The organism is Actinomadura sp. NPDC048021, from assembly GCF_040653135.1.
Taxonomy (GTDB): Bacteria; Actinomycetota; Actinomycetes; order Streptosporangiales; family Streptosporangiaceae; genus Spirillospora; species Spirillospora verrucosospora.
In genome coordinates, this window is the sequence record NZ_JBEZJQ010000003.1 from 1 (window position 1) to 115,343 (window position 115,343).

At 68.9% G+C, this 115,343-nt stretch carries 87 protein-coding genes, 1 tRNA gene and 1 pseudogene (1 of these 89 running past the window's edge); 56 read left to right on the forward strand and 33 right to left on the reverse strand.

Annotated features, from left to right (window positions below; all coding sequences use genetic code 11):
- The 3 genes and pseudogenes from AB0C87_RS05960 to AB0C87_RS05970 form a co-directional block, all read left to right on the forward strand.
- Positions 1-558: pseudogene (locus AB0C87_RS05960) on the forward strand (histidine kinase); the annotation flags it as partial.
- Positions 559-1,145: 587 nt separating this feature from the next.
- Positions 1,146-1,742, forward strand: a complete 597-nt coding sequence (locus AB0C87_RS05965; protein ID WP_360576678.1) for a DUF6879 family protein — start codon at positions 1,146-1,148, stop codon at positions 1,740-1,742.
- A gap of 191 nt (positions 1,743-1,933) precedes the next feature.
- On the forward strand, positions 1,934-2,692 hold the full coding sequence (locus AB0C87_RS05970; RefSeq protein ID WP_360576679.1) for an FkbM family methyltransferase: 759 nt from the start codon (positions 1,934-1,936) through the stop codon (positions 2,690-2,692).
- Here the strand turns inward: AB0C87_RS05970 and AB0C87_RS05975 are convergent.
- On the reverse strand, positions 2,689-6,186 hold the full coding sequence (locus tag AB0C87_RS05975) for an aminoglycoside phosphotransferase family protein (protein WP_360576680.1): 3,498 nt from the start codon (positions 6,184-6,186) through the stop codon (positions 2,689-2,691). The two genes, AB0C87_RS05970 and AB0C87_RS05975, sit on opposite strands and share 4 nt — an antisense overlap.
- Positions 6,187-6,475: 289 nt before the next feature.
- Between AB0C87_RS05975 and AB0C87_RS05980 the strand changes: the two genes are divergently transcribed.
- The 4 genes from AB0C87_RS05980 to AB0C87_RS05995 all read left to right on the forward strand — a co-directional run bounded on the left by AB0C87_RS05980 (position 6,476) and on the right by AB0C87_RS05995 (position 16,209).
- Positions 6,476-10,270, forward strand: a complete 3,795-nt coding sequence (locus tag AB0C87_RS05980) for an AAA family ATPase (protein ID WP_360576893.1) — start codon at positions 6,476-6,478, stop codon at positions 10,268-10,270.
- A 174-nt stretch (positions 10,271-10,444) separates the two neighbouring features.
- Positions 10,445-15,025 (forward strand): BREX system serine/threonine kinase PglW, encoded by a 4,581-nt coding sequence (gene pglW, locus AB0C87_RS05985; RefSeq protein ID WP_360576681.1) that lies wholly within the window; start codon positions 10,445-10,447, stop codon positions 15,023-15,025.
- A 98-nt stretch (positions 15,026-15,123) separates the two neighbouring features.
- Positions 15,124-15,720 carry a DUF6879 family protein gene (locus AB0C87_RS05990; RefSeq protein WP_360576682.1) on the forward strand — a complete coding sequence of 199 codons (597 nt, stop codon included), beginning with the start codon at positions 15,124-15,126 and terminating at the stop codon, positions 15,718-15,720.
- A 12-nt stretch (positions 15,721-15,732) separates the two neighbouring features.
- On the forward strand, positions 15,733-16,209 hold the full coding sequence (locus AB0C87_RS05995; protein ID WP_360576683.1) for a DUF6082 family protein: 477 nt from the start codon (positions 15,733-15,735) through the stop codon (positions 16,207-16,209).
- Positions 16,210-16,482: 273 nt separating this feature from the next.
- Here AB0C87_RS05995 and AB0C87_RS06000 read toward each other — a convergent pair whose 3' ends face one another.
- The 3 genes from AB0C87_RS06000 to AB0C87_RS06010 all read right to left on the reverse strand — a co-directional run bounded on the left by AB0C87_RS06000 (position 16,483) and on the right by AB0C87_RS06010 (position 18,528).
- Entirely contained in the window at positions 16,483-17,055 is a 573-nt protein-coding gene (locus AB0C87_RS06000) for a hypothetical protein (protein ID WP_360576684.1), read from the reverse strand.
- 469 nt (positions 17,056-17,524) lie between these two features.
- On the reverse strand, positions 17,525-17,722 hold the full coding sequence (locus AB0C87_RS06005) for a DUF397 domain-containing protein (RefSeq protein ID WP_360576685.1): 198 nt from the start codon (positions 17,720-17,722) through the stop codon (positions 17,525-17,527).
- A complete protein-coding gene (locus AB0C87_RS06010) occupies positions 17,722-18,528 on the reverse strand; it encodes a helix-turn-helix transcriptional regulator (RefSeq protein WP_360576686.1) in 807 nt (268 codons plus the stop codon). Before AB0C87_RS06010 ends, AB0C87_RS06005 begins: the two co-directional genes overlap by 1 nt.
- Before the next feature lie 98 nt (positions 18,529-18,626).
- Between AB0C87_RS06010 and AB0C87_RS06015 the strand changes: the two genes are divergently transcribed.
- From AB0C87_RS06015 to AB0C87_RS06075, 13 genes are all read left to right on the forward strand, one after another.
- Complete coding sequence (locus AB0C87_RS06015) at positions 18,627-18,863, forward strand: hypothetical protein (protein ID WP_360576687.1); 237 nt, start codon at positions 18,627-18,629, stop codon at positions 18,861-18,863.
- A 346-nt stretch (positions 18,864-19,209) separates the two neighbouring features.
- On the forward strand, positions 19,210-19,419 hold the full coding sequence (locus AB0C87_RS06020; RefSeq protein WP_360576688.1) for a hypothetical protein: 210 nt from the start codon (positions 19,210-19,212) through the stop codon (positions 19,417-19,419).
- Between the two features lie 92 nt (positions 19,420-19,511).
- The gene (gene pglX / locus AB0C87_RS06025; RefSeq protein ID WP_360576689.1) at positions 19,512-23,105 is read left to right on the forward strand and encodes a BREX-2 system adenine-specific DNA-methyltransferase PglX; all 3,594 of its coding nucleotides are present in this window, start codon (positions 19,512-19,514) and stop codon (positions 23,103-23,105) included.
- 29 nt (positions 23,106-23,134) lie between these two features.
- Positions 23,135-27,040 (forward strand): DUF6079 family protein, encoded by a 3,906-nt coding sequence (locus AB0C87_RS06030; RefSeq protein WP_360576690.1) that lies wholly within the window; start codon positions 23,135-23,137, stop codon positions 27,038-27,040.
- Entirely contained in the window at positions 27,040-30,015 is a 2,976-nt protein-coding gene (gene pglZ, locus AB0C87_RS06035) for a BREX-2 system phosphatase PglZ (RefSeq protein WP_360576691.1), read from the forward strand. The genes AB0C87_RS06030 and pglZ overlap by 1 nt, the downstream gene beginning before the upstream one ends.
- 24 nt (positions 30,016-30,039) lie before the next feature.
- On the forward strand, positions 30,040-31,353 hold the full coding sequence (brxD, locus tag AB0C87_RS06040; RefSeq protein WP_360576692.1) for a BREX system ATP-binding protein BrxD: 1,314 nt from the start codon (positions 30,040-30,042) through the stop codon (positions 31,351-31,353).
- Positions 31,353-33,449, forward strand: coding sequence for a DEAD/DEAH box helicase (locus AB0C87_RS06045; RefSeq protein ID WP_360576693.1), 2,097 nt, complete (start codon positions 31,353-31,355; stop codon positions 33,447-33,449). Before brxD ends, AB0C87_RS06045 begins: the two co-directional genes overlap by 1 nt.
- A gap of 603 nt (positions 33,450-34,052) precedes the next feature.
- Positions 34,053-34,484, forward strand: coding sequence for a MobC family plasmid mobilization relaxosome protein (locus AB0C87_RS06050; protein ID WP_360576694.1), 432 nt, complete (start codon positions 34,053-34,055; stop codon positions 34,482-34,484).
- Positions 34,481-36,022 (forward strand): hypothetical protein, encoded by a 1,542-nt coding sequence (locus AB0C87_RS06055; RefSeq protein ID WP_360576695.1) that lies wholly within the window; start codon positions 34,481-34,483, stop codon positions 36,020-36,022. Before AB0C87_RS06050 ends, AB0C87_RS06055 begins: the two co-directional genes overlap by 4 nt.
- Before the next feature lie 221 nt (positions 36,023-36,243).
- Positions 36,244-36,810: a hypothetical protein gene (locus AB0C87_RS06060; RefSeq protein ID WP_360576696.1), complete on the forward strand. Its 567-nt coding sequence runs from the start codon at positions 36,244-36,246 to the stop codon at positions 36,808-36,810.
- 2 nt (positions 36,811-36,812) lie between these two features.
- Positions 36,813-37,022: a helix-turn-helix domain-containing protein gene (locus AB0C87_RS06065; protein ID WP_360576894.1), complete on the forward strand. Its 210-nt coding sequence runs from the start codon at positions 36,813-36,815 to the stop codon at positions 37,020-37,022.
- A 296-nt stretch (positions 37,023-37,318) separates the two neighbouring features.
- Entirely contained in the window at positions 37,319-37,942 is a 624-nt protein-coding gene (locus AB0C87_RS06070) for a hypothetical protein (RefSeq protein ID WP_360576697.1), read from the forward strand.
- Positions 37,943-38,265: 323 nt separating this feature from the next.
- The gene (locus AB0C87_RS06075) at positions 38,266-38,640 is read left to right on the forward strand and encodes a hypothetical protein (protein ID WP_360576698.1); all 375 of its coding nucleotides are present in this window, start codon (positions 38,266-38,268) and stop codon (positions 38,638-38,640) included.
- A gap of 170 nt (positions 38,641-38,810) precedes the next feature.
- Here the strand turns inward: AB0C87_RS06075 and AB0C87_RS06080 are convergent, their stop codons facing one another.
- The gene (locus AB0C87_RS06080) at positions 38,811-40,541 is read right to left on the reverse strand and encodes an Hsp70 family protein (RefSeq protein ID WP_360576699.1); all 1,731 of its coding nucleotides are present in this window, start codon (positions 40,539-40,541) and stop codon (positions 38,811-38,813) included.
- Between the two features lie 737 nt (positions 40,542-41,278).
- On the opposite strand from AB0C87_RS06080, the gene AB0C87_RS06085 reads away from it, so the two are divergent.
- A complete protein-coding gene (locus AB0C87_RS06085; RefSeq protein ID WP_360576700.1) occupies positions 41,279-41,560 on the forward strand; it encodes a hypothetical protein in 282 nt (93 codons plus the stop codon).
- 281 nt (positions 41,561-41,841) lie between these two features.
- Here the strand turns inward: AB0C87_RS06085 and AB0C87_RS06090 are convergent, their stop codons facing one another.
- The 4 genes from AB0C87_RS06090 to AB0C87_RS06105 all read right to left on the reverse strand — a co-directional run bounded on the left by AB0C87_RS06090 (position 41,842) and on the right by AB0C87_RS06105 (position 52,044).
- Positions 41,842-43,260: a hypothetical protein gene (locus AB0C87_RS06090; protein WP_360576701.1), complete on the reverse strand. Its 1,419-nt coding sequence runs from the start codon at positions 43,258-43,260 to the stop codon at positions 41,842-41,844.
- 356 nt (positions 43,261-43,616) lie between these two features.
- Entirely contained in the window at positions 43,617-48,977 is a 5,361-nt protein-coding gene (locus AB0C87_RS06095) for a DEAD/DEAH box helicase (RefSeq protein WP_360576702.1), read from the reverse strand.
- A 68-nt stretch (positions 48,978-49,045) separates the two neighbouring features.
- Positions 49,046-50,014, reverse strand: a complete 969-nt coding sequence (locus AB0C87_RS06100; RefSeq protein ID WP_360576703.1) for a hypothetical protein — start codon at positions 50,012-50,014, stop codon at positions 49,046-49,048.
- Positions 50,011-52,044: a hypothetical protein gene (locus tag AB0C87_RS06105; protein ID WP_360576704.1), complete on the reverse strand. Its 2,034-nt coding sequence runs from the start codon at positions 52,042-52,044 to the stop codon at positions 50,011-50,013. Before AB0C87_RS06105 ends, AB0C87_RS06100 begins: the two co-directional genes overlap by 4 nt.
- Positions 52,045-52,563: 519 nt before the next feature.
- Between AB0C87_RS06105 and AB0C87_RS06110 the strand changes: the two genes are divergently transcribed.
- The 5 genes from AB0C87_RS06110 to AB0C87_RS06130 all read left to right on the forward strand — a co-directional run bounded on the left by AB0C87_RS06110 (position 52,564) and on the right by AB0C87_RS06130 (position 59,190).
- On the forward strand, positions 52,564-52,803 hold the full coding sequence (locus AB0C87_RS06110) for a hypothetical protein (protein WP_360576705.1): 240 nt from the start codon (positions 52,564-52,566) through the stop codon (positions 52,801-52,803).
- Between the two features lie 3 nt (positions 52,804-52,806).
- Entirely contained in the window at positions 52,807-54,696 is a 1,890-nt protein-coding gene (locus AB0C87_RS06115; RefSeq protein ID WP_360576706.1) for an N-6 DNA methylase, read from the forward strand.
- A gap of 139 nt (positions 54,697-54,835) precedes the next feature.
- Entirely contained in the window at positions 54,836-57,109 is a 2,274-nt protein-coding gene (locus AB0C87_RS06120) for a DUF262 domain-containing protein (protein ID WP_360576707.1), read from the forward strand.
- A 321-nt stretch (positions 57,110-57,430) separates the two neighbouring features.
- Positions 57,431-58,504 carry an EcsC family protein gene (locus tag AB0C87_RS06125; RefSeq protein WP_360576708.1) on the forward strand — a complete coding sequence of 358 codons (1,074 nt, stop codon included), beginning with the start codon at positions 57,431-57,433 and terminating at the stop codon, positions 58,502-58,504.
- Positions 58,501-59,190 (forward strand): hypothetical protein, encoded by a 690-nt coding sequence (locus tag AB0C87_RS06130; protein ID WP_360576709.1) that lies wholly within the window; start codon positions 58,501-58,503, stop codon positions 59,188-59,190. The genes AB0C87_RS06125 and AB0C87_RS06130 overlap by 4 nt, the downstream gene beginning before the upstream one ends.
- A gap of 281 nt (positions 59,191-59,471) precedes the next feature.
- Here AB0C87_RS06130 and AB0C87_RS06135 read toward each other — a convergent pair.
- From AB0C87_RS06135 to AB0C87_RS06145, 3 genes are all read right to left on the reverse strand, one after another.
- Positions 59,472-59,545 (reverse strand) — tRNA-Pro (locus tag AB0C87_RS06135).
- Between the two features lie 37 nt (positions 59,546-59,582).
- Complete coding sequence (locus tag AB0C87_RS06140) at positions 59,583-60,209, reverse strand: class I SAM-dependent methyltransferase (RefSeq protein WP_360576710.1); 627 nt, start codon at positions 60,207-60,209, stop codon at positions 59,583-59,585.
- Positions 60,206-61,105, reverse strand: coding sequence for a metallophosphoesterase (locus AB0C87_RS06145; protein ID WP_353831883.1), 900 nt, complete (start codon positions 61,103-61,105; stop codon positions 60,206-60,208). Before AB0C87_RS06145 ends, AB0C87_RS06140 begins: the two co-directional genes overlap by 4 nt.
- Positions 61,106-61,199: 94 nt before the next feature.
- Here AB0C87_RS06145 and AB0C87_RS06150 point away from each other — a divergent pair, with 94 nt between their 5' ends.
- Complete coding sequence (locus AB0C87_RS06150) at positions 61,200-61,652, forward strand: GatB/YqeY domain-containing protein (protein ID WP_360576711.1); 453 nt, start codon at positions 61,200-61,202, stop codon at positions 61,650-61,652.
- 34 nt (positions 61,653-61,686) lie between these two features.
- Here the strand turns inward: AB0C87_RS06150 and AB0C87_RS06155 are convergent, their stop codons facing one another.
- Positions 61,687-63,984 carry a transglycosylase domain-containing protein gene (locus AB0C87_RS06155; RefSeq protein ID WP_360576712.1) on the reverse strand — a complete coding sequence of 766 codons (2,298 nt, stop codon included), beginning with the start codon at positions 63,982-63,984 and terminating at the stop codon, positions 61,687-61,689.
- 326 nt (positions 63,985-64,310) lie between these two features.
- Between AB0C87_RS06155 and AB0C87_RS06160 the strand changes: the two genes are divergently transcribed.
- The gene (locus AB0C87_RS06160) at positions 64,311-64,622 is read left to right on the forward strand and encodes a WhiB family transcriptional regulator (protein WP_185029424.1); all 312 of its coding nucleotides are present in this window, start codon (positions 64,311-64,313) and stop codon (positions 64,620-64,622) included.
- Between the two features lie 350 nt (positions 64,623-64,972).
- Here the strand turns inward: AB0C87_RS06160 and AB0C87_RS06165 are convergent, their stop codons facing one another.
- Positions 64,973-66,130, reverse strand: a complete 1,158-nt coding sequence (locus AB0C87_RS06165; RefSeq protein ID WP_345178934.1) for an ArsA family ATPase — start codon at positions 66,128-66,130, stop codon at positions 64,973-64,975.
- Between the two features lie 76 nt (positions 66,131-66,206).
- Entirely contained in the window at positions 66,207-67,202 is a 996-nt protein-coding gene (locus AB0C87_RS06170) for an ArsA-related P-loop ATPase (protein WP_345178936.1), read from the reverse strand.
- Positions 67,203-67,440: 238 nt separating this feature from the next.
- Between AB0C87_RS06170 and AB0C87_RS06175 the strand changes: the two genes are divergently transcribed.
- Entirely contained in the window at positions 67,441-68,487 is a 1,047-nt protein-coding gene (locus AB0C87_RS06175) for a slipin family protein (protein ID WP_360576895.1), read from the forward strand.
- Between the two features lie 10 nt (positions 68,488-68,497).
- Here AB0C87_RS06175 and AB0C87_RS06180 read toward each other — a convergent pair whose 3' ends face one another.
- Positions 68,498-69,736 carry an MFS transporter gene (locus tag AB0C87_RS06180; RefSeq protein ID WP_360576713.1) on the reverse strand — a complete coding sequence of 413 codons (1,239 nt, stop codon included), beginning with the start codon at positions 69,734-69,736 and terminating at the stop codon, positions 68,498-68,500.
- 82 nt (positions 69,737-69,818) lie between these two features.
- Between AB0C87_RS06180 and AB0C87_RS06185 the strand changes: the two genes are divergently transcribed.
- The gene (locus AB0C87_RS06185; RefSeq protein WP_360576714.1) at positions 69,819-70,337 is read left to right on the forward strand and encodes a MarR family transcriptional regulator; all 519 of its coding nucleotides are present in this window, start codon (positions 69,819-69,821) and stop codon (positions 70,335-70,337) included.
- Positions 70,338-70,352: 15 nt separating this feature from the next.
- Here the strand turns inward: AB0C87_RS06185 and AB0C87_RS06190 are convergent, their stop codons facing one another.
- The gene (locus AB0C87_RS06190; protein ID WP_360576715.1) at positions 70,353-71,300 is read right to left on the reverse strand and encodes an NADP-dependent oxidoreductase; all 948 of its coding nucleotides are present in this window, start codon (positions 71,298-71,300) and stop codon (positions 70,353-70,355) included.
- A 128-nt stretch (positions 71,301-71,428) separates the two neighbouring features.
- On the opposite strand from AB0C87_RS06190, the gene AB0C87_RS06195 reads away from it, so the two are divergent.
- Positions 71,429-71,857 carry a helix-turn-helix domain-containing protein gene (locus AB0C87_RS06195; protein ID WP_345178946.1) on the forward strand — a complete coding sequence of 143 codons (429 nt, stop codon included), beginning with the start codon at positions 71,429-71,431 and terminating at the stop codon, positions 71,855-71,857.
- Here the strand turns inward: AB0C87_RS06195 and AB0C87_RS06200 are convergent.
- Positions 71,845-73,044: an FAD-dependent monooxygenase gene (locus AB0C87_RS06200; protein WP_360576716.1), complete on the reverse strand. Its 1,200-nt coding sequence runs from the start codon at positions 73,042-73,044 to the stop codon at positions 71,845-71,847. The genes AB0C87_RS06195 and AB0C87_RS06200 overlap by 13 nt on opposite strands.
- 161 nt (positions 73,045-73,205) lie before the next feature.
- Between AB0C87_RS06200 and AB0C87_RS06205 the strand changes: the two genes are divergently transcribed.
- Genes AB0C87_RS06205 through AB0C87_RS06220 form a run of 4 tightly spaced genes read left to right on the forward strand, consistent with a single transcriptional unit; the run spans position 73,206 to position 75,708 of the window.
- Positions 73,206-73,361, forward strand: a complete 156-nt coding sequence (locus AB0C87_RS06205; RefSeq protein ID WP_345178951.1) for a DUF4177 domain-containing protein — start codon at positions 73,206-73,208, stop codon at positions 73,359-73,361.
- Positions 73,362-73,415: 54 nt separating this feature from the next.
- Positions 73,416-73,877, forward strand: a complete 462-nt coding sequence (locus AB0C87_RS06210) for a RidA family protein (RefSeq protein ID WP_345178953.1) — start codon at positions 73,416-73,418, stop codon at positions 73,875-73,877.
- A 48-nt stretch (positions 73,878-73,925) separates the two neighbouring features.
- Positions 73,926-74,780, forward strand: a complete 855-nt coding sequence (locus tag AB0C87_RS06215) for an NUDIX hydrolase (RefSeq protein WP_353831909.1) — start codon at positions 73,926-73,928, stop codon at positions 74,778-74,780.
- Positions 74,781-74,784: 4 nt separating this feature from the next.
- Complete coding sequence (locus AB0C87_RS06220) at positions 74,785-75,708, forward strand: MBL fold metallo-hydrolase (RefSeq protein WP_353831875.1); 924 nt, start codon at positions 74,785-74,787, stop codon at positions 75,706-75,708.
- 26 nt (positions 75,709-75,734) lie between these two features.
- Here the strand turns inward: AB0C87_RS06220 and AB0C87_RS06225 are convergent, their stop codons facing one another.
- Complete coding sequence (locus AB0C87_RS06225; protein ID WP_067483689.1) at positions 75,735-76,421, reverse strand: Crp/Fnr family transcriptional regulator; 687 nt, start codon at positions 76,419-76,421, stop codon at positions 75,735-75,737.
- Between the two features lie 231 nt (positions 76,422-76,652).
- Between AB0C87_RS06225 and AB0C87_RS06230 the strand changes: the two genes are divergently transcribed.
- Positions 76,653-77,345, forward strand: a complete 693-nt coding sequence (locus AB0C87_RS06230) for a TetR/AcrR family transcriptional regulator (RefSeq protein WP_360576717.1) — start codon at positions 76,653-76,655, stop codon at positions 77,343-77,345.
- Here the strand turns inward: AB0C87_RS06230 and AB0C87_RS06235 are convergent.
- Genes AB0C87_RS06235 through AB0C87_RS06245 form a run of 3 tightly spaced genes read right to left on the reverse strand, consistent with a single transcriptional unit; the run spans position 77,332 to position 80,156 of the window.
- Entirely contained in the window at positions 77,332-78,696 is a 1,365-nt protein-coding gene (locus AB0C87_RS06235) for an alpha/beta hydrolase family protein (protein WP_360576718.1), read from the reverse strand. The two genes, AB0C87_RS06230 and AB0C87_RS06235, sit on opposite strands and share 14 nt — an antisense overlap.
- A 24-nt stretch (positions 78,697-78,720) precedes the next feature.
- A complete protein-coding gene (locus AB0C87_RS06240) occupies positions 78,721-79,278 on the reverse strand; it encodes a carboxymuconolactone decarboxylase family protein (RefSeq protein WP_345178961.1) in 558 nt (185 codons plus the stop codon).
- Positions 79,275-80,156: an SDR family NAD(P)-dependent oxidoreductase gene (locus tag AB0C87_RS06245; RefSeq protein WP_360576719.1), complete on the reverse strand. Its 882-nt coding sequence runs from the start codon at positions 80,154-80,156 to the stop codon at positions 79,275-79,277. The genes AB0C87_RS06240 and AB0C87_RS06245 overlap by 4 nt, the downstream gene beginning before the upstream one ends.
- Positions 80,157-80,319: 163 nt before the next feature.
- Between AB0C87_RS06245 and AB0C87_RS06250 the strand changes: the two genes are divergently transcribed.
- Complete coding sequence (locus AB0C87_RS06250; RefSeq protein WP_360576720.1) at positions 80,320-81,747, forward strand: sigma-70 family RNA polymerase sigma factor; 1,428 nt, start codon at positions 80,320-80,322, stop codon at positions 81,745-81,747.
- A 12-nt stretch (positions 81,748-81,759) separates the two neighbouring features.
- Here the strand turns inward: AB0C87_RS06250 and AB0C87_RS06255 are convergent, their stop codons facing one another.
- On the reverse strand, positions 81,760-83,025 hold the full coding sequence (locus AB0C87_RS06255; RefSeq protein WP_360576721.1) for a helix-turn-helix domain-containing protein: 1,266 nt from the start codon (positions 83,023-83,025) through the stop codon (positions 81,760-81,762).
- 120 nt (positions 83,026-83,145) lie between these two features.
- Between AB0C87_RS06255 and nth the strand changes: the two genes are divergently transcribed.
- The 3 genes from nth to AB0C87_RS06270 all read left to right on the forward strand — a co-directional run bounded on the left by nth (position 83,146) and on the right by AB0C87_RS06270 (position 86,056).
- A complete protein-coding gene (gene nth / locus AB0C87_RS06260) occupies positions 83,146-83,886 on the forward strand; it encodes an endonuclease III (protein ID WP_345178966.1) in 741 nt (246 codons plus the stop codon).
- 56 nt (positions 83,887-83,942) lie between these two features.
- Positions 83,943-84,644: a CoA pyrophosphatase gene (locus tag AB0C87_RS06265; RefSeq protein WP_360576722.1), complete on the forward strand. Its 702-nt coding sequence runs from the start codon at positions 83,943-83,945 to the stop codon at positions 84,642-84,644.
- Between the two features lie 215 nt (positions 84,645-84,859).
- On the forward strand, positions 84,860-86,056 hold the full coding sequence (locus tag AB0C87_RS06270) for a MarP family serine protease (RefSeq protein ID WP_345178968.1): 1,197 nt from the start codon (positions 84,860-84,862) through the stop codon (positions 86,054-86,056).
- On the opposite strand, the gene AB0C87_RS06275 is transcribed toward AB0C87_RS06270, so the two are convergent.
- From AB0C87_RS06275 to acs, 5 genes are all read right to left on the reverse strand, one after another.
- Positions 86,053-86,409, reverse strand: a complete 357-nt coding sequence (locus AB0C87_RS06275) for a DUF309 domain-containing protein (RefSeq protein ID WP_360576723.1) — start codon at positions 86,407-86,409, stop codon at positions 86,053-86,055. The two genes, AB0C87_RS06270 and AB0C87_RS06275, sit on opposite strands and share 4 nt — an antisense overlap.
- A gap of 115 nt (positions 86,410-86,524) precedes the next feature.
- On the reverse strand, positions 86,525-87,448 hold the full coding sequence (locus AB0C87_RS06280; protein WP_345178971.1) for an alpha/beta hydrolase: 924 nt from the start codon (positions 87,446-87,448) through the stop codon (positions 86,525-86,527).
- Between the two features lie 8 nt (positions 87,449-87,456).
- On the reverse strand, positions 87,457-87,888 hold the full coding sequence (locus AB0C87_RS06285; RefSeq protein ID WP_345178972.1) for a phage holin family protein: 432 nt from the start codon (positions 87,886-87,888) through the stop codon (positions 87,457-87,459).
- A 13-nt stretch (positions 87,889-87,901) separates the two neighbouring features.
- Positions 87,902-89,125, reverse strand: a complete 1,224-nt coding sequence (gene nhaA, locus AB0C87_RS06290; RefSeq protein ID WP_353831870.1) for a Na+/H+ antiporter NhaA — start codon at positions 89,123-89,125, stop codon at positions 87,902-87,904.
- Between the two features lie 238 nt (positions 89,126-89,363).
- Positions 89,364-91,331 carry an acetate--CoA ligase gene (acs, locus tag AB0C87_RS06295; protein WP_345178975.1) on the reverse strand — a complete coding sequence of 656 codons (1,968 nt, stop codon included), beginning with the start codon at positions 91,329-91,331 and terminating at the stop codon, positions 89,364-89,366.
- A 250-nt stretch (positions 91,332-91,581) separates the two neighbouring features.
- Here acs and AB0C87_RS06300 point away from each other — a divergent pair, with 250 nt between their 5' ends.
- The 11 genes from AB0C87_RS06300 (at position 91,582) to AB0C87_RS06350 (ending at position 101,749) form a co-directional block, all read left to right on the forward strand.
- Positions 91,582-92,373, forward strand: coding sequence for an oxidoreductase (locus AB0C87_RS06300; protein ID WP_360576724.1), 792 nt, complete (start codon positions 91,582-91,584; stop codon positions 92,371-92,373).
- Between the two features lie 31 nt (positions 92,374-92,404).
- A complete protein-coding gene (locus AB0C87_RS06305; RefSeq protein WP_345178977.1) occupies positions 92,405-93,022 on the forward strand; it encodes a pentapeptide repeat-containing protein in 618 nt (205 codons plus the stop codon).
- Positions 93,023-93,933: 911 nt separating this feature from the next.
- On the forward strand, positions 93,934-95,007 hold the full coding sequence (ssd, locus tag AB0C87_RS06310) for a septum site-determining protein Ssd (RefSeq protein ID WP_345178979.1): 1,074 nt from the start codon (positions 93,934-93,936) through the stop codon (positions 95,005-95,007).
- Positions 95,004-96,173, forward strand: a complete 1,170-nt coding sequence (locus AB0C87_RS06315; RefSeq protein ID WP_360576725.1) for a TadA family conjugal transfer-associated ATPase — start codon at positions 95,004-95,006, stop codon at positions 96,171-96,173. The genes ssd and AB0C87_RS06315 overlap by 4 nt, the downstream gene beginning before the upstream one ends.
- 339 nt (positions 96,174-96,512) lie before the next feature.
- Positions 96,513-97,208 carry a type II secretion system F family protein gene (locus AB0C87_RS06320; protein WP_360576726.1) on the forward strand — a complete coding sequence of 232 codons (696 nt, stop codon included), beginning with the start codon at positions 96,513-96,515 and terminating at the stop codon, positions 97,206-97,208.
- Between the two features lie 317 nt (positions 97,209-97,525).
- On the forward strand, positions 97,526-98,110 hold the full coding sequence (locus AB0C87_RS06325; protein ID WP_360576727.1) for a type II secretion system F family protein: 585 nt from the start codon (positions 97,526-97,528) through the stop codon (positions 98,108-98,110).
- Between the two features lie 86 nt (positions 98,111-98,196).
- Positions 98,197-98,391, forward strand: coding sequence for a DUF4244 domain-containing protein (locus tag AB0C87_RS06330; RefSeq protein WP_173394687.1), 195 nt, complete (start codon positions 98,197-98,199; stop codon positions 98,389-98,391).
- 11 nt (positions 98,392-98,402) lie between these two features.
- Entirely contained in the window at positions 98,403-98,747 is a 345-nt protein-coding gene (locus AB0C87_RS06335; protein ID WP_345178985.1) for a TadE family type IV pilus minor pilin, read from the forward strand.
- 189 nt (positions 98,748-98,936) lie between these two features.
- Entirely contained in the window at positions 98,937-99,335 is a 399-nt protein-coding gene (locus AB0C87_RS06340) for an Rv3654c family TadE-like protein (protein ID WP_360576896.1), read from the forward strand.
- A 161-nt stretch (positions 99,336-99,496) separates the two neighbouring features.
- Entirely contained in the window at positions 99,497-100,762 is a 1,266-nt protein-coding gene (locus AB0C87_RS06345) for a hypothetical protein (protein ID WP_360576728.1), read from the forward strand.
- A 615-nt stretch (positions 100,763-101,377) separates the two neighbouring features.
- Positions 101,378-101,749 carry a hypothetical protein gene (locus AB0C87_RS06350; protein WP_353831863.1) on the forward strand — a complete coding sequence of 124 codons (372 nt, stop codon included), beginning with the start codon at positions 101,378-101,380 and terminating at the stop codon, positions 101,747-101,749.
- Positions 101,750-101,754: 5 nt separating this feature from the next.
- Here AB0C87_RS06350 and AB0C87_RS06355 read toward each other — a convergent pair whose 3' ends face one another.
- Positions 101,755-104,064: a DEAD/DEAH box helicase gene (locus tag AB0C87_RS06355; protein ID WP_345187317.1), complete on the reverse strand. Its 2,310-nt coding sequence runs from the start codon at positions 104,062-104,064 to the stop codon at positions 101,755-101,757.
- 247 nt (positions 104,065-104,311) lie between these two features.
- Here AB0C87_RS06355 and AB0C87_RS06360 point away from each other — a divergent pair, with 247 nt between their 5' ends.
- The 5 genes from AB0C87_RS06360 (at position 104,312) to AB0C87_RS06380 (ending at position 109,396) form a co-directional block, all read left to right on the forward strand.
- Positions 104,312-104,665, forward strand: a complete 354-nt coding sequence (locus AB0C87_RS06360; protein ID WP_021597910.1) for an STAS domain-containing protein — start codon at positions 104,312-104,314, stop codon at positions 104,663-104,665.
- 16 nt (positions 104,666-104,681) lie between these two features.
- Positions 104,682-105,131, forward strand: a complete 450-nt coding sequence (locus AB0C87_RS06365; protein WP_345187320.1) for an ATP-binding protein — start codon at positions 104,682-104,684, stop codon at positions 105,129-105,131.
- 988 nt (positions 105,132-106,119) lie between these two features.
- Positions 106,120-108,645 carry a sodium-translocating pyrophosphatase gene (locus AB0C87_RS06370; RefSeq protein ID WP_360576729.1) on the forward strand — a complete coding sequence of 842 codons (2,526 nt, stop codon included), beginning with the start codon at positions 106,120-106,122 and terminating at the stop codon, positions 108,643-108,645.
- 129 nt (positions 108,646-108,774) lie between these two features.
- Entirely contained in the window at positions 108,775-108,915 is a 141-nt protein-coding gene (locus AB0C87_RS06375) for a hypothetical protein (RefSeq protein WP_345187328.1), read from the forward strand.
- Positions 108,916-108,925: 10 nt separating this feature from the next.
- A complete protein-coding gene (locus AB0C87_RS06380; protein ID WP_360576730.1) occupies positions 108,926-109,396 on the forward strand; it encodes a histidine phosphatase family protein in 471 nt (156 codons plus the stop codon).
- Positions 109,397-109,400: 4 nt separating this feature from the next.
- Here the strand turns inward: AB0C87_RS06380 and AB0C87_RS06385 are convergent, their stop codons facing one another.
- The 4 genes from AB0C87_RS06385 to AB0C87_RS06400 form a co-directional block, all read right to left on the reverse strand.
- Complete coding sequence (locus tag AB0C87_RS06385) at positions 109,401-111,650, reverse strand: FUSC family protein (RefSeq protein WP_360576731.1); 2,250 nt, start codon at positions 111,648-111,650, stop codon at positions 109,401-109,403.
- A gap of 62 nt (positions 111,651-111,712) precedes the next feature.
- Positions 111,713-112,915, reverse strand: a complete 1,203-nt coding sequence (gene serB, locus AB0C87_RS06390; protein ID WP_345187334.1) for a phosphoserine phosphatase SerB — start codon at positions 112,913-112,915, stop codon at positions 111,713-111,715.
- Positions 112,916-112,978: 63 nt separating this feature from the next.
- Positions 112,979-114,022 (reverse strand): S-adenosylmethionine:tRNA ribosyltransferase-isomerase, encoded by a 1,044-nt coding sequence (locus tag AB0C87_RS06395; RefSeq protein ID WP_360576732.1) that lies wholly within the window; start codon positions 114,020-114,022, stop codon positions 112,979-112,981.
- On the reverse strand, positions 114,019-115,343 hold the 3' portion of the coding sequence (locus AB0C87_RS06400; protein WP_345187339.1) for an MFS transporter. It continues 7 nt past the right edge of the window; 1,325 of the gene's 1,332 nt are visible here — the last part of the coding sequence; its start codon lies beyond the right edge, outside the window; its stop codon occupies positions 114,019-114,021. The genes AB0C87_RS06395 and AB0C87_RS06400 overlap by 4 nt, the downstream gene beginning before the upstream one ends.

Here is a 115,343-nt window from a genome sequence, read left to right on the forward strand (position 1 = left end):
CGGATCGCCGACCCGCCCGACTTCAACCTGCAGAGCTCGGTCCAGCTCGGCCTGTTCGTGGTCAGCAAGCTCGCCGAGCGCTACAACCTGCAGGTGTCGCTGAAGCGGTCCGCCTACGGCGGCACGACCGCCGTCGTCGTCATCCCCCGGGAACTGATCGTCGAGCAGGGCCCGGCGCCCGTCGAGGCGGGAACCACCACCACGAACGGCCTGGAGGTGCGCCATCCCACTACGGTCAGCGTTACCGCATCGGCTAGGCGTTCCACTACGACGATGTTCCCCCCGGCCGAACCCGCGCTCGTCGCGCCCGAGGCCCCTACGGCGGAACCGTCCGCACCACACGACGACGTCCCCGCGGGATCCGAGACCATCGAGCCGGAGGACCAGTCACCCGTGCTCGACATCTCCACCACACCGTCCGGTCTCCCCGTCCGGGTACCGCAGGCCAACCTGGCCGACCCCCTGCGCACCGACGAGCCCGCCGTCGCCGACGAGCAGGACAAACCCGACGACCCGGGCAGTTCTCCCGAGGAGATTCAGCAGATCATGAACCCATAGCAGCGTGCACCAGGCGATGCAGTTCCTGTCGCATCCACGGACCGCGTCAGGAGTGACGGGGGACACACCAAGGCTACTTCATCCACAAGCCATCCAGCGACTGCACGTCGATGCGCTGGACCGGACCACTCACTCTTGATCCTGGCTTCGTCACTCACTTCGACTACATCTCCGGTTCCGGCCGCATAGCCCGCCAATACTCGTCCCACCACGGGCCAGCCCATCGTCCTGAGCTCCGAGTACGCGGCCTACCGATGGCTTCACCTCGGGGACCTGACCGACTCCGATGTCACTGACGCGACGGCTCGAGCAGTCCGGAACTGGACCACCTCCTGGCCCCGGGCGCCAATGCAGCGCGAACATTTGGCAGGTGCACTCGGACCAATCCAGCCGAGCGCAATGACGCGACCCAGACGACCGACTCCTTTGCTATTCTCACTCTCAGTGATGGTGTATTCGCCGCCAGCGATGCAATCCTCAATGAGGAGTGGGCTAAATCCACTAAAGTATCCGGTGCACCGAATGAACGGCGTCGTTCGAATCGGCCGCATCAGTCATATAGCTTCGAAGGAGGACATCCCGGTCGAATGATGCATCAACCGCCTGCGTGGGCGCTGGACGGCAGCGAATGGCTCACCCTGGAGGGCTTCCTGGAGGCGTTTGGGGAAGCTTGGGTACGTACCGAGTGCCGGTTCCTCAAGCTGGAATGCTGGCAGTCATACCGTGAGGCCGACGGGGTCCGATCGCAGGAGGCCTTCCAAACGGGCGACATCGCGCTGACCCGTCGCCTACTGGAGGAAGAGGCGATTGAGGACCAGCCTCTTCGTGACGAGGTGAGGTCACGGAACCTGGGGTTCACTCGGGTGCGGCTGCTCACCTATCCCCTCAGCGACTACTTGCGCTACGAAATGATCAATTTTGAGGTGCGGAGCCGGCTGGGAGAGCGCATCGAGTTCTTCCTGCCCCCATCTCCCGTGCAGAACTACTTCGACTTCCTGCTGTTCGACTCCCACACCGCCCTCATCCACGACTACGGGTCCGGGCCCATCGGCTACCAGAGCGGTGGCTGGCTCACCCACGCCCGAAAGACGCTGAATTCCCTGGCCGACATCCCCGCCGACTTGCGCGCTCACGGTGAACGGGCGTGGCCGCTGGAAGACAGCCCGGACCGCCCTCGTGCCTAATCTGGCGGTGCCATGCCAGGCAGAACGAGGTGCTCCGGTCCACCAGCCTTGCGATCATCGCGGGGCTCCTTCTGTCATGCTCCCCGAGTCTCGGCTGGCGCTGTAACGGCACGACCTCATAAAGGATAGCCCGCCAATCAGTTACCCAGTGGTGTGAGGCAGGGGCGGGCGATGTGGTTACGGTTGGCGGTATGGGGTCGAACCTGCCCGCTGGGTGCGATCTGGTCGCGTATGGCGGGAACGCCGAGGACGTTGTGCTGATGCGGGCCTTCGGCGACCAGCCTGGTGGGTTCTTCGTGGATGTTGGGGCAGGGAACCCGGTCCACGGGTCGCTGACCAAGAACTTGGTGGATCGGCTTGGATGGCGAGGGGTCAACATTGAGCCGCTGCCCGAGCGCTTCGAGAGGTTGCGGGCTGCCCGGCCGGGTGATGTGACGCTGGACGTGGCGATCGGGGAGCAGCCTGGTCTGGCGAGCTTCTTCCGGATCGTTCCAGGGCCCGGGAAGACTGGTGGCGGTGGCCTCAGCACGCTGGACCCGGATGTGCTGGCGCTGCACTTGGCCGATGGATGGCGGTGCGAGGAGATGCGCGTCGAGGTGACGCGGCTGGAGACGGTGCTGTCGGGTTACGCGGAGCCAGGGTTCGATCTGTTGAAGGTGGATGTCGAGGGGGCTGAGGCGTCCGTGTTGGCCTCGACGGATCTGGCGGCGTGGCGGCCGCGGGCGATCGTGATCGAGGCGACGGTGCCCTTGACCTCGCGTCCCAGCCATCACGAGTGGGAGCCAGGCGTGCTGGCGGCGGGGTATGAGTTGGCGCTGTTCGACGGGCTGAACCGCTTCTATGCACGTGACGACGAGCCTGGGCTCCGTGAGCGGTTGTCGGTGCCGGCCAACGTGCTGGACAACTACATCCCGTATCGATGGGCGGTGCGGCTGGGCCTGGCGGATTAGAGGCTTAGCTCGTCTTCCACTAGTGCCAGTAGGTCCGGATGGTTGTCGCGCAGGTGACGGGCTATCCACTGGCCGTCTGTGTCGGATAGTCCCAGGGCGACGGTGTCGATGAGCCGGCGCAACAGCATGAGCGGAAGCAGAGCGTCCAAGGCCGCGCGATCGAACTCGCCGTAGCCCTCCAGGAGTGGCTCGGTTGACCCGCCGCGTGGAAGGTCCACGGCAAGCGCCCAGGCCAGGTCGAGCATCGGCGGCCCCTGTTCGACGGCGCCAGGGTCCAGGACTCCGGTGAGGGTGTCGCCGTCGAACAGCGCGTTATGGCCAACGGCAATATCCCCGTGGATCGGCGTCACTGGCATCGCTTCGCAGGCGTCGCAGAAGCGTTGGGCGAGAGCAGGGTAGGCGCGAGGGGCAGCGCGGCGTGCCCAGCCGAGCAGGACGCCGAGCGCGCCAGGGTCGTCCAGCCGCAGGCCAGCGGCCGGGCTATGCGAGTGCCACGAGCGCAGCATGCGTCCCAGTGCGCGCTGCTGCTCGAGAGTTGGCTGGTCGCTGTGTGTTCCAGGGAGCCGTTCGAGGACAGCCCACCAGGTGCCGCCAGGGACGGCGCCGTAGTCGAGGAGCCGCGGAGCCGGGATGCCGGTCGCGGTGCGGAGGCGCTCCAAGTGCAGGGCGGTCTCCAGGCGTTCGTGGGCGCGGCGCTGGAGCTTGATGACAGTGCGTTCCCCGTTGATGATCCCGTCGTCGGCATGCTGGATGGGTGGCCCATCGAATGCCGGAGAGGCGGACGCCGACCGCACGCTGCGATCGAGGACATCGTCGGGTAGCCGGTTGGTGGGGATGAACGCCCGTCGGTCAGCCACGTCGAGCGGTGCGCACACACTACGGTGCTGGCGTCGAAGCCGGTCTAGGGGCTCCTTCCAACGCTGTAGGGCGGTTTCGGTGCTGTCCAGCCATCCCAAGGCCGCATCCCCTGGGGCAGAAATGCTGGTCCACAAGCTGGTCACTTGGACCCAGACGGGTAGGCACTCGGGTTGCGCGCCTTGAGAGGACGCGGCGAGTCGCGTGGCAATGGCCGTGGCTTGGTCGATGCGTCCTCCGGCGGCGTACTGCAGTACCCGGATGGCTTCCGCGGGGGTGAGTTCCCCGGTGGCGCCGAGCTCTTCGTACTGGCGGGCTGCGCTTTCCAAGAGGTCTTCGGCCTGCGCATGCTCGCCGCGTAGGGCGTGAGCCATGGAGGCGGCCAGGTCGCACTGGGCCACACCGATCAGCTCCCCGACGGAGGAGTTGAGGTCCCGGGCGCGGGGGACGAGGGCGAGGGTGCGGTCAGGGTCGAACCACATGAGTGCGAGGGCCAGGTGGCGCAGGGCGCGGGCTTCCCACAGCGGCGTTCCCGCCGCCTGGGCGGCTTCCAGCGTGGTCTCGAAGAGAGGGGCGGCGTCGGCGAAGCGGGCGTTGTGGATGTAGGTGTGGCCGAGCATGTCAGCGACACGGATGCGGTCGAGGCCTTCGTCGGTGGCCTTGTCCATCAGCTCGGCGACCTGCCGGTAGTCACCGCGGCGAAGGGCGTTGTCGGCCAAGCCGAACAGAGCGCTCGCGCCGATCAGCGAGCCGTCGGGTGTGATCGCCGACAGGTGACCGATCGCTTCGTTCAGGTGTCCCGCGACGTGGGCGCGGGTGCCCAGTTCCCAGCGGTAGTAGTCGGCGAATGGGTCGGTGGATTCGGGGGTTGCGTGCTCACCGACGAGCCTCTGCATCGCCTGGTAGCGGTCCTCGGCGTTGAGGTCGCCGCGGGTGGTCAGCCGGGCGACGGCGGACAGCCGCGTTAGCTCGGGTGCTGCGTCCGGTGCGGGGAGGGACGCCAGGACCTGCCAGTGGCCGGCGACGCTCAGGCTGTAGGCGAGGTCCCCCAGCACCGGCGGCACTGCGCTGTGCTCGATCGCGGCTCGCAACAGCAGTAAGAACGCGGCGACGGTCCGGCGGCTCCGCTCAGCCAGCGAAGCCGACTCTTCCTCGTCCCAGATCGACAACGCGACCTTCGCGAGGTGGTTGATGGCGCGCTGCAGGTGTTCGCGACGTTCGCTGAGGGTCCATCCATCGGGTGTGTGGGCGTCACAGTCCAGGACACTGCGTCGCAGGTTGTCGTGCAGCCGGTATGCGGGCCACACCGACTCCTCACGCCGGACGAACGGGCGGGAGGTGAAGGCCTCGATCCGCCGGCGGCGGATGCCCGGGAGCATCGCTTGCAGCAGATCGGCATCGAACGCTTCGAGTAGCGCGGCGGCACGCAGGAGGTCACGGTCGGTCTCCGACAGGTCCCTCATCGTCCGCAACACCAGTTCGGGGAACCCGAGTCCGAACACCTCCGGGGGCGGCGCCTGCCCGCGCGCGAGGTACTGCCCGTACAGGCTCGCCGACAGGTCCAGATACAACGGTGAGCCGCCGGATCCGGCGATCATCCGGTTCCGCACCGCCTCGTCGATGGCGGGGCGGTCGTCCACGGTCAGCCGCGTCGTCAGATACTCGTTCGCGGACACCGGGTCGAAGCCGTCCAGCCTGAGCTGGACCGGTCCGGCGAGATCAGGCCAGCGGTGCGCGCCGCCGTAGGTCAGCCCAAGGGCACGGACCGGGTCGTGCCAGCCCAGCGGCAAGCGGCTGGCCGCCAGGAACGCCACGTTCGGCATCAGGTAGACCAACCGCGACACCAGGTCCTCCAGGCCGCCGCGCTCGGACGGCAGCCCTTGGGCGATCTCCAATGTGTCGAGAACACACACCGCGAGTACGGGCCTCTTGGCTCGGGCGCGTTCCAGGTCGGCCGACAGCAGGACGGGCATGTAGCCGAGCATCCGGTCGGGGTCGGGCTCATCCAGGATGGGGTCGAGCGCGGGCAACTCGTTGCGCAGTGACTTCAGCTTGGCCTTATGCGCCACGGTGCGTCCGAGCTTGTCCAAGACCTGGTAGGTGACGCTGATCGCGCCGAACCCACCGAGGAACTGGTCGACGGTCCCGCTCACCTGATCCGCTGCTCGCCGTCCGTCCACCGACCCCTTGCCGAGAAAGGCGGCCAGCGACTCACCCGGATGCTTGCGCTCCCAATAGAGGGCCAGCGCGACGTCGAAAGCCGGCCAGGAACGCGCCAGACCTCCCAGCCCAGCCCGGACGCGCAGTAGCAACGACTCGAAGCTGGAGCTGTCGGGGTCTGCGAAGTCCAGCACGGCGCACGCCCGATTCTTGGGAAGCCCGTCCAACTCTCCCCGAACTGCGAGGTCAGCGACGTGCCGCGTCAGGGTGGATTTGCCGATGCCGCCCTCTCCAGCCACCGCGAGGATGTTGACCGCGGGCCGCTGGAAGTCCATGAGTGCCGGGACGGGCCATTCACGTGCGGAGTGTTCGATCAACCAGCGATGACACCGATCGATCTGCTCCTCCCTGTTGGTGAACACCTCGTTGGTGGCGAACGGAGCCTCAGGCCCGTAGCCGAAGAACTGGTCGATGCTCACCGGAACAGCCGACCACATGGGACCGCTCGATGACAACGCCGTCCGCAGCGTGCCCTGTGTCAGGGGCGTCGTGAGCCAAGCGCTTGCGGGCTGTGGGCTGGCCTCGTGTGCTGGAGTACCCCCGGCCGAGAGCCGCTCGATCATCTTAGAGGTGTGAGAGGCGACAACTTCCAGGTCGTGTCATCGGAGGGTGGGGAGCGACCCAGTGTAATCACGGGGATGATGAAGAACCAGGGGCTGATCGGAAGACTGTACCGACTCTGGGTGATAGACCTGTTGTGTGGCCGGAATGCAGCACCTGTCGATGAGGGTTCCATGGCGAGACCGCCCCTGGGATCAGTTCATCTGTGATGACCCCTTGAGTAACTCGTCCTGTACGTTGCTAGCTGCGATCGGCAGGCGGCGGGACGACGCGTTCGAGGTCACTCACTCGAGCGCTGAGATCGACAACCTCGATCAGGACCGGCTTCCCTGCCTTAGCGAGCGCGCGACATTTATGTCACCCCTGGGATACTCCGTCGTCAAACAGCATCCCTACCGGCATAACAGTGCTCTCCAGGGCAAGCTCTACGACACTCGTGTCACTCTTCCTGGATACGCGTTCGAGGCGGTTCCGTTCCGCTGGATGAACCGCGAGTCCTTCGCGCAGGAGATCGGCCACGATCGGGTCCCCTCCTTCAACCTGGAAGCGGAGGAGGTTGCCAATTTTAAACTGCGCTATACCCCGCCATGGGTGATGGACGGAGAAAACCAACGTGCCATCTTGGAGACATTCTTTGAACCCGTTGCCACGGGCGACTCATTGGTTTTCGCGTATCTGAAGCACTCGCCGCTCCAAGAGCAACGCACCGACCGCCTGCTGGTCGGCGCCGCACGGGTCACGCGCCTCACCCCGCCCACAATGTGGAACCAGTCGGAAGACGCGCCGTTCAGGTCCTCCATGTGGGAGACGACTGTCGAGCACTCACTACGTGCCGACATGACCGACGGGATCTTGCTGCCATACCAGCAACTCATCCCCTTAATGGATGAGGGCACTGAGGTTGACGCGGCACTCGCATGGGCCCCTGAAGGCCGTACTGTCGAGTTCTCATACGTAACCGAGCACCTCTCCGACGATGCCGCGCTTGAGGCGCTGACTTCCCTCCAATCGGCAGCTGACGGCATGCGCGAACTAGGCATCAACGTGCCTGACGCTGGTCGCGACTGGCTGCAGAGTCAGATCGAGCGACTCTGGCAGCTGCGTGGCCCTGTTCCAGGTCTACCGGGCGTGCTCAAGGTAATCGGCGTCCAGCAGCCGTACGTGGCAGCGCGGGCAGTGATCGGAGAGGCTGGAGATGAAACTGACCCATGGGATCTCCTGCAAACGGTCTTCACCGACCCGTCTGGCGCGCCGAACACCATAAAACCGCACATCGGTGCCCTCCAGGCCAGGATTTGGAAGAAGGTGCCGTTCGAGCGCCAGGCCGTCCTGCGGTTGCTCTCCGGCTTCGACATTTCCCCGGCCCAGGTACAAATGCTGCTCGACGGTGAGACCGAGGTCGAAATGGTGGCCGAGGACCTGCTGGAAAACCCGTACCTTGCATCAACATGCACCTACGGCATGCTAGAGCATGTCCCGTTCACGACCGTCGACCGGGCGTTGTTCCCGTCGACACACGTCACCTGGAAACCGCCGGTTCCCGATAAGCTCGAACTGGATAATCATCTCGACCCGCGCCGGATCGAGGCATTGCTGACCGATGTACTCGAACGGCAAGGACGGCAGGGTGACACGGTCGTACCAGAATACGAGGCCATCACGCTGGCAAACGATGTTGCACTTGCCCAGCCGCCTGCCCTGACCAAGACGATCTTGGAAGGCCTCGGTCTGGACCATGATGGAATCAACGAGTGGAGTGAGTGGTCGCCACTGACGACACTTTTGCTCGCTGAAGGCCAACCTGCGTACAAACTCACACGCTTTGAAGAAACCTCTTCCGTCATTCGGGACTGGGTCGAGGCTCAGGAGAGCCGGGTCCCCTTCGGGCCGGTCACGGATGCCAGGACGGCGTTGGACAATGCGTTGGACCAGAACCAGGACGTCACTGGAGAGATCGACGAATTGGAGGACCGGGCCCGCACCGAGAAGGCCGCCGGTCTGTCTGCGCTCCATGAGGCGCCCCTCTCGGTGCTCATTGGGCCGGCAGGAACGGGTAAGACCACGCTGCTACGTGCCTTGGTCGAATATCCCGAAGTTGCCACCGGAAACGTCCTCCTCCTTGCGCCGACAGGTAAGGCGAAGGTTCAACTGGAAACTAAGGTCAAGTTGCCCGCTAGGACGCTTGCGTCCTACCTGAGTAGCACCAAGAGGTACGAAGGGGAGACGGGCCGTTATCTCGTGTGGGGAGACCAGCAGCCACGGCACAACTATGCGCTGGTCGTCATCGACGAAGCATCTATGCTTACCGAAGAGATGCTCGCCGCCACCCTTGATTCCCTTGCTGGGGTCAAGCGACTCATCCTCGTCGGCGACCCGCGCCAGCTGCCGCCGATCGGCGCTGGCCGTCCCTTCGTCGACCTCGTCAACAAGCTCCGGCCTGACAAGTTCAGCAGCTGGGTTCGAGTTGCACCCGGCTACGTCGAACTACAGGTGCCACGGCGCCAACTCGCCGATGGCAGCCACGGTGTACGGCATGACCTCGAACTAGCAGCCTGGTTCGGCGACAACACCCGAGGGGCGGGCGACGAAGCCATTTGGGGAGAGCTGGCCGCCAACCCCGATCTGCCCACCGTGCGATACGTGACCTGGAGCGACCGGACTGCTGTTGAGGTGCTGACTGACGAGCTTGAACACAACCTCTCTCTCGACGGCGACCCCGACCCGATACGAGCCTTCGCGCTTACCTATGGCGGCGTCATCAACGGTCCGTACCTGAACTGGCAGGTCGGCGCGGGTAGGGAAGCCGAAAGATGGCAGATCCTCTCCCCAACCCGATCACGAGCGTTCGGCACGGTAGAGCTGAACCGCCACATCAAACGCACGTATCGGGACAGCGACACCTCGTGGGCACAGAAGAACACCCCGAAGGGCAACATCCCGAGGCCTATCGGACCCGAGCTGATCGTTCGCGGTGACAAGGTCATGCAGACCACCAATAAGAAGCTGTCCGCCTGGCCCAAACCGGGTGCAATGAACTACGTTGCGAATGGCGAGATCGGCGTCGCTATCGCATATGTGACGCCGGCGAAGAAAGTGCCGAAGAATAAGCTTCGCCTCAATGTTGAGTTTTCCTCACAGCCCGGATTCCAGTACTCGTACTGGCCGACGGATTCTGATGACGCGCTACTCGAACTTGCATGGGCGGTCACGGTCCATAAGTCGCAAGGATCAGAGTTCGACACGACGTTCCTCATCCTCCCTGCTCGGACCAACGTCTCTCGCGAGCTCATGTACACCGCTCTCACCAGGCAAAAGGACAAGGTCGTCATCCTGCATGAGGGCACACTCTCCGACCTACGGGAGCTCGCGCAGCCGTGGCGTTCGGAGACCGCTCGGCGGCTTACCGACCTGTTCGACGTTCCACACCCGGTAGAGCTCGAGGTTCGGGGCGAGGGTCGCCGCTTCGACCGGAAGCTGATGCATGTTTCAGCAAGCGGTATCCCGATGGCGTCGAAGAACGAGGTCATCATCGCCGGTCTTCTCGACCGACTTGTTCCTGGTCATTGGCAATACGAAGAGCCCCTGACCGGTTCCGACGGACGCGTCGTCCTCCCTGACTTCACGATCGCGGCCGCCGATGGGCGAACGGTGTACTGGGAGCATGCGGGCATGCTCGACCTACCCGACTATGCCCGGAAGTGGGAGCTCAAAAAAGCCTGGTATGCCGACAACGGCATCCTTCCGCATGACCAAGGCGGCGGACCGAATGGCTCGCTCATGTGGACGGATGATCTAGGCGGCGCTGATGCAAAGGCTTGGTTGACGCTCGCGTCCGAGGTCATTGGAGTGACACCGGCCATGATTCGAGACCCATCGGGAGACCAACAAAGCCAAGCCGGGCGAGCCACCAGGAGGCATGTACGTCGGCGTCCGAGGCAGTAGGAGCCGGAATCGTCGCACGTAACCCCGAGGCCGACTACCGGCCGACACCACGGTCCGCGACTTCCTTCCACCTCTGTACACCGCCTCCTCGGTGTCCGGGCCCGGCTATAGCATCTGAGCACAGGCGGCCGGGTGGGCGGCCGGTGAAGTGGGCGTCGATGAGCGAGGTTGGGGATGCTCGAAGGTCGGTGGACGACGGTCACGGAGTCCCAGTTCGAGCATGAGCGGCGCGGCCTGGAGGCGATTCGGGAGCAGCTGCCGGACGCCGATCCTTGGCGCGCATGGTCGAACTTCACGTTCACCGCCAATACCGGCCACATCCGGGAGGTGGACCTGCTGGTCGTCACCCCCGGTGGCGTCCACATGATCGAGCTGAAGGACTGGCATGGCCGGCTGGCCACCGAGAACGGTACCTGGGTGCAGACAACGCCTACGGGGCGCCGCGTCCCGCACGGCAACCCGCTGCACCTGGTCAACCAGAAGGCCAAGGAGCTCGCCGGGCTGCTGGCCCAGAAGGGCGAACGCGTGTGGGTCGGTGCCGGTGTGTGCTTCACCGACTCCTCGCTGCGGGTCCGGCTGCCGGTGGGTGAGCAGCACAGTGCGCACACCATCGATGAACTCCTGCAGATGCTCCGCCGTCCCCCGAATGACGAGCGACGGCGGATCACCGGCCCCCGTTCCCGGGCGATCAAGGCCGCGCTGGACCGGGTCGGCATTCGCCGCAGCGAGGCGGAGTTCAAGGTGGGCCCGTACCTGCTGGAGCGCAAGGCGTTCGATACGGGCCCGACCTGGGCCGACCACCTGGCCCGGCACAGTGAGCTGCATGAGCCGGCGCGGGTCCGGATCTATCTGAGTGAGCGCGGCGCCGACGCCTCCATACGCCGGTCGGTGGAGAGCGCCGCTCGGCGTGAGGCCGCCGTTCTGCAGCGGTTCCGTCATCCGGGCGTGGTCCAGCTGAAGCAGTACGACCCGTCCGGCCACTCCGCCGGCCCCGCCCTGGTGTTCGACTACGACCCCGACACCCTGCGGCTCGACGATTACCTCCTTCGTTACGGCGACAAGCTTGGCATTCTCGACCGTATGGCCCTGGTCCGGCAGCTCGCCGAGACCGTCCGCTCCGCGCACTCCAGCCGTATTCATCACCGTGCTCTGGCCGCGCGCTCAATCCATGTGGTTCCTCGCCCGCGCCGCCGCAGCGCTGACCCGTCCGCCGACGGGGACGCCCGCTGGCTGTCGCCGTCGCTGCAGATCTCCGACTGGCAGATCGCGACCCAGCGGGCCGGTTCGGCGGGCGCGACCCGCTTTGCGCCGACCCGTCTATCGGCGATCCATCTTTCGGACGGTTCCGACGCCTATCTTGCGCCGGAACTCACGGCGGTCGATCCCGACCCGGTCGCCCTCGACGTCTACGGGCTCGGCGTCCTGACGTACCTGCTGGCGACCGGCAAGCCTCCCGGCACGTCGCAGACCGAGGTGCTGGTGCGGCTGGAGGAGGGCGGGGGGCTGCGCCCGAGTGCGGTCGTCGACGGCCTGTCGGCGGACGTCGACGAGCTGGTTCAGGCGGCCACCGCCTTCCAGCCGGAGCGGCGGCTCGCGACGGTCGATGAGTTCCTCGAGATGCTGGAGTGCGTCGAGGACGCGCTGACCGCCCCGGCTGCAACCGATCCCGGCCCGGCGCCCGCTCCGGAGCAGGAGGAGAAGGACCCGCTGGAGGCCGCCCCCGGCGATGTGCTGGCGGGCCGCTGGGAGGTGCGGCGGCGGCTGGGAACCGGCTCGACGAGCCGCGCCTTCCTGGTACGCGACCTGCGAGCCGATCGGGCGGGCAACGGCCGGAGGCCGGCCGTGCTCAAGGTCGCCCTGTCGGATGCGCGCGCCGCGGTCCTGGTCCGCGAGGCGGAGGTCATGCGGCGGCTGCGCGCCGACTCCCGGGTGATCCGCCTGGTCGAGCCCGAGCCGCTGGTCATCGGCGGGCGCACCGTGCTGGCCTTGGAGTACGTCGGCGACGAACGCTTCACCGACGACCAGCCCGGCACGAGCACGACCCGGCACCGTCATGAGACCGTTGCCCGCGAGCTGCGCGAACGCGGACGCCTCCAGATCGACCAGCTGGAGGCCTACGGCGACTACCTGTTCGGCGCGGTCGACTTCCTGGAGGGCGAGGGCGTCTGGCACCGCGACATCAAGCCCGACAACATCGCGATCCGGATCCGCCCCAACCGCACCCGCGAACTCGTCCTGATCGACTTCTCGCTGGCTGGCTACCCCGTGCAGGAGACCGACGCGGGCACCGACGGCTTCCTGGACCCGTTCATCGGCGGCCTGACCCGTTCGGTGTACGACGCGCACGCCGAGCGGTACGCGGTCGCCGTCACCTTGCATCAGATGGCGTCGGGTGAGCTGCCCAAGTGGGGCGATGGCAAGGTGTCGCCGCGGCAGCTCGACCCGCAGGAGTGGCCCTACCCGACCATCGCGGCCGACGCGTTCGACCCGGCGATCCGCGATGCCCTGGTCGTGTTCTTTCGCAGGGCCCTGAACCGGGACGCCGACCAGCGGTTCCCCGAGCTCAAGCCGATGCGGGACGCCTGGAAGAAAATCTTCCTCGATCTGGCCGAAGCGGCCCCGTCTACCGGCCCGGGGAGCCGTCACCCTGCCTCCGTCGCCGGCGGCGGGGCTGGGGAGGGCGGCATCGCGAACGCTGAGCCGGAGACGGCGCAGCAGCAGCGCGACCGGGCCGCTGCGCAGGCCACCCGCGAGACGCACCTGTCGGCAGCCGGTCTCACGCCTGCCGCCCTGTCCTTCCTGTACGGCCTCGATGTCACGACCGTGGGCGAGCTGCTGGAGTACAGCCGCCGCAACCTCGTCAACGGCCCCGGCCTGGGGCCTAAGACCCGCACGGAGATCCAGGGGCGGCAGCGGGAGTGGGCCGAACGCCTCGGCCGGGCGCTGCGCTCCCCGCTGACGCCCGAGGGGCGCAAAGTCGCGGCGGGGGAGCTGAAGGATCTCAGCGAGGCCGAGGCTTCGCTGGTCGATTCCGCGGCGACGAGTGAGGAGGCCGGGACGCTCGCGGGGCGCGTGCTGCGCGCCGCCAGCCTCGACGCGCTGGCGACCCTTCTGGTGCCGAAGCTCAAGCCGGACGGTTCCAACCGCAACGAGGTCGAGATCGTGCGGCTGCTGCTGCGGCTGCCAGACGAGACCGGCGCGCTGCCCGACGTTCCGGTGTGGCCGACGCAGGCGAAGGTGGCCGACCCGCTGGGCATCTCCCGGGGTCGCGTCCCGCAGGTGCTGAAGGAGCAGCGCAAGCGCTGGCGGCGGCTGGCGGCGGTGAAGGAGCTGCGCGAGGAGATCTTGGAGCTGCTGGCCGAGTTCGGCCGGGTCGCGTCCGCGGCGGAGATCGCCGAGGTGCTCACCGTCCGCCGCGGCACCGCGTTCCGGCATCCTGAGCTGCGGCGCGCGATGGGGCTCGCCGCGGTCCGCGCCGTGGTGGAGGCCGAGCAGTACGTCCCGGAGGAGAGCGCCTTCCGCCACACCCCGAACCGCGACGACGGCGGCGACGCAGCGGGCGGCGGTCTGCTGGCATTGGAGGTCGGCGAGGACGACGGACCCGACACCCCCTCCGCGCCCGGTCTGCACGACTACGCCGTACGTCTCGGGAGGGTTGCCGACCGGCTCGCGCAGTTGGACACGCTGCCGACGGCCGCGACAGTCCTCGACGAGCTCGGCGCGATCGGCCCGCCACCCGGCACGATCGACTGGGACGAGCGCCGCACGGTCGAGCTCGCGGTCGCCGCAGCGAAGAACGCCGCCGTCACCCCCCGACTGGAGATCTACCCGCGCGACCTGCCCCTGGTTCGGGCGCTACGGCTCACCCAGGCGGGCCTGGTCCGGCTGATCCCCGGCGTCCCGGAGGAAAACCAACCCGGCCTGACCGCCGAGGAGGTCCACGAGCGGGTGCTGACCCGGTTCCCACGCTTTGACGACACTGGCGACCGGCTGCCCACCGGCGGCGCGCTGACCGGCGCCCTGCGCGAGGCCGGTTTCGACCTCACCCTGTCCGAACGCAAGGACACCCGCACCCTGCGGTACCTGCCCGCCAAGCTGGACATCGTCTCCAGCTACATCACCACGCGGGCCGGCCGCCGCAGCACCCGCAAGGGCGGCGCGACGCGGTACGCCGGCGATCCGCTGATGGCCGCCGCCGCCGAGGCGGAGGAGCGGCTGGAGTCGTCGGTGCACCGCGACGGTTTCCGGTTGCTGACCGTCCGATCGGGCCTGACCGAGCAGGCGGTGGCGGAGCTGTCGGGCGCCCGGTTCGGCGCCGAGCCGCTGTCGGTGACGACCCTGTTCCTGCGCGTCCTGCACGAACTAGTCCCGCCCGACACCAAGCCGACGTGGGAGACGATCCTGCGCGCCGACGTCGCCAAACCTGGCAGCAAGGCGGCGCGGAAGTTCGAGGAGTACACGCGCACCGCGTGGGGCCGCGTGGAGCCGGTGATCCGCGAGCTAATGGCGCCGGGCGCCGGCCCGCTGCTGCTGACCGACACCACGGTGTTCGCCCGCTACCAGGCCATGGGTGTCCTCACCTCACTGTCGGCGACGGCCCGCAGGGGCGGACGCGGCCTGTGGCTGCTGTGCCCGCAGGCCGACCCGTTCCGCGAACCCCGCCTTGCCACTACCGCCGTCCCCTATCAAGATGCACTCGGCGAATGGATTAAACTTCCCGACTCCTGGGTCACCAACCTGCACCGCGCGGCCTGACCCACGCGGCCCGCCCGCCGAGCGACGAGCCCCCGACCCGCAACAGATCAAGGGCCCTGGACGGACGTCCGCAACTCGCACACTGAGACGTCCTTCGAATGATGCATCAACCGCCCGCGTGGGCGTTGGACGGCAGCGAGCGTCTCACCCTTGAGGGCTTCCTGGAGTCCTTCGGTGCGGCCTGGGCACGCACCGAGCGGCGCTTCCTCAAGCTGGAGTGCCGACAGTCCTACCGCGAGGCCGACGGCGTCCGGTCGCAGGAGGCGTTCCAGCCGGGCGACACCGAGCTGGCCCGCCGCCTGCTGGAGGAGGAGGCGATGGGAGACCAGCCTCTTCGTGACGACGTGAGGGCGCGGAACCTGGAGTTCACCCGGGTACGGCTGCTCTCCTATCCACTGACCGACTACCTGCACTACGAGTTGATCAACTATGAGGTGCGCGGCCCGCTGGGCGAGCACATCGAGTTCCTCGTGCCGCCGTCTCCCGTGGAGGGCTACTTCGACTTCCTGCTGTTCGACTCCCACACCGCCCTCATCCACGACTACGTGCCCGGCCCCGTCGGTCACCAGTCGGGCGGCTGGCTCACCCGTCATCCGAAGACGCTGCACGCCCTGGCGAACATCGCCACCGACCTGCGCGCCCGCGGCGAGCGGGTACAGCCCCTGAAAGGCATTTCTGACACATCCCGCACCTGATTCGGCGGTGCCATGACAGGCCGCATAAGGCGGGCCCCGCCCATAAGTCTCGCGATCATCGCGGGGCACGTCGTCGTGGTCCTCTGCGTCCTCGTCCCGGTTCTCCTGCTACTCCGGCAGGACGAGCTGGCGCACTGGTCGGACAGCGGGCAGGCGATCAGCCCGGTCGCGGTCTTCTTCTCCGGCGCCGCGTTCCTTGGCATCACCGCCGCGCTCTTGATGGAGGGTCGCGAACTGCGGAACCAGCGTGAAGAGCTGAGGATCGCTCACGAGGAGCAGGCACGCGGCAGCGAACTCGCGCTGCGCGAGCTGCACAGCGATCTAATCAAGATGGCCATCGAGGACAGTGAGCTGGCCGCCCCTGCGCCCGGGGAGCAGACGACCCGCAAGGACCACTACTGCAACCTGATCCTCAACCTCCGAAGGTCGCCTACGAGACCCGCACGATCGAACTCCCCGAACTCCGCAACGCCCTGCGCTTCCTCATGACGAGCCCGGACATGCGCGCCTTCTGGTCCCGAAGCTGCCCGTTCCGCATCTCAATCACGACGGCGACGGTGCCGAGGACACCTTCACGGCCGAGGTCGACGCGGCGTACACCGACACCCTCACGCCGTAGGGCGGACGGACAGGCAAGGTGGGAGACGCTCCCGTGCGCCGGGACCTCCGAACCGACAGCAGGGCGGCGCGGAATTTTGCGAGTACGCGCGCACCGCCCGGGGCCGCCTGGAGCCGGGGATACGCGAGAGGATGCCGCCGGGATCAGCGTAGGCGTTGCATCTGAGCGAGCAACCGTGCCTGTTCGCGCTTCAGCGACTCGAAAGAGTCCCGGAGGTAGGCGTCCAACTCTGTACGTGGAAAGTTTCCAGCGATCGAGACATGATCAGCGAACTGGACAGAGTCGAACCCGTCGTCCTGCCATCGGGCGATGATCGGCTCATAGCAGGCCACATGCGCGCACAACTCCTTGAGGGGCTCGGGAATGGTCTCCTCACGCAATAGGTCGGCACGGGAAACGATCGTTTCTACCATGCGCCGGTTGAGTGGCATGAAGACCGTTGACATCCACAAACGCCAGGTGGCGGCTTGCTCCGCGGTAACCAGAGCCGATGCAGCCCACACGTTCCCACCCCCGGCGACGAACTTGCGCCAGGCCCGGTCCACCGCCTCGGCTTGCGCATACAGCGGACCGTAGAGCTCACTGAGCTGGCGGTTGACCCGGTCCAGACGATCCTTGCGGCGCGCCAGACGGAGATTCGTCAGGTAGGTCGCCGCGTAACCGGTGGCCGCCACGAACACCGTGACCAGCAAAGGCACCACAACGCTCAGTTGCATGAGCCCCGACGCTACACATGGCTGAACAACCGTGCACGCTGAATCCACGCCATGATCCGGCCATCGCCGCGGCTCCTCATCACGCTCGCACAAAGAGAGGGCACGCCATGTGTCCAGTCCCGCCCCGCGCGATTTCCAAGGACGACTTGGTCTGCCGCCGGTCAGGTGCCGGCGCAGGGCCAGGGGCGTGCGGCAATCCGCGCGGCCGAGGGTGAACGCGTCAAGGCCCCAGACGGCCGATGATCTCCCCCTACGACCGATCGCGAGGGAGCCTCGGTAGGCCGCAGGGCGCCCGTTCCGCGACCCCCTCGCCGCCACGGCCATCCCCTGCCAAGAAGCACTTGGTGAATGGACCAAGCCGCTTGACTCCTGAGTGAACCTGCGCCGCGCGGCCTGACCCCGGCCGCCTACCGAGCGACGAGCCCCCGACCCGCACCAGGTCGAGGGCTCGCAACACCGGAGGTACGAGTCAGGGCAGGTCGTGCTTGCCGCGCTTCACACGCCGGGCGAACGCATGCCAGTCGGCGGCGCCCAACACCAGGTGAGGGGCCTCGGGGGCCTTGGAGTCGCGCACGCCGATCTCTCCGGGGAGCTGCGCGATCTCCACGCAGTCACTCGTTCCGGCGTCGCTTCCGCTGTGGCTGGACTTACGCCAGACGGGAGTCATCAGAACCCTTCCATCACTTGCTGGATCAACTCGGCGGATGCGTCCACCGGAAGTGCCCGATCACTGATGCGGTCAAAGTTCGCTCGGTACGAGCGTACATCCGTAACATCCACGACAAGCCGCCCGCCGAAGCTCGCTTCGACGTACACCGAGTCACTGCCGTCCACAGTCATGATCTTGAAGGAGCCGTCCCGCCCCACGTGGGCGCCCACCCGCCGAGGGACGATCCGCACGGAGATATTCGGTTGCGCTCCCAGCTCCAGGAGCCGGGCGAGTTGGCCGCGCATGACCTCTGGCCCACCGACAGGTTGCCTGATGACTCCCTCATCAAGCATGACCCAGAGATTCGGTAGGGGATCCTGGAGCAGGCTCTCCTGACGATTCATCCTGACCGCCACACGTGCGTCAACGTCCCGGAACCCACCTCCGATCACGGCTTCCCGCGCGTACGCCTCGGTTTGGAAGAGCCCAGGAATCCAAGCGAGTTCCCAGATGCGCAGCTCAGAGGAACGAACCTCCATCTCGAAGTGCGCCTTGAACCACTCCGGGTCGTGACCCGCCTTGGCGAAGAGCACCAGGACCCGGAAGAGACCTGCCGTGTCCCACTCTCGGTCCAGAACCCGTGCGTGCTTCTCCAGAAGTCTTACCTGGCCAGACTCAAGCCGCGAAACACTCGATCGATCAAGATCAAGTAGTAACCCCAGGGCACTACCGGACATCTTCCGCTCTTCTCGGTGTCTACGCAGCTGAACAGCTATGAGATCCCAGAGTGACCCTTCGGGGTTGAGTGACTCTCTGACTCTCATCAGTGACTCCTCGTTGTTGTATCTGCTGTACGAACCTTCCCAAAGTAACTCGGAGCGTGGATGCTCGTCTCACGAACGAGCAACCCGAAGGGTCGAAAATGGACACTCAGACCTCCTCTGAAGACCGTGACCTCGCCCAGTTGCGCCGTGACTTCACGGGACACCGGATCTGGCGGGCGGTTCGCTGGGACGGGCGGCTGGGCGACTGGGTGGCCAGCCTTCACGACCCCGCCGCCGGGATCGACCCCACGGTGATCTGCTCGACCCCCGAAGAGCTCCGCGCCGCCTTGCGCAGCGAAGCCGAACGGGCCGCCGCGCGCAGGGGGCTCCGGTGATGGAACGGCCGCAACACAACGCGGGCCGGCCACCGGAGGGGACCGCGTCCCCCAACGCGGTCCCATGGGGGGAGGTGAGAGCGCCGCGGCCGGTGAGTCACCCCTCGGGCACACCGTCCGCGCCGCTCCACCGCCCGCCCCAGTCCCCGTCCGAGCAGACGCGCCAGACCACCACCGCCCACATCGAAGAGTGCTTCCCTGGTGTCCGCTGCTGGTGGGGGCTCCACACCCACCGCTGGTGGGCCTACGGCCCGGCCCCGCAAGGCGACCGCTTGCTGGAGGCCGCCACGCCGAACGCCTTATTCGCGCAGGTCACGAGGACCGCGCAGAGACCGGGAGAGGGATCGTGGGCGACAAGCCGGTGACCCGCTGGTCCCGCTCGGTCCCGCTCGATCTCTGCGGCGGCCTCGTGGAAGAGGCGATCCGCGGGACCCTCAACAGCCGCTTCTTCAAGGGCACCGTCGAGGAGATCCAGCACACCTCCCGCCGCAAGGTCGAGGAACTGTGGACCAAGCTGGAGCAGGTTGACGACACCACCTGGCCTCTTCAGGACTAACGTCCTCACTGCTATCACCCGGTTCTGGTGCTGGCCGCCACTACCCTGTGCTCTGGTAACCCCCGGAGTTCACAGCTGATCGGACGGCCAACGTGATCGACCGCAAGGCCCTGCTGATCGACCTGAAGAAGCAAGTTCAGGCGCTTGAGAAGGACTTGTCGCACCAGGTCGAGGAGCTTCCCGAGACCAAGGTCCGTCTTCGAGCTGAGTACGACCAAGCCTTCAAGCTCGGCCGGACAGCGGCCACGTGGAACTCCTGGCGAGACGAGCGCATCACCCAGGTTGCAGTGGCCTGGGTGCTCGGTACGGTCTTCGTCCGCTTCTGCGAGGACAACCGCCTAATCCCCGAGCCCTACCTGGCCGCTCCGGAGGCCGACCGTCACGATCTTGCCCGCGTCCGCTACGAGGCGTACGTCGAGGCGGACGACGACCCGACTTACCGTGGCTGGTTGGAGCGTGCCTTCGCGGAACTCGGCAAGGGCCAGGCCGGCAAGCTGCTATTCGACCCGGCGCACAACCCGCTGTACCAGATCCCGATCAGCCACGACGCCGCAGGCGCCCTCATCAACTTCTGGAAGGCCCGTGACGAGGAGGGCACCCTCGTCCACGACTTCACCGACCCCCTGAGCCACGATGGCACCAAGGGTTGGGACACCCGCTTCCTCGGCGACCTGTACCAGGACCTCTCTGAGGCAGCACGAGAACGGTACGCACTCCTCCAGACGCCCGAGTTCGTCGAGGAGTTCATCCTCGATCGCACTATGGACCGTGCGATCCGTGAATTCGGCTACGAAGAATTCAAGATGATCGACCCCACCTGCGGCTCGGGACACTTCGTCTTGGGCGCCTTCCGCCGCCTAGTCCGCCTGTGGAACGACCGTCAGCCGGGACGCGACCTCTCAGAGCGCGTCCACGCAGCTCTCAACTCCGTGCACGGCGTGGATATCAATCCGTTCGCCATCGCTATCGCTCGCTTTCGCCTATTGGTAGCCGCGATGGCCGCCGCCAACATCCGTTCTTTGGCCGAAGCTGCCAAGCATGAATGGCCCATGCATTTGGCCATCGGCGACTCTCTAATCAAAACTCGCCAGCTCGAATTCTCTCTTTTTGATAAGCAGACCGGCGACCCGCTTGCCGAGTTCTCTTATGCAACCGAAGATATTCACGAGTTTTCATCAATACTCGAACCTGGTCGCTATCATGCCGTCGTTGGCAACCCTCCATACATTACCGTCAAAGACAAGAATCTCAACAACGTATACCGGGAACTATATGACGCCTGTGCAGGAACATACGCTCTCTCCGTCCCCTTTGTTCAACGCTTTTTTGAGTTGGTCAAACGGGGCACGTCAGACGGAAAGCGATACGGCATCGTTGGTCAAATTACATCAAATTCTTTTCTAAAGCGAGAGTTTGGAATTAAGCTAATTGAGGACTTCTTCTCCCAGAGAGTTGAACTGTCTGAGGTTATCGACTCCTCTGGAGCCTATATTCCCGGCCACGGGACTCCAACAGTTATTATCGTGGGCACGCGACGCTCGATATCTAATCGATCAAGCACAGTACGGACAGTTCGTGGTATTCAAGGAGAGCCTGCCGAACCAGGTGATGGCGAGGTCGGCCTGGTCTGGGCTGCAATCACTAATCAGATCGATAACCCAGGTTCCACAAGCCCGTGGGTGTCTTGTGAAGATCTTGATCGGGAGCGCTACTTCGCCAAACAACCATGGATTCTGACTGATGGCGGTCTGGAAATGATCGAGCACATAGAGAATAAAAGCACGAAGACCATTGGGAGCATCTCCGCAAGCATCGGTCGGACGACAAATAGCGGAGCAGATGACGCTTTCCTTGTGCCAGATTTTGCAACCGCACGCCGCCTTGGATTCCCGTCAAGATTTCGCAGCCTAGTTGTTGGTGAAGTTGTTCGCGACTACACAATCGGCGACACCGCAAAGATTGCAAACCCTTACACGGACGATTCCAACCGAGACCCCTTGTCGGAAAATGATCCGCTTGTAAGTAAATTCTTGTGGGGGGCGCGTACACTACTTGCGCGCCGCACCCTCTTCGGCAAAAAAATTACTGAGCGCCATCCCTGGTATGTTCACCTGGAAAACTATTACCAGAAGCTCGAGGATAAGAATTCGATATCATTTGCAGAGGTCAGCACTGGAAATCATTTTACCTTTGATCAAAATGGGTACGCCTTTAAGCAGACGGCACCCGCAATCAAACTGCATGAAAAGGCGCGTGAGAGTGATTACCGGCAGCTCACGGGCCTGCTTAATAGTTCAACTGCATGTCTCTGGCTGAAATTGGTGTGTCACGATAAAGGGAATCGAGGAGGTGAACGTTCTACCGGGCGATACGCCTGGGAGCGCTTCTATCAGTTCAGTGGGACAAGAGTGGAACAATTCCCTCTCCCAAGTGAATATCCAACTTCTCTTTCCGCGGCGCTAGATGGCCTCGCGCAGACGCTCTCGTCGGTCACACCATCTGCCATCACGGTCTCCTCCTCTCCAACTACCTCAGCCTTGCAAGAGGCAAGGAAGAGTTGGGAGTCCATCCGTGCGCAGATGATCTCTCTCCAAGAGGAGCTGGACTGGCAGGTCTACTCGATCTACGACCTCCACCCGGAGGACCTTCGCGCTCCTGAGGAGGACGTCCCTGAACTCTCCCTCGGTGAGCGGGCCTTCGAGATCGTGCTCGCCCGTCGAGTTGCCAAGGGCGAGGCGTCCGACGAGTGGTTCAGGCGGCACAGGTCCACGCCGATCACCGAGATCCCGTCGCACTGGCCGGAGTCCTACAGGCGGGTCGTGCAGAAGCGGATCGACGCGATCGAAACGTCCCGTGCCATTGGGATGATCGAGCGCCCCGAGTACAAGCGGCGGTGGGCCACCGAGGGGTGGGACGCGCTTCAGGAGAAGGCGCTGCGGTCCTGGCTGCTCGACCGGATCGAGAAGCGGGAGCACTGGTTCGACGCGAACGACATGCCGGTCCTGGTCTCGCTCTCGCGGCTGATCAGCGTCCTCTCCCAGGACGAGGATTTCGTGTCCGTGGTGGGCATCTACCGTCCTCGGGAGGAACTTTCCAAGGTCGTCGCCGACCTCATGGCCGACGAGCACGTCCCCTTCCTCGCCCCGCTCCGCTACAAGCCGTCCGGGCTCAGGAAGCGGGCCGACTGGGAGCACGTCTGGGACCTTCAGCGGCAGGAGGACGCCGCGCCTGACGAGATCGCCAAGCGGAAGATCCGGGACACCATCCCCACCCCGCCCAAGTACACCTCGGCCGATTTCCTCAAGCCGTCGTATTGGCGGGCGCGCGGCAAGCTCGACGTGCCGAAGGAGCGGTTCATCTCCTATCCCACGGCGCTCGGCGCCCAGCCGCAGCTCTTCGGCTGGGGCGGGTGGGACCACCGGGAGCAGGCGCAGGCGCTCGCGACCTACTTCACCGGTCACTCCCTGACGCGGGAGGAGATCGTGCCGTTCCTCGCGGGCCTGCTGGAGCTCCAGCCATGGCTGAACCAGTGGCACGATGAGCTCCATCCGCTGTACGGCGGTTCCCCCGCCGCGTTCTTCGACGGCTACCGGAAGCAGATCCAGGGTGAGCATGGTCTAACCGACGAGGAAGTGCGGACCTGGCGTCCGGCACCCTCGACGCGGGGACGCAAGACCAAGAAGTGACGGGACGGCGGAAAGCGTAGGGAGAACAGATGGCACAGCAGCCGCCGCTGCTCCGCGACCTCATTCCGATCAAGGAGTCGATCTCCACCTCGGACTACGTGCTGAGCCTTGCCGAGGCCACCACGCCCGAGGGGGCCGAGCGGGCTCTTGAGAGCTACGTGCTCACCGACCGTCTCCGGGACAACTTCAACGAAGCCCTGGACCTCATCAAGGCGGCGGTGGACGGGCACACCTCCAAGGCCGCCTACCTGCACGGCTCGTTCGGTTCCGGTAAGTCGCACTTCATGGCGGTGCTGTACGCGCTGCTGTCGCGCCACCAGGAGGTGTGGGGCAACCGCGACTTCGACAACGTGCTGACCCGGCACGAATGGGTCCAGAACGACGGCAAGAAGTTCCTGCTGGTGCCGTACCACATGCTGGGCGCGCAGTCGCTGGAGCAGCGGGTGCTCGGCCGCTACGTCGAGTACGTCAGGAAGCTGCACCCCGACGCGCCCGTCCCGCAGGTGTACAAGACTGACGCGCTGTTCGACGACATCCGCGGCCTGCGCGTCACCATGGGCGACGACGCCGTCATCAGAGGCCTCGGCGCGTCCGACGACGGCGAGGACGGCGAAGACGACTGGGGCGAGTCGTTCGCGTGGACACCGGAACTGCTCGACCAGGCCCTGACCTCGGAGGAGTCGCACGAGGAGGGGGTCGCGCTCGACCTGCTGAACCCCTCGACCCCGGCGGAGCTGCGCGCCAAGCTGGTCCAGGACGCCTCCACCCATCTGCTGCCCGGATTCGCCCGGAAGGCCGCCGAGGACGAGCACGGCTTCATCTCGCTCGACGCCGGCCTGTCGGTGATCGCCGAGCACGCCAAGGCGCTCGGCTACGACGGGCTGATCCTATTCCTGGACGAGCTGGTGCTGTGGCTGGCGACGCTCATCCACGACAGCAGGCTCGTGGCCCGCGAGGCCGGGAAGATCACCAACTTTGTGGAGGGCGGGGACGCGCGGCGCGCCATCCCGGTCGTGTCGTTCATCGCCCGCCAGCGCGACCTGCGGGAGCTGGTCGGCGAGGAGGTGTCCGGGGCGGCCGAGGCCGCCATCCAGGACACCCTGAACCTGGCGTCCGGCCGGTTCGACAAGATCACGCTGGAGGACCGGAACCTGCCGCAGATCGCGCACGCGCGGCTGCTCACCCCCGTCGGCGGGTCGAACGGGCCCGCCGCCCGGCAGATCGATGAGGCGTTCGAGAAGACCAAGGCGCTCGGCCCGAACGTCTGGGACACCCTGCTCGGCTCCGACACGAGCACCACGGGCGCCGACGAGGAGTCGTTCCGGCTGACGTATCCGTTCTCGCCGGCATTCATGGACACGCTCGTCCACATCTCCTCCGCCTTGCAGCGGTCCCGGACCGGCCTGAAGCTGATGGGGGAGCTGCTGGCCGCGAACCGTGACCACCTGCGGCTCGGCGACCTGATCGCGGTCGGCGAGCTTTACCCGGTGATCGCGCGGGGCGGCGACAAGCCGTTCGTCGACGACCTGAAGGTCGTGTTCGCCGCCGCCAACAAGCTCTACACGACGAAACTGCGTCCGTTCCTGCTGAATACCCACGAGGTCACCGAGGAGGATGTCCAGCAGTACCTGCGCGACCCCGAGCAGATGACCGACCGGCGGCTGGCCCAGCGGTGCAAGCTGTTCGTTGGCGACAACCGGTTGATCTGCACGCTTCTGCTTTCGGCGCTTGCGCCGAGCGTGCCCGCGCTCAACGACCTCACGCTCCGGCGGCTCGCCGCGCTCAACCACGGTTCGGTCGTCGCACCGATCCCCGGCAGCGAAGTCGGCATCATTGGGAACAAGGTCGACGAATGGGCTGCCCGGTTCCCTGAGATCAAGAAGACCGGCACCGACGTCAACCCGGGCGTCCGGCTGGAGCTGACGGGCGTGGACGTCGACTCCGTCATCGCCAACGCCCGCGTCAACAACAACCAGGGCAACCGCGCCGCGCTGGCCCGCCGGCTGCTGACCGAGGAACTCGGCGTCGACCGCGCGGATGGCCGGCTCGGCGGCGACGAGCTGAACCTGGTCTGGAAGGGCTCGCAGCGCACCCTCGAAGTCATCTTCGGCAACGTCGCCGAGGAGGACCAGTTGCCCGACCACGACCTGGTGCCGCAGATTGACGGCCGCTGGCGGATCGTGATCGACCTGCCGTTCGACGAGAGCAATTACGGTCCGGTCGAGGACGTCAACCGCATCCAGAAACTCCGGGAGAAGCCGGGCGAGGCGCCCCGGACCGTCGCATGGCTCCCTACGCACCTGTCCGCGCAGCGCTACGAGGACTTCCAACGCCTGGTCGTCATCGACCGGGCCCTCGCCGACGACCAGCGGTTCGATACCCAATACGCCGGCCACCTCAACGCCGACAGCCGCGAACGCGCCAAACAGCTGCTGGAGGACCAGCACGCCTCGCTGACCAAGCAGATCAAGGACGCCTTCAAGCAGGCGTACGGGCTGAAGACCAAGGACCCCGCCCACGTCCAAGTGGAGTTCGACCAGCATTTCCAGCCGCTCCCCGACGACCTGCCTGACCTGAAGGTCCAGTTCGGGCAGACGATGCACGGCGCGATCCGGCACATCGCGGGTCGCCTTCTGGAGGCGCAGTTCCCCGGCCACCCCGACCTGGACCCGAACGGCACCGGCACCCCGGTGAAACCGTCCGAGGCCAGGACCGTCTTCGGGTACGTGCGGGCCGCCGCCGAAGCACGCGACCACCAGGCCGAGGTGCCCGCCAAGGACCGCAAGCTGATGGCGCGGCTGGTCGAACCGCTGCGCCTCGGCATGCAGCGGGAGGCCTACTTCCGGCTGTCCCACGAATGGTCCGACCACTTCATGCTGAAGGCGAAGAACGATGGCGTCACCGGCGACCTCAGCCTGGTCAAGCTGCTGGACTGGATCGACCAGCCGCAGCCGCGCGGGCTGGACACGTTCCTGGCGCACCTGATCGTCGCCTCGTTCGCCGAAATGAACGACCGGGTCTGGGTTCGCGGCGGTGTCCCGCTCACCCCGCCGCCGGAGCTTCATCAGATCAAGGACGGCGACGCGCTGCGCACCCAGCCGCTGCCGAGCGAGCAGGACTGGGCGACCGCCGCCGAACGCTTCCACACGATTTTCGGCAGGGTCGCGCCGACACTGCGGCGCGGGCGGATGGTGAACCAGTTCGCCCGGCAGATCGCCGAGGAGGCCGACCGGTTTCATGCTCCGGCGGAGAACCTGGTTCAGCAACTGGGGGAACACGCAAGGTTCCTCGGCCTGGACGACACCGACGACAGTGGGCGGCTCCAGATCGCCCGCCGCTCGGTAGAGCTTCTGAAGACCCTGCGGTCGGCTGGGCAGGGCGGCTCGGGCGCCAAGAGGACCGTTGAATCGCTCGCCCGTTTCGACCTGGGCGAGGTGGGCGCCGACCGGTACGGGGCGTCCGTCAAACGCGCCGGCGATGTCGCCGAGGCGCTCGCCGGGGCGGCCTGGGACATCATCCGCCTCGCGGAGAGCCAGGGCGCCGACGGCGCGGCCCTGCTGGAGTCGCTGCGTCGCGTCGCCCGCGTCGACCAGCGGACCGCCGACCTCATCGCCGCTCTTCAAGAGGCTCGGGGGAAGGTCACTGAGCTCCTTCAGCGCAACCGGCCTCCGGTTCCCCCACCGGGGCCTGATCCGAAGCCGAAGCCGAAGCCCGGTCCGGACAAGCCCGACGACGTCGACCTGGGAGGCGACTCCAGCCATCCCACCGTTACTGGCGACGACGGCACGCAGGGTCGGCCCGGCGGCGGGGGCGCCGCGCCCCGCGCGGGTACGCGGCGCACGTCGGCGTCCCTCGCGGCGGCCGAGCTGGCCGACGAACTCGCGAAGCTGCCCGCCGACGCGACCGTCGACATCACCTGGCGGGTCGTGGACTGATGTCTATCACCACCACCAGCGACACCACTGGCGGCGATGGCACCGGCGGCGCCGCCACTGGGAACGGTGCGATGCGGCTCACCACCGCGACCGTCACCCAGTACCTGGCGAGCCGGAAGAGCCTGAATGACAACCCCAAGCGGCGGGTTGTGCTGCTGCGCGCCGTCCCCACGTGGGATGGCGCCGAGGAACTGTCCTGGGGTACCGGGCAACGGGCCCGAATCGTTCCCGCGCCTTCGCCGCTCGCCATCCACGAACTGGTGCTGGAGCATCTCGCGCCGGAAGCGGACGGGCCCGAGGTGCTTGTGGTGCTAACCGACCGGGAGGAAGGCGAACTCGACCCCGCGATCCTCGCACGCGCGCACCGGCAGCGCGTCGAGATCGTCGACAGCTGGAACCTCGTCCTGGAGGCGTTCGGCGCGGAGCAGCGCGATCCGCGGCTGCGCGCCGAGGGCTGGGCCGCCGAAGCGCTTCTGGACGCCGCCCCGCCCGGCGGCTGGCCCCGGCTGAGGGGCGGCATCCTGTCCCGGCGCACTGCGCTGTCGCTGCTGTCGCTGCGGCGGCTGCGACTCGGTCGCTACGCCGCCGAAACCACCGGCGGCGCCGCTCCCGACAGCGGGTCGTTCGCCGACGACCTCGACACCCGGCTGCTCCTGCGCTGGTCGCTCGACCCTGGCGGGCCGGACCGGCTGCGGTCGCTGCGTGGCCCCGAACGCGACGGGCTGATCTCTTTCCTGAGCGAGCCGGAACAGGCCGGAACCGCGGGGCGGACCCTGTTCGCGCTCGTCGAGGCCGACCACGGGCCCGACGCGGTGCCGTTCGGGCTGCTCTGCGCGGCGCTGTGGCTGGACGCTCCCGCCGACGCCGACACCTACCGGGCGCGCGGCCGGGTCGAACGCTGGCTAGGCGACCCGCCACCCGCGACCGGGGAGGCCCTGGACAGCCTCCTCAGTACCTTCGGCCGGGCCTGCCGGGAGTACGTCACCGCCCTGATCGCAGCCAGCGACGCCGACAACGGCGAGGCTGGGCGGACGGCCCGGCGGACCACCGAACGGGTCCTCGGACGGGCCTCCGAGCTGTCCAGACAGTTCGGGATCGAGCCGCAGACGCGGTACAGCACCGTCCTGCCCGAAGGGCTGAACAAGCGCTTCACCTCCCTCGGCCATGCTCTGCGGGAAACCGACCTCGACACGGTTCTGGCCGCCCTGGCCGCTGTGGAGAGGCACGAGCTGGCCACCGGCCATGACGCGCGAGTGCGGCTCGGCCGGGCCCGGATGGCGGCCAGACTCGTCCACTGGCTCACCACCGAACCCGCCACCGGCCCGGCCGGGGACGTGCCGACGGTCGCGGCGGGCATCGACCGGCACGTGGCCGAGACCGGTTGGGTGGACCAGGCCCTCGACCACATCGAGGCCGGAGGCGACCCTGACCCGGCGCTGAGGTCCGCCTACGACCTGATCGGCGAGCGGGTGCGCGTGGCCCGCAAGGAGATCGACCGCTCCTTCGCCAAGGCGCTGGAGAAGTGGACGGCCGCGGGCACCGACCCGGGATCGATGCTGACCGTGGAGACGTTCCTGCCGCGGATCGTCAAGCCGGTGGTGACCGGCCGGTCGCCGCGCCGCGTGCTGATGCTGGTGCTGGATGGCATGAGCGCCGGCATCGCGGCCGAGCTCGCCGAGGAACTGCGCCGCAACTGGGCCGAGTACGACCCGGTGCCCGACGCGTCCGGCGCCCCGCCCCGGCGGCGCGCCATGGCGGCAGCCCTGCCCACCGTGACGGCGGTCTCGCGGACGTCGCTGTTCGCCGCCGAGCTGACAAAGGGCGGGCAGGCCGACGAGAAGCGGTTGTTCCCCAGGCACCGGTTCTGGGGCGGCGGGAACGCCGCCGTGTTCCACAAGGACGACCTGCGCGGCGCAACCTCCGGGTCCCCGTTCAGTGAGGCGCTGACCGACGCCCTCGACGACGAGACCGCCCACATTGCGGTCGTGCTGAACACCATCGACGACCGTCTCGTCAAGGAGCAGAAGCTCGGCGACGCCACCTGGCGTCCGGAGCACATCGGCGAACTCAGGGAACTGCTGCGGGAGGCCGCCGAACGCGGCATGGCGGTGCTCCTCACCAGCGACCACGGGCATGTCGTGGACCGTCGCGGAGTCAAAATCGACGGCGCGGGCGCCGTCTCGGCGCGGCACCGCCTGCCCGGCGGGCCGCTCGCCGACGGTGAGGTCGCGCTGTCGGGCCCCCGCGTTGTGCCGGACGCGCCGGGGGGCGAGATCGTGGCGCTGTGGGACCGCGACCTGCGGTACTCGGCGCAGCATGCAGGCCACCACGGGGGCGCGTCGCTCGCCGAGTTCGCGATCCCCGTCCTTGCGTTCCTGCCATTCAACGCCCCGCCCCCGAAGGGTTGGCGGGAACTGGGCGACCAGCGACCGGCCTGGTGGCGGTCGGCGACCGAGTCGGCAAAGGCCGAGCCCCTCAGCCCGGTGGCGCAGGCGTCGACCGAGCCGGTCGCGGCGGTGCAGGCGCCCCCGGCTGCGAGGAAGCCTGCCGCGAGGAAACCGGTCATCGTGCAGGAGAAGAAGTCGTCCGACGCACTGTTCGAGCTGGAGACCGAACGGCGCGACATCCCGGAGCCGGAGGCCGCGCCGGTTCCCGAACCCGCGCCGGCGCTGGACGACCTTGCGACCGCGCTGTTGGAATCGGAGACTTTCCGGCAGCAGATGGACCTGGTGTCACGCAAACCGCCCCTCGGCAAGATCGAGGCGGCGATGCGGGCACTGCTGGAATCCGGAACCCTGCCCGTCACCGCCCTGGCGCAGCGCGTCGAATACCCGATCACCCGGGCCGACGGCTTCGCCGCCGTGCTCGGCCAGGTGCTCAACTACGACGGCGTCCAGGTCCTGGAAACCCTGCCCGACGGACGCACACTGCGGCTCAACACCGCTCTGCTGCGCGAGCAGTTCGGCGTGCAGTGACAGGGTGATGGAACACTGGTGGGCGTGAGCACCGCACGATCGAACCAGGTCAGCGCCGTACGCCGGCGCGCCGTCATCGACGCGCTCCGCCGCGGCGCGGTGCCGGAGAGCGGGCTGGACCTGCTGGCGACCGGGCTCGACCGGTTCGAGGCGGCGCTCGACGGAGAACTGAACACCGTCGCGTCCGGCGGATCGGTGTTCAAGGCCGTCCGCGGCGAGTACGGGTCCGGCAAGACGTTCTTCACGCGGTGGCTCGGGGAACGTGCGAAACGTCGCAACTTCGCCGTCGCCGAGATCCAGATCTCCGAGACAGAGACGCCGCTTCACAGGCTGGAAACCGTCTACCGTCGGCTGACCGAACGGCTCACCACCGCCAGCTTCCCACCGAGCGCGCTGCGCCCGGTGGTGGACGCGTGGTTCTACGCGCTGGAGGAGGACGCTCTGGCGGCCGGGGCGTCCGAAGAGGACCTGCCCGGCGAGGTGGACCGGCTGCTGACGGCACGGCTCGTGGAGGTGTCCCGCCAGGCGCAGTCGTTCGCGACAGCACTGCGCGGCTACCGAGCGGCGCTCACCGCCGGCGACGAAGCCACGGCCGCCGCCGTCCTGGCTTGGCTCGGCGGACAGCCGCACGTCGCCGCTGCCGCTCGGTCCAGCGCCGGAGTCCGCGGGAACCTCGACCACTTCGGTGCGCTCGGGTTCGTGCAAGGACTGTTGACCGTGTTGCGCGACGGCGGTCACCCCGGTCTGCTGGTGGTGCTCGACGAGGTTGAGACGCTGCAGCGGGTTCGCACCGACGTTCGGGACAAGGCGCTTAACGCGCTGCGGCAGCTCATCGACGAGGTGCATGCGGGCCGCTTCCCCGGCCTCTACCTCGTGATCACCGGAACGCCTTCTTTCTACGATGGGCGGCAGGGTGTGCAGCGCCTCGCGCCGCTCGCCCAGCGGCTCGCGACCGACTTCACGACCGACCCACGCTTTGACAACCCGCGGGCGGTCCAGGTCCGGCTTCCCGGCTTCACCTTGGAGTCCCTGACCGGGCTCGGCATCACCATCCGTGACCTGTACGCGGCGGGAGCCGATGCTCCCGACCGGATCAAGTCGCTCGCAGACGACGCCTATATCGCCGATCTTGCCCGAGCCGTGGGCGGTGCGCTCGGCGGGAAGGTCGGCGTTGCGCCACGGCTCTTCCTGAAGAAGCTCGTCGGGGACGTCCTCGACCGCATCGACCAATTCGCGGACTTCGACCCCCGCGTCCACTACAAGCTCACCGTCTCCGGCACCGAACTCACCGAGGTCGAACGGAACCTCACAGCGGACGACATCGACCTGGACGTTTGATGGAACGGCTGCACCCGGTCGTCCTGCATCACATCGTTAACACGCTCGAATGGCCGGGCCTGCGGCCATTGCAACACCAGGCCGTCGGTCCGATCCTCGACGGCGACGACGCGCTCTTGCTGGCTCCGACCGCAGGCGGCAAGACCGAGGCCGCGATCTTCCCGATACTCACCGCCATGGCCGAGCAAGAGTGGACCGGCATCTCGGTGCTCTACCTGTGCCCCCTCAAGGCGCTGCTCAACAACCTCGCTCCCCGTGTCGACCAGTACGCGCAATGGCTTGGCCGCAGCGCCGCACTCTGGCACGGTGACACCCGCGAATCCGAGCGGCGGCGCATCCGCCTGGGCACGCCGGACATCCTGCTGACCACGCCCGAGTCGCTGGAGTCCATGCTCATCAGCTACAAGACCGACCACGCCCACATGCTCGGAAAGATCCGTGCGGTGATCGTCGATGAGGTTCACGCCTTCGCCGGAGATGACCGCGGCTGGCACCTGCTCGCAATCCTGGAACGCCTCACTCGCGTCACTGGACACCCCATCCAGCGGATCGGTCTATCCGCAACTGTCGGCAACCCTCACCAGCTGCTGACTTGGCTTCAAGGAGCGAGCGTCGGGAGCCGGAGTGCCCAGGTCGTCGCTCCGGAAGCGGCCGCCTCCGCGGCGGCTCCCGCCCCCCGGATCGATCTCGACTACGTCGGCTCCATTGAGAATGCCGCCAAGGTCATCGCGTCCCTGCATCTTGGCGAGAAACGTCTCGTCTTCTGCGACTCGCGAAGCCAAGTGGAGCAGCTTGGCGCGGCTCTGCGCGCCCGCGACGTCACCACCTTTCTATCGCATGCCTCACTGTCGGCCGACGAACGTCACCGCTCTGAACAGGCGTTCGCCGAGGCCCGCGACTGTGTGATCGTCTCAACGTCCACCCTGGAACTTGGCATCGACGTCGGTGACCTCGACCGTGTGATCCAGGTTGACTCCCCTGCCAGCGTGGCTTCCTTCCTTCAACGTCTGGGACGCACCGGTCGCCGGCCCGGAGCTGAACGCTCATGTCTCTTCCTCGCCACTAAGGAACGCGCGCTGCTCCAAGCGGCGGGCCTCCTGCTGCTGTGGGGACGAGGGTGGGTCGAGGATGTCGCCGTCCCGCCGACACCGCGTCACTTGGTCGCCCAGCAGATCCTGGCTGTAGCACTCCAGGAACATCGACTCGGGAACAGGCTGTGGGCGGAACAGTGGAACGGCCTGCCGCCGTTCGACCGATCCGGCGAACCGATCCTGCGCCACCTCGTCGCGGAGGGCTTCCTCGACGAGGACGACGGCATGCTGTTCATCGGTCCCGAAGCAGAGAAGCGGTTCGGTCACCGCCACTTCATGGACCTCACCGCATCGTTCACGGCCCCACCACAGTTCACCGTCCTGTCGGGGCGCGCGGAGATTGGCCGCACCGACCCGTCCGTGCTGACCGAGGACCGCCCCGGCCCCCGCCGCCTCCTCCTCGCCGGACGGACCTGGCAGGTGACCTACATCGACTGGAAGAGGCGCCGCTGTTTCGTCGAACCCGCCGAAGGCGGAGGAATCGCTAAATGGACGGCGGGCGGGATCGCGGGCCTGTCGTTCGCCCTCACCCGAGCCATGCGTGACATCCTGCTCGGCGCTGATCCGCCTGTCACGCTCACGCGGAGAGCGAGCGCACGACTGGAGCACCTGCGAGACGAGGAGGCACCCGAGTCTGTCCACCCGGCCGGCCCGGTTATCACCCGCGCAGGCACCGACGTCCGCTGGTGGACGTGGGCGGGATACCGTGCGAACGCCACATTGACCGCAACACTCTCATCCGTGACCGACCAGGTTCAGCGCCCTACGGACTTGTACGTGAGGCTCCGCGAGGATCTGACGCCAGACATGTGGAAGGCGGCGCGCGCTGAGGCACCACTCGTACTGCCTGAAGTCGATCCTCGGGCAGTTCGGGGCCTGAAGTTCGCGGTGGCTCTACCCACTCACCTCGCGGCCGCGACGGTGGCGGCCCGCCTCGCCGACCTCGAGAGCGCCGAACAGGTGCTTGGCGAAGCCACTCGCTTCACCGTCGTCGACCGGACCTGATGCGGGGAGCGGAGGCCAGGACGAAGCCGGACCAGCCGAGAGCGCCGCGGCGGCTCATTCAGCTCTGATGCTTGTCCGACTGCAGCCGTCACCAGTATTCCGACGTGACTGACGTCAGTGTGCCCCTGCGTCTCCACTGCAGCGCAGGGAAACTTCGCAATCATGAGCACGCCGTCGACGTTGCGGCTACCTCCACACCTGGCTTGAACGTGGGGAAGAACAGTTGGTACCGGGGACGCAAGCAGGACCTGACCCCCCCATCCGGCCCTTTTTGGGCGAGGACGGCGGAGATGCGGATTCGCTTCTAATCAACAATAAGGGTCATCCTCTGGAGAGCAGTACCGGCGAGTTGGCAGGAGGGTTGGCGGTCGAGAAGGTATAGCCTTTCGGTTAACTTTCCCGATAACTGAACTTGGTGGAACTCGGTGGCACGCCCCAACCCGCCCCAGCATAGTAAATGCGTCGAGGGCATCAGTCGGCATATTCGGCTGCCTCGGCTCGTCAGAGGCTGCAAGGTAGGGCGGTGTCGCGACACGGTATGGATTTCAGAGCGATCCATACCGAGCGCCTTCATTGAGTTGACCGGGCGCGGTCCTAACAAGCATGGCAGGAGGTGGAACAACGAACGAGGAGCAGGTCAGCAAGCAGGGCAAGCTGCAACGACGTTCGCAGCTCGGCGGGGGACGCCGGCGAGATCGGGAGATGAGATTCCGAGTCAGCGATGAGGAGTACAAGGAAATCTGTGAGGCGGCCCATCGAGCGGGCGCCGCCTACGGAACATTTATCGTCCACACCGTACAGGCAGCCATTCGTCAGCACGGGTCCGGACAGCAACCGACTCTGGCGCTCTGTGAGGAACTGCGCAGCATCGCGCGACAGCTGAACCGTATCGGTGTGAACATCAACCAGATGGCCCGAATAGCGAACGCAACGGGACAGGCGCCTCAGGAACTTTCCGCTTCGTTAGCGTATCTGGAGAAGGTCCTTCGGAGGGTGGACGCCTCGTCTGTTGAGATAGGTCGGCTGCTGCGTTGATCGGTAAAGTGACACGCGGCCAAAGCCTCGCCCGATTGCTGTCGTACCTCTACGGACCAGGGAAACGTAACGAGCACGTCGATCCCCACCTTGTTGCAGGGTTCCGCCTGCCCATAGCTCTGGAGCCCGGAACGGACGGCAGAGGCGACCGCGACTACCGGCATCTAGTCGGAGTCCTGACCTCTCCGCTCGACACCCTTCGTCATACACCGCTTGCCTTGCCGATCTGGCAGTGCTCGATCAGGGCAGCGCCCGCGGACCGACGCCTGTCGGATGAAGACTGGGCCGACATTGCTGAGGAGGTCATGCACCAGACCGGGTTGGCGTCGCGAGGTGATGACAGAGCATGCCGCTGGATCGCGGTCCGCCATGCCGACGACCACATCCATCTCGTTGCCGTCCTGGCCCGCGAGGATGGACGCAACCCGAACCTACGTCGCGACTACTTCAAGGTCGCCCATGCCTGCCATATCGTCGAAGACCGCTACGGCCTGACCCCAACCGCACCCGCCGACCGCACAGCAGCGCCTCGACCAACCCGAGCCGAGACGGAATTCGCTCACCGAAAGAACTGGTCGGAACCGCCCCGCAGTACCCTCCGCCGGCGCGTTGCCACCGCAGCTGCCGGAGCTGAGACCGAGGACGACTTCTTTGTTGCCCTTGAGCAGGCTGGAGTGCTGGTCAAGGTCCGTGAGAGCGTCCGCACTCCCGGAGAGATCACGGGCTACGCGGTCGCGCTTCCCGGTCACACCAACCAAGATGGTCAACCGGTCTGGTTCTCCGGTGGCAAGCTCGCCGCCGACCTCACCCTTCCCAAACTCCGCTGTCGTTGGTCGGCTCCTGAGGAAGGCAGGCACTTCGACCCGCGCTCTTTGGGCCAAGTGAAGCTGACTCGTCAGGAGCGAGATGCTGCCTACCAGCAGGCCGCAAGAGCTACCGCGACAGCCACCTGGCAGATGCGCCACATCCATGACCCTGCCGTCCGCGCCGACCTAGCCGCCGCGGCCTCCGACGTCCTCCACGTAACCGCGGCCATCACCGGCAACCGGGAACTCGCCCGCGCGGCCGACTTCTATGACCGAGCAGCTCGCGAACCCTACGGGCGCCAGTCCTCCGCCACGCCCTATGGCACGAACCTCCGTACGGTTGCGCGGGCTCTGGCGCTGTCCCAGATCGGAGGGTCACACAGTCGTCGCCCGAGCCTCGCCGGCGTCCTCTCCTACCTGATCGTGCAGCTCGCTGCCCTCATCGAAGCGATCGCGGAGCACCGGCAATCGCAGCAACGCTTCGCCCAAGCGGCTGCAGCCCGCAAGGCTGCTGCCGAACTCGCCGGACTCCGCCAACCGACTGCGCGGCAAACAACCCCGCCGTTGCTCCGGGGGCCGACGATTGACACACCCGAGCACAACGCTGCGCGACTCGCTGCCGCCGGCTTCCCTCTGCCCTTCCCCAACCTGGAGGCAGACCGTCCCCACAGATCTACCAGGCCTGCGCCTACACCGCCGGGGCGCACCACCCCTCGCCGCCCATCGCAGTAGTGACCAGAGAAGTTGGCGCCACACCGATAGCGGTCGTGGCGTAAGGACCAACGCCACCGCATACTAACGGAGCGTAAACAAGCGTAACGATACGCAGATGTGCGCCAGTGCGGCGTTCGCGACGACGAGCCTGCGCACCCTCACCCCACCACACAAGGAAGGCGAAGCCATGACGGACCACAGCCTCGGCACGTGCCCCAAGGCCACAAGGAGTGACCCACATGACCGACGAAACGAAGGCTCCCCCGGCCGCTCGTAACGACGAAGACACCACGCGTCTCGCGGCCAATCTGTACGAACACGTCCGCCAGCTCAACCACGCCTCCGTCGGCCCTCCGAGCCTCACGCTTCCCGCCACTGCGTACACCATCCTCGGCAACCTCAGCGCGGCCGTCTACGGCCTTGACCAGCTCCTCGAGCAGATCAACCGCTTCTTCCTCCAAGAACTTCAAGCCGACCGTCTCGGTCACGACCGCGGTGAGGACCTGGCTGGCGTTCTGAGCCGCCACGGCCGAGCCCTGGCCGAAGCAAGATCCCACCTTCAAGCTCTCTGCTCGGCCCTCAGCGACGCGCAATCCACCATCAATGCCGTCCACTCCCGGCCTACCCGTCGAGGCGCAGCGTCCCCGGCCATCGGCGACAAGACGTACGAGGCCGACGCTGGCGTAAGAGCGGCGGCCAACGACTTCCCGAGACCGATCACCGACCCGAGACTCCTCGTACCGCCTGCGGTCAGCGGGCAAGACGCCCCCCTCGACAATCGCCGCGCGAACACTCAGGAGGCGTGACCATGAAACCGATGACTCATGAGGAGTTGGCGGCCCTCCCCACTACCACCACCATCGAGACGGCCGCCCGCGCCCTCGGCCTCGGCCGAACTCGCGCCTACGAGCTCGCCCGCGAGAATCGCTTCCCTTGCAAGGTCATTCGTATAGGCAGCACGTATCGCGTAGTGACCGCCGACCTCCAACGGCTCGTCTCCAGCAGCCAGAGCCCGTGAAGCTCATGGGGTAAGCGAAGCATGCTCTATCCGTCGGCCGCCTGCCGTCGACGCTGGCGCCCTGCTTCACCCGGCGCGACCACACCTGATACCTGGTGACCGAGATGACCTGCATCTTGTTCAGGTCGTGGTCGCGCACGGGCCACCGGAATCGTCTCATCTCGCGTTGGGCGAGCAGCCCGTTATGCCGCCGACGAGATCCGGCCCGGACGGTACCTGACCTTTCGCCCAGGGTGTCCAGCCCTGATCGGTATTGCTACCCTGCAAGGAACACCGCGTCGACGGATGGCTGGCTAATGATCTTACAAAAGCTCGATGCTGCCGAGACTCTTCTGGTGATTCCTTGCTCGAAGGGGAAACAATCCGGTGGCGAGCCGAGCTCTCGGAAGCAAAGCCCATGGCCCCCCGATCTGCTGACAGCACGGCAGTCCAATCTTGAGACAGCGAAAGCAGACGAACGACAGTTGCTGCCTGCCTGGCTTCGGTACACCGGTGGTTTCTACACCACTGCTGGAAACGAGCTGCGCGACGCGGTAGCTCGTGACACGCCTCTGCTCATTCTCAGCGGTGGATACGGGGTGGTGCATCCCGAGGAACCGATCGGTGACTACAACAAGATCCTTCGCTTGACGGACTGGCCTGGCGGGTTGCTCGAAGATCTACTGATTCGCGAGGCTGGACGTAGGGGCGTCTCGTCGGTCGTCGCTTTTGCGGCGAGTAGCTCGGACTATGCGAAGCTCATACGGCGCGCCAAGTGGACAGATGCGGGGCTCGGGGGGTTCCTCGTCACCATCAGGAACGCGGGCATGGGAGCCTCGGGTAAGGTGCCGCGTCGACTAGGACAGGCTTTTGCCTGCTTCTGGCGAGGACAACCTGCCGAGATGTACCCGGAAGGTACGACCGTGGAGACCTTGGGTTGAGCGCCTTGCGAGACAATCGCCGAGCCGACACCGATCGATTCTACGGATTGCTCGATGAGCTGGCCAAGCGGCTGGGCGGAGCACGACTGCTACGGGATTGCACCCAGGACACCGGGTGGCCGCATTATGGCGTCGAGTTCTTCCTCGAAAATGGCCAGGTCCGAGCCGGAGGAGATCGGCTCCGGGTTGTGCGCGTAGGGAGCCATGCCTTGAGAGCCACCTCGCAGGCGACCTTCTGGACCAGGCTCGCCCAACATCGAGGACCGGTAAACGGGGCGAGAGCTGGGGTGGGTAATCATCGTGGCTCGATCTTTCGCCAGCACGTGGGCAGCGCGCTGCTGCAGACCGGTCACTGGCCGGCCGAGGTAGCTGAGTCCTGGGGGCAAAAGAAGGTGAGTCCTCTGCAGCGAGTAGCCGAGTACTCCCTTGAGAAGGCGGTAAGCGACCACATCGCCACGATGCCGCTACTCTGGTTGGAAGTGCCCAATCGTGAACGACGTAAATTTATACGGGCCAACTCGATTGCCCTCCTCTCTCGGCGAACCGGCGGCATTGACCGAACTGCTCTCGGCTGGTTGGGATTGCGTGCAAAAAACGAGAAGGTAGCAACTTCCGGACTCTGGAACAGTGACCATGTCGACGACCTTTACGATCCGTCCTTTCTTGATGACATGGAAGCCTGTGTAAAGCTGCTTTGATGGCGTGGTGGAGGGCGATCGTCGCCCTGAATTCTAAGGTTTCGTCAACCTGCTCCGCAGGACTTCTATTCCGATGTTAGAAGTCAAACACTAATAAAGCGTCGGACATTCAAGGAATGGCCGGACTGCTGCATCTGGCATCTGGATGAGTGGCAAATGAACATGAGGCTTCACAGTCTCGTCTGCGGTATCCCATTTACTGTAAGCGCCTCGTCGATCTCCCCAGCGGTGGCTTGCGGACTAGGTTCTGTTGCTTTAGTCCGGAGAGATTCGATGGCTACGATATTTGCAGAATGCAGGTCTGGCTCTGCTTGCGAGGAACGTGAGAACGGTGCCGTGACATGGTGCAGGAGGCGGTCTAGCTCGCGGTCTAGTCCCTGCTGTAGGGGTGTTCCGTCCTCACCGAAGGAGTCAATCTCCTTTTCCATCAGGACTTGGCCAGTTCGCTGATGGGTGACTCTGACCTGGAGGATACCGCTGATGTCATAGCGGAAATAGACCAGGATCGCGTTGTCTTCAGGTACGCGCTCGGGTTGAGGAAGTTTGACGGTAAGTCGAGAGAGCGGAAAGGCGCGGTCGCTGTCCGCAGGGTAACCTTCCTCCCCTTCGACAATCTCTACGTTGAGCGATGAAGCACCATGCCTCGCCGGTGTGAAGCGCTCTTCGCCATGCGCGACCAACGTGCTGTTGCGCTTGATGATCGATCTGAAACCCTTGCGGGGCCCAGCGGCGAAGGCGGTCCCAAGTGCATGGCTGGTGACCAGGGTGAACTGCTTGTGTAGACCAGGGTCGTTCAAGGCCGCTGAGTAGATGGCCGCACCTCGGGCCACAGCCGTCATCGGGTGGCACAGCTCTGGATCGACGATGCGGTCTGACCCAAGTATGTTGCCGACGGCGTCGCGGGCTTCAGGGATTTGCGAGGTGCCTCCGATCATCAAGACGGAGTCGATGTCGTCAGGTCCGTAGCCCAAGTCATCCAAAGCTTGTTGGAGAGGCTCCATAGCGCGTTGGATGAGCGGGGTGGCCGCGGTCAGGTACTCGTCACGGGCGATGCTTACCGTGGTGCCTAGTTCCGGGATGTCGAAGGGGATCTGATCGACATCCCGGCGGGACAAGGCGATCTTCGTGAGTTCGACGTTACGGCGCCAGCGCTGACGTTCCTGCCTTGTCAGGCGCTCCGGCATCTGGCCGAGCTTCGTCAGGACGATGCGGGCCAGGGTTTCATCAAACTCTAGGCCACCAAGAGCGGCGATGCCGCGGGAGGTCTGCTCCTCGAAGTACTTGCCGTCGTATTCGAGGATGGTGACATCGATGGTGCCGCCGCCCCAGTCGAATACAAGCAAGTTGCCGGGGATATCGACGTCATTGACGTAGGAGATGGCTGCTGCAGTCGGTTCGTTCAGCAGGGCCTTGACCTTGATGCCTGCCAGCCTTGCTGCGGCCCGGGTCCGGTACCGGGCGCCCCCGGTCGCGTGTGCAGGGACTGTGACCACCGCTTCGGACAGGTCCAGGAGGTTGCGTTCGCCAGCCGCCTTCATCTGGGCGAACAAGGAGGCCGCTACAGCCGTGCTGCGAAAGGGCTGATCGGCGATCCACACGTTCTCCTCACCCAGGTGCGGTGTTCCTGAGTCATCTGGGTCGGTGCCGGTCGCGGCACGCGTGCCGAGCAGGCGCTTGACAGCGTCCACGGGTTCGCCTTGTGTCGTCTTGGCCGTCCAGCCGAAACAGAGCGTGCGCTGTAGATCTCGGACAGAGAGGACGGAGGGGAACAACGCCTCGAACTCGGGCTGGTACCACTGAGCCGGCACGCTTTCGCTGCCTACAGGCAGCACTTCGGTGTTCACACCGTCGTACCGCGCGACGACCGAGTTGCTGGTGCCGAAGTCGATTCCGTAGGTCAATGCCCGCTCCGGGGAGGCTGGTCGTCGGTTTGTGTGGTTTTGGCGGGGGTGATTCTCATAGAGAGGGCACGAGTGATAGGCACAGTTCCCTGAGCGGTCGGTCGGCGCGGTTTCCTCTCACTGCGACCTCGAGGATCCGGGCTTGAGTCGGGATCGCAAGGCACGCTCGCAGGCGGTGGTTGGACCGTCGTCCCGTCTCGGTCAGGTTCCGTGTGATCGGTCTCGACTGCTCCAACAGAAACGGACTCCGGTGTGACCCTAGAATTCTCCGGGGACTGGTGTTTCGGTCTGTCCGACGTGACCCTTCGTTGAGAAGGTTCTCGGTCTTGGCCAGACTCGTCACTTTTTTCAAGCTCGCGGGGAGCCCTCTCGACCTGCGGAGGTTGACTTCGCTTGGGAGATGGCCGTTCATCACTAACGCCTGAAGGTGGAACCGGAGAAATGCTGAGTTCCTCCACCTCCGAGGGCGTGGTTGTATCTTCGGCTTCTTCTTCCCGACGCCTTCGGCGATGTTCTCGCGAAACCCGGCCGTGTGCCTTCCCGCCAGGCAATCGAGGTGCCTCGGCAACCTTGATCCACCCGTGTTCCACTACACGGCCTGAGTCGGCTTCGATGTAAGCAGGAGTGACCAGCTCATACTTCGTCTGCTCTCCTGCCTGGGGAGGGCGCACGCTGGACTCTGCTGCCAGGTTGAAAGGCGAGAGGTCGACAAGGTCAGAGACGCGACGTAGTCCGGCGTGCTCAACCTCAGCGGAGATGCGTGCCTGCAGGGCGGACAGGTTGCGGGCCTGGGCGGCGGCACGGTCGATGACTGCAAGCTGAGCCAGATGCCGCTCTCGCACACGCATGCCCTCGATGACTCCGGCTCGGAGCGCTTCGGCGATCTGGCGTCCAGCTGCCCGTACTGCCTGCACCAGCTCGGCTGTCTCAGTATTGCCCGCCTTCTGAACGGTCGCCTCGGACAGAGCCTCCAGCCCTTCGTCGACTCTAGGCTGTACGGCGGCGAGCACAGACTCTAGGAGCGCAGCGGCATCGTACGTCCCCGGTTCGACTTCTGGGTGACCATGGCCGATCCTGACCACGATCTCCGTGCGGAGGCTGTCTGAGTTTTCTTCGAGGCGCCTCCCGCTTCTACCTGGAGACGACTTCCGATCGCGCACAGCTTTCTTGGAGGGACCCTTCGCCGCTTCCTTGGCGATTCGTCTTTTCTTGTGATTTCGAGGATGTCCTTTGTCTTTATTGGAATGCCTAGATGGAGCTTCCTTCTTGGGGGATTCAGTGGGCTCCTTGCGTTTCCTACTCATTGCTCGTCGCCCTCTAGGAAGTAGTTTTCGCTGATCGTAGGCCTGTGCGACCCAATGGTGCTCCTGGCGGCTAGTGCGATGCCCTGCGCTGCGCCTTCGCGAGTGAGCTCTCGTTCGTCCTCGGTGGATGGCGGCGTCCTTCGGGGCATGGGTGTGACATGATGGCTTGGGCTATTATTTCGGACTGATGGATTCGCCCATTTATTGGGCAAGAGTGGAAGGGCATACGGGGGGAGGCTCGATCGCCCGCGCTCCCACGCCTGTATGGCATCCTTGGCTTCGTTGATATGTGCTTCGCCGTCAGCGTCAAGTGAAACGCGCAGATCGCGCCATCGTTTCTTCCAGTTCGGGAAACCATCCGGCACGCCGAGAAGTATGTAGGGGTTGATCACGTATGCGTTTTTGTGTTGGTCCTTAATCGCGTGCAGCACCTGCCGGTTTGCTCTGAGGTGAAGTCGTGCTTCCTGTGGAAGCTTGTCCTCGCTCAGAACCAGTTCTGGCGGAGGGTCGAGGACGTTCAGAGCCTCATCATAGTTTGGGGTACGTCCCGCGCGAAGCACGATGAGATAGGCAAGGATATTCCGCGCTTCCCAGCCCACGTCGGCGCGGATGCCCTGTAGAGACTTGGCGGTTCTCCATGCGTTCTGAAGCATCACATGGTAGTTTTGCTCGTCACCGCGTAGCCGCGCTTCGTGAGCTTTCCGAACGATCCGGATCGTTCGGCGCAGCAGGAGCCATCGGGCGTATGGCTTATGTTGAGGGACGCTGAGCGTGGCATCGGGTGCTAGCCGCTCCAGCGCAGGCCATAGCCACCTCTGTCGTATCAGCTCCGGGGTAATCTCACCATCGGTGCGAACTTTTCGTAGCGCGGTAGCAAGTCGGTGCTGGGCACCCGTCAGAGCGTCGATGTCGTTCAACACTGCCAGATCGCCGCTGGCCAGCCGTATCGTGAAGTCTTGGCGAATCAGCTCTTCCTGCCAGTCGAGTTCTACCAACTCCTCCCTGTTCAGCTGCGCTGGAGCGAGCCGGGCCAACAGATACGAACGTCGATCCCCGTCCTCCGGAACGGCTTGCGTGCTCACCCGTTTCGCGTCAATGAGGTCGTCCACCACAGACAGAGGCAGGTTCTCGAGCAGCCGGCGCTGCTGCTCGACATCCAGTCGGACATGCCAGATGCGTTCGGAGTCGCTGTAGAGCTGCCATGCGGCATCTGCCTCGGAAGATGTGGTTGCGGGGTCCTCCACCGGGAGCCTGCCGGGCGCCCGGTCTAGCAGCGCCTCGGCACGGGCGGCCTGGTACTCCGGCAGTACAGCAAGCCCGGCCCGGTGGCTTTGCAGCAGCAGCGAGATGGCTTCGATAGGCGGAAGCGCGAGCGCGTCACGGACGACTGTGGCTGCCAACTCCGCTGAGGTCATCGCTTGGATGGCTGGGCCCGGTCGAGTCTCGCGGTTGAGTACAAGGCGCGCGGCCTCCGCGACCGCACGGGCTGCATCGAGGGATGCCTGCCACTGTTGGTGCGAGATGAATCCGGATGGTGGTTCCGGAGGCACTGGCGCGGTTGGCTGCTCAGGCCCCCCAGGCCGGGGTGTCGCGACTTCGGATTGCGACGTTCGGACGTCGGCAGCGCGGGCGTCCGTCCGCTGTCGACGCTTTCGTTGTTCGATCAGTGCCAGACGTCGCTGCCGTTCGCGTCGCAGCATTTCCTCCCGGCCAGGCCCCACTGGACCCGCGTCTTTGCCGGAGTCGGCATGCGAGGACAGCGGTCCTGTGGTCACGACTCCTCCTCGAAGAGGGTCAGGTCGCTGGTGACCACGGCCGGCGTGCGGTCCAAGCAGTAGGCGTCCACAAAGGCCACCCGGGTGGCGAGGTCATTCTGCTCGATGTAGTGGGCCCACTCCTGCAATCGCGGAGTCACACAGCCTGGGAGCGCGGCTTCCAGCGGGTGTTTGACGATGACGGCCAAGGGCTCGACGGAGATCTCCGTCTCGACGAGGGCAAGTTTTCCGAGCGGAGAGCTGTGCACGCGGGCGTCGAGCTCGGATCGGTCTTCCGCCCAGCGGTTCAGAAGGATGCCATGGCGATCACTGTCGACTTGAAGGGAAGCGCCGCGCAAGACGCTCAGGAGGTCGCGCGCCAACCGCCAGTCCAGCAGGGGATGAAGCCGTGTGTTGGAGTAGTCGCGCAGGCACTGGTAGCAGGAACTGCTGCAAGTGACTGCATGCTCTTGACCTAGGGCATCGCAATAGCCGGCGACTGCATCCAAGAACTCGTCGATGCGGCCTGGGGACCCCAAGTAGGTGCTGAAGCCGGCTCCGTTCTCCAAGGAGTCACAGAGGTAGGCCATGACAGGAGAGGCTGCTGACGCCGAACCATGGATGCCCGCCAGCAGTTCCTCTGGTTGCACGTCCAGCAGGGGAGCCGCCGCCCGCCGGAGCAAGGCGGCGAGTGAGTACCAAGCGGCGCGCCGCCCGTGGTAGGCGTCGGAAAAGCCGTCCGGCTGCGCGGTCCGCGAGATATCGAATCGAAGGCCCCGATCTGTGTCGAGCCGGCCGCGCGCCCCTATGAAGAGCATGTCGGTGTGCTCGGTGGCCCCCAGAGCTGTCTCCAGGTCATAGGAGGCCCGCGCACTGTCGATGGTGAAGTAGCCCTTCCACGCGGAGTCAGAGCGCTTGAACCGGAACAGCCGCCCGTTGTTGCTGTTGATCGTATGGCGGTCACCTGTCCCGCTGTGGGCAATGAGCCAGTCGTCGGCAGTGCGCCTTACCCGAGGAGCGTCCTTCTCAAGGTCCGTCGCGGTGCGTGAGCTGGCCGCGTTCTTCCCCCACTCCCGCATCCCGTCGTAGTCACGCGGTTCCCCACCGCGGAAGCCGGCCGGCTCTCGAACCGGGAAAGTGGAGTAGTTGCCTCCATTCGCGCCGCAAGCAGGGCAGGACTTATGTTCCGCGTCGGTAGCAGTGGGGCTGATATGCGCGCACACCCGGCACATGGTTAGCAGGCGCTCCGGCCCGAAGGGCTCGACGGCTTTCGGCTGCTTCCTCCCAGGAGCGAACGAGACGACACCCATCGAGCGGTACAGCCGACCGTCCCAAGGGATCTCCGCCCCCGGCGCGAATTTGCTGAGGGCGACGCCCAGATCGCGCGAGATGGCCCCGGGCGGAGGCCAGGAGAAGCTGGGGCCCGGAGGCCTGGTGAAGAGCAGGCGGACTCGAGTTGGGAACCCGAACATGGGGAGCAAGCCAGCCTCAGCGAGACGCTGGCTGAGCTCAGCGTGGCCGATGGCGGTTGCGATATCGTCCACCTCGTCAAGCAGTTCCTTGACACAGGCGATCGGATCGATGGAGGCCACTGGCTCCGGTGTAGCTGCCTGCAACGCGCGGCCAGTTGCCCATATCGCTTCGTGGTTCCGGTCGACCCAGCCGAGGACGGCCTCCTTGTGGAGAGGCCAGTCCGCGGCAAGCCCGAACTGGCCATGGATGTTGCGGGTCAGGTTCGCTTCCCGGGTCGGGCCCGCCGCCGATTCGACGGCGGCGAAGGCCTGGCGCAACACTTCGCTGAGCAGCACTCGCCTGAAGATCGACGGCATGCCCAGCGCAAGATACGGCGCGGGTGTGGGGGCGTTGGTGATCTCTTCGGTGTGCTTGAAATAGTGCTGGTCGTGACTGTCCCCTCGGCAGACAGTCAGGGCGATGGCCGAGGGGCTGCCGCGACGGCCGGCGCGACCGACACGCTGCTGGTAGTTGAAGCGGGTCGGCGGCATGTTGGCCATCAGCACCGCATTCAGGGCGCCAACGTCGACACCGGCCTCCATGGTGGTGGTCACGGACAGCACCTCGATGCCGTCAGCCTTCGGCTCGTCTGTCTCGTCGAGGAAAACCCCCTGGAACCGGGCTTGCCGAGCCTGTGCGTCCAAGCGGTCTGTCTGCCCGGTCAGCTCGGCCGTGCGCAGTGGGAAGTCGCCAGTGTGGTTCCTGGCCTTCCACGCGTAGTAGTCGTCGTTGAGGTTGCTGGTGAACTGGTCCGGTTCGGTGGGTAGGACGGTCCGGCACTTGGTACACACCCCGGTCCCAGGATGCAAGTGGGAGCGGTGGCAGGTAGGGCACGTCCAGGCTCGTCCGTCACCTGGCCGCAACGCAACCTCAGCAGGGTCAATGACGTACTGGACGACCGCCGCGCCCCACGTGCCGAGGACCTGGTGCTGGATCTCCTGTAGGTCGGCGCCGGAATCCTGAGCAACCCGTTGCCAGTAGCGCCGCAACGGCGCGGGCGGCCTTTCCGCTCCCGGGCGCATCCCTTTGAAGCGGCGCATCTGGGCAAGAATCCGTAGACTCCCGCGGGCGAGCGCCAGGTTCGAACTGCGTGGGACGTCGAGGGCTTGCCGGTCGTCATTGGAGCTCAGCCAGCCCAGGCCCAGCGATTCAAAGTCCCTCCCCGCGCCGGAGAACAGGGATAGCAGGAACTCGCGTTCGAGGTTGTCGTCGATCCGCGTCAGGAAATCATCCTGCTCCGGCGTGAGCCCTGCTCTGAGCTGCCGCTCCCCCGACCAGTCGAACAATGTGGTCCAGCGTAGATCCTTGTACTCCTGAAGGGATGCTGCCGGCCCGCCGGGGTGGGTGCCATGTTCCAGGAGCAACCCCCGCAAGTCCGCCCGAAGGTCATTGAGTGACGGCAGGCGACCGAGTAGAGCTTCCAGATCGGGCTGCTTGTCCGGCTCGGCCATGAGGTCATCACTCAAGATCCGCTGCAGCGCCGCGAACTCCCGCGGGCGACGGGAATCCAGGCGGCCCATAGCGACCTTGACCGCGTCCCGATCAACACTATTGCGGTCCTCGTAGTACCGCTTGACCAGCTGAAGATCGGCGTAGGGGTTCCCTTGCTCAGTCACCGCCCGCGCCGCCAATAGGCGCAACAGATCCTGATAGTGGCGCAGTGCCAGGCCGCACGCCAGTTCGGCGGCGGCGTCCCGGCTGTCGGAGAAGGCGATGACTTTGCGTTCGTCCTTAGGTTGGTGCCCCAGCACTTCGCTGATTAGGACCTGATTGAGCTTGTCGAAGCCGGTGCGCATCCGGCGGACCGGGGCGGCGAGCAACCGCTCCTCCAGCTCGCGCGGCCTGCCCTCCGGGTCTCTGTCGAGCTCCCGCACGTCTCCGCAGGCAGGGCAGCGGGTGGGGAAGGGACGCAGCTGCCGCGTATCCAGGGCAGGTTTCCCGTCCTTATCCCTTTCGGGGATGAGGTGGTATGACCACCCTGTGTAGTCAACTTTGTTGTTGGCAAGCCGCCCAGTTCCCGGCTGGTAGCTGCTCGGCTGGAACTTGAAGGTCACCTTGGGGCCCTTGCTGATCTCGGATTTGCTCCATTCCAAGCCCTCGAGTGCCGGCTGGTCAGTCCGAGGCCAGTAGACAACGTAGTTCCCGCCGTTCGGCACACCCGTTGCTTCATCGGGGAGCAGGTCGAACTCCGGGAAGTCGGTGTGCAAGAAGCCCCGGAAAGACTCCTTGCCCAGCTGGGACGGCTTTGTGTATCCACCGAGCATGAGGTCGCCGCAGTTCTGGCAGCACAGCAGCTCCAGCACGCGGGCTCCACAGGTGCAGCGCGAGGTGGGCTCGCGGAAGAGCCGTCCGATGCGCCGCCTAGGGTCCTTCTCCACCGGGACATCGGGGCAATGCGGGTCAGAGCACGCCCAGACTCCCGGGACGTTGCGGAAGAACAGGTGCGCCCGGAGCTTGGGGTGCCCGTAATCTGGAGCGTTCTGCAAGGCCCGTAGTAGGCCGTGTAGTGCCTTCTTCCGCGCCTCCACGCCATCCACACCCGGGAACAGGCTGGCGGCGACCTCGGACAGCGAAACCGCCCGCGGTTGACCCGCGGGAGCCAGTGCCCGTTGCAGTGCCGTACCTGCACGTGAGCGATGCAGCAGAGCATCGGCGTCTGGCATGGGCAGCTCGCGGTCGACGGACGCAGCCAGCTCGTCTGCGTGCGAGGTGATGTCGGTCGGACCGTCATGGGGGAGCACCATCGCTCCCGGGATGACTTTATGCCTCCCCCTAGGGAGGGCGAAAAAGGACTTCAGGAAATCGTCGTCGCGACCAGCCTCCAGCGAGGCGGATGCGGCCAGGACCCGGAACTTCTCCGGTGCTTCATCCAAACCCAGCCGGTGGCGGAGGTTCCGCAGCAGGTAGGCGACCTCGGTACCGGCTGTGCCCCGGTACATGTGCAGCTCGTCCATGACGAGGGTGAAGCGTGCATCAGGAGTGCTGTGCAGCCAGCGGCGTGTGGCGTCGAATATCGAGGATTCTTGCGGCCGCAGCAGCATGACGTTCAGCATGGAATAGTTGGTGATGAGAACGTCGGGTGCGGAAACCTGCATGTCCCAGCGGGCGTGCATCTCCGCGCCGCCGACCCGGGGGATGAAGTCGAGCACCTTCCTGGTGTCCTGCTCGGCGCGGTGACGGCGGGCTTCGAGCTGCTCGATGTACGAGCGCAAGCGCTTGCGTGCCGGATACACGTCGGGATCACCCGATACCGGGGTGGCGCTGGTATAGCGGCCGAAGTAGAACCGATGTCCCGACCTGTGGCGATCCAGCCACTCGTGAGTCTGGTCGCCGTCGAGTGCACGACGCAGCCGGACGAGCTGGTCGTCAGCCAGCGCATTGGTCGGGTAGAGGATCAAGGCCCGTACAGCGGCGGGGTGTCCGCGCTCTTCAGAGCGGCTCGGAACATACTCGTCTCCCTGTCGCCACCAAGCGGGCTGAATCGCGCCCTGTCCACCCCAAGTCGCCGACTCGGCGACCAAGTCGGCGATGACGGGCAACAAGAACGCCTCGGTCTTGCCGGAGCCGGTTCCCGCCGTCACGACGAAGTCACGGCCCTCGCTGCAGGCAGTGACGAGGGCCTCGTGCTGGTGCTTGTAGAGGCGCTCGACCCCGTCCGGCATGACGAATCGTGCGAACTCCGCCGCCTGTGGATGCGCGCCGGCGAGCCTGAACGACTCCGCGAGTGGCATGTCGCTGGTGACGTACTGCGGCCGCAGTTCCAACAGAGGTTCTCGCCAGGTGCCGCCGTCGACGTCCAACAGCGCTCGCCGTTCGGTCGTCACCGAGGGGTCGTCCACACCGAAAGGTGTGTCGTAGTAGCGCATCAGGGTGTCCCTGAGCGACTCGAAGACGTGGGCGATGTCGCCGGACGCTTGCTTTGAACCGTCTGCCATTACTTCGCGCTCCCGGTGGACGCACGCGGCCGGAGAATTGCAAGATCTTGCTGGAGGGAGCGAGCAAGCCGCTCAGCAGCGGCTCTGGGCACGTTGTCATAGCGCACGGTTTCGGCCAGCTCGTTGAAGCACGGCTGTAGCCCTGTGCATAGCACTGCGGCACGTGAATGGATCGGCGGCAGCGGCGCACCCCAGTCCACGGAAAGAGCTCCGACCTGCTCTCGTCCTGCAACGGCTTCGGGCCGCCACCGCATGACGCTCTTCTTCGACCGGGCAAGCTCGAGATAGACACCGAACTCGTGCTCGGTGGTCTGGAACCGCGTACCACGTCGGATCTGCACCAGCCTCGACCAGTCAGAGCTGCGCCACCGATACAGCCCGTCTTTGTCGTAGGAGTCGGCGGGCAGGTAGGCGCGTTCCGACAGGTCGTAGCGCTCAACAGTGTGGATGTTGCCAGGTGCGGGCGGTGCAGCGTCCCCGCCGGGCATGATGTCCGGCAGCATGGCGACAATTTGCACGGCAGCACACGGGGTGAAGGAGAAACGCATGCGGGTGGCGTTCTCCGGTAGTTCCTCGGAGTCGCCGTAGTGCACGAGAAGAGAGTCGGGAACGGGCAAGTCGCCCGGCGCCACTTCGTTCCGCACCCTATGGATGACCGCCCACTCCTGCTCCGCGGCCTCAACAGTGCGCTCGTCGGCCACCGTACGGCGGCCGGTAATCAGCGCCATCCCGTCAGAGGCGGGCAACCGAGTCAGTACGGGGGGTGCGATCGACCAGATGCCACTCCGCCAGTCCACATCCAGGTGGCCGAGTGCCGAGACGTCGCGCAGCCACCGTCCATCCGCACCGTCATGCACGTCCAGGCCGCGGCTGCGGGCGGTACGCAGGATTCCTTCTCGCAGGTGTGCGATCTTGCCACCGCCCAGCTCGCTGGCCCAGCGCAGAAGCAGATCGCCGATGCTGCTCACTTCCTGACCTCCTCTGCGAGGTGAAGGAACGACTCCCACAGTGGTCCACGGCCGCCTTCGGCCGCTTCCAGCACCGCAGCAGCCCAGGGGCCGTGCTGTGGCCCCGGCCGGAATTCCGGTTCGACGGGGTATGCCGGCTCTACGTGCCAGGCTCCTCGGCGTTGCTGCAGGATCCAGCCGCCAGGCCCGTGAAGTTGAACTTCGAAGTAGTAGTCAGAAGGGCGATCGTTCAACCGGGACCACCATGCGGGTATCCCAGGCTCGGTCACCGTCCAGGCGCGCCCGTCGTTAGAAACAAAACGGGTTTCCTCTGCGCCTCGGCGGCAGAGGATGACGCGCGGTGCCGTGCCCTTGCCTGCCACCGGGACATGAGCACCACGTATCAGATCTTTGGTCGGGTGGTTCGTAGCAGCGAAGGCATCCGCCCGTTTTTCGCTACAAGGGAAGCCCACGATGTTTTCTGGCTCAGCTGGATCCGGAGCACCTTCGGCGGTCGTGAACGTGACCTCGTTGCCCTCGATCTCGATGGTGTGTCTGCCCGGATCGAGCTGCCGCGTCCAAAGGCGGATTGGTTCGCCCGGTTGCGGAAAGGGAGGTTCAGGCTCGTGTCCGTCGAGGAGGACTGTGCTCGTCGGACCGTCCGGTAGAACGAGATCTGGTTCGCCGCCCGTCAGGTAGAAACGTCTATTGAAGCGAGGAGCGAGAGAGAGCCCTCCCTCCAAGTAAGGCTTGTACCTTGGTGCAGGCTGAGTCGCGAGCATGGCGCCTTGGACATCTCGGATCGCCTGCCTCAAGGTGACGGCGTTGTTGAAGACGACGCGCAGCCGTAGTGACCAGCCCTCCGGAACCCATGGAAGTTGCCCCGGCTCGCGGGCTTTTCCGATGGAAGCGGCGCGCTGAAGTACGGCTTTCAAATCCCGCTCCGCCTCTGGGCCAGCGAGAATCATGTGTTCCTCGCCGGGAACGAACCGGTCGACGCTCGTGCGGGTATCCAGTGTGTCGTTGCGACACAATACGACCAGCGAAGAGGGAGGGCGGCTTACCGCGATCCCCTCACCGACTAGCTGAATTCCCCGCCGCAGTGAATGGGCATCGGGCAACTGTAGGCCGTCGACGCTGTAGTATTCGGTGTCTCCAAGTTTGCGGAGCATCACCCCGTTGGGCAGCGAGTACTCCTCCGCGCCCCTGCGGGGCAAACGCGCCAGCCAACCCAGCCTGCGGCTCTCGAAACGCACCAGCAGTTCCGCTCGAGGCGTTCCCGGCGAGACGAAGACTGGCGAGCCGTCCCATACGTTGGCGAGATTGCCCAGAAGGCGCGCCACGAGGAGAGACAGCTCCGGGTCCATGGCCGCTCGACGAAACCCGGGCGAGAACCTGTCCCAGAGCCTCCACTTCGTCAGCCAGGACAGCAGTTTGGCCCCTGGGAGCGGCCAGGCGGAGTCGTACCGCTCGCGTACCGTGTGGAAGAACTTGGGGAGCAGCTGGCGGTCCGTACCGCGCAAGATGGATTGTGAAAGGGCATAGCCGATGCGGCTCTGGTTGCTGGGGAGGTCCCGAGGGGACGGGATCGTGCACAATCCGCGGTAGGCCCCCCACTGAGTCTGCCAGGAGGCGAGGCGCTGCCACATGTGCGCGATGGGCAGATAGTTGTAGGAGGTCAGCACCCCATCGCGTCCAGCGAGGAGCTGGGAGAACTTATCGTGGTAGTTGCTCGCGCGATGCCGCCCGTCATTCGCCATCTGGGTAGCGGCCAATACTGAACAGGCGAGCAGGGGGAGCACGGCTGGGGCATCGTGGCCGTTGCGTTCATGCGACTCGTATTGCTCGATGGCCTGGTAAGGCTTCGGCCGCCCAGGTTGCATGACCAACTTGACGGCGTCTACCAGAGACGTGTCGAGCTTGAACCGGGCTTGTAGGGCAGCCGCTTCGCTTTCGCTGACGTACATGACCACTGGATGGCCATCCCAGTCCGGGCTGAAGAAGGCTTCCTCGAGCGCCCCCTGCCATGCTTCATACGGTTTGAAGTCCATATCTCACCCGGCTCCCCCACCACACCCCCGGCCCGATCTAGCAGTCACCAGGCCAGATGAGAGGCGGTGGCTACCGGGGTGACGACACCTTACGGCCAAGAGAGAAGGAGCGTCCTGGGTCGATTGGCCGTGTTTTCCCGGATCTTCGGGCGGGTTTGTATGCCGACAACGAAGGCGGAGCGGCGCGGACTGCATAGCCGACGAAGCTGGTCTGGGCCGTGATGTTGCAGGTCAGGGCAAGTTAGGTGTGAGCCATGTCAACGGACTGAGGGGCTCGCTCGTCCCATGGTCAGCGATGCGTTTCGCGGCCAAGTGCTGTTCGGTAGGCCCGTCAACAGGCCGGATCTGGTCATGTGAATGGCATTCACAGACGATCCTGCGATAGATGTCTGCAGCAGCCGGGATTGGCTGATGTGTGTTCACCGGGTGTTCCCGTGTGTCCAGGGATGCCTTCGAGGCCCAGTAATCGGCTCGAACGGGCGAGGGCGCGATGTGGATTCGACGTGAGGGCAGGTGGGAGTGGAATCGCTGGAGCGCTCGCTCCTAAGCGGATCGGCGATCGCATCACTGCACGGCCACCTCCCGCTCGGCGGGATGAGCCGGGTGTACTACGGGATCGCCGACAACTGCGGGCAGGTGGTGGTGAAGGGGTTCCATACGACGTCAACGGCGATGCTCGAGACACCGACATGCATCGCGCCAGAGCAGGTGAGCACACCCGAGCAGATCACCGCCGTTGCCCCCGCGAGTTTGGGATGAACCGTGGAAGACAACGCCACCGTCGCATTGGGCGACATAGCCCGGATTGCGAAGGTCGGTCGGCCCGCTGTCAGCAACTGGCGCCGCAGGTTCAATGACTTCCCAAGCCCGATCGGTGGCCCCGCCAGCGCTCCCCTCTTTGCACTCGCCGACGTCGAGAGCTGGCTGCTCAGCCAAGGGAAGATCACTGAGATCTCCCGCGAGGAACGGGCTTGGCAACGCCTCCGCGCCGAAGCCGACGACCTCCGCATCGCCACCGCCGTCGGACACATCGGAGCCTTCCTTCTCGCCCGCCAGCAGGCCCCCGAATGCTGGATCTCCGTTCCGGACGAGGTTTCCTCGAATGACTTCAACGTCTCCGCGCTACCGGACGCCACTCCCATGACGCTCTCCGGCGCCACCCTCTCCGCCATCTCCGCCCTGGCCGACTACCGCGGTGCCGCCGAAACCTTCGACGATCTCTACGAGCGGTACCTCGCTACCCGCCGTCCCGGCGTCCTCTCCCCGGAGCTTGCCAACCTGATGATCACTCTGGCCTCACCGGCTGGTGGAACCCTTCTCGACCCCTTCTGCGGGCCAGGCGTGCTGCTGTGGACGGCGGCGGGGGCTGCAACCAGGTTGCTCGGCCAGGAACGCGACGAGGCCGAAGCCCGCCTGACCGCCGCCCGCCTTCTCCTCCACGGCCACGATGCCGTGATCCGTGCCGGCGATTCCTTGCGCCAGAACGGCTTCGAAGACCTTGAAGTCGATGCCGTGGTCTGCACCCCCCCGTTCGGCGAACGCATCTGGGACTACGACGAACTCGCCGATGACCCCCGCTGGAAGTACGGCCTTCCGCCCCGCGGCGAACCCGAGCTCACCTGGGTTCAGCATTGCCTCCATCACCTCAAACCGGGTGGTCGAGCCGTCCTCCTGATGCCGGCCGCCGCAGCCGATCGCCGCTCGGGACGCCGTATCCGTGGCCAACTGTTGCGGGCCGGGGCTCTGCGCGCAGTGATCAACCTGCCATCGAGCGCCGCACCCCACACGCAGGGAAGCCCCCATCTCTGGATCCTGCACAAACCTGCCCCAAATGAGCAGCTGTCCTCTTACGTACATCTGATGGACCACGCAGAGTCAACATGGTCGGACATTCGTGCTGACGTCCTCGCACGCCTGCAGGAGCCGGAGGCCGGCATCCCGCTGATCGAACTCCTAGACGAAGAAGCCGACCTGACGCCCGCCTGCCACATTGATGACAGCGTTCGCGTGGAGGACTTTCACGCCACACTCAACGCCTTTGCAGACTCCCTCTCCCACCTGCAGACCTTCGTTCGCGATCTCGGCGGCTGGCGGCCCGTGCAGCCTTCCTTTCCTCGGACCACGATCGCGGAGCAGGCCCGGGCAGGAAGCATCCTCGTCACCCAAGTTCCTCGTACTTCGACGCCGCCCGGCAAGCTCCCAATGCTCACAACGGAAGATGTCCTGGCCCGCCGAGCACCGACAGGCCGCATGGCACCGTCATCCCACATGGTCACCGCCCAACCGGGGGACATCGTCGTCTCCACCCAAGGGCAGACCGTCACCGCGAGAGTCATGGAGACCGATGTGGCCCTTGAAGGCGGGCTCCTTCTTGTTCGCCCAGATCCCCGCTGCTTCGACTCGAACTACCTCGCGGGCATCCTGAGAAGCGCGTCCAATCGCCTTCTCAAGCGCGGCCAGACGAGCGCCTCCAGATTTGACCTCCTACGGATGGAGATGCCCATTCTGCGACTCGACGAGCAACAACGCCTTGGCAGGGCTTTCCGCTCGCTGGAGCAACTCGCTGAAGCCGCTGGTCAGCTCGCCGTACAGCACGCTGCCCTCAGCGAACTCAGCCACACCGGCCTGAGCACCGGGAGGCTCCGCCCCTGACCAATCGGTCAGACGACTGGGAGAGGAGCGGGCTATCGTGACTCTTTGAATTTATGACTTGGAGAGTGCCCTGGAGAAGTAGCGTATTACGCGAGTCGCAGTCCTGAACGTCGCAGGCATATCTTGAGGAGTGTCAGCCGTGCCACCCACTCTCTACCGCGACACCGGCTACTCGCTGAGCCATCTGGTCGAAGACATCAAGAACGGACGGATCGGTCTCCCTGACATTCAGCGCCCTTTCGTCTGGTCGGCGGCCAAGACTCGGGACCTGCTCGACTCGATGTACCGCGGATACCCCATCGGCACGCTGATGTTCTGGGAAACCGGCGCGGAAGTCGGCACCCGGCAGATCGGCATGGAGGCCGCCGCCCGATCGCCCCAGCTCTTGATCGTCGACGGGCAGCAGCGCCTGACGTCCCTCTTCGCCGTACTCACCGGCCGCCCCGTGCTTACCAAGTCCTTCGAGGAGCGCCGGATACGGATCGGCTTCCGCCCTGAGGACCAGACCTTCGAGGTGACCGACGCGGCCATTGAGCGGGATGCCCATTTCATCCCCGACATCACCGTGCTCTGGTCGAACGGCTACAAGACCACGGTGCGCCAATTCTTCGATCGCCTCGGCAAGACACTGGACGAGGAGATGCCGGACGCTCACAAGGACGAGCTCGAGGAGCGCATCGACCGCGTACGCGATCTGCGTGACTTCCGATTCCAAGTGGTCGAGCTGGACGACGCCACCGACGAGGAGCAGGTCGCCGAGATCTTCGTCCGAATCAACTCCGAAGGTGTCAAACTCAACCAGTCGGACTTCATCCTCACGCTCATGTCCGTGCACTGGGAGGCGGGACGTCGGCAGCTCGAAAACTTCAGTCGGGCCGCCGTCGATCCCGCGGTGACCGGCCCCAGCCCCCGGAACCCGTTCCTGGACCCGAGCCCGGACCAGCTCCTCCGTGTTGCCGTCGCGGTGGCCTTCCGTCGCGCTCGGCTCCAGCACGTCTACAGCATCCTGCGCGGCAAGGATCTCGAAAGCGGACGGGTGAGCCCGGAACGCCGCCAAGAGCAGTTCGGGCTGCTCGCCGCAGCGCAGGAGAAGGTGCTCGACCTGACCAGCTGGCACGAGTTCCTGAAATGCGTGGCCACGGCCGGCTTCCGCAGCCGCAAGATGATCACTTCGGACAACGCTCTGCTGTTCAGCTATACGCTCTGGCTGATCGGTCGCCACGACTTCGGGCTGCAGGCCGCGGCGCTGCGCCCCGCCATCGCACGGTGGTTCTTCATGGCGCACACCACGGGCCGTTACAGCAGTTCGCCCGAGTCCCAACTCGAATCCGACCTAGGGCGGATCACAAGCCTGCCAGCCGGTGACGGTGCCGCCTTCCTCGCTGAGCTGGACCGCATCATCGCCGCGAACTTCACTGGGGACTACTGGGAGATCTCGCTACCGAACCGGCTCGACACTTCCTCGTCCCGCTCTCCCGTCCTGTTCGCCTACCTGGCCGCGCTGAACATTCTGGACGCCGAGGTTTTGTTCGGCGACCTGCGGATCAGGGATCTTCTCGACCCCACGGGGGCGGCACCGCGATCCCTGGAACGGGATCGCCTGTACCACCGCAAGTACCTCGAGTCGCTCGGCATCTCCGGCACGCGGCAGGCCAATGCGATCGCGAACATGGCATACGTCGACTGGCCCCCCGATGTGCGCAACAACGCCGACGCCCCCAGTGACTACCTGCCCCGCATAGCCGAAAGGGTCGACCCGCAGGCCCTGGCTCGGCAGTCCCGGTGGCATGCGCTTCCGGTCGGTTGGGAGCAACTGGAGTATCCAGTCTTCCTTGAGCGGCGCCGCCAGCTCATCGCCCGTGTCGTCCAGGAGGGCTTCAACGCTCTTACCGACGGGCGCAAGAAGTACCCGCCGATGACCGCTGCTGATCTGATCGCCGCCGGTGAATCGCAGACTACGGAGTTCAAGGCCAGCGGACGTTGGAACGTCCATACCAAGCAGCACGACCCGAAGCTCGGGCAGGTCCTGGTTAAGGCCGTGTGCGGCTTCCTCAACGCCGAAGGCGGCGTTCTGCTCATCGGTGTCGCCGACGATGGTGAGGTTCTGGGCATCGAAGAAGACTTCGCCACATTCGGCTCGAAACAGAACGCCGACGGCTATGAGCTGTTCCTCAGGCAGCTGCTCGACGACAACCTTTCAGCCCCGACTGCATCGACCGTACGCATCCGGTTTCCTGTGGTGGATTCAAAGACGATCTGCCAACTCAGCGTCGCCGCGTCCGGAAACCCGGTCTTCGCTAAATCCGCCAAGGCGGGAACCGGCCCTTCGGAATTCTGGGTGCGTGTAGGCAACGCGACCAAGCAGCTCCACGGCGAAGACCTCATCAAGTATCAGGAGCAACACTGGGGCTGAGGCGATTGAGAGTGATCTTCTCCCGCTTGACAGGTGACTCGTGCACCTCCGTGCGGGCGGGAGCGGCTACGACGGCGTCAAGTAGGTGAGGGCAAAAAGCCGGTAGCTTGAAGCGGCGCTGTAACGGCGCGATGGTAGGGAGGTCTCGAACGCGAACTGCCTGAATAGGCATCCCGTAAACGGGTGTCAATCTTCAATGGAATTATTAAACCGGGTAGCCGGAACGGCGCCTGGTGCGCAGATTTGCGTACGGGTCACCCAAGAGGTTGTCCGAAACAGTGAATCCCCCAAGGTGACAGGGGCGCGACGAACGGAAAACGAATGTTCGATGATATGACGCCGTACGACCGTAAGGCGTGGGACGAGATCGAACGGTGGCGGCAGAGCCGTTTGGCCGCGCGTACGCGGCGCAGCCTGCCAGCAGGGGCACGTGAGCGCCTCCGTGATGTCGGTGAGAAGGTCCGCACCCGTGCCGAGGCTGTGCCCGGTCTACCCGACTTCGAAAGCATCTTCCTCAAGTCACTGGAAGCGCTGGTGGGGCTGGGAGGCCGTACGGCGATCGCGACCGTGCCAAAGGGCGCCGTGGTCAAGGCGTATCGCAAGCGCGGCGCCGGCGTTGACGTTCTCGAGAACATCCGGAAGCTCGACCTCGAGCTGATCGATAAGGTCAAGCCGCGGCTGGGCCTTCGCTACACCGCCTTTGCCACCGCCGAAGGCGCAGGAGCAGGCTTCGCGGCTTCCGGGGGTGGGCTACTCGCAGCGGGAGGCACGGTCGCCGGTGCGGGAGCAGGCGCCGCACCCGGCGCGGCACTCGTCATCGGCACAGTGGTGGCCGATGCCGCCGCGGTTCTCATCGCCGGCCATCGGGCCGTCGCGCACATCGGTGCGTACTACGGCTATGACGCCGAGCATCCCGATGAGCAGCTCTTCATACTCGGTATACTCGGCCTCGGCACGGCTTCCGAAGCCACAAAGGTTGCTGCTTACGCGGAAATCAACAAGCTCGTCCAAGCGCTCGCCCGGCGTGCGACGTGGGACCAACTCAACCAGAACGTCGTGACCGCGGTGGTCCAGAAGGTCTTCACGCGCTTCGGATTCACCCTCACGAAGAAGAAGCTGGGGCAAGCGGTACCGGTCATGGGCATCGCGTTCGGCGCCGGGGCGAACACGATACTTCTGAAGCGTATTACGGACGACGCGGAGCACCTATACCGCGAGCGCTTTCTGCGTGAGCGTTACGGGGTTGAGGTGGAACCCGACTTGGTTTCCACCGATGTGGACTTCCGGGAGGATGTCGACATCGTCGATATTGTCGACGCCGAGATCCTCAATGAGGACAATGAGCGCGAAAATGATGATCCTTCGCCGGCTACAAAAGGCGATGAGCCAGGGTGAGCCCGCTGGACGACTTCATCGAGTTGCTCCAGCGAGGGTCAGCTGAGTTGTACGCCGACAACCCCGATCTCATGAGCACGGGGGAACTGACTCCCACGGCCAATGTGATCGATGCCGGTGACCTTGCGTTGTTCTTTGCGGGGCTTGAGCGCGGACTCATCACCCTCCATCGCGGGGCGCGATTCAACACGCTTGATCGCCCGACGCCTGTCGGCCGTTGGGGGTTGCTGTCGCGGTCGCGTGCCGGTGGTTGGTACAACGCCGAGTACCTTCCTCAGATCGCGGCGTACGTGGACGTGATCACCAACCTTCGATATCCGGCCGAGCGGGTGCTCTTCGAGCTCCCTTCCTCGGCCCTGCAACTGGACCTGGCCATCCTCGACGACGCGTCGAACGTTGTGATCCTCGGTGAGGCGAAGCGAGACACCGGTGCGCTGGAATCGCTACGTGAGGGTGTGCTGAGCCGGTTCGGCGACAAGGCGCCAGGGCCTGAGACGAAGAAGCGAGGCGACGAGCAGCGGCAGCTCGCCTGGCGTCTGTGGACCGTCCGACCTCGCCTGACGTGGCTGATTGGCCCGGGTTGCAGGGCTGCGTTCGCGACGAGCGCGCCGTCGCTGCAACTGACGGCCCCCCGCGCCTTCCGGAGGCTGAGGCGGTCGGCCTCGCTCAAGGGCCAGCGCGGATGATGCCCCCGCTGCCCTAGCGACGTTCCGCTCGTGGCCTGCCGGAAGACCGGACTGGTCTTGAGGTGGACTCGCCGAGAGGGCGGGGCAGGGCTCGGATGTTGGAGGGGCTGAACCGGTAGTTCAAATGGGTGCTGGAGGGAGCGGGGATGCAGCCAGCGGGTGATGGGGCGTGACCCTGGATATCGCGGGGTCAACGACCGAAGTCGGGGTCAGATGAGGGTCGAAAGATCTTGAGGCCGGTCTCCGTGGGGGAGAACCGGCCTCTGACCTGGCGTTTTCTGTCGGGGTGGCGGGATTTGAACCCACGACCTCTTCGTCCCGAACGAAGCGCGCTGCCAAGCTGCGCTACACCCCGGTGGCGGCTGCCCGGGAGTTGTACGTCCTCCCGGCGCCTAGTCCACCTTAGCGGATGCTGGGGAGTGGTGCGTCCCTGATTTTCGGGCTGTGAAGGCGGTCACGGCGCCCGCGGGCGTGAGGGTGATGTTCGTCAGGGCGGCGGTCTCCAGCCAGGTTCGGAGGTCGGCTCTGGTGCCTGGGTTGCCGAAGGCGCCCTGGTACTGGAGGAGCTTGATCAAGGGGTCGCGGCCGGCGGCCTTGACCACGGTCGTGCCTTGGAGGGTGCCGCCTGGGCGTAGGACTCGGGTTAGTTCCTGGAGGGCTGCGGGTGGGTCTTCCAGGCAGTGGAGGCCGTTGTAGGTGAGGCAGACGTCGAAGGTGTCGGTGGGGAAGGGGAGGTTGTAGATGTCCGCCTGGACGAGGGTCGTCGTCTTGCGGCGGGCCCTCTTGAGCATGGTCGTGGAGAGGTCGGCTGCCACGTGGCGGGGGTTGTCGCGTATGGCCAGGCCGCCGCCGCAGGGGATGTCGAGGGTCAGGGCTGACGGGTCCTGGGCGGCGATGAGTTCGTGGAGGTGGCCGATGTCGTAGTTCCAGAGGGCGCGGGCTCCCAGGTGGGAGAGGGCGCGGTTCTGGACGGCGACGTCGTACAGGGTGGCTAGGAGCGGGGCGGTCTTCCAGTTCACCGCCGAGGGACGAGGGTGAGCAGGGAGGCCTCGGGCGGGCAGCAGAAGCGCATGGGGGCCTTCGGGGACGTGCCCAGGCCCGCGGAGACGTGGAGCCAGGAGCCGCGGTGCTTGTGGAGGCCCTTGACGCGGGGGCGGTCGATGCCGCAGTTGGTGGCGAGGGCGCCGTAGAAGGGGACGCAGACCTGGCCGCCGTGGGTGTGGCCGGCGAGCAGGAGGTCGTAGCCGTCGGCGGTGAAGCGGTCGAGGTTGCGGGGTTCCGGGGAGTGCATGATGCCGAGGTGGACGTCGGCCTGGGGGTCGACGGGGCCGGCGATCTTGTCGTAGCGGTCCCGGTTGATGTGGGAGTCGTCGATGCCGCCGAACTCGATGTCGAGTTCGCCGACCTTGAGGCGGCCGATGCGGTTGTTGAGGTCGAGCCAGCCGGCGGCCTGGAGGGAGGAGCCGAGCTCGCGGTAGGGGAGGTCGGGCTCGCGGCGGCGGCGGCCGTAGTCGGACTTGCTCGTGCGCCAGATGTAGCGGAGCGGGTTCTTCAGGACCGGGGAGTACAGGTCGTTGGAGCCGTAGACGAAGACGCCGGGGCGGTCGAGGAGGGGGCCGAGGGCGTCCAGGAAGGGGCCGATCGCGTCGCGGTGGGAGAGGGTGTCTCCGGTGTTGACGACGAGGTCGGGCTCCAGGGCGTCCAGCGAGCGGACCCAGTGGATCAGGCGGGATCTGCCGGGCGTGAGGTGCGCGTCGGAGATGTGCAGGATCTTCACCGGCGGGCGGCCGGGCGGCAGCACGGGCACGTCGAAGCGGCGGAGGCGGAACCAGTTCCGCTCGATCAACGAGGCGTACCCGAAGGTCGCGGCGCCCGCGCCCAGTACTCCCAGCGGCACGGCGTGGATCTTTCGCACGGCTCTCCCTTCTCAGGGTTCCATGCTTTCAGACATGGGCGCCGCTCGGTAATCCTGATGAGGCGGAAGGTCGCGGACGGGCATGATGTTGGGCATGACCCTGAAGGAGAAGCTGGAGACCGATCTGTCGTCGGCGATGAAGGCGCGCGACGAGCTGCGCACGCGCACGCTGCGCATGGCGCTCACGGCGGTGAAGAACGAGGAGGTCGCCGGCAAGCAGTCGCGGACGCTTTCCGACGACGACGTCGTGAAGGTGCTCACGCGGGAGGCGAAGAAGCGGCGGGAGGCCGCGACGGCCTTCGGTGACGCGGGGCGCGAGGCGCAGGCGCAGGCGGAGCGGGACGAGGGCGGGGTGCTGGAGGAGTACCTGCCCGCGCAGCTGTCCGACGAGGAGCTGACCGCGCTGGTGGCGGACGCGATCGCCGAGACGGGCGCGTCGGGGCCCCGCGCGATGGGGCAGGTCATGAAGTCGGTGAACCCGAAGGTGGCCGGGCGCGCGGAGGGCGGGCGCGTCGCGGCGGAGGTGAAGCGGCAGCTGGCTGAATGAGAAAGGGCCCGGCATGGTGCCGGGCCCTTTCGCGTCAGTCGCCTGAGGGCGGGGCGCCGCGCTTCTTGCCGCCGCTCACGTAGAGGATGACGGTGGTGCCGGGCGGGACGGAGCTGCCCGCGTCGGGCGAGGTGGACACGACCGTGCCCTTCGGCTGGTCGGAGTCGACGGAGCCGGACGCGACCTGCACCTTCAGGTCGGCGGCCTTGAGCCGGGCGGTGGCGGCGGCGACCGTGAGGCCCTTCACCTGCGGGACCTTCGTGGTGTCGCCGAAGTCGCGGGTCGGGGTCTGGAAGCCGGGGGCGGGCTTGCCCGCGAGGGCGCTGCGCATGGACTGCTGCCACATGCCGCCGGGGATGTCCGCGCCGTAGACGCCGTAGACCTTGTACTGCCAGGGGCCGCGGAAGTCCCAGTAGGCGGTGGCGGCGGCCAGGTTCGGGGTGAACCCGGCGAACACGGCGCAGGTGAACTCTTCACAGGTTCCGGTCTTGCCGGCGGCGGGACGTCCGATGCCGCGTCCGGCGGCGGTGCCCTTGGTGAGGACGCCCTGCAGGATCGAGTTGACCTTGTCGGCGACGTCCTGGTCGAGGGCCTGGTGGCAGTCCTGCTTGGGAAGCTTGAGCTTCTTGCCCTCCGGGTCGACGACCTCGGTCACCGAGAGGGGAGCGCAGTACTTGCCGCGGGCGGCGAAGCCGGCGTAGGCGGCGGCGAGGTGCACCATGTCGATGTCGTTGACGCCGAGGACCTGCGACGCGATCGGCATCAGGGGGTCGCCGGTGGCCTGCTTCATCCCGAACTTCTCGGCCATCTTGACGGCGTTGCAGACGCCGACGCGCTTCTCCAGGACGGCGTAGAAGGTGTTGACCGAGTGCCAGGTGCCGGTCTTCAGGTCGAAGTTGCCCTTCTCGCTGTCGCCCGCGTTCGACAGCGTCCAGGGGCCGCCGCCGACCATGGCGTTCTTGACCTTCTTGCCGTCGAACATCCCGGTGTAGCGGCACGGCTGGAACCCGCTGACCGTGGTGGTCTGCGGCGAGTTGATGGTCGTGCTGACCGGGATGCCCTGGTCGATGGCGGCGGCGAGGGTGAAGACCTTGAAGGTCGAGCCCGCCGAGACGCCGCTGCCGCCGCCGTGCGCGGAGTCGGCCGGGAGGTTGATGGTCGTGCGGCCCTTGCCGGGACCGTACCGCTTGCTCAGCCCGATGGCCCGGATCTTGCCGGTGCCGGGCTCGACCATCGCCTCGGCGCCGACGCGGTTGCCGCCGGGGGCGACGGTCCCGCGCAGGGCCCTGTCGACGGCGCGCTGGTCGTCCATGTCGAGGGTGGTGCGGATGGTGTAGCCGCCGCGGTTCAGCTTGTTGACGACGTTCTGCTGCTGCTTCGGCTTGAGCTGCCAGTACTTGCCGTCCGACAGGATGTTGAGCATGTCGTACTTCACGTACTCGCAGAAGTACGGCGCCTTGCTGGTCTCGCAGCCGCCGACCGGGTCGGTGCGGTTCAGCTGGATGGGCTTGGCGGCCTCTGTGTCGGCCTGTGCCTTGCTGATGTGGCCGAGCTGCGCCATCCGGTAGAGGACGACGTCGCGCCGCTTGCGGGCGTCCTTGGGGTTGCGGATGGGGTCGTAGGCCGTGGGGTTCTGGGTGATGCCGGCGAGCAGCGCGGCCTGGCCGAGTTCCAGCTTGGACGCGGGGATGCTGAAGTACCGCTTGGCCGCCGCCTGGACGCCGTACGCGCCGGCGCTGAAGTAGGCGACGTTCATGTAGCCCTCAAGGATCTGGTCCTTGGTGAGGCGCTGCTCGATGTCGAGCGCGTAGCGGAGCTCGCGCAGCTTGCGCCCGACCGTGGGCGCCGTGACCTCGCGGTACTCCTCCTCGGACTTGGCGCTGTCGACCAGGAGGTTCTTGACGTACTGCTGGGTGAGCGTGGAGCCGCCCTGCGTCTGCTCGGACTCGACGTTGGAGGCCATCGCGCGGATGGTGCCCTTGAGGTCGAGCGCGCCGTGCTCGTAGAAGCGCGAGTCCTCGATGTCGATCATCGCCTGCCGCATGATGGGGGCGACCTGGTCGAGCCGGACGGACTCGCGGTACTTGTCGAAGAACGTGGCGACCTGCTTGCCGTTGCCGTCGTACATCACCGTCTTCTCGGACGGCGGTGTCGTCTTGAGCTGGCTGTCCATGTCCTCGAAGTTGTTGGCGGCGTCGCGGGCGGTCAGCCCGGCGCTGCCGACGGCGGGCAGCGCGATGAGCGCGACGATGAGGCCCGCCACCACCCCGGCACCTAGCAACCTGAACAGCGTGGACGCGGCCTGGGCCCGATCGTTCTTCGCAACGCGCACGGGGTCTAGGGTACGCGGGACGAGCAGTGCATTAGGGACAGGTCCCCCAGGGTTCGTGCTTTCCGGACCGGCTGATCAGGATCTTCGTCCGTTATGCCCTCATCGTGACAACCTGCGCAGTGTCTGGCGCGTCAACTACAGGTAACTAGTCCGTTCCGGCGGTATGGCCCCGGTGGGCTATATCGAGAATGGGCCCAACGGGGGCTGTTGAAACCTCCCTCGCTTCCGTAAGTTCTTCCCCACGGCTTTCGTTTGGCGGCCTGACGTCCGCGCCCGTCCGGCCAAGGAGCGCAAATCGACACAGACCCTAGGGGAGTGGGGCCAAGATGTGGATCACGGATTGGACCGCCCGCGCCGCCTGCCGTAACGCGGATCCGGACGCTCTGTTCGTGCAGGGTGCGGCGCAGAACCGAGCCAAGCTCATCTGCCGCGGCTGCCCGGTGCGCACGGAGTGTCTCGCCGACGCTCTCGACAACCGGATCGAGTTCGGTGTGTGGGGCGGGATGACCGAGCGGGAGCGCCGTGCGCTGCTGCGGCGGCGGCCGGATGTGCGCTCGTGGCGCGAGCTGCTGGAGACCGCGAAGGAAGAGTACGAGCGGTCGGCGGAGGTCGACGAGGAAGAACTCGTCGCGAGCTGAGTTCGACCGGGCCCCCGGGGCCCGTGCGGCGGCGGTCCAAGGACCGACACGGTCCAAATGAAGCGTGGCCGGTAGGCCCGTACCACCATTGTGGGTACGGGCCTACCGGCATGCCCATAAAGGCTGTTTTCGCTGATCAGAGTGCGGAGAGGGCGATCGTCCGGGTTCGGCTCGTGTGTCAGTTTCCGGTGGCGCCGATCCGGGTGGGCGCGCTTCTCCGAGATCGGCGCGCGGCGCCGCCCGGGCGGGGGAAGGCCGAACCGCCGCCGTTCCGGATCGAACCGCGAGGAGCCGGATTCCGAGGCCGGTGAAAGCCTCGGAATCGGAGAACGGGCCAGGGGCGCCCGACGTCAGGCGGCGCTGGGAGACGCGGCGGGGCCGGCGAGGTCCTCGCCCACCTGGCGCAGGCCGTCGAGGTCGTGGACGTCCTCCGCCTGCGCCGGGACGGCCGTGACCGGCACGGTCGGGTGCGTGGAAGCGAAGTGGTCGCGGAGGCGCTCCTCGCGGGCCGCGAGCTGCAGGCGGTCGGTGTGCAGGCGCAGCAGGGCGGCGGTCAGCGCGTGCTCGCCGCGCTCGTCCAGCGTCTCGGCGGCGGCCTGGCTGCGGGCCGCGGACAGGACGTCGCCGGCGGACTCGTGGACGCGGTTGACCACGAGGCCGGCGAGCGGCATCCGCTCCTCGGCGAGGCGCTCGACGAAGTAGGACGCCTCGCGCAGGGCGTCGGGCTCGGGCGCGGCGACGACGAGGAACGCGGTGCCCGGGGTCTGCAGGAGCTTGAACGTCTTCTCGGCGCGCTCCCGGAAGCCGCCGAACATGGTGTCGAAGGCGGCGACGAACGTCTGCACGTCGCGCAGCAGCTGGACGCCGAGGACCTTGTTGATGACGCCGGTGAACACGCCGAACCCGGCGCTGATCACCTTGACGCCGAAGCGGCCGCCGGTCTTGGCCGGGGCGGCGAGGAGCTTCATGAAGCGGCCGTCGAGGAACCGGCCCATGCGCTCGGGGGCGTCCAGGAAGTCCAGCGCGTTCCGGGACGGCGGGGTGTCGACGATGATCAGGTCCCAGGCGCCGGAGCGGTGCAACTGCCCGAGCTTCTCCATCGCCATGTACTCCTGCGTGCCCGACAGGCTGGACGACAGCGACTGGTAGAAGGGGTTGGCGAGGATCTGCTTGGCCCGGTCGGGGTCGGCGTGCGCCTCGACGATCTCGTCGAAGGTCCGCTTCATGTCGAGCATCATGGCGTGCAGCTCGCCGTCGCCGTCGATGTCGATCCGGCGGGGGTTGTTGTCGAGCTCGGACAGGCCCATCGACTGCGCGAGGCGGCGCGCCGGGTCGACGGTGAGGACCACGACGTCCCGGCCCCGCTCGGCGGCGCGGACGCCGAGCGCGGCGGCCGTGGTGGTCTTGCCGACCCCGCCCGACCCGCAGCACACGATGATCTTCGTGCGCGGGTCGTCGAGCAGCCCGTCGACGTCGAGCACCGGTGGGGTCCTGCTGGTCTGGCTCATCGGTTCACCTCTGCCGGTCGGTCCCCGCCCGCGCGGGGGGTCAGCCTCACCCAGGAGACGCCGCGGCCGGGCGCGGTCATGCGGCGCCCTGGTCGCGGAGGGCGGCGGCCAGGTCGTAGAGGCCGGCCAGGTCCATCCCGTCGGAGAGCAGGGGGAGGGTGTAGCGGGGCCGGTCGACCGAGTCCAGGCGCTCCTTCTCGCGGCGCTGGAGGGCGGTGCGGCGGGCGTGGTCGGCGGCCTCCCCGGCGAGGACGGCGGCGATCGCCTCGGCGTCGTGCTCCAGACCGGCGGCCTTCACGCCGCGGACGATCTCGTCGGTGTCCAGGGACCCGGCGGCGGCGACGGCGAGGTCGTCCTCGCTGAGGACGGGCTGGTGCTCCATGTTGACGATCACGCCGCCGACGGGGAGCCCGACCGCGGTGAGGTCGCGGATGCCGTCCATCGTCTCCTGGACGGGCATCTCCTCCAGGAGCGTGACGAAGTGCACGGCGGTCTCGGGGCTCCGGACGACCTTCATCACGGTGTCGGCGTGGTTGCGGACGGGGCCGACCTTGGCGAGGCCGGAGACCTCGTCGTTGACGTTCAGGAACTTCGTGATGCGGCCGGTGGGCGGGGCGTCCATCACGACGGCGTCGTAGACGAACGAGCCGTCCTTTTTCTTGCGGCGCACCGACTCGGACGTCTTGCCGGTGAGGATGACGTCGCGCAGGCCGGGGGCGATGGTGGTGACGAAGTCGACGATGCCGAGCTTGGTCATCGCCTTCCCGGCGCGCTTGAGGTTGTAGAACATCTCGAGGTACTCGATGAGCGCCTCTTCGGTGTCGATGGCGAGCGCGTGGACGTCCCCGCCGTCCGGGGCGACGGCGACGCGGCGCTCCTCGTAGGGCAGCGGCGGGCAGTCGAAGAGCTGGGCGATGCCCTGGCGCCCCTCGACCTCGACGAGCAGAACCTTGCGGCCGCCTGCGGCCAAGGCAAGGGCGAGGGCGGCGGCGACGGTCGTCTTTCCCGTGCCGCCCTTGCCGGTGACCACATGGAGGCGTACGCCGTCCCAGTCGGTGTCTCTCGCGCTCACCCGATCGACCATATCGTTCGCTCGTCAAACACTTGAGAGGGCGGTCGCCCTCATGCAAGTGATCCCTGACACGGTTCCCCCCGCCCCGACGCTGTCATTCGGCCTGCCCGCGCGGTTAGCTTGAAAACGTGAGCCGTGCGATGGACGGTTCCGTCCGGACCCTGACGGGTCCGGACGCCCGCCGGAGCTCCGGGGGCGCCTCCCCGGGCCCGGGCCCTCATGGGAAAGAGGTGCCGTGATGATAGCGGTAGCCCTGGTCATCCTGCTCGTCGTCGTTGTCGGCGGCCTGATCGTCTTGGCGTCGTCCGTCCGCGTCGTGCAGCAGTTCGAGCACGGGATCGTGTTTCGGTTCGGGCAGGTCCAGCGGAACGGGCAGATGCGGCCCGGCGCGGTGCGCACGCCCGGCCTGACGGTGATCGTCCCGATCGCCGAGCGCATGCAGAAGGTCAGCCGGCAGACGATCACGATGGGGGTGCCCGGCCAGGACGGGATCACCCAGGACAACGTGAGCGTCCGCGTCGACGCGGTCGTCTACTTCCGGGTGATCGACCCGGTGAAGGCGATCGTGAACGTGCACAACTACGGGTACGCGATCTCGCAGGTGGCGCAGACGTCGCTGCGGTCGGTGATCGGCCAGGCCGACATGCAGGAGCTGCTCGGCGAGCGCGAGAAGATCAACATGCGGCTGCGGGCGATCATCGACGAGATCACCGAGGGACCGTGGGGCATCCTGATCGAGCGCGTCGAGATCAAGGACGTGTCGCTGCCGGAGGGCATGAAGCGGTCGATGGCCCGGCAGGCGGAGGCGGAGCGGGAACGCCGCGCCCGCATCATCACCGCGGACGGCGAGTTCCAGGCGTCCAAGCGCCTCGCCGCCGCCGCGGAGATCATGTCGCAGGACCCGGCCGCTCTGCAGCTGCGCCTGCTGCAGACGGTCGTGGAGGTGTCCGCCGAGAAGAACAGCACGCTGGTCATGCCGCTGCCGGTGGAGATCCTGCGCTTTTTCGAGCGCGCTGCCGGAGGCCCGGGACGCTCCGGGGACGGAGACACGGACGGTGGCGAGAGCAGGCTCGACCTCGGCGAGCGGCTCGCGAGGGCCGAGGCGGAGCTGGCCAAGGCGGCCGAGCGGCCGTCGACGCTGGAGTCGGCGGAGGACGTCCCGCCGGTCATCGGGCTGGACGAGCCGAAGCGCGGCCGGTCCGAGGTGGCCGCGCCGCAGGAGGAGCAGCGGCGCGGCATCGGCGGAGGTGAGCGGGAGACCCCGGAGGAGCGGCCGCCCAGCTGACCCGCGGGTGTCACCGAGCCTGCGGCTGGGGTGAGGCGGCTGCGGCGTCCGGCGCGATCTCGGGCATGGTCAGGCGTCGGACGCCCGGCACCGCCGCCGTGCCCAGGCAGGCGGCGCCGACCAGCACGGCCGCCGTCCACAGCGGGACGGAGGGCCCCCAGGCCGAGGCGGCCCAGGGGGCGAGTGTGTAGCCGAGGGGCGCCGCGGCCAGTGACAGCAGCCAGTCGTAGGACGTCACCCGGGCCAGCGCCTGCGGCGGGATGGACATCTGCACGACGGTCTCCCAGGTGGGGTTGAGGACGCCGAGGCCGGTGAGCGCCAGCCCGTACGCCGCGATGAGCAGGGGCGCGGGCGCGGCGGCCGCGAACAGGGCCAGGGGCAGCGCCAGCGCGGCCAGGCCCGCGTTCGCGACGAGGACGGGCCGGCGCGGACGGAAGCGGGCGGCCAGCAGCGCCCCGGCGAGGAGCCCGGCGGCGCCCGCCTGGACGGTCGCGATCCACACCCCCTCGCCGCCGAGCCGCTCGACGGCGAGGGCGGGGCCGAGGGTGAGCAGGACGGCGGACGTGCCGTTCCAGACGCCGTGCGCGATCAGGCTCGTCCAGTACCAGTCGCGCGAGCGGACCTCCGACCAGCCCTCCGCCAGGTCGGCTCGCAGCGATCGTCGCGGGATGGGGACGTTCCGGACGCGCGCCAGGGCGAGGAGCGCCGCGCTCGCGGCGAACGACGCCGAGTCCAGCAGGAACGTCCAGCCGGGGCCGACGGTCAGCACGAGCGTGCCGGCGAGGGCGGGCCCGGCGAGGCGGGTGGCGCCGTTGGCGACGCCCATCAGGGAGTTGGCCTTCTGGAGTCCGGACGGCTCGACGGTGCCGGCGATCAGGGGCGAGATGGTCGGCGTCTGGAAGGCGGAGGCCGCGCCGCCGATCACCTGGGCGGCGGCGAGGTGCCACAGGCGCGGCTCGCCGCTCAGGAGTTCCAGGGCCGCGAACAGCTGCGCCGCGGCGCCGGCGAGGTCGGTGGCGAGGGCGACGCCCCGCGCGTCGAGGCGGTCGGCGAGCACGCCGCCGAGGGGCAGCAGGAGCAGGCGCGGCACCATCGCGCAGCCGAGCACGAGGGCGAGCGCGGACGTGGAGCCCGTGGCCCGCAGGACGGCGAGGGCGAGCGCGGCGGGGACGGCGGCGTCCCCGGTCAGGGACAGGACGCGGGCGGCGAACAGCAGCCGGAAGTCCCGGCCGCGCAGGGGGTGGGTCATGGCCGGACAATGTAGTTCGTTGACGAACTAATCGGCAACGAATTATTCCCCAACGAATCAAGCCACCGACTACGATCCCCGCATGGGAGACAGGGACCGGACCGACGAGCACGTGGAGCGGTGGGCGCCGATCGTGCCCGACCTCGATCCCGACATCGAGGGCGCCGTGACTCGGATGATCTTCTTCGTCAAGCACATCCGGCGGATGAAGGAGGAGCTCCTCGCCGCCTCCGGCCTGCAGCGGCACGAGTTCGACACGCTGCACGCGCTCGCCGGCCGGCACGGCACCGCGGCCCCCTCCCTCCTCGCCGCCGACCTCGCCATGCCCCCGAACTCGATCACCGGCCGGCTGGACGCGCTGGAGCGCCGCGGCTTCGTCCGCCGGTCCCCGTCCGCGACCGACCGCCGCCGGGTCGTCGTCGAGCTCACCCCCGCCGGGCGCTCCGCCTGGCGCGACGCGATGGACGGCCTGGGCGTCGAGGAGACCCGCCTGCTCGCCGCCCTCGACCCCGCCGAGCGCCGCACTCTCTCCGACCTCCTCCGCCGCGTCATGCTCCGCGCCGAAAACCCCGCCGACCCCCCGACGAGCCCTCCGGCCTAAAGCCAGTGGAGGGTCCTACGGGGTGAGGACCAAGCGGCCACGTAGGGCGCCTGCTTCCAGGCGTTTGTGGGCCTTGGGGGCCTCGGTGAGGGGGAGGGTGTCGGCGACGCGGGGGGTGAGGCCGCCCTTGTCCGTGAGTGCGGCGAGCATGCCCAGCTGCGCGGCGTCCGCGCGTATCCACACGTTGTGGACGGTGGTTCCGCGCAGCGGGAGCGGGGTGGCCGGACCGCCGTTGACCGCTGCGAACGTCCCGCCGTTCCGGACGGCGTCGAGGGCCGCGACCGAGAGGAGGGCGGCGTCCAGGGCGCCGTCCACACCGCCCGGTACGAGCGCGCGGACGGCGTCTCCCAGGTGCGCGCCGCGCGGAACGAACATCTCCGCGCCGAAGCCGCGCACCAGCGCCTCGTCGGACGCGGAGGCCGTGGCGACGACGCGCAGGCCGCGGTGGGCCGCCAGCTCCACCGCGTAGCCGCCGACGGCGCCCGCGGCTCCCGTGACGAGCAGCGTGGCGCCCGGCGGCAGAGCGAGGAGGTCCAGGGCCTGCAGGGCGGTCAGCCCGTTCAGCGGGAGGGTCGCCGCCTCGGCGGCCGGGACCGACCGCGGCGCGGGCGCGACGGCGTCCGCGTCCAGGACGATCGCGTCCGCGTAGGCGCCCAGCGGCACGTCGAGCCGGTCCTTCAGGCCGATGACCTCGTCGCCGGCGGCGATGCGGGTCACGCCCTCCCCGACCGCGTCGACGGTGCCGGCGACGTCCCAGCCGATGCCGACCGCGGGCCGCGAACCGAACGGCGGCATCAGCCCGGCGTCGGCCAGCGCTCCGGAGCGGGTCGCGGCGTCGACCGGGTTGACCGCTGCCGCCGCCACCCGGATCCGCACCTGACCGGGCCCCGGGACGGGAACCGGAACGTCGGCGAGCTCCAGCGCGTCGGGCCCGCCGGGTGTCCTCACGATGATCGCGCGCATGGCAGAACCTTCTGTACGAAGTGGGTGGGTGTGCGGGGGATCCCGCACCGGCAACTGTCGCCGGAACAGCCGCGGGCCGGAAGAAGTTACTTCGGAGTGCGTTCGGTACCCGGAGGTGAGCCCGCGGCATGGCCACGATGACGGCGGCGGAGCGTCGCGAGCAGGAAAAAGCGGCGTTCGAGGCTTACATGGACGGATGTCCCACTCATCAGCTGATGGGGATCATCGGCAACAAGTGGAGCATGCTGGTCCTCACGGAGCTGGCGCGCGGCACTCGCAGGTACGCCGAGGTCAGCAGAGCGCTCCCGGGCGTCAGCGCGAAGATGCTCACGCAGACGCTCCGCTCCCTTGAGCGAGACGGACTCGTGGCGCGCAGCGTGACCCCGTCCGTGCCCGTCCAGGTCGAGTACACCCTGACCCTGCTGGGCGAACGGATCGTGCCGCTGCTCACCTCCATCAAGGAGTGGGCCGGCCGCCACATCGACGAGATCAACGCGTCGCGCGAGCGGTACGACGGAACTCCCGAGCGCGGCGGGGGCCCCGATCACACGGCGTGAGGCGCCCGGCCCGGCTCCGGGTACTCCCTCAGCTTGATCGCCGTGGCGGCCTGCGTGGTCAGCTTGTCGAGGAGCTTGATGAACGGGCCCGCGGTCAGCAGCCGGTAGACCGTCGTGCGGCGGCGCAGCGCGCGCTCGTTCTTCGGTGCGAAGAACGGCCCGACCCCGCCCGCGACCCGCTGGCACGCCGTCGTGAACTTCCTGATGCGCTCCTCGTAGGCAGGGAACGCGGCGCGGTGGTCGCCGTCCGCGGCGGCCAGCTCGCCCGCGAGGACGTAGGCGCACACGACCGCGAGGCCCGTCCCCATCCCGCCGCAGGTGGCGCCGTAGCCGGCGTCGCCGAGCAGGGCGACCCGCCCCTTCGTCCAGGCGTCCATCCGGACGATGCTGATCGAGTCGCAGTAGAAGTACGGGGCCTCCCACATGTCGCGCATCAGGGCGCCGGCGTGCCAGCCCATGCCGGCGAACCTCTCGGCCAGCGCCCGCTTCTGGGCCTCCTGGTCGCGGCGGTGCGGCTCCAGCTCGTCGTCGGCGAAGACGCACATGACGTTCGCGCCGGTTCCGCCGCGGGTCGGGTACACCGACACCCCGCGCCCCACTTCGCTGTAGAGCTTGCCGGTGCCGATGCCGAGCCGGTTCGGCGCCTCGAAGATCGCGACGTGGTAGCCCGAGTCCCGGACGAACCGCGACTCGTCGCCGAACGCGAGCCGCCGGACGTTCGAGTGCAGCCCGTCCGCGCCGACGACCAGGTCGAACGTGCGCGGAGCCCCGCGCTCGAAGGTGACGTGGACGCCGTCGGCCGTCTCGGTCATGGACGCGATCGAGTCGCCGAAGACGTACCTGGCGGAGTCCCGGGTCAGCTCGTACAGGAGCTCGGCGAGGTCGCCCCGGTGGATCTCCACGTCCCCGCCGGTGAACGAGTCGGGCAGGGCGACCCGCGTCCGTCCTTCGGCGTCGATCAGGTCGAGCGCGCCGCCGTGGGTCTGCCTCCGCCGGATCTCGTCCAGGACGCCCATCTTCTCCAGCACCCGCAGGTGCACCTCGCCGCGGAAGTCGACGGCCTGCCCGCCCGGCCGGATCGCCTCCGCCCGCTCCACGACGGTGACGTCGTACCCGTACCGCGCCAGCCAGTAGGCCAGGGACGGGCCCGCGATGCTCGCACCCGAGATCAGCACGCTCTTGCTCATCGTTCTCTCCGTTCGTCGCTGCCGTCGAACAAGAGATTCGCGACCCGCCCTGACCGACCCCGCACCACCGGCTGACCGCCTCCCCGCCGGTCCGTCAGCACACCGGGGCGGGGGGCGGGTTCGAGCGGGGTCCGGGTATGGCGATCGCTAGGGTGAGGGCCATGAAGAAGTGGGAGTACGCGACCGTTCCGCTGCTGGTGCACGCGACCAAGCAGATCCTCGACAACTGGGGCCAGGACGGGTGGGAGCTCGTCACCGTCATGCCGGGGCCGAACCCCGAGAACCTCGTCGCCTACTTCAAGCGCGAGATCGAGTAGCGGCGCCCTGCCGGAACAGCCCCGTCGTAAGGACCTCAACGAGGAGGAATGGCGATGAGCACGCCTGAAGAGCGGATCCGCGAGCTCGGCATCGAGCTGCCGGAGGTCGTCCCGCCGGTCGCGTCCTACGTGCCGACGGCGCGGACGGGGTCGCTCGTCTACACCGCGGGCCAGATCCCCCTGGTCAAGGGCGAGCTGGGCGTCACCGGGAAGGTGGGCGCGGAGGTCAGCGCGGAGGAGGCGACCCGCCAGGCGCGGATCTGCGCGCTGAACGCGATCGCGGCGCTGAAGGCGGAGGTCGGCGAGCTGTCGCGGATCGTGCGGATCGTGAAGGTCGTCGGGTTCGTCGCCAGCGCGCCGGACTTCCACGGCCAGCCGCAGGTGATCAACGGGGCGAGCGACCTGCTGGCCGAGGTGTTCGGGGACGCGGGCCGGCACGCGCGCAGCGCCGTCGGGGTCGCCGTCCTGCCGCGCGACGTGCCCGTCGAGGTGGAGCTGATCGCCGAGGTGGCGTGAGCCTCCGGGCTTGACGGAATGCCATTCGGTATGTCCGAATGGCTCGCCATGGGGATCACCAACGGACTCAAGCTGCCCGAGTCGTTCCGGGGGCAGGTCGAGGACATCCTGGAAGGCCGGGCCGAGCCGGCGCCCGCCAAGGACGCGGCGACCGTGGTCGTGCTGCGCGACCACGACGAGCACGGGCTCCAGGCGTTCATGCTGCGCCGCGTCCGGTCGATGGCGTTCGCGCCCGGCGCCTACGTGTTCCCCGGCGGCTCGGTCGACCCGCGCGACGGGGAGGCGGCGCTGGCGTGGTCCGGGCCGCCCCCCGCCGAGTGGGGCCGGGCGTTCGGCGCCGACGAGACGCTGGCCCGCGAGCTGGTCTGCGCGGCGGTCCGGGAGACGTTCGAGGAGACGCTCGTGCTGCTCGCCGGCCCGACCGGGGAGACAGTCGTGGACGACACGCGCGGCGACGACTGGGAGGCCGACCGGCAGGCGCTGCTGGACCGCTCCCAGTCGTTCGGGGGGTTCCTCGACCGGCGCGGCCTCGTGCTGCGCTCCGACCTGCTGCGCCCGTGGGCGCACTGGATCACCCCGAAGATCGAGCGCAGGCGCTACGACACCCGGTTCTTCGTCGCCGCGATGCCGGCGGGGCAGCGGGCCAGGGACGTCAGCACCGAGGCCGACCAGGTCGCCTGGGTGAGCCCGGCGGAGGCGGCCGAGCGGGCGGCGCGCGGCGAGTGGACGATGCTGCCGCCGACCGTCGCGACGCTGGCGGAGCTCGCCGGGTTCGCCACGGTCGCCGACGTGCTCGCCGCGCGGCGCGAGATCGTCGTGCAGGAGCCGGTCGCCGAGATCATCGACGGCGACGCCTACCTCGTCCTGCCCGAGGGCGTCGCGCGGCACTACCCGCAGGGCTGAGGAGATGGCCCGCCGGGTGCCGCGGAGCCAGGCCGTCCTGTGGCGGCTGGCGGGCACGTCCGCGCTCCGGAGGCTGGAGCGCCTCGGCTGGAACCCGGCCCGCCACCCCGATCGCGCCTCGGGCAGGATGGGGGACATGACGGAGATCGACGGGATGGGTACCGAACGAGCCACCTGCGTGCTCGCCCCGAACCCGTCCGCCATGACCCTGGACGGCACCAACACCTGGATCATCGCGGAGCCCGGCGCCGCCGAGGCCGTCGTCGTCGACCCCGGGCCGAAGGATGCCGTGCACCTGCGGCGCGTCCTGGAGACGGTGGAGGCGCAGGGGCGGCGGGTCGGTCTCGTCCTGCTCACGCACGGGCATCCCGACCACTCGGCGGGCGCCGGGAAGTTCGCGAAGATGGCGGGAGGCGGGGTCGGGGTGCGGGCGCTGGATCCCCGGCACCGGCTCGGCGACGAGGGCCTCGCGGAGGGCGACGTCGTCACCACGGGCGGTCTGGAGCTGCGGATCCTGGAGACGCCGGGGCACAGCGACGACTCGCTGACGTTCTGGCTTCCGGCCGACGGCGCCGTCCTCACCGGCGACACCGTCCTCGGGTACGGGACGACCGTGCTGGAGGGGAGGCTCGGCGACTACCTCGGGTCGCTCGACCGGCTCCGCCGGTTCTCCGCCGACCGGGGGGCCGCGACGATCCTCCCCGGTCACGGGCCCAAGCTGGACGACCCCGTCGCCGTCCTCGACCACTACATCGACCACCGCCGCGAGCGCCTCGCCCAGGTCGAGGCCGCCGTCGCGGCGGGCGCCCGCACGGCGCGGGAGGTCGTCGAGCGCGTCTACGCCGACGTGGACCGGTCGCTGTGGCCCGCGGCCGAGTGGTCGGTCCAGTCCCAGCTCGACTACCTCGCCGAGCGCGGGGCCGTCTGACCCCTCCCGCGCGCTTCGGGTCTCGCCTACTTCGAGCGCTTGCGGAGGCGCTCGATGTCGAGGATCACGACGGCGCGGGCCTCGATGCGCAGCCAGTTGCGCTGGGCGAAGTCGGCGAGGGCCTTGTTGACCGTCTCGCGGGACGCGCCGACGAGCTGCGCCAGTTCCTCCTGGGTGAGGTCGTGGTGGACGTGCAGGCCCGCCTCCGACGGCTGGCCGAAGCGCTCCGCGAGGTCGAGCAGCGCCTTGGCGACGCGCCCGGGCACGTCGGTGAAGACCAGGTCGGCCATCACGTCGTTGGTCTTGCGGAGCCGCTGCGCGAGCGCGCGGAGCAGCTGCACGGCGACCTCGGGGTGGCCGGTGAGCCAGGGCCGCAGGTCGTCGTGGCCGAGCCCGGCGAGGCGGCACTCGGTGACCGCGATGGCGCTCGCGGTGCGGGGGCGCGGGTCGAACAGCGACAGCTCGCCGAACATCTCGCTCGGGCCGAGCACGCTCAGCAGGTTCTCGCGCCCGTCCGGCGCCGTCCGGGTGAGCTTGATCTTTCCTTCGAGGACGACGTAGAGCCGGTCCCCGGTCTCGCCCTCGTTGAACAGCGTCTGTCCGCGGGCGAGACGCACCTCGGTCACGTTGGCGCGCAGCGCCTTGGCACCCTGCTCGTCGAGAGCCTCGAAGAGCGGGGCTCTGCTCAGAACGTCCACGTCGCGATCGGTCACGCTATTCCTCCTCGAACACCTACTTGCCTAGTGTGACGTACGTCCCACCGCGTACGTGAAGGCAGGGTCACGGCGCGCCGAAACGCGGGACCAGGGGTGATCCGTCCCGGGGGGCGGCCCCGGTCCCGTTCGCCCAGTGTACGGACCACCGGGTGAATGCCGTCACACCGGTCTCATCGCCCGTTACGGGATGGCCCGGGCAGGGAAGCAGCCGTGCCTTAACCTGAGCGGATGCAGACGTCCGAGTCCGGGCCCACACCGCGCCGCCTCCCTAGGGGGCGCCACGCGCTGTCGCGCGCGGAGGTCGAGCGGGTGCACCGGGACCGGCTGTGCGGCGCCATGGCGCAGGCGATGGCGGAGAAAGGGTACGTCGGCACGTCGGTGGAGGACGTCTTGAAGCGGGCCCGGGTCTCCCGGCAGAGCTTCTACGCGCTGTTCTCGTCCAAGCTCGACTGCTTCATGGCCGCCTTCGACCAGGCGGGCCTGCTGCTGTTCCTCCAGTTGCAGGAGGCGATGCAGAGCGAGGGCGACGCGGCCGGACAGGGGACGGCGCAGGGCGAGGCCGACGTGGTCGGCGAGGCCGACGCGGCCGAACGGTTCGAGCGCGTCTTCACCGCCTACCTGGAGGCGCTCGCGGCCGAACCCGCGTACGCGCGGCTGTTCCTGGTGGAGGTGTTCGCGGCGGGCCCGGAGGCCGTCCGGCGGCGGACGCGCGTCCAGCGCGACCTGGCGGCGAGCCTCGCCGACCTCATGGGTGTGACGGGCGACAGCGGCCGGTTCGCGTGCGAGGTCGTCGTGGCGGCGGTGAGTTCGATGGTGACCCCGGCCGTGGCGGCGGGCGACCTGGAGGCGCTGCGCGCCATCAGGGCCCCGGTCATCGAGCACGTGCGGCTCCTGCTGCGCTCGGGCGTCATGGACGGCTGATCCGCACCAGCGTGGTCGCGGCGCCGCGCGCGGGCGGGAGGGTGAGCGTGAGCCGCCCGGAGGGCCCGGCGGAGGTCCTGATGACCTTGTGCGTCCTCCCGCGCGCCACGTCGATGACGACGCGGGCGCCGGGACGGTAGGACGCGGGGGTCGTGACGGTGGCGGTCCCGGCGGCGCGCAGGGCGAAGCCCGTCGCGGAGGCGTCCGTCAGCGCGCTGAACTGCCGGGCCTCCGGCCGCTTGAGCGAGACCGTCCAGCCCCACTGCGTCCAGGCCGCGTCGATCGACCGGTAGGAGATCTTCGCGGGCGGGCGTGGCGGGGCGGCGAACGTCCGCGTCAGCGGGCCGATGTGCCGCCGCAGGTCGCGGGCCCAGTACGGGAAGGTGTGGGTGCCGAGCAGGCGGTCGTCGTAGTGGCTGGGGATCTCCAGTGCCTCCAGCCGCCGGTGGAAGCCGGCGGTCGAGGCGTGCGTGAGGGCCTCGATGCCGATCGCGGCCGGGTCCGGGACGGGCGGGTCGAGCGGACCCGGGACGCCGGCGGCGGTGTGGAGCGCGAGCCGCATCCCGCGCAGGTTGGGCGCGAGGGTCGCGGGGTCGTGGCCGCGCCAGTTGATCGCGTCGGCCAGCCGCGAGCCGAAGATCGCGTCGGGGTGCACGCCGTCGCCGACGGCCGCGACGTAGGAGACGACTCCGGCCGCGCCGACGGAGACGACGGGGTCGTAGGCGATGTCGGGCGCGCCCGAGAACGAGGCGGCGGACACGAACAGCTCGGGGTGGCGGGCGGCGTAGCTCATCGCCCCGAATCCGCCCTGCGACAGGCCGGCGACGGCCCGGCCCTCCCGGCGGGGCACGGTGCGCAGGTTCCGGTCGATCCAGGGGATGAGCTGGGTGACGTGGAAGGTCTCCCACCTGGACGGCCCGAGTGCGGTGCGCGGGTCGGCCCAGTCGGTGTACCAGCCGCCGCCGTCGCCGTCGAAGCCCCCGTCCGGCATGACGGTGATCAGCGGCCGTCCGGCGGTGGTCCTCTCGGCGTCGCCGCGCTCGATCCAGTCGGAGGCGCGTCCGGACGTCCCGTGGAACAGGTAGAGGACGGGGAAGCGGGCGCCGGGACGCCGGTCGTAGCCGGTCGGCAGCAGGACGCGCACGTCCACGGCCCGTCCCAGCGCGGCCGTGCTGACGCGCAGCGCGTACTGGCGGTCGTCGACGCGCCGCACGTCCACGACATGGATGCCGCCGGAGTCGGTGAAGCGGACCGCTCCTCCGGCGGCCCGTCCGGCGGCGCGGGCGGGGACGGCGAGTCCCGTGGAGGCCGCGGCGAGGGTCAAGGTGATCGCGAGGACTCGGATGCGCAAGGGGGACCTCCTCGGACGTGCCGGTCAGCGGCCGCCGGCGGGGCGGCGGGGCCGGTCGGGCTGGACGCGCAGCGCGGTGATCACGGTCGCGAGCATCTCGTAGTGGGCGGCGAGCATGGTCAGCTCGACGCACTCGCCCTCGGTGAGGTGGGCGCGCAGCCGCGTCCAGGTCTCGTCGTCCAGGTCCCGCTCGGCGTGGAGGCGGTCGACGGCGGTGAGGACCGCCCGCTCGCGCGGCGTCCACCCGTCGGCGTCCGGGCCTGCCTTGAGACGCACCACGTCCGGCTCGCGCACGCCCGCGCGGCGCGCGAGCCGGACATGGTGGCCGAACTCGTACTGGCAGTCGCGCAGATGGGCGACGCGCAGGATCACCAGTTCGGTCTCCCGGCGCGGGAGGGTGCCGCCGGGCATGAGCCGTCCGGCGAACCACAGCCAGCCGCGGAACAGCCCGCGGCGGCGCGCCAGGGTCAGGAGGAGGTTCGGCGGCCCGGTCCCGGCGGCCCGGCCCGCGGCGCGGCAGGCGAGCCAGTTGACCACTCCCACCTCGCGGACGCCGCCGGGAGTGGCGCGGGGGACCGTCACCGATCGGGGTCCGGCTGCGGCGTCGTCAGCTCCACCCGCTCGTTCCTGGCGATCTCCAGGATGTCGCGCAGCCCGCGCTGGACGAGGTGGTCGGCGACCGGCTGCACGGCCATCCGGACCGGCAGGACGGCGCCCACCCACCAGGGGGCGACGATCCGCCTGGACCGGCGGGCGATCCCGCGCTCCAGCGCGTCGATCCCGACCTTCAGCGGCGTGACGCCGAAGGCCAGGCCGGTCCGGGGCGACGCGTCCATCAGGGCGGACGCGGCCTCGGTGCCGAACCCGCGGCGCGTCATGTCGGTGTCGAGCTCGGCGAAGTACGCGACGCCGGCCTTCCCGCCCCACGGGCGCAGTTCGGCCCGGAGCGTGTTGCCCAGCGCCTCCACGGCGGCCTTGGACGCGCTGTAGGCGCCCAGCAGGGGCGCGTTGACGGCGGCGGCCAGGGACGACACCGCCAGCGCGTAGCCGCGTTCGTGGCTGAGGTGGGGTCCGGTGGCGCGGAGCGTGTTGTAGACGCCCAGCACGTTCACCCGCAGGCTCTGCTCCATGACGGAGGGGTCGCCGCCTATGACCGGCATCTGCGCGGCCACGCCCGCGTTGGCGACGACCACGTCCAGGCCACCCAGTTCTCGGACGGCGCTTTCGACGACGTCCTCGACCGTGCCGCGGTCGGTCACGTCGCACGTCCACCAGGGGGCCGTCCCGCACCGGTCGGCGACGTCCGCGAGGAGGCCGGGCTCCAGGCCGGCGAGCGCCACGCGCGCGCCGTGCTCGTGCAGCCGGGCGGCGAGCGCCGCACCGATGCCCCGCGCCGCGCCGGTGATCAGCACGCGCCGTCCGGCGAGGGTCGCCGTCCAGCGGGACGAGTCCAGGATCATGCGGTGACCATAACACTGGAGAACAGCTCTGTCTTTTTAAGATTGCCTACAAATCCCCGTAATCCGGGCGCGTGTCGGGTGTCTCCTCCTGCGGTGAGCAAGCGGTCTCCGAAGGTTGTGGTGAGATGCGTGCCTTGGGTTGGATGGCGTGGTGGTAGCGGGCGTGGGGACGCGGCCGGACGCCGACCTTCTGGCGGCCGCCGCGAAGGGCGACGACGAGGCCTCCGACGAGCTGTTCAGGCGGCACCACACGGCGGTCCTGCGGTACGCGCGCGGGCTGGTCCGCGACCAGCACCTCGCCGAGGACCTGACGAGCGAGGCCTTCACGCGCACGTTCGCGGCGATGCGCCAGGGCGGCGGGCCCCGCGACGCGTGCAGGCCCTACCTCTACACCGTCGTGCGGAACACGGCCACGGACTGGGCGCGCGGCGCCCGCCGCACCGTCGTGACCGACGAGGTCGCCGAGTGGGCCTCGGACTCCGAGGACGAGCCGCCCGACGTCGACGAGCTCGACGCGCTCGTCCGCGCCTTCCGGTCGCTGCCCGAACGGTGGCAGACCGTCCTCTGGTACACGGTCATCGAGGAGGAGCCCGTCGGGCAGGTCGCGGAGCTGCTCGGCATGGAGAAGGGCGCGGTCTCCCAGCTCGCGTTCCGGGCGCGCGAAGGGCTCCGGCAGGCGTTCCTCGTCGCAGGCTCCGGGGGACGTCCGGAATGCGCGGAGTTCACCGCCCAGCTCGCGGCGAGCGTCCGCCGCCCCGGCCGCCGCCGCAGCCGCGCCCTGCGCCGGCACCTGGAGTCCTGCGAGGAGTGCAGGCGGGCCTCCAAGGAGATGACCGACCTCAACGGGCGGTTGCGGCGCGCTCTGCCGATCGGCGCCGTCCTGCTGGGGGCGCCGTCGGCGCCGCTCGGCTCCCTCGCTCCGGCGGCGTCCCTGCCCGGCTGGACCCTTCCGGCCGCGGTGGCCGGCGGCGTCGCCACCGGCATCGCGATCATCCTGTTCACCACGGTCGGCGGCGGTCCGGGCGAGGACCCGCGCGCGGCCCCGCCACCCGCGACGCCCACCCCGGCGAGTTCGGCTCCGGCGGACGTCGCCCCGCCCGACTACACCGTCGGCACCCGCTCCCCCGAAAGCGGCGGCCGGGTCCCCGGCGGCGCCGGCGGCGATGGCACGGCGTCCGGCGCGGGTCCCTTCCGCGTGCGGAACACGACGCTGCAATCGTGCCTGGCGCCCAGCGGGACGTCGGTCGTGCAGCGCTCCTGCACCGACTCGGCGACCGGGTGGAAGCGCAAGAACACCGGCGGCGGCTTCACGCTGACGAGCAGCTCCACCGGGCGATGCCTGAGCCGCGGGACGCCCGCCGCGGGCGTCCCCTGGGAGGGCGGAAGCGAATACACGGTCGTCATGGCCCCCTGCGGGGGCGCGAACCAGGTCTGGAAGCTCGTCCGGTTCGCGCCGTCCGTCTACCGGCTGGCCAACGGCGACGGCTACTACCTCCAGGCGAGCTGGTCGGGCCTGAAACCGGTGACGCTGAAGCCGTCCTCCTATGCGGGCATGGCGGCTCAAGGCTGGGCCGTCGAAGCCGCAGGCTGACCCCATCGGCGGTCACCCGTAGCCCAGGCGGTCGCGCGCGGCGGACGGTTCGGCGCCGGCCTCGGCGTTGAGGGCGAGCCACGCGCGCAGCGCCATGTGGAGCTCCAGCCGGTCCGACGTCGCGTGCACGGCGTCCCCGAACAGGTCGTCTAGCTGCCGCAGCCGGTACCGGACGGTCTGCGGGTGCAGGTGAAGGTGACCGGACACCTCCGTGGCGTTGAACCCGTGCTCCAGGCAGGCCAGCAGCGTCTCCACGAGCCGGTAGCGCTGGGCCGGACGCGCGTTCAGCAGCGGGGCGAGCCGGCGCGCGATCACCTTCTCCACCAGCGCTCGCTCCCGCATCATCACCAGGATCGGCATGTGCCGCTCGGCCGGGATGGGCGCCGCGCCGCCGATCAGGCCCTGGCGGGCCAGCGCCAGGGCCTCGCGCGCCAGCCGCAGGGACGTCGCGACGTCGCCGATCCCGACCGCCGGGCCGATCGCGGCCGTCCAGCCGTGCAGCTGCCGCTCCAGCATCCGCGCGCGGCCGGGGCCCTCCGGGTCCGGGACGATCAGGCAGGGCTCCCCCAGGTGCAGGCCTGGCAGGACGTCCGGGGGCAGCGACGGGTGCCGGGCGTCGGGGCCGTCCTCGCGGAGGGCGACGACCGCTAACGTGCGCGGCAGCGCCCAGTCCGCCTCGCGCGCCGCCCCCCTGAGGTCCGCCGCGGAGGCGCCGTTCAGCAGCAGGTCGAGCAGGTGCCGCCGGCGGTCCCGGAGCGCTCCCGCCGCCCGCGCGGCGGCGTCCGCGTGGCCCTCGGCGACGATCGCCGCCAGCTGGTTCAGGTAGTCGAGCGCCGCGTTGGCGATGGCCGCGATGATCGCCGGACTCGTCCGGTAGCCCATCCGCTCGGCGTGATCGGTGAGCCGCTCGACGGCCAGGCCCGTACCGATCCGCGTCGCCGCCTGCCAGGAGTCCAGCGTCCGCCCCTCGCTGGCCTCGCCGACGCCGATCTGCCGCCAGAACTCCACGACGTCGGCCGACGGGGCGGCGGGGTCGGCCATCAGGTCCAGGAAGTGCCCGATGGCGCACTCCGTGCCCAGCTGGACCGCCTTGGCGTAGCGGGGATCGTGCGGCCGGACGAACTCCGGCAGCCGCCTCTCGATCCGGCGCACCGCCTCCGCCGCGATGCCGGGAACGTGCTCGCGAAGGTCACCCGCGATCCGGGCGGCGCCCTCGAACGACAGGTCGAGCTCGATCCGGCGCACCGGAAGGCGGACCACCTGGCTGAGGTCGGACATGAGATCTCCTTCGGGGAACGTCGTGCCCGGAGAGACGGCCCGCCCCCGCGCCGATTACGCGGATCGGCGCGACTTTCTCGTTCGGCCGGAACCGGGCCGCGAGGCTTTAGGCTGGCCGGTATGGCGACGGAGGCGTCCCCGAAGGCGCGGGCTCGGAAGTGGAAGGACGAGACGAGGCTGGGGCTGGTGCGGCGGGCGCGCCGGATCAACCGGATCCTGGCCGAGACGTACCCTGACGCCCACTGCGAGCTGAACTTCGGCACCCCGTTCCAGCTGCTGGTCGCGACCGTTCTGTCAGCCCAGACCACCGACATGCGGGTGAACCTGACGACGCCCGCGCTGTTCGCCAAGTACCCCACCCCGGAGGACCTGGCCGCCGCCGACCCCGAGGACGTCGAGGCGATCCTGAAGCCCACCGGGTTCTTCCGCGCCAAGACCAAGTCGGTCATGGGGCTGTCGGCCGCGCTCCGCGACCGGTTCGACGGCGAGGTCCCCGGCCGCCTCGAAGACCTCGTCAAGCTGCCCGGCGTCGGGCGCAAGACGGCCAACGTCGTCCTCGGCAACGCGTTCGACGTCCCCGGCATCACCGTCGACACCCACTTCGGCCGCCTGGCCCGGCGCTTCGGCTGGACGACCGAAGACGACCCCGTGAAGGTGGAAGAGGAGATCGGCTCCCTCGTCCCGCGCAAGGACTGGACGATGCTGTCCCACCGGCTGATCTGGCACGGCCGCCGGATCTGCCACGCGCGCCGTCCCGCCTGCGGCGCCTGCCCGGTGGCGCGGCTCTGCCCGTCCTTCGGCGAGGGGCCGGTGGACGAGGAGACGGCGCGCAAGCTCGTCAAGCCCGGACCGTTCTCGTGAGCGGTTCTCCCGGTCGTCCCGGGAAGGAACGGGAACGTTCCGGAGTTGGGATCCACGTGACCGACGCCACCCCCGACTGCCCCGCCTGGCTCGACCGCTTCCGCTCGGAGGCGCCGAGACTGCCCGTGCCGCCCGTGTTCCGGCCCGCTCCCACCGCCCGCGCCGCCGCCGTCCTGATCCTGTTCGGGGACGGTCCGAGCGGCCCGGACGTCCTGCTCACCGAGCGCGCCGCCACCCTCAACAAGCACGCCGGGCAGCCCGCCTTCCCCGGCGGCCGCATCGACCCCGGCGACGACGGCCCGGTCGCGGCGGCGCTGCGCGAGGCGTGGGAGGAGGCCGGCGTCGAGCCGTCCGGCGTGGACGTGCTGTGCACGCTGCCGGAGCTGTACCTGTCGCACAGCGAGCACCGGGTCACGCCCGTCGCCGGCTGGTGGCGCGAGCCGTCGGAGGTCGCGCCCGGCCATCCCGGGGAGGTCGCGACGGTCGCGCGGGTCCCGATCAGCGAGCTGGTCGACCCGGCGAACCGGCTGATGGTGAGGCACCCCTCCGGGATCAGGGTCGGCCCCGCGTTCCAGGTCCGGGACATGCTCGTGTGGGGGTTCACGGCGGCGATCCTGACCCAGGTGCTGGGCGCGGGCGGCTGGGACCGGCCGTGGGACACCTCCCGCGTCGAGGACCTGCCCGAGGACGTCGTGAACCTCGCCGCCCGCGACCGAGGGGCCCGTGACCGAGGGGTGGACGTCGCCGCGCGCGACTGAACGGTGAACCTCGCCTTACGCGGCCGAGGCGTCTCGTCGTTTCCCACGAAAACGCCCACCCGCGCGGCGAGGGCTCGTGCGCAGGTCAGGTGGCAGTTCGCGGTGGACACGGCCGTCGCCGCTGTCCCGCGTCACCCTCGGCGGCTATCCGGCACGCCCCAAACTGGTCCATCGAGGGGACGTGAAGCAGCGGCGCGGCCCTATACGGTGAAGCGGTGCTGCACGACCACATTCTCGACCTGATCCTGCTCGTGCTCGTCGTGCTGTTCGGAGTCTCGGGCTACCGGCAGGGCTTCATCGTGAGCCTGCTGAGCTTCGTCGGCTTCGTCGGCGGCGGCGTCATCGGGGTCCTGATCGCGCCGCCGATCGCCGAGGCCGCGGTGGACGGCGCCGCGCAGCAGGCGCTGCTCGCCATCGTGGTCGCGTTCCTGTCCGCCACCCTCGGCCAGCTCGTCGCCTCGTCCGTCGGCGCCGTCCTGCGCAACCGGGTGACCGGGATGAACGCCCGCACCGCCGACGCGGTCGGCGGCACGTTCGTCAGCGCGCTCTCGCTGCTGATCGTCGCCTGGTTCTTCGGCAGCCTGGTCGCCAACTCCGAGTTCAAGCCCGTCCGGACGCAGGTCAAGGGCTCCTCGATCATCAACGGCATCAACGACGTGATGCCCCCGCAGGCGCAGACGTGGTTCACCTCGTTCCAGGGGTTCGTCAAGAGCAGCGAGTTCCCGCAGGTCTTCAACGGCCTCGGCGGCGAGTCGGTGGTGCAGGTGCCGCCGCCGGACGAGTCCGTCCTCAACACCCGGGGCCTGAAGGCCGCCAAGAACAGCATCGTGAAGGTGGTCAGCACGGCGCCGCAGTGCCAGCGCCGCATCGAGGGCACCGGGTTCGTGTTCGCGCCGCAGCACATCATGACCAACGCGCACGTCGTCGCGGGGGCGCGCGGCTCCTCGGTGGTGGCGACGCTCAACGGCGACACCAACCGCGGGCGGGTCGTGCTGTACGACCCGAAGCGCGACGTCGCCGTCCTCTACGTGCCGGGCCTGAAGGCGCCGGCGCTGGAGTTCGCCAAGGAGGCCCGCGTCCGCGACGACGCGATCATCGCCGGGTTCCCGAAGCAGCAGCCGTTCACGACCGGGGCGGCCCGGATCCGCGCCCGGCAGACGGCGCGCGGGCCCGACATCTACCACTCCGGCCAGGTCAGCCGCGAGATCTACGCCATCCGAGGCAAGGTCGAGCCGGGCAACTCAGGCGGTCCGCTGCTGTCCACCGACGGCCGCGTCTACGGCGTCATCTTCGCCGCGGCCCTGGACACGCCGTCCACCGGGTACGCGCTCACCGCGCAGGAGGTCGCGCCCGACGCGCGCGTGGGCGCCAACGCCACGAAGCCGGTCTCGACGGAGAGCTGCTCCGACTAGTTCGGTGTGAGGCGGAGGGCGATGGGGCCGTCCTGCGGCTCCTTCGCCAGGCTGCGTGTCCGCTGGACGATCCCTTGGACGTCGATGCCGTACGGAGCGGCGTCCAGGTATGGGACCAGCCGGTCCGCGGCGCGGCTGAGGAGGGCCTGGGCGCCACGCGCGTTTCCCCGGCGCAGATGGGTCACCCCTACGGCGACCTGTGCGAGACCCCGCCACAACTCCCGTTCGGGCTCCGGGGCGGACTTCCAGACCGCTTCCAGTACGTCATGGGCATGGAACGGGCGGTCGGCGTCCAGGAGGCGCTGCGCTTCGGCCAGGGCCTCCGCCGGTGGCATGTCGAGCTCGTCCGGCATCGTGGGTATGCCGGTGGCGCCGTGCGGCAGGGGACGTCCGTAGGCATCCCGTGGGCGTGCGTTGCGTGGGCGTCCCGACTCGTCCCGATCCCGCATGCCTCCACGGTACGCGGGTTCAGCGTTCCGGCCCCGGGTCGGCCAGCCAGTCGAGGAGCCGGGCGTCGAACTCCTCCGGACGCTCCTGGTGGGGGAAATGCCCTGCGCCCTCTATGAGCGTCCAACGGTACGGGGCCTTCACGTAGCGTCCGGAACCCTGCGCGCTGGCGGGAAGGGTGCACGTGTCGAGCGCGCCATGCACCTGGAGTGTGGCGGCATGGATGGGGGTGCGCATGCGGTGCGCGTAGCGGATGCCGTCTGGGCGGGCCTGGGAGCGGATGAGCCAGCGGTGGTACTCCAGTGCGCTGTGGGCGACCCCGGGGATCTGCACGGCTTTCCGTACGAGCCGCTCGGTGCGCTCGTCCGGCCAGTCCGGCCCCGACCAGTCGTGCAGAAGCTTTCCGACCAGTTCCGCGTCGTCGCGGACCAGGCGCCGTTCGGGCCACAGCGGCACCTGGAAGCCGAACGTGTGGCGCGCCGCCCAGCCCTGCCCGCGCGGGTCGCCGGCGACGGCCCGCCGCAGCCGCAGGGGATGCGGGGCGCCCACCACCGCCAGCCGCTGGACGATCTTCGGGTGGTAGACGGCCATCGTCCAGGCGAGCAGCCCGCCCCAGTCGTGCCCGACGACGGTCGCGTTCGCCTCGCCCAGGGCGCGGACCAGCCCCGCGGCGTCCCCGGCCAGCGTGACCAGGTCGTACCCGCGCGGCGGCTTGTCGCTGCCGCCGTAGCCGCGCAGGTCGACGGCGGCCGCCCGGTAGCCCGCGGCGGGCAGCGAGACGAGCTGGTGGTGCCACGACCACCAGAACTCGGGGAACCCGTGCAGCAGCAGGACGAGCGGCCCCTCGCCGGCCTCGGCGACGTGGAAGCGCGTCCCGCCGGCGCTGACCTGCCGGTGCGTCCACGGCCCGTCGACCTCGATCAGCGACGCGTCGTGCCCGGACACGGCGGCGGTCAGCCCGTCAGTTCGGGATCGCCGGAGTCGCCGCGGTGGCGCAGCGCGGTGAAGTCGTCCTTCAGCGTCCTGCGGGTCCGCTTCGCCCCTTCGATCTTGCGGATGCGGAAGTACCCGATGGCGATCAGGGCCAGGGCGAGGAGCAGGTACACGCCGGCCACGATGAGGAACGCCGCCCAGTGCCAGATCCCGGCGGCCACCAGCCCGTACGCGAAGGCGATCGACAGCAGGATCACGATCAGCCCGCCGATCAGCGCGGCGATCGTGAACATCACGCTGCCCAGCGCGGCCTTCTTGGCATCGGCCTTCAGTTCCAGCTTGGCCAGGTCCATCTCGGCCCTGATCAGGTCGGAGACGCTGCTGGACGCCAGGGCGACCAGCTCGCCGAGGGACTTGTCCTCGACTCGCTCGCCCGGTAGTGCCTCGGACATATGGCTTTTCTCCTTAGTCCGGGCGCGCGCGCAGACGCACCCTTCTCCGGAAGACGACGGCCGCGGCCGCCGAGGCGAGAACGCTCGCGATCAGGACCGCAGTCGTCACTCTCTCGAATTGTGACGGGTCGGTATAGGCCAAACCGCCGATCAGCAGCGAAACGGTGAAACCCACCCCGGCCAGGAGCGCGACTCCCGCGATCTCGTGCCAGTGCAGGTCCTCCCCGAGGGTCGCAAGGCCGAGCCGCACGGCCGTCCACGCCCCGCCGAAGACCCCCACGAACTTACCGACCAGAAGTCCGGCGATCACGCCGAGGGCCACCCGGTCGGTGAACACGGCGCCCAACTGCGCCGCGCCGAGGCCCACCCCGGCCGACACGAAGGCGAAGACCGGCACGGCCACGCCCGCCGAGAACGGCCGCAGCGCGTGGTCGGCGCGCTCGGCGTTCGTCGGCCGCCCGTCCGGCGTCTCCTTCGGGCTGGTGAGCATCCCCAGCGCGACGCCCGCGACGGTCGCGTGGATCCCGCTCCGCTGGAGGCAGTACCAGGCCGCGACGGCGAGAGGCACGTACACCCACGGCGAACGAACGCCCCGGTGCTGGAGCAGCCCGTACGCCACGATCAGCGCCGCGCCGAGCAGCAGCGGCGTCCAGTGCAGGGTGCTGGTGTAGAAGAGCGCGATGATGGCGATGGCGATCAGGTCGTCCACCACCGCCAGCGTCAGCAGGAACGCGCGCAGAGGCGCCGGGCACGAGGTGAACGTCACGGCGAGCACCGCCAGCGCGAACGCGATGTCCGTCGCCGTCGGCACCGCCCACCCGCTGGCCGCGCCCGGCGCGCCCGCGCTCACCGCCAGGAAGATCAGCGCGGGCACCGCCACCCCGGCCGCCGCGGCGATCACCGGCAGCGCCGCGTCCCGCGGATTGCGCAGCTCGCCGTGCGTGAGTTCCTCGCGCAGTTCCAGCCCGGCGATGAAGAAGAAGACGGCGAGCAGCCCGCTCGACGCCCAGTGCTGCACGTCCATGTGGCCGAGGTGCAGCCAGTGCGGGCTGATCTCGAACGTCTGGAGGCTCTTGTAGGCGCCGTCCCACGGCGTGTTGGCCCACACCAGCGCCGCGACCGCCGCGAGCAGCATCACCACGCCGCCGATCGTCTCGGTGCGGAGCGCACTGGCGACCTGGAGGCTGTAACGGACGGTCGGACGGAACGGCCACGTTGCTGCAACGCGGCGTTTCACGGGCGGGCGCGCCATAGAGAGAACCCCTGGGAAAGCGGCGGACGGCTGGACAAGGCCACGGCCCGCACGATCACTACGGGACGTCCCTGCCGACCAGACTTCCCGGCGCACCTAGGGACATTTTACCTGGCCCGCCCAGTGGGCGGCCCCGTTCCCCCGGCTCGGACGCCCAAACGGCCCGCGCCCGGCGGTGTGCCGGATGCGGGCCGTCGCGTTGGCCGGTGTGCGCCGTGTGGGGTCAGTCGTCCGACTTGGCGCTGGGCAGCTTCTCGGAGATGAGGTCCATCACCGTGCTGTCCGCGAGCGTCGTGACGTCGCCGATGCTGCGGTTCTCCGCCACGTCCCGCAGCAGCCGCCGCATGATCTTCCCGGAGCGGGTCTTCGGCAGCTCCGGAACGATCATGATCTGGCGGGGCTTGGCGATCGGGCCGAGGGTCTTGGCGACGTGGTCGCGCAGCTCCCGCAGGAAGTCCTCGCCCTCGACGTCGCCGCCGGCGTCGCCGCGCGGGATCACGAACGCCACGATGGCCTGCCCGGTGACCGGGTCCGTCGCGCCCACCACCGCCGACTCGGCGACCTTCGGGTGCGAGACCAGCGCCGACTCCACCTCCGTCGTGGAGATGTTGTGCCCGGACACGAGCATGACGTCGTCCACGCGGCCGAGCAGCCACATGTCGCCGTCCGCGTCCTTCTTGGCGCCGTCACCGGCGAAGTACAGGCCCTCGAAACGCGACCAGTACGTCTTGACGTACCGCTCGTCGTCGCCCCAGATCGTGCGGAGCATGCCCGGCCACGGCTCCCGGACCACCATGAACCCGCCGCCGCCGTCCGGCACCGAGCGGCCCTGGTCGTCGACGACGTCCGCGGCGATGCCGGGCAGCGGGCGCATCGCCGCGCCCGGCTTGCCCTCCGTCACCCCCGGCAGCGGGCTGATCATGATGGCGCCGGTCTCGGTCTGCCACCACGTGTCGACCACCGGCGTCCGGTCGGCGCCGATGTTCCTGCGGTACCAGACGTAGGCCTCGGGGTTGATCGGCTCGCCGACCGACCCCAGCACGCGCAGGGACGACAGGTCGTACCGGGCCGGGATGTCGTCGCCCCACTTCATGAACGTGCGGATCGCCGTGGGCGCGGTGTAGAAGATGGACACCTTGTACTTCTGGATGACGTCCCACCAGCGGCCCTTGTCGGGGGTGTCGGGCGTCCCCTCGTAGATGACGCTGGTCGAGCCGTTGGCGAGCGGCCCGTACACGATGTAGGAGTGGCCCGTCACCCATCCGATGTCGGCCGAGCACCAGTAGACGTCCGTCTCCGGCTTCAGGTCGAACACCGCCCAGTGCGTGTACGCGCACTGGGTCAGGTAGCCGCCGCTGGTGTGCAGGATGCCCTTCGGCTTCCCCGTCGTCCCGGACGTGTACAGGATGTAGAGCGGGTGCTCGGAGTCCATGGGCTCGGCGGTGTGCTCGTCGCTCTGCCGCTCGACGACGTCGTGCCACCACAGGTCGCGCTCGTTCTCGACGACCTCCTCGCCCGTGCGCCGCACCACGAGGACGTGCTCGATCGTCGGCGTCTGCGCGACGGCCTCGTCCACGATGCCCTTGAGGTCGGACGGCTTGCCGCGCCGGAAGCCGCCGTCCGCGGTGATGACGAGCTTGGCCTGCGCGTCGTCGATGCGCGTCCGGAGGGCCTCCGCGGAGAATCCGCCGAACACCACCGAGTGGGTCGCGCCGATGCGGGCGCACGCCAGCATCGAGATCGGCAGCTCGGGGATCATCGGGAGGTAGATCGCGACCCGGTCGCCCTTGCGGACGCCCAGTTCGAGCAGGGCGTTGGCGGCCCTGTTCACCTCGCGCTGGAGGTCGGCGTAGGTGAGGGTGCGGGAGTCGCCCGGCTCCCCCTCCCAGTGGTACGCCACCTTCTCGCCCCGCCCGGCCTCCACATGCCGGTCGACGCAGTTGTAGGCGACGTTCAGCTCCCCGCCCACGAACCACTTCGCGAACGGCGGGTTGCTCCAGTCCAGGACGTCGTCCCAGCGCTTCGTCCAGGCGAGCCGGTCCGCCTGCTCCGCCCAGAAGCCCAGGCGGTCCTCGTCAGCGCGCTCGTAGGCGTCGGCCTTGACGTTCGCCGAGGCGGCGAGGTCCGCGGGCGGGGGGAAGCGGCGCGTCTCCTGCAGAAGGTTCGACAGTGTTTCTTGGCTCTGGCTCAACGCGAACTCCTTGCTAGCTCAAGCGGGGGTCGCCCGGTATCCCCACTTCACCAGGTAGGTCCCGGTCCCCACAAGGCCGCGCTCCCGGGTGTCGGGGGGATGGACGCGATCGGTGCTCACGGCTGCGAATCCTGCTTTGTGATGCCCGACACCACGGGCCTTCCCAGCTCCGGGCCGGGGGAACCGTTTCCGTTCCACGCCCTGGTGGGCCGCTGCACGAGCGCTCCGGACGACGGCATAAAGTCAGGCCGTGACCGATGCTCTAGCTGATGTTGCGAACCTTCCCGGCGTCGTCGACGCCGTCGACGAGGCGCGCAAGGCCGTGGACCGGCTGCTCGGCCACCGCGTCCTGCGGCGGCGCAGCGCCGAGGTGTCCACGGAGTCGGCGCTGCGCGGCGCCCGGGCCTCCGCCGTCCTCGACGGCGCCTCGGTCACGCTGGACGAGCTGCGCACCACCGACCACCCGTCCGACCCCGTCGTGCAGGGCGCTCTGCGCGTGTCGGCCGAGCTCGGAACGTTGACCGAGGTCTGGCGCAAGGCACCGCGGCAGGCGTTGGCGCGTTTGCACGTCCTCGCCGCAGCGGACGCGGTCGACAGCGCGGATCTCGGACATCCCCGCTCTGGCGAGGTTGTCGTGAAGGACGTTCTCGGCCTGGGAGAGCCGCCTTCGCCAGCCGAAGTGGCGGCGCGCCTGGACGTGCTCAGCGGGCTGCTGACCGAACCCACCAAGGCGCCGGCTCTCGTGGTCTCGTCGATCGTGCACGGCGAACTCCTGGCTCTGCGCCCGTTCGGCTGGGGAGACGGGATCGTCGCCCGTGCCGCCCAGCGGCTCACCCTTGTCGCCCGTGGGCTCGACCCCAAATCCCTGGTCGCGCCTGAGGTCGGGCACCTCGAACTCTCCGACGAGTACGCCGAGGCCCTTCGCGCCTACGCGTCCGGTACGTCGGAGGGCGTCGCGCGGTGGATCGTCCACTGCTCCTCGGCGATCGCGGCCGCCGCACGGGACTCGCAGGCCATCTGCGAAGCGTTCATGCGCGGCTGAGGCTGTCACCCGGTAGGGCCATGCTGGTCCTATGGCCGATCGCATGTACGGGCGACCAGCGGCGCCGACGGAGACCACGATCTCGTCGGCGAACTGGGATTCGCGTGACCTGACAGGTGAGCGGCACGACAGCGTCCTGTTCGTGGACGTGGACATGACCGAGGCCAGTGGCGCCGGTGCCGCCTTCACCGACTGCACGTTCCGGGGTGTGCGGTTCAACGCGTCCAGCCACACCGACGGGGCGTTCCTGAACTGCACGTTCGTCCGGTGCGGCTTCTTCGACGCCGCCTTCACGGGCTGCAAGTTCGTCGGCAGCGCGTTCGACGGCTGCACCTACGACCTGATGAAGGTCAAGGGCGGCGACTGGTCGTTCACCGGCCTGCCCGGCGCGGACCTGCGACGAGCCGCGTTCTCGGACGTGCGCATGCGCGAAGCGGACCTCACGGGCGCCCGCTGCGCCGGGGCGGAGCTGCGCGGGGTCGACCTTTCGGGGGCGTCCCTGCACAAGGCCGACTTCTCCGGCTGCGACCTGCGCGGCAGCGACCTGTCGTCGCTGGACCCGTCCAGCGTCGAACTGAGGAGCGCGGTGATCGACCCCTACCAGGCGGTCGTCCTCGCGACGGCTCTGGGCCTGGACGTCCGCGGGTAAGGGGTTCGGCCGGGGGGTGCGGCGCAAGCGAAACGGCGTCCCTGCCGGGACGCCGCCGCTGGACACGTCACACCGGGTTACCAAGCGTGCACCTGTATTCGTCGGATCGGGTCAAGCCCGTCTCGACGCGCCTCCCGCGGCTGGTCGCGCGTGGGTACCCGGCTGCCGTGCCCGGACACTCGGTCCGTATGACCTGTGTACGCCTTATTTGCCCAGATGACAAGCCCCATTCGGAAAACGGCCCGCGGGCGGCGGAGAGGGCGCCGGAGGCGGCTCCGGTCTCCCCGGATGGCGAGGAGGCATATTGCGGACTTCCGCAAACGGCGTTCGGAACGCGAAATTGATCACTCAGGGTAACCATTTCCCTTTGTCGTCGATCATACGAAGGCACGGGAAAGATCTTTAGTTCTCCTGTACGCTCCGACTTCCGTCCCGTTGCACTTCCGGTGCACCGGAACGGGGGCCCAGCCGTGGCCGGGCGGCGCCCAGCGCCGGCCGCTCCGGCGGATCGTCGCCGCCGGGTGCGAAAAATCGCCACGTGCCGGGCGAGTTTGCGGCTCGACGGAACTCTCGACGATCGGGCAGCATATGTTGTATCCGCCTAGACTTGAGTCGGTGAGTTTGCTTCTCCCATAGAGGCGACTTACCCGTGGCTTAGCCTGAACTCCCTGAGACCTTTCTGGGAAAGCGGGCCGGCTCTACCCCCCCGGAGCCGGACCGCCGGCGACCCCCGCTCTCCCCCCCGGCGGGGGTCGCCCTGTCGTGAGGCGGCCGGGCGGTGGCCCCGGGGTGAACGATCCCGCGCCACCGCCCGCCCGCCCCGGCGAAGTTATCCACAGTTCGCGGAACCTTCCCGCCGCTTCCGACGCGCGCCGCAAGGTGGATGTCTCCGAACGTCGAAGGAGCATCCGATGAACCTCACGGCACTGATCGTCACCGGCGACCCCGCGCTCGCCGACGGCCTCCTGCGCCTCGCCGCGGCCGCCGACGCCCACGCCGAGGTCGCCTACGGCGCCGACGAGGCCAGACCCGCCTGGGCCTGGCCCTCCCTCATCCTCGTGGGCGCCGACGTCGCCGAGGACGTCGCCGCCGCCGGCCTCCAGCGCCGCCCGGGCGTCGTCCTCGTCACCGGCGGCGCCGCCCCCGACGCCTACCGCCTGGCCGTGGAGGCCGGCGCCCAGGACGTCGTCGCCCTTCCCGACCACGAGGACTGGCTGATCGACGCCTTCGCCGCCGCCTGCGAGCCCGAGGGCGGCTGGGCCACCGCCCTCTGCGTCGTCGGCGCCCGCGGCGGCGCCGGGGCCAGCGTCCTCGCGACCGCGCTCGGCCTCCGCGCGGCGGGCACGGGCCTGCGCACCCTCCTCGTCGACGCCGACCCGTTCGGCGGTGGCGTCGACCTCCTCCTCGGCCTGGAGTCGCACGAGGGCGTCCGCTGGCCCGACCTGGCCGAACGCCGCGGCCGCCTCAGCACCGCGACCCTCCGCGAGACCCTGCCCGGCACGGGCGACCTGTCCGTCCTGTCCTGGCGGCGCGGCGAGCCCGTCCCGGTCTCCGACGAGGCCGTCCGCTCCCTGTTCGACGCCGCCGCCCGCGGATTCGACCTGGTCGTCGCGGACGTCCCCCGCCATCCCGGCGACCTCGGCCGCGCGGCCCTGCGCGCCGCCGCCGTCACGTTCCTCCTCGTCCCGGCCGAGGTCCGCGCCACCGTGGCGGCCGACGGCCTCGCCGCCGCCCTCCGCCGCGACACCGCCGACCTGCGCCTCGTCGTCCAGGGCCCCGCCCCGGGCGGCATCACCCCCGACGCCGTCGCGGGCGTCCTCGGCCTTCCGTTCGCCGGCTCCTTCGACCGCGACCGCCGCCTCCCCACCGCCATCGACTCCGGCGACCTCGAACGCGCGTGCCGCCGCGGCCCCCTCGCCGACTTCTGCGCCACCGTCCTCGCAGACCTCGCCCTCCAGCCCTACGCCTACCGGGAGGCGGCATGACCGGCCTCTCCGACGCCGTCCGCGACCGGCTCGCCCACACGGGCGGCGAGGCCACCACCGGCCGCGTCGCCGCCGCGCTCCGCGCCGAGGAGCGCCTGCTGGGCGACCGCGAAGTCCTGGCCCTGGCCGACGAGTTACGCGCCGAGTTCGTCGGCGCCGGCCCCCTGGAGCCCCTGCTGCGCTCGCCTGACGTCACCGACGTCCTGGTGAACGGCCCCGACGAGGTCTGGATCGACACCGGCTCCGGCCTGGTCCGCACCGCGGTGGGCTTCCCGGACGAGGCGACCCTCCGCCGCCTGGCCCAGCGCCTCACCGCCGCCGCGGGCCGCCGCCTCGACGACGCCTCCCCCTACGCCGACGCCCGCCTCCCCGGCGGCGTCCGCCTGCACGCCGTCCTCCCACCGGTGGCCGCGACCGGCACCTGCCTGTCCCTGCGCCTCCCCCGCCGCCGCGCCTTCACGCTCGACGAACTCGTCACGGCCCACACCGTCCCGCCCGAGGGCGCCGACCTGCTGGCCGCCCTGATCGATTCCCGAGCGGCCTTCCTGATCAGCGGCGGCACCGGCACAGGCAAGACCACCCTGCTGAGCGGCCTGCTGTCCCTGGCGGACCCGTCCGAGCGCCTCCTCCTGGTAGAAGACTCCGCCGAACTGAAGCCCACCCACCCCCACGTCGTCAGGCTGGAGGCACGCCCGCCCAACACCGAGGGCGCCGGCGGCGTGACCTTGAACGACCTGGTCCGCCAAGCCCTCCGCATGCGCCCCGACCGCCTGGTGGTGGGCGAGGTGAGAGGCCCCGAAGTCGCGGTCCTCCTCCAAGCCCTCAACACGGGCCACGAAGGAGGCTGCGGCACCCTCCACGCCAACACCGCGGCCGACGTCCCCGCCCGTATCGAGGCCCTGGCCTGCGCGGCGGGCCTGACCCGAGAGGCCGTCCACAGCCAGTTGGCCGCCGCGTTGGACATCATCGTCCACCTGGTCCGCGACCCCGGCGGAGGCCGCCGCCGAGTAGCCGAGATCTGCCTCCTCCAACGAGCCCCGAACGGCCTGGTAGGCGTGGTCCCCGCGATCTCCTTCACCGCCTCCGGCGAGACGATCCCCGCCGCAGGCGCAACCGAACTGACCACCCGCCTGAAACCCACCAGCAATGCCCGCGCTCACCCCTAACACCCAAGAAGCCCCCACCCCCAGCCCCACCACTGGCGGCCCCCCTCTGCACGGCCGCTTGAACGTGCCGAACACCCGCCCCTGGCCCCTCCCGCCTGACCCATTACGAGGCGCCCAATGTCGACCTCCCTGACCGTCCCCTGCGCGGCCGTCTGGATCTACCTGGCACGGGCTCCTGGCACGAGCTCCTCGGCACGGGCTAGTGGCACGGGCCCTAGTAACCCGGGGCCCAGAGCTCGGGGAACGCGGGCTAGTGGTTCGGCCTACCCGTCCTCTGTGGAGCCGCTGCCGTGCGGGCTACTCGAATACCAGCCCGCTCTCCTGCCTGCGAGGTGACTGATGTTGACCGTCCTCGCCGCCTTCTGTGCGGCGGCCGCTGTGTGGACCTACTTGGCGCCCACTCCGGCGGCCCATCGCCTCGATCGCCTGGGCGCCGCACCATCCGGCGACCCGCTGCGTCCGCTGCGCATTAGACTGGAGACCCTCAGGGAACGTCGGACGCTGCCGCAGCGCCGTCGAAGCTCGATCATCGAGCTCTGCGACGCCATGGCCGCCGAGCTGGCCGCCGGCCGGACCCCCGACGAGGCCTTCACGGCAGCGGCCGCCGTCCTCGACCCGCACGTCTCGAAAGAACTGCTCGACCTGCCTCGTCCGCCCCCGGACCACCTGGACGAACTGGCGACGCAGCCAGGAGCCGAAGGTCTTCGCCTCCTGGCGGCCTGCTGGCGCGTCGGCTCCGAACGCGGCGGCACCTTGGCCACCGTCCTGGACGGCCTGGCTGGCGCCCTCCGCGATGAGGAGGCCCAACGCCAGGACGTGTCCGTCCAACTAGCCGGCCCCCGAGCCACGGCGCGCCTCTTGGCCGCCCTCCCGATCTTGGGCCTGGCCATGGCCGCCGCCCTGGGCGCCCACCCCATTCCGTTCCTCTGCACCACCCTTCCTGGCCTCGCCTGCCTGATCACAGGCACGGCCCTCAACGCCACCGGCCTCTACTGGACCCGCCGCCTAGCCAAATCCGCCGAATCACCCCTCTGACCGAGGGGCCACCCCCTGGAAAGCCGCCATGAACGCCCCGAGATCCGTATGGAGCAGGTGAAGTGATGACGACCCTCATGGTCATGCTCTGCGCCGCAGCATCGGGGTTCCTCTTTCCCAAGGGGATCGACGACTCCACGCGGAGGCTGGTCGGTCAGTTCGGAGGGCCTTCCCCGAGGCATGCAGCTCCCAGACGACGGTTCGCCTGGGCGACAGGTCACGCTCGCCCACGGGGAACGTCCGTCCCAGCCTCGGGGGTGAAGGAGCGGGACGGGCCATCCGAGGCGTCCGGGCGCCGCGACGTCATCCTTCGGCGGGTGGCCGCAGGCGTGGCGGGAGCGTTGTGCGTGGTGCTGCTGGGCGGCCTGGCCGGTGGAGTGATCGGCGTGCTGGTCGCCGCGGGCGTCTGGCTGTCCTTCAGCCGCCTCGGCAGTGGGGAGCGCCGCCGCAGACGGGCACGACTCATCGCCGATCTCCCCGTGGCGGTCGATCTCCTCGCCGCCTGCCTGCGCGGCGGCGCCCCCTGGCACGAGGCGGTCGAAGCGGTCGCGAGCGCGGTGGGAGGCCCGCTCGGCGAGGAGTTGCACGCCGTGTCCGTCCAGATCAGGCTGGGGGCCGACCCCGCGGAGGCCTGGCCGGTCCTGGCGGAGGAGCCGATGCTCGCGCCCTTGGCGCGTGCGGCCGTCCGGGCGGCGTCGACGGGTGCGGCACTGGCCCCGTCCCTCGGCCGCCTCGCCCGCGACCAGCGCCGAGTAGCACGTGCGGCAGCCGCCGCCAGGGCACGAGCGGCGGGCATCCGGGCACTCGCTCCACTCGGCCTGTGCTTCCTTCCCGCCTTCGTCCTCCTCGGAGTCGTCCCGGCCATCGCCGGGATCGCCTCGACGATCCTCCTGCCCTGGTGAGCGGGTTATCCACAGAATGCGGTTCGCCCGTCACCTGGCTTCTCCGCAGAGCAGCCTGGTACCGACCTCGAGCGAAAGGAGCCCCGATGAGGGCATGGAAGACGGTGGTGCGGCGATGGTCCGGCACGTGCAAGGACCGCGGGATGTCCACAGCCGAGTACGCGGTCGGCACCATCGCCGCGGCGGCCTTCGCGGGCCTGCTGTTCAAGATCGTGACCAGTCCCCAGGTGAAGACGATGCTCTTACGGATCATCGAGAAGGCGCTCAATCTGGCCGGCTGAGGGATCGAGGGATGGCCACGGCGGAGATCGCCGTGGCCCTCCCCTCCCTGGTGCTGGTCACCGCGATCGCGCTGTGGGGCGTGAAAGCGGCGTCCGTGCAGCTCGCCTGTACGGACGCCGCCCGAAGCGGCGCCCGGGCGGCGGCCAGAGGCGAGTCCCTCAGCGCCGTCCGCGAGCTGGTGGAGAGCGGGGTCCCCAAGGAGGCGACCGTCCGGCTCCACCGCGACGAGGCCACCGTCCGCGTCGACATCTCGGCCCCCGTAGCCCCCGCCGCCGCGATCGGCCTACCGGCCGTCATCGTCCACGCCCACGCGGCCGCCGAAACAGAACCCAGCGCTCCACCGGTCACCCCATGAGCACGAAGTCGGCACTAACAGGCGGGTGGAAGCAGCAAACCGCGCAAAGGACGGAGCGATGACCGGGGGCAGTGGCCAGGGAGGGGTGGTCAGGGAGGGGTGGTCCGGGGCGGGCGGAGGAGGAGGGCAGTGGGGGCAGGCAGTGGGGTCACCGGTGGGGGTGGTGAGGGAGTGGGACGGCGGGTGAAGGTGAGGGGTGGGGATCGGGGGTCCGGGACGGTCTGGGTTTTGGGGTTCGCAGTGCTCGTCTGGGTGGTGGGGGTGGCGGCGGTCCTGGTCGGCGGGGTTCGGGGAGCGCGGCATCGGGGGGAGGCGGCGGCCGACATGGCGGCACTCGCGGGCGCGGCGCGAGTCGTCGATGGGGGCAGGTCCGCCTGTGCGAGGGCCAGGCAGATCGCGAGCGGGTCGGGGGCGCGGATGGTGCGGTGCCGGGTGCGGGGGGAGACCGTCGACGTCTCGGTGGCTGTCGAAGTCCCGATGCTCATGGGGCTGAAGGGGCGGCGGATCGTTTCTCGGGCGAGGGCTGGCCCTGTGGAGCGGGACGGCGTACCCTGGCGCCACATGTCTCGTTGCACTGAGTGTCAATAGAGGCCGGGGAGGGTGCGGAGAATGAAAACACGTTCCTCTTTGTCATCCCCCTGTGACTTTTGCTACCCGGTGGTACGTTACGCTGCCGTAAGCCCGTAGTTATCGTCAGGTGCGGTGCGCCCGGCGGAAGACCGGCGCGAGCTGTCGAAGGGATTGAGGCCGTGACCATCATTCGCAGGATCGGTGCGATCGCGCTCGCGGCACCCCTTGCGATGAGCTTCCCGGTACTCGCCGCCCTGCCCGCGCAGGCGGCCTCGACCAGCGTCATCACCCCGGCGGACGGCGCCGTCATCAGCAGCGGGTCCCAGGTGACCGCGAAGGCGCACTTCGACTTCGCGATCACGATGCAGCTCCGGGTGGACGGCCCCGGGATAGGAGACACGTTCCTCCAGGAGAAGGGCCTTTCCGGCGATATGTCCGGAACCTTCTCGATCAACCGGAATGGTCGCTACAAGGTCTACCTGCTCGGCAAGCAGACCAACCACGTCTACGACTCCAACACCTTCACCGTGCGCATCGCGCCGGCCGCGCCGACCGGCGTGTCCGCCAGCGCGTCCGGCGGCAAGCTCGTCGTGAAGTGGAACCGCGGCCTCGAAGACGACCTCACCGGCTACGCGCTCGCCGGTTCGGGCGTGAAGTCCAAGTCCGGCTCGCTGAACTCCCTCTGCTCGGGAACGAACTGCTCCGCCACCCTGTCGCTGACCAGGTCCACTGGCGCGGCGTCCGTGGGCGTCAAGGCGATTCGGTCCACGGGCACGGGCGGCTCGCTCTACTCAGGCATCGCATCGGCGACCGCCTCGCTGGGAGGCGGGACCGGTTCCGCCCCAGGCAGCGGTTCGGTGCCGTCCCTGCCGTCCGGCGGTTCCGGGGTCCCCAGCACCGGGACGCCGCTGACCCCGTTCAACAACAACTCGCCGGTCACCCTCCCGTCCGTCCAGCCGGACGGCGCGACGCCCGGGTTCACCTACCCCGCGCCGCAGATCGCCACCGACTCGCCGAAGGCCCAGAACATCGCGGCGACCGACCGGCTCCAGTGGGGCAAGAGCGTCGGCATCGCGCTGGTCCTGCTGATCGTCGCCGCCCACCTCGGGACCTGGACGCGCCGCCTGCGCGTCGCCCAGGCGGGCACGAGCAGCAACGGCATGGCGGCCCGCATCGCACGCAGCGGCACCGGCCGCAGGCGGGTGAGCAAGTCGCGCGAGCAGATCGCGCGCGCCGAGGCCCTCGCCAAGACCGCGCCAGTGGTGGCGGCCGGAGCCAAGGGGGCACGCTCCTCCAAGCGCGCGACCCGCACGGCCGTCCTCGACTCGAAGCCGAAGGCCGGCCGCCGTCCCGCGACCCTCGGCAAGCCCTCGGGCGGAGTGAACGTCCGCCTCGCCAACTCCGGCACGAAGACGAAGCCCAAGCGCGGCCGCCGCCGCAAGTAGCTTCTCTCGACCACCGGACCCCGCCGGGCCCGTCCGTCCGGCCCCCAACTCCGTGGCGACGGCGGCGAACGTGCCGCAGGCCGCGCTGAAGGCGATGCGGCGCGACCAGCGCCGGCCCTCAAGCAACCTGCGGACTAGCCGCATGTGAGGGTGTCGTCCATTACCAGCGGCCTGAAGACGACGTGCGAGTCGTTTGCGCGTTGGCTGCGCTCGCGGGCTGGTCGTGTTCATGGCTGGGTGGTCTGACGGGCTGGCTGGACCGGCGCGCACGGCTGGCCGGGCTTGCGTTTCGGCTGCGCTCGCGGGCTGGTCGTGTTCGCGCGGTGGGCGGCTTCGCAGGGTGGGCGGCTTCGCGGGGTGGGCGGTTTCGTGGGGTGGGCGGGGTCGTGGGTGGGGTGGTTGGGTGGCGGCTTTGCTTGCGTGTTGGGGGTGTGGTTTCTCCGGCGGTGGGTGGGGTTCGGTGGGTGGGAGTTGGTGGTGGGGCTGGCGGGGGGTCGGGGCAAGGTCTAGGCTGCCTTGCCAGTCGGATCGTCTGGCTTGTCCGGCAATGCGGTCCGTCGTCCGAGACCTCGGCCCCGTCCTGCACAGGGGCCCGATGGAGAGGGGACCCTCCGCATGATCTTCCTGGGACTGCTCGTCGCGCTCGCCGCCGGAGCGGTCGGCGTCGCCGTGGTGCTGGACAACCCGGACGCGGCCCAGCTGACCGTGTTCGGCGACGAGGTTCCCGGGGTCACCTCGCAGTGGCACGTCTTCATGGCCGGCGCCGTCGTCGCCATCGTGTTCATGGCGGGGATGATGGTCGCGTCGCTGGGGTTCCGGCGCACGATGAACATGCGGCGGGAGCTGCGGGACCTGCGGGACGAGCACGAGGAGTCCCTGCAGACGCTGGAGATGGAGCGGCGCAGGCTCCAGCAGGCGCTGGCCCAGGCCCGGCGCGGGATGGACGACCAGGCCTCCGTCCCCGCCCAGCGCGTCGCGCCCAACTGACCTCGCTACGCCGGTGCGTCGTGGAGGAGGACGGCCAGAAGGTCGAGGGCGCCGCGCTTGTCCAAGGGGTCGTTGCCGTTACCGCATTTGGGGGACTGGATGCAGGACGGGCAGCCTGAATCGCACTCGCAGGACGCGATGGCGTCGCGGGTAGCACGTAGCCAGGCGGCTGCGTCGCCGTAGCCGCGCTCGGCGAACCCGGCGCCGCCTTCGTGGCCGTCGTAGACGAAGACGGTGAGCAACCCGGTATCGGGATGGACGGCGGTGGAGACGCCGCCGATGTCCCAGCGGTCGCACGTGGCGAACAAGGGGAGCAGACCGATCGAGGCGTGTTCGGCGGCGTGGGCGGCGCCTGCCAGGTCGAGGTCGTCCAGACGCGAGATCTGGGCTTCGGAGAGGGTCCACCATACGGCGCGGGTTCGGAGGGTCCGTGGCGGCAGGTCCAGGGGCTTCTCGCCGAGCATCTCCCCTGTCTGCAAGCGGCGCATCTGGTAGGCGACCACCTGGCGGGTGACTTCGACGGTTCCGAAGCTGAGGGTGGCCTCGCCCCAGGAGACCGAGCGGAGCGGCTCCACGATGCTGATGTCGGTGACGTCGCGGGCGGTGGTCGAGTAGTCCGGGTCGGCCGCCTCGACGAGCGCGACGGAGTCGTCCAGGTCGAGGGTCTGGACGATGAACGACTCGCCCTGGTGGATGTAGACGGCCCCGTCGTGGACGGTGGTGTGCGCGGACGGCTCGTCCACGGTGCCGAGGAGCCGTCCGGTGGACGCCTCGACGACCTGGATGGGGGCGCCGCCCGCGCCCCGGATGTCGGCGAGGTCGCAGGCCCTGTCGCGGCGCGTCCAGTACCAGCCGGCGGGACGGCGGCGCAGGAGCCCGCGCCGCACCAGGTCCGGCAGGAGGTCGGCGGTCGCGGGCCCGAAGAGCGGGAGGTCGTCCTCGGTGAGCGGCATCTCTGACGCCGCCGCGCACAGGTGAGGTTCGAGCACGTAGGGGTTGTCGGGGTCGAGCACGGTGGCCTCGACCGGCGTCCCGAAGATCGCCTCGGGATGGTGGACGAGGAAGGTGTCGAGCGGGTCGTCGCGGGCCACCAGGACGGACAGGGCCGCCTGCCCGGAACGTCCGGCGCGTCCTGCCTGCTGCCAGAGGGACGCGCGGGTGCCCGGCCATCCGCACACCAGGACCGCGTCGAGCCCGGAGACGTCCACGCCGAGCTCCAGAGCGTTCGTGCTCGCCAGACCTATGATCGAGCGCGAGCGCAGGGCGGCCTCCAGGGCGCGCCGTTCCTCGGGCAGATACCCGGCCCGGTAGGCGGCGACCTGGTCGGCCAAGCCGGGGGCTACCTCGTGCAGAGCGCGCTTGGCGCTGAGCGCCACCGACTCTGCGCCGCGCCTGGACCGGACGAAGGCAAGTGTCTGGACGCCCTCGACGACAAGGTCTGCCAAGAGGTCACCGGCCTCAGCGGTGGCCGTACGGCGAACGGGCGCGCCTTGCTCACCGCGCAGGTCTGTCAGTGGCGGCTCCCACAGGGCGAACGTGGCGGGCCCTCGCGGCGAGGCATCCTCGTCCACGGCCACTACATCGAGACCGGTGAGACGGGACGCGGCCGTAGCGGGCTCCGACGCGGTGGCCGAAGCGAGGATGAACGTGGGCGACGCGTGATAGCGCCCGCACACCCGGCGCAGGCGGCGCAGAACCTGAGCGACGTGCGACCCGAAGACCCCGCGGTACCCGTGGGCCTCGTCGATGACGACGTAACGGAGGCGGCGCAGAAAGGATGACCACCGGGCATGCCCGGGAAGGATCGACCTGTGCAGCATGTCTGGGTTGGTCATCACGTAGTTGGCGTGCTGCCGGACCCACGTCCGCTCGTCCTGCGGCGTGTCGCCGTCGTACGTCGCCGCGCGGACCCGGGTGAGGCGCAGCGCGCGGAGAGCGCGGAGCTGGTCGGCGGCCAGGGCCTTCGTCGGCGAGAGATAGAGAACCGTCCCCTCGTGGCGAGGGTTCTCGTCGCCCGCGTAGATCGCCTCGACGCAGGGCAGCAGGTAGGCGAGCGACTTGCCGGACGCCGTCCCTGTGGCGATGATCACAGAGCGTCCGGCGCGGGCGTGCTCGGCCGCGGCGGACTGGTGCTCCCAGGGGGACTCGATGCCGGCGGCGGCCAGCCGCTCCACCAGCAGCGGCGGCGACCAGGAGGGCCACGCGGCCCGGCGCCCCTGACGTGCCGGAACGCTCTCCACATGGGTGATTCGTTCGCGTCGTCCGGGGTCGGCGAGCAGCCGGTCCAGGGGAGTTGAGGATCTTTGGGCGCCCATCAGGTTTTCAGTGTGCCAGCCGGGGCAAAACTACGGGAACGCCCCGGCGCCGGAGGGCCCGTTCCCCCTGCTCTGACCCTGAGATCAGCAGGTCAGACGGGATGGCGCGAACTTTCGCCCGTGTGGGCGATTACGCGCGTACACGACGCCGGAGCGTGGTTGAATCACGGCGAAGTCTCGGCGTTCGGCGCCCTGCCCATGGGGCCGGACGGCGGGATCGGATAGCTGCACGGCGCGTGGAGGATCTGTGGATCTGAAGGTTAACGACTACACCACCGACGATGGCCTCACCGTCATCAACGTGGAGGGCGAGATCGACGTCTACACGGCGCCGAAGCTTCGCGAGAAGCTCATCGACCTGGTGAACAAGGGCAAGTTCCACCTGCTCGTGGACATGGAGAAGGTGGAGTTCCTCGACTCGACCGGTCTCGGCGTCCTCGTCGGCGGGCTGAAGCGGGTGCGCGCCCACGACGGGTCGCTGGAACTCGTGTGCACCCAGGAGCGCATCCTCAAGATCTTCCGGATCACGGGGCTGACCAAGGTCTTCGGCATCCACGACTCGATCGCCGAGGCCGAGGAGAAGCGCAAGGGCGCCAAGTAGGCGGCCCGCGACTCAGATGTCGACCGTTGAACTGTCCTTCAGCGCGCTGCCCGTCCACGTCCGGACCGCCCGGCTGATCGTCACCGCCGTCGCCCGTCGCAGCGGCGTCGCCGAACCGCTGCTGGACGAGGTCCGGCTCGCGGTCGCCGAAGCGTGCTCCCGGGCCGTGGAGGCGCACCGCCGGCACTGCCCGGACGAACCCGTCCGCCTCGAACTGCGCGGCGAGAAGGGCCGCTTCGAGGTGATCGTCAGCGACACCGTCCCCGGCGACCTCCCGCCGGAGGGGCTCCCCGCAGCCGCCGAGGACGAGGGAGCGGACGAGTTCGAGTACGGCCTGGGCGAGGGCACCGCTGAACTGGGTCTGGCCGTCATCGCCGGGCTCGCCGACGACGTGGAGATCGCCAACACGCCGAAGGGGGTCCAGATACGGATGAGCTGGCCGGCCGAAGCCGAGGCGACCATCTAGACGCGCCCGCGCCACCGCGACCAAAGGCCCCGCCCCGGCGGGGCCTTTGTAATGCCTTTTTCTCCTCCTTCGGGCCTGGCGGCCCTCCATCGTCGATAAAGGCGGGCGATCGCTGGCATCGCTCCGTCTCGCCTGGCGGCTCGCTGCGCGATCAGGTTCTCGCTTCGCTTGAACCTGCCTTCGGACGCGATCGCGGCTCCTCAGCTTGTTGCGTGGTTGCGGTGGTGGCTGAGGTTGTCGCGGCGGCTGTCACCGTGCCTTCGCCTCTTTCGGCCCGAGGGCCATCCAGCGTCGGGTGCCGCGGGAGATGGGTGGCGTCGCTTCGGCTGGCTGCCGGATCAGGGTCTCCGCTTCCCTTGAGCCTGCCTTCGGGTGCGGTTGCGGCAGTGGGCTTTTTCAGGGCTCTCCTTGCGCTGCCTCCTGGTGCGGGGGTGCTGGCGCGTCCCGTCGATGCTGAGACGACCGACCTGCGGGTCTGGCCGGTCCCGGGTGGGCTGGTGATCTTCCGTCCGCTGTCCGCGGTGCCGTCGAGGTTGGTTACTGCGTGTGAGCGCGGTCGGGGACGGGTGGGGGCGGTGGGGTTGGGGGTGTGGGATTCTCTTGTGATCGTCGGATGTTGTCCCGATTTGGGTCTAGACATATTCCGTGTTAATGCTTAGCTTGAATGCGGACGCCGGTGGTGGTGCCGAGGTGCCGGTCATGCCCCGTGCCCGTCAAGGTATCGGCGGGGTAATGAATGGCTGGCCCGGTCTGACCTGGGACGATGCCGCCCGATCGGGCCAATGGGTCAATTTCTGGCGTATCGCGTGTTTCATTTCGGCGACATCTTCATGAAGGGCGTCGCGGCCTTAACATTCGACTTACGCGTGCGTAGACTCCCGGCACCCGCGTTGCCGTGCGAGGCGTTCGAAATCGTGACTCGTTGGGTACGCGGTAAAGATCGCTTTTATCTCGGTCGCGATCGCAACGCCCCTGTCGAGGAGGACGGATGCCCGGGTTTTCCCTGTCAGACCCGGCCAGCGCTGAAGTGGATCTCGGCGGCGGCGACCTTTCCCTGGTCGTCGTCGTCGCCGTGGTCGCACTGCTCGCACTGGCCGTCGCCGCGGGTCTCGTACGCGACGTCCTGGCCGCCGGCCAGGGCACCGCCAAGATGCAAGAGATCGCGCGCGCCGTTCAGGTGGGCGCGGGCGCCTATCTGAAACGCCAGTTCCGGACGGTCGCGATCTTCGTGGTCCTGATCCCGCTCGTCCTGCTGCTCCTGCCCGCCGACTCCACCAGCGAGCGGATCGGCCGGTCCGTCTTCTTCGTCATCGGGGCGATCTTCTCCGCCGTCACCGGGTTCACCGGGATGTGGCTGGCCGTCCGGGGCAACGTCCGGGTCGCCGCGGCCGCCCGCGAGGAGGGCGGCGAGAAGGTCGCGATGCGGATCGCCTTCCGCACCGGCGGCGTCGCGGGCATGTTCACCGTCGGGCTCGGCCTGTTCGGCGCCGCCGTCGTGGTCCTGGCCTACCAGGGCGACGCGCCGAAGGTGCTGGAGGGCTTCGGCTTCGGCGCCGCGCTGCTCGCCATGTTCATGCGGGTCGGCGGCGGCATCTTCACCAAGGCCGCCGACGTCGGCGCCGACCTGGTCGGCAAGGTCGAGCAGGGCATCCCCGAGGACGACCCGCGCAACGCGGCGACGATCGCCGACAACGTGGGCGACAACGTCGGCGACTGCGCCGGCATGGCCGCCGACCTGTTCGAGTCGTACGCGGTCATGCTCGTCGCGGCGCTGATCCTCGGCACCGCGGCGTTCGGGAACCAGGGCCTGGTGTTCCCGCTGATCGTGCCGATGATCGGCGTGATCACCGCGGTGATCGGCATCTTCGCGGTGGCGCCCCGCTCCGGCGACCGGTCCGGGATGACCGCGATCAACCGGGGCTTCTTCATCTCCGCCGCGATCTCGGCGGTCCTCGTCGCGGTCGCCGCGTTCGTGTATCTGCCCTCGTCCTTCGCGGAGCTGGACGGCGTCCGCGACAAGGCCATCGCCGGCCTGGACGCCGACCCGCGCTGGGTCGCGCTCGGCTCCGTCCTGATCGGCATCGTGCTCGCCAGCGCGATCCAGCTGCTCACCGGCTACTTCACCGAGACCAACCGCAAGCCGGTCAAGGAGGTCACCGACAGCGCCCGGACGGGTCCGGCCACCGTCATCCTGTCGGGCATCTCGCTCGGCCTGGAGTCCGCCGTCTACACCGCGCTGGTGATCGGCGCCGCCGTGTACGGGGCGTTCCTGCTCGGCTTCGGCAACACCACCGTCGCGCTGTTCGCGGTGGCGATGGCCGGCACCGGGCTGCTCACCACCGTCGGCGTGATCGTCTCGATGGACACCTTCGGGCCCGTCTCCGACAACGCCCAGGGCATCGCCGAGATGTCCGGGGACGTCCAGGGCGAGGCCGCCTCCGTGCTGGAGCGGCTGGACGCGGTCGGCAACACCACCAAGGCCATCACCAAGGGCATCGCGATCGCGACGGCGGTGCTCGCCGCGACCGCGCTGTTCGGCTCGTTCCGCACGACGGTGATCGCGGCGCTCGCCGGCGCGTCGAAGGACGCCAGGAACGCGATCGGCGCCGACTTCCTGAACTTCAACCTGTCGATCGCGAGCCCGAACGTGCTGATCGGGCTGATCATCGGCGCGGCCGTGGTGTTCATGTTCTCCGGCCTGGCGATCATGGCGGTGGGCCGCGCGGCCGGCCGGGTCGTGGTCGAGGTGCGCGAGCAGTTCCGCACCAAGCCCGGGATCATGGACTACACCGAGAAGCCCGACTACGACCGGGTCGTGGACATCTGCACCCGGGACGCGCAGCGCGAGCTCGCCACCCCGGGCCTGCTGGCCATCATGACGCCGATCGCGGTCGGCTTCGCCCTCGGGTACGCGCCCCTCGGCGCCTATCTCGGCGGCGCCATCGCGGCGGGCGTGCTGATGGCGGTGTTCCTCGCCAACTCCGGCGGCGCGTGGGACAACGCGAAGAAGCTCGTCGAGGAGGGCCACCTCGGCGGCAAGGGCAGCGAGGCGCACGAGGCCACGATCATCGGCGACACGGTCGGCGACCCGTTCAAGGACACCGCCGGCCCCGCCATCAACCCGCTGATCAAGGTGATGAACCTGGTCGCGCTGCTGATCGCGGACGCGGTGGTGACCTACGCGGGCAACACGCTGCTGCGCGTCGGCGTCACCGTGTTCTCCGTCGCTGTCGTCGTCGCGGCGATCGTGATCTCCAAGCGGCGCGCCGACCCGATTGGGGAGTCGTCCTCCGACCCCGCCGTCGAGGGAGGCAGGCCGGGGCCGGACGCCGCGAAGAGCGGCGAGGCCGCGGGGGCGCTGGACAAAGGAGCGCCGGAGGAGGCCAAGGTCGGCGCCGAAGGCGCCGCGGGGGGCGCGGGGGGTCGACCCCCCTCGAACAGCGGCGTAGGGGCCGACTCGGCCGGGGCCAAGGCCGAGCCGGACGCCGAGGAGTCGTCCGCGGGCAAGTCCTGACCGTCTGAACGCGAGGGGCCGGTGGCTTTGTGCCACCGGCCCTTCCGCGTTTTCCCGGGGGCCCGTCCGACCACTCCGGGCCCGGTCGTACGCTGTCCGGGAGGGGCGGGACGTCCCGTCCTCGACCCAGTGGAGCGATCTCGGGAGGCGGCCGTGGCGAGCGGCGGCAAGCGGGCGATGTCGGGGCCCAAGGGCTTCGCGATCGTGATCGGCGGAATGTTCGGCATCATGCTCGTGCTGTGGACCCTGGCGGCCCTCGCGGCCCCCTAATGTGGCGCCCATGCCCACGCTCATCGTGCTCCGCCACGCCAAGGCCGAAGCCGGTCTCGGCATACCCGACGTCGACCGCAGGCTCACCGAGCGCGGGCGCCGGGACGCGACCGCGGCCGGAGACTGGCTGCGCGCGAACGACCTCGTCCCGGGGCGGGTGCTGTGCTCGCCCGCCGCGCGGACCCGGGAGACCCTGGCCCGCCTGGCGCTCGACGCGGAGACCGCCTTCGAGCCCGGCATCTACGACAACGATCCCGACGGGCTCCTCGCCCTCGTCTCCGAGGCTCCGGACGAGGCCGGCACGCTCCTGCTGGTCGGCCACAACCCGTCGGTGCACCACCTCGTCCACGACCTGACGGGCCAGGCCCCCGACGCCTTCCCCACCTGCGCCCTCGCCGTGATCGACCTGCCTCCGGGCGGCTGGGCCGACGTCCGGCCCGGCCTCGGCACGCTGCGCACCGTCCGCACGCCCAAGGACTGACGGCTCACGGGCGCGATTCGGCGGCCTCCAGGGACGACGCGATGACCTGGTTCACGTCCCGTCGCAGCTCCCCGATCGTGTAGCGGGTCCCGGAGACCTGCAGCAGGGCGTGCCGCAGCGGGGTGAGCTCGTCGGGGCCGACGCCCTCCTTGATCTCCGCGCGGCGCCGCCGGGTCAGCGTGGACAGGTAGGAGTCGAGCTCGGCGAGCTCGTCGGAGAGCTCCTCGACGGGCGCGCCGGCCTCCGGGTCGCGCTCCCCCGGCTCCTCCAGCAGGCCGGCCGCCTCCTCCAGCTGGTCGGCGAGGCGGTCGAGGATCTCGGGGATCGGCCCGGTGTCCACGGCCCGCTCGCGGGACAGCTTCGCGACCGCGACGAGGTGATCGCGGGCGCGGTGCGCGGCGGCCACGGCCCTGCGCAGCAGGTCGATCAGGTGGAGGTCGGGCACCCGCTCGTGGCCGAGCCGGGTCCGGGTCTCGTCGACCGCCTCCGCCGCCCGCTCCGCCGTCACGATCGCGTCGTGCGGCAGCCGGGTCCGCTCCCCGGCGAGGACGTCCGCCGCCGCCCGGACGAGCCTGGCGTGGGTGCGCAGGAGCCGTTCGAGCTGGCCGGGCATCCGTTCGAGGTGCCCGGCGGGCCACAGCAGCAGGACGGCGAGGTAGGCCATGAGCGACCCGGCCAGGGTGAGGCCGATCCGCTCGCCGGCGGTGCGCCAGTCCGCGGGCGCGGAGAAGTCCAGCAGCATCATCGCCAGGGGCGTCCCGAACAGGGCCCAGTAGGCGAAGTTCACCGACCGCATCGCGAACCCGGCCCCCGCGAAGCAGAACGCGATCACCGCGACGGTGGCCTGCCCGGGCGCGAGCGTCAGGATGACCGCGGCGACGGCGGCCCCGGCGGCGGTGCCCCCGACGCGCTGGACGAGCCGGTCCACGGTCTCGCCGTAGGTGGCGCGCAGGCTCAGCATCGCGGTGATGGTCAGCCAGTGGCCGTGCGAGATCCCCAGCGAGGCGGCGAGAGCCATCGACACGACCGCCGTCACGTACACCCGCGCCACCTGCCGGAACGTGGGGGAGCGCGTGCGGACGGCGCGGGCGACCCGGTCCCAGGCGGGCATCGGGTCGAGCGTGCCCGGCATCCGCGGCGCGGCGAACCCGATGCGCAGGCCTCCCGCGACGAGGCGGCGCAGGGAGGCGACCTCGCCGGCGATGCGGTCGACGGAGCGGCGCACCTGGCCGATCAGCGCGACCGCGACCAGGTCCTCGTCGCCGGCGAGTCCGGCGCGCCTGATCTGCTCCGCGGAGCGGACCAACCGGCGGACGGCGGCGGACTCCTCGCGGCCGAGCGGCGCCTCTCCCGCCGTGGCGAGCGCCCCGGCCAGCAGCCGCAGCCGGGCGGCGAGCGCGGAGATCGCCGTCTGCGTCTCCATCTCCCACTCGCGGTCCGGCGGGTAGTTCTTCGCCGCCTCCAGGACGGCCTGGAGCGTCACCGTCTCGTGCAGGATGCGCCCCAGCGCGTCGATCACCCGCTCGGGCCTCGCGGGTTCGTTCCCCGCCCGCCCCGACCGGTACAGCTCGTAGGTGGCGCGCGCCGCCGTCAGCGACTCCGACGCCGCGCGCCGCTTGGCCTCCCAGTCGGGGATGCGGGTGACCGCGAGCAGGTCGGGGTTCGTCAGCTCGACGGCGTCGAGGGGACCCGCGTCGCGGGCTCCGAGGTCCTGCGCCACGGCGTCCAGCGCCTCGGCGACCGCGTACGCGGACTCGCTCAGCGCCTCCCGCAGCGGCCGCAGCCGCCGCGCGGGCCACGGCGCCAGCAGCAGCGCGGCCGTGAGCAGCCCGCCCACCAGCTCCAGCAGGCCGATGTTCACCACGTCCGCGGACGGCGGCCGGACGGCGCTCAGCAGCACCGCGAGCCCCGCCGTCGACCCGATCCGCGGCACCGCCACGCCGAGCGCGACCAGCGGCGGCACGACGGCCACGGCCGGCCACAGATGCCCGCTGAGCAGCCCGCCCGCCCCGGACCCGACCGCGACGATCAGCACGCCGACCGTGAGGTTGCGCGCCCGCGACCCGTACGGGCCCTCCGGCGCGCGCAGCGCCACGAGATAGGCCCCGAGCGCGATCATGGATCCCTGCGCGGCGTGCCCGTTCAGCGCGCCGACGAGCAGCGGCACGGAGACCGCGAGGGCGGCGGCGAGCCCGTAGAAGGGCGCCGCCTGCCCATGCACCTGGGCGTAAGCCCCCCGCGCCCGCCGCAGCATGAGGCCTGTCTACCCCCAGGCGCTGGGTTTTCCCAGTGGCTGCGACGCCCGGGAACCCCGGGCTATGCCTGGGAGTCTTCGGCGTCGGCGGCTTCCACTTCTTCGCGGGAGATGCCCAGGAGGAAGACGATGGTGTCGAGGTAGGGGACGTTGACGGCGGTGTCGGCGGCCTGGCGGACGACCGGCTTGGCGTTGTAGGCGATGCCGAGGCCGGCCGCCTGGAGCATGTCGAGGTCGTTGGCGCCGTCGCCGATCGCGACCGTCTGGCTGATCGGGATGCCGGCCTCGCGGGCGAAGCGCTCCAGGGCGGCCGCCTTGCCGGCGCGGTCGATGACCTGGCCGGTGACGCGCCCGGTGAGCTTGCCGTTCTGGATCTCCAGGGTGTTGGCGGCGGAGTAGTCGATGCCGAGGTCCTCGACGAGGGCGTCGGTGACCTGGGTGAAGCCGCCGCTGACGATCGCGAACTTGTAGTCGAGGCGCTTGAGGGTGCGGACCATGGTCCGGGCGCCGGCGGCGAGGCGGAGCCGGTCGCGGACGGAGTCGATGGCGGAGGCGTCGAGCCCGGCGAGGAGCGCGACCCGCTCGCGCAGGGACCCCTCGAAGTCGAGCTCGCCGCGCATGGCGGCCTCGGTGACCTTGGCGACCTCGTCGAGGCAGCCGGCGTGCTCGGCGAGCAGCTCGATGACCTCGCCCTGGATGAGGGTGGAGTCGACGTCCATGACGATGAGCCGCTTGGCGCGCCGGTGCAGGCCGCTGTGCTGCACGGCGACGTCGACCCGCTGCTCGACGGCCTCGGCGGTGAGCGCGGCGCGCAGCCCGTCGGGGTCGGCGCCGGAGACGTCCATCTCGATGCAGGTGACGGGGTTCTGGGCGAGGCGCTCGATGCGGTCGATGTTGGCGCCGTGCGCGGAGATCCGCCCGGCGATGCCCGCCATGGCGGCGGGCATGAGCGGGTTGCCGAGGACGGTGACGTGCAGGCGTCCGCTGCGCTTCGGCATCCGCTTGTTGCGCCCGGTGGAGAGCTCGATCTCCATGTCGAGGTCGTTCGCGACGCGTTCGGCGGCGTTCCACACCCGCCCGATGTCGGCGCCCTCGGTGTAGGCGAGCAGGACCCCGAGGACGAGCCGTCCGCGGATGACGACCTGCTCCACGTCCGCCACCGTGAGGGGGAACTGGGAGAGTGTCCGGAAGAGGCGCGACGTGACGCCGGGGCGGTCGCGGCCGGTGAGTGTGATGAGCAGCGTGCGCTCTGCTGACCCGTCCATAGCTGTTGTCAACGGTACCGGCCGCGCCGGGCGTCCCGCCCGCCAGGTCCGGCATGCGAGACGCTATCCGGGAAGGATCAGGTTCAGATCGCCGAATTCGTGCCAGAGGTAGCGCTCGGCGAGGGCGGCCTCGTACGTGGCGTTGAGCAGGTCGCGGCCCGCGATGGCGGTCAGCATCATCAGGTGGGACGACCTCGGCTCGTGCAGGCCGGTGAGGAGGCCGTCCACGGCTCGGACACCGTCCTCGGGGGTCACGACGCGCTCGGTCCAGCCGGAGGACGCCTGGACGCGTCCGGAGGTGTCCACGGCCGTCTCCAGCGCCCGCACGGCGGTGGTGCCGACGGCGATCACCCGGCGGCCCCGGGCCCGGACGTGCCCGACGAGGGCCGCGGTCGGCTCGGGGACGCTGTAGCGCTCGGCGTAGGGCGGCTCGTGGGCCTCGGGGGACGCGACGCCCGTGTGGAGGCTGATCGGGGCGATCAGGACGCCGCGCGACACCAGCCGCGTCACGAGTTCGGGCGTGAAGGGGCGGGCGGCGCTCGGCATCTCCGCGCCTCCGGACGAGCGGTCGTGGGCGAAGGCGGTCTGGTAGGCGGCGACCGGCCAGTCGCGCCGGACGTACCCGTACCTGATCGGGACGCCGTGGCGTCGGAGGTAGGGGACGACGTCGGTGCTCAGGCGCGCCTGCCAGAGCCGGTCGGACACTCCTCGGGCGCGGTCCGCGTGCCGTCCGACGAGGGTGAGGGTGGCGCCGCCGGGCATCGGGATCCACTCGCCGGGGGTGCCTCCGGCGTACGGACGGCCGGCCTTGCCGGCGAGGCGGCGCAGCTCGACGAGCCACAGCCGGTCGTCGGCGCCGGGGACCGGGGTGGAGAAGTGCACGCTGATCCGGTCGAGCCGGACGGCGGCGGGCAGCGTGGCCGAGGTGTTGACGACGAGCAGGTCGCCCGGGTCGAGCAGGCCCGGCAGGTCGCGGAACGCGTGGTGGGAGACCTCGCAGGCGGCGCGCCGGGAGACGAGGAGCCGGACGCCGTCGCGGGCCCGGCCGCGTGCCTCGGGCGGCTCGTGCGCCTCCAGCGCGGCGGGGAGGGTGAAGTCGACGGTCATGTCCGGACCTCCAGGCGGAGAGCGGCGATCACGCCGAACGCGGCGATCGCGGCGAACAGCGCCCCGGCGACGGCGAGCCCGACGTCCAGCCGGGCGGCGCCGAAGCCGGTGACCAGCGCGCCCGCGACCCCGACCACGAGGGACGAGCCGAGGGTGTCGCTGATCTGCAGCGCGGAGGAGTTGACGCCCTGCTCGTCCTCGGCCGACAGGTCGAGCAGCAGGACGGAGAGGCTGCCGATCGAGAAGCCCATCCCGGCGCCGCCGACGATCCACGCGGGGGCGGCGAGCCAGCCGGAGAACTGCAGGGCGACGGTGGCGAGGACGATCCCGGTGGTGACGAGCACGGCGCCGAGCAGGGCGTAGAACTCGCGGGGGCGCTCGGAGCGGCCCTGGATCTGGGACGCCGCCGACCAGCCGAGCGCGCCGACCGTCAGGACGATCCCCGCCTGCGTGGCGCTGAAGTCGTGCAGCCGGGTCAGCGCCAGCGGGATGAAGACGTCGGTGCCGAAGAAGGCCCCCGACAGCAGGCCCCGGACGAGGATGACGCTCGGCATCCCGCGGCGGAGCCGGAGCGTTCCGGCAGGCACCAGGCGGGGCAGCCCGAAGGCCAGGCCCGCGAGGCCGACGAGCACGGCCGGCAGGAGCTTCCAGTCCGCCCCGTCGAGGCCGTAGAGGAGGACGCCGGTGCCGGCGGCGACGCCGAGGGCGGCCGGGTACCGCGACCTGCCGGGGGCCCGGGCGGCGCCGGAGGGCGCGATGCCGCGCAGCACGGGGAGCAGCATCAGCGCCGGCGGGATCACCAGCGGGACGAGGCCGAGGAACACCCAGCGCCAGCCGGCGTGCTCGGCCAGGGCGCCGCCGGCCGCCGGGCCGACCAGCGACGGCAGCACCCAGGCGGCCGACAGCGCGGCGAACACCCGGGACCGCAGGTCCTCCGGGTAGACGCGGGCGATCACCACGTAGAGGGCGACGAGCGGTACGCCCGTGCCGAGGCCCTGGACGGCGCGCCCGGCGACGAACACCCACATGGACGGCGCCGCGCCCGCGATCAGGAGCCCGGCGACGAACACGGCGAGCCCGAGCAGGAAGGGCCGGGTGGGGCCCGACCGGTCGACCCAGCCGCCGGCGAGCACCGTGGCCAGCAGGCTGGTGATGAGGGTCGCGCTGAAGCCCCACGCGTACAGGGACAGGCCGTCCAGATCGTTCGCGACGACCGGCATGACGGTGCCGACGGCCATGCTCTCGAACGCCAGCAGCGTCACGACCAGGACGATCCCGAGCGTCGCGGCCCGGAACCCGGTGCCCAATATGCCCTGCTTTG

Bases quoted from the DNA above. Each gene is read 5' to 3' on its own strand.
- AB0C87_RS05965 (WP_360576678.1), top strand. From the start codon at position 1,146: ATGATGCATCAACCGCCTGCGTGGGCGCTGGACGGCAGCGAATGGCTC.
- AB0C87_RS05970 (WP_360576679.1), top strand. From the start codon at position 1,934: ATGGGGTCGAACCTGCCCGCTGGGTGCGATCTGGTCGCGTATGGCGGG.
- AB0C87_RS05980 (WP_360576893.1), top strand. From the start codon at position 6,476: ATGCAGCACCTGTCGATGAGGGTTCCATGGCGAGACCGCCCCTGGGAT.
- pglW (WP_360576681.1), top strand. From the start codon at position 10,445: ATGCTCGAAGGTCGGTGGACGACGGTCACGGAGTCCCAGTTCGAGCAT.
- AB0C87_RS05990 (WP_360576682.1), top strand. From the start codon at position 15,124: ATGATGCATCAACCGCCCGCGTGGGCGTTGGACGGCAGCGAGCGTCTC.
- AB0C87_RS05995 (WP_360576683.1), top strand. From the start codon at position 15,733: ATGACAGGCCGCATAAGGCGGGCCCCGCCCATAAGTCTCGCGATCATC.
- AB0C87_RS06000 (WP_360576684.1), bottom strand. From the start codon at position 17,055: ATGCAACTGAGCGTTGTGGTGCCTTTGCTGGTCACGGTGTTCGTGGCG.
- AB0C87_RS06005 (WP_360576685.1), bottom strand. From the start codon at position 17,722: ATGACTCCCGTCTGGCGTAAGTCCAGCCACAGCGGAAGCGACGCCGGA.
- AB0C87_RS06010 (WP_360576686.1), bottom strand. From the start codon at position 18,528: ATGAGAGTCAGAGAGTCACTCAACCCCGAAGGGTCACTCTGGGATCTC.
- AB0C87_RS06015 (WP_360576687.1), top strand. From the start codon at position 18,627: ATGGACACTCAGACCTCCTCTGAAGACCGTGACCTCGCCCAGTTGCGC.
- AB0C87_RS06030 (WP_360576690.1), top strand. From the start codon at position 23,135: ATGGCACAGCAGCCGCCGCTGCTCCGCGACCTCATTCCGATCAAGGAG.
- pglZ (WP_360576691.1), top strand. From the start codon at position 27,040: ATGTCTATCACCACCACCAGCGACACCACTGGCGGCGATGGCACCGGC.
- AB0C87_RS06045 (WP_360576693.1), top strand. From the start codon at position 31,353: ATGGAACGGCTGCACCCGGTCGTCCTGCATCACATCGTTAACACGCTC.
- AB0C87_RS06050 (WP_360576694.1), top strand. From the start codon at position 34,053: ATGGCAGGAGGTGGAACAACGAACGAGGAGCAGGTCAGCAAGCAGGGC.
- AB0C87_RS06060 (WP_360576696.1), top strand. From the start codon at position 36,244: ATGACCGACGAAACGAAGGCTCCCCCGGCCGCTCGTAACGACGAAGAC.
- AB0C87_RS06065 (WP_360576894.1), top strand. From the start codon at position 36,813: ATGAAACCGATGACTCATGAGGAGTTGGCGGCCCTCCCCACTACCACC.
- AB0C87_RS06070 (WP_360576697.1), top strand. From the start codon at position 37,319: ATGATCTTACAAAAGCTCGATGCTGCCGAGACTCTTCTGGTGATTCCT.
- AB0C87_RS06090 (WP_360576701.1), bottom strand. From the start codon at position 43,260: ATGACCTCAGCGGAGTTGGCAGCCACAGTCGTCCGTGACGCGCTCGCG.
- AB0C87_RS06095 (WP_360576702.1), bottom strand. From the start codon at position 48,977: ATGCGCTACTACGACACACCTTTCGGTGTGGACGACCCCTCGGTGACG.
- AB0C87_RS06105 (WP_360576704.1), bottom strand. From the start codon at position 52,044: ATGGACTTCAAACCGTATGAAGCATGGCAGGGGGCGCTCGAGGAAGCC.
- AB0C87_RS06125 (WP_360576708.1), top strand. From the start codon at position 57,431: ATGTTCGATGATATGACGCCGTACGACCGTAAGGCGTGGGACGAGATC.
- AB0C87_RS06150 (WP_360576711.1), top strand. From the start codon at position 61,200: ATGACCCTGAAGGAGAAGCTGGAGACCGATCTGTCGTCGGCGATGAAG.
- AB0C87_RS06160 (WP_185029424.1), top strand. From the start codon at position 64,311: ATGTGGATCACGGATTGGACCGCCCGCGCCGCCTGCCGTAACGCGGAT.
- AB0C87_RS06165 (WP_345178934.1), bottom strand. From the start codon at position 66,130: ATGAGCCAGACCAGCAGGACCCCACCGGTGCTCGACGTCGACGGGCTG.
- AB0C87_RS06175 (WP_360576895.1), top strand. From the start codon at position 67,441: ATGATAGCGGTAGCCCTGGTCATCCTGCTCGTCGTCGTTGTCGGCGGC.
- AB0C87_RS06180 (WP_360576713.1), bottom strand. From the start codon at position 69,736: ATGACCCACCCCCTGCGCGGCCGGGACTTCCGGCTGCTGTTCGCCGCC.
- AB0C87_RS06185 (WP_360576714.1), top strand. From the start codon at position 69,819: ATGGGAGACAGGGACCGGACCGACGAGCACGTGGAGCGGTGGGCGCCG.
- AB0C87_RS06190 (WP_360576715.1), bottom strand. From the start codon at position 71,300: ATGCGCGCGATCATCGTGAGGACACCCGGCGGGCCCGACGCGCTGGAG.
- AB0C87_RS06195 (WP_345178946.1), top strand. From the start codon at position 71,429: ATGGCCACGATGACGGCGGCGGAGCGTCGCGAGCAGGAAAAAGCGGCG.
- AB0C87_RS06200 (WP_360576716.1), bottom strand. From the start codon at position 73,044: ATGAGCAAGAGCGTGCTGATCTCGGGTGCGAGCATCGCGGGCCCGTCC.
- AB0C87_RS06205 (WP_345178951.1), top strand. From the start codon at position 73,206: ATGAAGAAGTGGGAGTACGCGACCGTTCCGCTGCTGGTGCACGCGACC.
- AB0C87_RS06210 (WP_345178953.1), top strand. From the start codon at position 73,416: ATGAGCACGCCTGAAGAGCGGATCCGCGAGCTCGGCATCGAGCTGCCG.
- AB0C87_RS06215 (WP_353831909.1), top strand. From the start codon at position 73,926: ATGGGGATCACCAACGGACTCAAGCTGCCCGAGTCGTTCCGGGGGCAG.
- AB0C87_RS06220 (WP_353831875.1), top strand. From the start codon at position 74,785: ATGGCCCGCCGGGTGCCGCGGAGCCAGGCCGTCCTGTGGCGGCTGGCG.
- AB0C87_RS06230 (WP_360576717.1), top strand. From the start codon at position 76,653: ATGCAGACGTCCGAGTCCGGGCCCACACCGCGCCGCCTCCCTAGGGGG.
- AB0C87_RS06245 (WP_360576719.1), bottom strand. From the start codon at position 80,156: ATGATCCTGGACTCGTCCCGCTGGACGGCGACCCTCGCCGGACGGCGC.
- AB0C87_RS06255 (WP_360576721.1), bottom strand. From the start codon at position 83,025: ATGTCCGACCTCAGCCAGGTGGTCCGCCTTCCGGTGCGCCGGATCGAG.
- nth (WP_345178966.1), top strand. From the start codon at position 83,146: ATGGCGACGGAGGCGTCCCCGAAGGCGCGGGCTCGGAAGTGGAAGGAC.
- AB0C87_RS06275 (WP_360576723.1), bottom strand. From the start codon at position 86,409: ATGCCGGACGAGCTCGACATGCCACCGGCGGAGGCCCTGGCCGAAGCG.
- AB0C87_RS06285 (WP_345178972.1), bottom strand. From the start codon at position 87,888: ATGTCCGAGGCACTACCGGGCGAGCGAGTCGAGGACAAGTCCCTCGGC.
- AB0C87_RS06305 (WP_345178977.1), top strand. From the start codon at position 92,405: ATGGCCGATCGCATGTACGGGCGACCAGCGGCGCCGACGGAGACCACG.
- ssd (WP_345178979.1), top strand. From the start codon at position 93,934: ATGAACCTCACGGCACTGATCGTCACCGGCGACCCCGCGCTCGCCGAC.
- AB0C87_RS06315 (WP_360576725.1), top strand. From the start codon at position 95,004: ATGACCGGCCTCTCCGACGCCGTCCGCGACCGGCTCGCCCACACGGGC.
- AB0C87_RS06320 (WP_360576726.1), top strand. From the start codon at position 96,513: ATGTTGACCGTCCTCGCCGCCTTCTGTGCGGCGGCCGCTGTGTGGACC.
- AB0C87_RS06330 (WP_173394687.1), top strand. From the start codon at position 98,197: ATGAGGGCATGGAAGACGGTGGTGCGGCGATGGTCCGGCACGTGCAAG.
- AB0C87_RS06335 (WP_345178985.1), top strand. From the start codon at position 98,403: ATGGCCACGGCGGAGATCGCCGTGGCCCTCCCCTCCCTGGTGCTGGTC.
- AB0C87_RS06350 (WP_353831863.1), top strand. From the start codon at position 101,378: ATGATCTTCCTGGGACTGCTCGTCGCGCTCGCCGCCGGAGCGGTCGGC.
- AB0C87_RS06355 (WP_345187317.1), bottom strand. From the start codon at position 104,064: ATGGGCGCCCAAAGATCCTCAACTCCCCTGGACCGGCTGCTCGCCGAC.
- AB0C87_RS06365 (WP_345187320.1), top strand. From the start codon at position 104,682: ATGTCGACCGTTGAACTGTCCTTCAGCGCGCTGCCCGTCCACGTCCGG.
- AB0C87_RS06370 (WP_360576729.1), top strand. From the start codon at position 106,120: ATGCCCGGGTTTTCCCTGTCAGACCCGGCCAGCGCTGAAGTGGATCTC.
- AB0C87_RS06380 (WP_360576730.1), top strand. From the start codon at position 108,926: ATGCCCACGCTCATCGTGCTCCGCCACGCCAAGGCCGAAGCCGGTCTC.
- AB0C87_RS06385 (WP_360576731.1), bottom strand. From the start codon at position 111,650: ATGCTGCGGCGGGCGCGGGGGGCTTACGCCCAGGTGCATGGGCAGGCG.
- serB (WP_345187334.1), bottom strand. From the start codon at position 112,915: ATGGACGGGTCAGCAGAGCGCACGCTGCTCATCACACTCACCGGCCGC.
- AB0C87_RS06395 (WP_360576732.1), bottom strand. From the start codon at position 114,022: ATGACCGTCGACTTCACCCTCCCCGCCGCGCTGGAGGCGCACGAGCCG.